This is a genomic window from Halorussus pelagicus, from assembly GCF_004087835.1.
In the GTDB taxonomy this organism is placed as follows: domain Archaea; phylum Halobacteriota; class Halobacteria; order Halobacteriales; family Haladaptataceae; genus Halorussus; species Halorussus pelagicus.
This window is the reverse complement of record NZ_CP035119.1, coordinates 1508644-1623464: the sequence shown is the minus strand read 5'-3', so window position 1 is coordinate 1623464 and position 114821 is coordinate 1508644. Positions and strand designations below refer to the sequence as shown.

The following is a 114821-nucleotide window of genomic DNA, read 5'->3' as shown; positions in this document are numbered from 1 at the left end:
CACAGGTCGAGTACGAGGGCGAGACCTACGCCTTCTGCTCGGAGGAACACCGCGACGCCTTCACCGAGAACCCCGCGGAGTACGCTTAGTCCAGTCGCTCGCTGGCGTCCCGAATCAGTCCGTCCAGAATCTCGGGCGTCGTGGGGTGGTACGCTCGGTCGGGAATCTCGCGCACGTCCATCCCCGTCTCCACGACGACCTGCATCGTCTTGGCCATCACGTCGGCGTGGTAGTGCAGGCCCTGATACCCCAACACTGTGCCGTCTTCGGCGTCCACGACGAGTTTCGCCAGTCCGCGCGGGACCGCCTTCGTCGCAAACACGCCGTCGTCGCTGGCCTCGCGCGTGACGGCCACGTAGTCGCGGTCCTCGGCGGCCAGCGCCTCCTCGGAGGTCCCGACTCGCACGAAGGGATAGACGCCCAGTCCCGAGAAGACGACGTGATGGTGGGTGTTCCGGTAGGGGTTCAGTTCCTCGCCGTCGCGGTGCCGGAGGACGTTCTCGGCGGTCAGAAACCCCTGCTCCTTGGCGACGTGAAGGATGGGTTCGTGGCCGTTGGCGTCGCCCGGCACGAAGACGCGCTCGTCGTCGCGGGTCTGCATCGTGTCGGCGACCCACCCCGCGCCGGGGGCGAGCGGCGTGGTCTCCAGTCCGAGACCGTCCACGGCTGGGCGGCGGCCCGTGAACAGGAACAGTTCGTCGGCCTCGACAGCTTCGCGTCGGCCGTCGGATACACCGCGCTCGCCCGACACGCCGCGTCTGACGTGGAGTCGGACGCCGCCGTCGGCAGTCTCCTCGACCGACTGCTCGGAGGTGTTGGTCAGCACGTCCACGTCGAACTCCTCGCGGTAGATGTCCAGTATCGCCGACCGGAACGCCTCGTCGGCCTCGTCAAGCGGATAGTCGTCGTGTTCGATGACGGTGATGTCCATCTCGGCGGCCTCTACGAGGTAGGGAACCAGTTCCAGTCCGACGTAGCCGAACCCCATCACGACGCCGGAATCGGGGAACTCGGTCGCGTCCAGTACGTCCGCGCTGGTCGCGTAGTCCACCTCGTCCAGTCCGTTCAGGTCCGGCACGTTGGTCGAGGAACCGGTCGCAACGACCACGTAGTCGGCCTCGATTTCGCGGTCACCGACCGCGACGGTGCGGTCGTCCACGAACCGGGCGGTCCGGTGGAGGAACTCGACGTTCTCGCGCTCCGCGAGAGCGTGAACCGCGGCGCGTCGGTGTTGCGCGAAGTTCTCGATGTGGTCGTCCTTGGTCGCCACGACCGATTCGAGGTCCACCTGGGGGACGCCCTCGATTCGGTCGTCGTGGCGCGCCTGAAACCGGTGTTTCCCGGCCGAGAGAACTTCCTTCGAGGGCATACACCCACGAAGGATGCAGAGACCGCCGCCGGGTTCGCCGTCGTCCACGAGCGTCAGTCGAACGTCCTCCTCGTCCGCTAGCTCCTGTGCGACCGCGACCCCGGCGCTTCCGTACGCCCCGACGACGACGACGTGCGTTGTCATATCGTACTTGAGGACGCCCGACGAATTAGAAGTTCGGCCCGCGGCACGCCCGGCCGGATGGCGCGCGCGACAAAGAGAGGGAGAGAAGAGAAGCGACGATTACCGGAGTCGCGCCAACAGCACCGCACTGACCAGCGCGAGGACGGCCGCGCTGGCGGTGAATCCGGGAATGCTCGCGCCGTTGTCGGTCTCGTCGTCCACGACCATCGTCGTGGGCGTTTCCTCGGAGTCCCCGGTAGTCGGACTCTCTTCGGTCGTCGCGCCGTCGTCGGCAGTCGTCTCGTCGGTCGTCTGCTCACCCTCACTGGTCGTTTCGGAGACCGAATCTGCCGAGCGCATCGAAACGGTCCGCTCGGAGAAGTGGTTGACCGCGACCGATACGTCCGCGCTGGCGTCGGCCGACCCGCTTGCCGCGCTTTCGACCACGTACCGGGACTGTTCGCTTCCGATGGCGCTCTCCAGTTGGGTGTAGGTCCGGGCCTCTGCGGCGGTCTCGCCGTCCACCGCGACTTCGAGGTCGCCGGTGGCGTCGAGCGCGCGCTCGGAGACGCTGGTCAGGAGGACGGTCCCCTCGTGGGTCGTCCGGTTGACGGCGAACGAGACCTCACCCTCGGCCGTCTCGACGCTCTCGACGGTTGTGTTCTCGCCGTAGCTCACGGTGTCCACGACCGTTTCGTTCCCCTCGGTCATCACGTAAGTCTCCGCGGCGGCCGTTTCCTCGGCGATGAGTCGCTCCTGTTCGTCGTCGCCAGCGTCCTTGCCGTCGGGGTATGCACGGAAGATGAGTTGGCCGTCCGCGCCGAGTCGGGCGGTCACGTCGCCGTCGTCGTTGACCGTCGCGTTGCCCTCGCCCGCGACGAGGACGGTGCCCTCGGTGCCGTTCTCGGTGGTCACTTCGACCTGCGAGTCGCCGTCGGCCGAGACGTTCGCGCCCGCCGAGAGGTCGGCGACGACGTAGTTCGATTGGTCGGACTGGTTGCCCCTGGCGACGACGAGGACGCCCCGGTCGTTGTCGTGGGCCGTCAGGGTCGCGCCACTCTCGGCCCGCACGCGGGTCTCGGTGGTCGTCGTCGCGCCGAGGCTAAGGCCCGCGCCCTCGATTTCGGTTACGGCCGACAGCGAGGTCCCGAGGTCGCGGAGACCGCCGCTCTCGACGGACTCCCGAGACTCGACTTTCACCGAGTCGAGCATCGTCTCGCCGCGGACTGCGTAGTCGGTCACGGCGCTCCCCTCGGCGTCGAACGAGACGTGCGTCCCGGCGTAGGCCGCTCCGGAGGCCTGTCCAACAGTGGTGTCGGTGGTCGCAGTAGTGGCAGTAGAGGCGATACTCCCCGCGACGACAGAAGTGGCGATACTCGCGGCGACGACGAGTACCAGTAGGGCGGCGGCCAATCGCTTCATGCTGGTCGTCCGTGAGCCAGCAGTCGGATATACCTCTTCTGGCCTCGTGTAGTCTCGGTCAATAATGTACATCGAAAAATTGCGCTCTAGCCAGTTCGTCGGCGAAGGGCGAAGGAGGGACTACGTTCGCCACGTCTCGCCGCAGTCGTTGCACTCGTACCGGTACCAGTCCAGTCCGCCGGGGACTTTCTTCTGCTCCAAGAGGGTCGTATCTTCGCTACCGCACTTGCACTGCCGTCTTCGGTCGGGGTCGTGACCCATTGGAAACGGTTGTAGCGTGTGGAAAATATTAATTGTTTCCCCGTGCGAGGAAATGCGGTTCTCGTCAGAGTACGGTAGCGGTTCGGCCGTCGTGCTCTCCCTATCGGGAAATCCCGTCGCCCTCCGCGGCCAGCACGCGCTCAACCTCCTCGCGGGTGACGACCGCCACATCGCCCGGAATCGTGCGCTTGAGCGCGGCGGTCGCCGACCCGTATTCGAGCGCGGTCGGCACGTTGTCGCCCGCGAGGCGGCGCGAGAGGAACGCCCCGAGGAAGGCGTCGCCGGTCCCGATGGGGTCCAAGGTGTCGGTCTCGATGGCGGGTTGCTCGTACACGTCGCCGTCGTGGCGCGCGAGTGCGCCCTCCTCGCCGCGCGTGACGACGACCGTCTCGAAATCGAACTCGTCGGCGAGTCCCGCCGCGATTTCCTCGGCGTCGCCCTCGCGGGCCAGCACCTCGCGGGCGTCTCGCTCGGCGACCAGCAGGAGGTTCACGTCGGGGAACAGCGATTCCATCGTCTCGCGGGCCGCCGCGGGACTCCAGAGCTTCGAGCGGTAGTTCACGTCGAAAGAGGTCGTGGTTCCGGCGTCTTGGGCCGCCGCGAGCAGGTCCGCGGTCGTCGCCTCCAGCGTCTCCGAGAGCGCGGGCGTGATGCCGGTCGTGTGGAATCGCTCGGCCTCGCGGACGCGAGCGACTGGAAGTTCGTCGGTCTCGGCGGTCGTTACTGCCGCGCCCTCGCGGTCGTAGATGACGTTCGTCCCGCGCGGTTCGCCGCCGTGTTCGAGGTAGTAGGTTCCCTGTCTCCCCTCGTCTGCCCACACCACGTCGGTCTCGACGCCGTGCCGTCGGAGACCAGCGACCACGCGCCGCCCGAGCGGCGAGTCGGGGAGTTTCGAGGTCCACGCCGCGTCCGCGCCGAGTCGCGCGGCCGCGACGGCGACGTTGCTTTCCGCGCCCGCCGCCCGAAATTCGAGGTCGCCTGCGGTCTCCAGTCGCTCGCCGTCCGGCGGCGAGAGTCGCAACATCGTCTCGCCGAAGGTCACGAGGTCGGTCATACGTCGGTTCTCTCCGCGGCGAGCAATAATTTACTCGGTTCCGGAGACGTTTCCGCCAGCGAGTCGCCGACGAAGGTTTATCCGCGATGGCGAGTCAGTTACGTCCAGATGACCGACGCGACCGACTACGCCCCCGTCGATTGTCCGGTGAGCGACTGTGCGTACCGCGACGCGGTTCGCTCGGTCGCGGCCCACATCGGCGCGGCCGACGACTCACCCCACGACTGGGACCGTCTCGGCTACGCCGGGGCGCGCGACTTCGTGGAGACCGAGAAGCGCCGCCAGCGCCAGAACGGTGGCGGCGACGGGAGTGCGACGGACCAGCGTTCCGCTGGCGACACGGCGACCGACGCGGACGCCACCGAACCCGTGACCGTCGATACGGAGGAAGTCGCCGACGAGGCGGACGAAACTCCCTTCGAACTCGGCTTCGAGCGCGACGCGCTGGTCCTGCTAGAACTCGCCCGCGAGTACGACCTCTCGTCGCTGGACGATCTCGGGACGTTGCAGTTGGCCGACCTCTACTCCCTGCTCGCGGACTTGAAAAACTCCGCCGACGACGCCCGGAAGGAGGTCCGCGACGAACTCCTCGAAGACGTGAGCGAGGACCGCACCATCCCGGCGGACCTCGGGAGCGTCAGTCGCACGACCTACCACTACCGGCGCGTCGAGGACGAGGCGACGGTCCATCGCGCGCTCGAAGACGCCGGAGTAGAACCAGAGTCGGTCCGAAGTTTCGACAAGTCGAAGCTCAAGGACGCAATCGAGGAGACCGACCTCGAAGAAGACGACGTGTTCGACGTAGAGGAGCGCCCCACGATTCGCATCTCCGAGTCGCACGACGACCGACGCCGACGCCACTTCGAGCGACTGGACGACGAGATTCGATCGCTGGCCGACGACGAAGACGAGAACGTGTAATTACTTGCAGGTTTTCGAAATGTAAATACCCTAAAAGGCATTAGAAGTGTTAAACAGGTTCTATGTTGCGAGAATATCTAGCCGGTGTCAGTAAGCGGATAGCATCCGTTACTCCGGCCATACTAGTCGGGGTAATGACGGCTGTAATTGTCCTCGGCGTCGGTATCGGGTTCGTTATGACCTCCGGAAGTATCTTGAAACCCGATTCGAAGCAAGGAGCCACACCGCACTACGAAGACGAACTGAAAATACAGGATGGACGTGCGAACGTGACGGGGAACGGAACGGTGGACTCTCTCGAGCTTACTATCACGAAGGGTGACTCACAGGTAGACCTCTCGGGAGTCTCGATTACGTGGGTCGGTCCGCACAAAGCCGTCTCACTCGTCGCAGAAACGACCGAATCGGAGAACGTTAGGACAACTGTTAGACCGGGGCAAAGCCAGCGATTCTACGTATCGCCGAGACACGATACCGACGAATCGTTTCCCGTGTTAAACGCCGAAAGTGACCGGTTCGAACTCGTGATAAACGCAACTGCTGTCCGGGGAAAGCCTCTTTCCGGCGGTGAAAGAGTGGGGCTAGATTTTACGACCGCGACAAGGTCGAAGGTCCTGTACACCGTCGAATTGCCGGACTCGCTCGGTAGCGACTCCGTTGTGGAAATCTGAACTCGGTCGGTACACGAAACAGTCCTGACGAGGTCTACCAGCATCCCCCGCGCCTCCCGAAATCAACAGCTATTTCCCGAATTCGACTCCTACTGGTTTCGGGATGCTACTACAGGGAACGGTCGTCGCCGACGCCGAGACGGTCGTCGAAGACGGCGCGGTGGTCGTGGAGGGAGACAAAATCGTCGCCGTCGGCGACCGAGAGGAACTGGTCGAGATCTACCCCGAGCGCGAGCGCAAGGAGTACGACCTGCTCGCGCCGGGTGTGGTCGGGGGACACGTCCACTCGGTGCAGTCACTCGGCCGAGGTATCGCCGACGACACGGCCCTGCTGGATTGGCTGTTCGACTACGTGTTGCCGATGGAGGCCGGACTCGACGCCGAGGGAATGGCCATCGCCGCGGAACTGGGCTACCTCGAACTGCTCGAATCCGGCGTCACGACCGCCATCGACCACCTCTCGGTGCGCCACGCCGACGAGGCGTTCGAGGCCGCCGGGGAGTTGGGCATCCGCGCCCGGATGGGGAAAGTGCTGATGGACACCGAATCGCCCGACGGCCTGCTGGAAGATACCCAAGAAGGCTTGGACGAGACCGAGCGCCTAATTCAAAAATATCACGACACCCACGGCGGGCGCATCCAGTACGCGGTCACGCCGCGCTTTGCGGTGAGTTGCACCGAGGAGTGCCTGCGGGGGTCGCGCGAACTCGCGGACAAGTACGAGGGCGTGCGCATCCACACCCACGCCAGCGAGAACCGCGACGAGGTTTCGACTGTCGAGGAGCGGACCGGCCAGCGGAACATCCACTGGCTCGACGAGGTTGGCCTGACCGGCGAGGACGTGGTGTTGGCCCACTGCATCTGGACCGACGAGGACGAACGCGAAGTCCTCGAAGAGACCGGCACGCACGTCACCTACTGCCCCTCGTCGAACATGAAACTCGCCTCGGGCATCGCGCCCATCGTGGACTACGTGGACCGAGGCATCAACGTCGCGCTCGGCAACGACGGCCCGCCGTGCAACAACACGCTCGACCCCTTCACCGAGATGCGACAGGCCAGCCTGCTCCAGAAGGTCGAACACCTCGACCCGACGACGACGCCCGCCAAACTCGTCTTCGAGATGGCGACCGAGAACGGCGCGAAGGCCGCGGGCTTCGAGAACGTCGGGCGACTCCGACCGGGGTGGAAAGCCGACATCGTCGGCTTGACGACCGACATCACGCGCGCCACGCCGCTCCACGACGCGTTCTCGCACCTCGTCTTCTCGGCGCACGGCGACGACGTGGAGTTCACGATGGTGAACGGCAACGTCGTCTATGAGGACGGCGAGTTGCAAACAGGGGACGCCGACGCGATTCGGCGGCGAGCGCGCGAGTACGACCTCCCGGTCGGGCCGGAGTAGCGAGGTTCGGGCAGAGAGCGATTCGGGCGGCGGACGGTCCGAACGGAGAGCGATTTAGTCGAAGACGGTTTGGAGCGCGAGGGGTGGGCGACGATTACCGCGAAGCGACCGGCCACTCCCCAACTCACCCCGGTCGTTGACCGCTACGCCGAGATTTATAACCCAGTCCCGACGTGATACGAACGTCAACGTAGCCACAGCATGAACGAAAACGACCGGTCCATCGTCGGCGTTGCGATGCTCGCCCACGCGATGGTCCACACCTACGAACTCTCGATTCCCATCCTCGTGACCGTTTGGCTCGATACGTTCTCGGTGACGGCCGCGACCATCGGTTTCGTCGTCTCGATGGGGTACGCGCTGTTCGGTCTCGGCGCACTCCCCGGCGGGATTCTGGCCGACGTCTACGGCTCTCGACCGCTGATACTCGCCTGTCTCGGCGGGATGGGCGCGTCGTTCCTACTCTTGAGCGTGGCCCCGAGCGTCCCGTTCATCGCGCTCGCGCTCCTCGTCTGGGGGACCGCCGCGAGCGTCTATCACCCCTCGGGGCTGTCGCTGCTGAGCAAGGGCGTCTCCCAGCGCGGCACCGCGTTCGCCTACCACGGGATGGCGGGGAACCTCGGCATCGCCCTCGGACCGCTCGCCACCGCGCTCCTCCTGCTCGTGTTCGACTGGCGGCAGGTCACGGCCCTGCTCGCGGTCCCGGCGGGCGTCGCGGTCCTGCTGACGCTCACCATCGAGTTCGACGAGAACGCGTCGGTCGAAGCGACCGACGGCGGCACCACAGACGGCGAAGCCACCGATTCGAAGGCAGACACCGTCTCGTCGCTGTCGGAACTGTTCTCGGAGTCGCGGAACCTGTTCACCGCAGGGTTCCTCGCGGTGTTCGCCATCGTGATGTGTTCGGGGCTTTACTACCGCGGGGCGCTCACGTTCCTGCCGGACCTGCTCGCCGGACTGCCGATGTTCGACCCGGTCGAACTCGGCGGCCGGACGCTCGAACCCTCGCGGTATCTGTACACTGGCCTGCTCATGGTCGGCATCGCCGGGCAGTACGCGGGCGGAAAGCTCACCGACCGGATGGAGACCGAGCGAGGCATCGCGCTCGGGTTCGGCGGTCTCGCAGTCGTCGCGGTGCTGTTCGTCCCGGCCTCGAACGCGGGGCTGGCGGCCCTGCTCGCCATCAGCGTCGTCCTCGGGTTCCTGCTCTTTTTCGTCCAACCGTTCTATCAGGCGACGGTGGCCCAGTACACTCCCGCGGGACTCCGGGGACTCTCGTACGGGTACACCTACCTCGGCGTGTTCGGCGTCGGCGCACTCGGTGCGGCGCTTGCCGGGTTCGTCCTCACCTACGCGTCGCCGAGCGCCCTCTTTTTCGTCCTCGCGGCCATCGCGGCGACGGCGGCGGTCCTCGCCGGAAATCTGGCTCGGACGGCGGCGTAGGGTCTCCCGAAGGAGACACCACACTGGTTTCGTAGTTGACAGAAGCGAAGAAAGTCGGGGACGGCGGGTGGACTCGAACCCAGAGAAACCCTAAGATTCTTACTCACATCGTAGCTATGTTGACTCATCAATATGTATTCGACCGAAACGAACGAAAGCGGCCCAAAACCCCGACCGAGAAGTCCGGCACGGGCGGCCCGCTCCGCCGCCACTGACATCCCCGTTTCCGAGAGTTTCAGTCCATCCGAGCCACGAGACGCCGAGCGAACGACGGACCCGAGGAGTGAGTTTCGATGACAGCGTTGCGACTGCTCGGGTGTCTGGTCCTCCTCGTCTCGGCCGGAGCGGCCGGAGTCGTCCCCGCCGACCCCGCCGCCGCCGACGAGACCACCGCTGTGGACGGTTTCGCGGCCCAAACCAGCGCCCCGACGCTCGTGACGATGGGAACGACGGTAAACGAGACCCAACCCGAAGCGGGCGCTAACTTCACGCTCACGACCCACATCGAGAACATCGAAGACGGAAACGGTGACATCCTCGTCGAGAACGTCGAGATACGCCGAGCAGACGGCGAAATCCTCACGGAGGAAACACCGAACGAGCGACTCTGGTCGGGCAATCGTCTCGAAAACGGCCAGTCGCTCTCCTTGGACGACGCGGGCGAGTACAACCTCTCGGTCCGCGTCGAACTCCGGCACGCGGACGGCGACGACTACGTCGTCCGTCACCCGGTCGCTGTCACGGTGTACGACCCACATCCCGCGATGACGGTCGAGACGGAGTCAACGCTCCCCGGCAGTCGAACGACCCTGAACCTCTCGCTGACGAACGGCGACGACGACTTGATTCGGAACGTCCAACTGCGACTCCGCGGCGAGAACGTGTCGGTGAAAGACAACCGGCGGAGCGTCGCGCGACTGTCGGCGACATCCGCCGAGACGTTCGAGTACGAGGTGACCGGCAAGACATCCGGGACGGCGAACCTGACCGCCGACCTCGAATACACGACCGCAAACGGAACGCACCGACGTACCACTCGAACCCTCACGCCGACGTTCACGAGGCTCTCGAACCCCGGTACCGTGGAACTCACCGGCGTCTCGGTCTCGCGGCGCGGACAGACCCTCCAAGTGTCGGGAAGCGCGAGCAACGTCGGGACGACCGACGTTTTGGGCGTAACCGTCGGCGTGGAGTCGAATCAGAAGGTCTCTGCCGGACAGTCGAGCGGGGAGTATTTCGTCGGCGAAGTCGCGTCGAGCGACTTCAACTCGTTCAAAGTCCGGGCGACGCTCGACGCGAACGCCTCGACGGTGACGATTCCGCTTCGCGTTAGCTACATCGTTGACGACGTGCGCCGGAACCGAACCGTCCCGGTCACGTACGACGTTCCGCAGCGGCCCGCCGAGTCGTCGGTCTCGGAGTCCGACTCGTCGCTACCGCTGTCGGTCATCGGCGGCGGGAGCCTCCTCGGACTGGTCGCGCTCGCGGGCGGATGGAGGTGGTTCCGTGGCGACTGAGGAGTCAACGAGGACAGCGGACGGCGGCGAGCGACCGGCGGTCGAATCGGCCGCGGAGACGGACGACGACGGCGAACCGTCGTCCGACGAAGAGACCGCGTCGCCGGTCATCCGCTCGCAGAACGTCGTCAAGGAGTACGAGTCCGGCGAGGAGGTACTGCGAGCGTTGAAGGGCATCGACATCGCGGTTCGCCCCGGCGAGTTCGTCGCGGTCGTCGGGCCGAGCGGGAGCGGCAAGTCCACGCTCCTGAATCAACTCGGACTGCTCGACACGCCCACGGAGGGAACCGTCTCCGTCCGAGACACCACGGTAAACGACCTCTCGGTCGCCGAGCGGACGCAACTCCGCAAGCGGACGGTTGGGTTCGTCTTCCAGAACTTCTACCTCATCCCGACGCTGTCGGCGGTCGAGAACGTGAAGGTGCCGCGACTGCTCGACGGCGACCGGTCGGCGACCCACGAGCGAGCTACGGAGTTGCTTAAACGCGTAGGACTGGGCGACCGGTTACAGCACTTGCCGAACGAACTCTCCGGCGGGCAGAAACAGCGCGTCGCGGTCGCCCGGTCGCTCGTCAACGACCCCGACCTCGTCCTCGCCGACGAACCGACCGGGAATCTGGACCAAGAGACGGGGTCGCAGGTCCTCGCGGAGTTCGGCCGCATCACCGACGAGGGCGTCGCGGTCGTCGCTGTCACGCACGACGAACAGGTGACGGAGTTCGCCGACCGAACTATCGAACTCGTGGACGGTAGAATACAATGATAGAGAGGCTGTTCGAGCGGTTCCCGCTGGCGATGCTGGCGCGAAGAAACCTCTCTCGGGCGAAAACTCGGTCGGCGCTGGCGATGCTCGGCGTCGTCATCGGCGTCGTCGCTATCGCCTCGCTGGGCGTCTTTGGCGTCGCGTTCCAATCGTCTTTCCTCCAAGGCGCGACGTTCGGAAACACCGTCATCGTGGTCCCCGGCGCGGACGCCGACGGGGCACTCTCCCAGAGTCAGGTCTCGGCGGTGAAATCGTACGTCGATGGCGACAAGGACGTGTACGGGATGAAACAGCGGCAGGGACAACTCACCCATCTCCGACAGTCCGGGGGAGTCTCAGTTTACGGCATCGAGGGCGCTCGAAACCGAATCTCGACCGAGCGGGGGTCGATACCCGCTACGTGGCGCAAGCAGGTCTTAGTCGGGTCGGAGACCGCCGACACCTACGAGGTCGGTCCCGGCGACAGCGTCAGACTCGACGGGAAGTCGTATCGCGTTGCGGCCGTCCTCGAAGCCCAACCGCGCGGCGGTGCGTTCCAGAATCTCGACGACGGCGTCCTCGTCCCGATGGCGACGTTCACGGGCGATAGCTACACGCAGGTCCAGATTCGAGCCGATTCGCCCGCGGAAGCGGGCCAGACCGCGGAGATGCTTCGCAACCGCCTCGGGTTCGGTCGGGAGGACCGCTACCGCATCATCGACTTCGAGGACTCCATCGAGCGGTTCAACGAGCAGATGTCCACTATCAACCTCTTCCTACTCGGAGTGGGCGGCATCTCGCTGCTCGTCGCGGGTATCTCCATCCTCAACGTCCAACTGATGAGCGTCATCGAGCGCCGCGAGGAAATCGGCGTCCTCCGGGCCGTCGGCTACAGCCGATACGATATCCTCCGTCTCATGCTCGGGGAGTCGGCGCTACTCGGACTCGTCGGCGCGCTCGTCGGTGCCGCCCTGAGCGTCGCGCTCGGCCTGCTCATCAACATGCAACTGCTCGGCGACCCGTTCGCGTTCACCGCGGAGGGGTTCCAGTACATCGGTCTCGGGTTCGCGTTCGGCGTGGGCGCGGCGGTCCTGAGTGGCATCTACCCCGCGTGGAAGGCCGCCAACGAGCGCCCCGTCGAGGCGCTTCGAGACTGATTCCCTTCTCGACCCCCTCCGACGCCGACGAATCCACCGCCAGCGCAACGTTGATTGTTCGGCCTTCCCTCTTCGAGGTATGACGGTCGCACGCACGGTCGAACTCGAAGGCCACATCATCGACTCGGGGATGATGCAACAGTGCTTCGGCGTCGTGATGGACCTCGGGGGGAACTTCGACGTGGAAGAGTTCGAGGTGGGCGAACACAAGGACGCCGAGTCGTACTGCCGGATGACGGTGACAGCCGACGATGAGGACTCGCTCCGCGAGATTCTGCACGAACTCAACCAGCACGGCGCGCACCTCTCGAACCCGCCGAACGCGACGCTGAAACCCGCGCCCGGCGACAGAGTGGTTCCCCACGGCTTCTACTCGACGACGAACCATCCGACGAAGGTCCGCTACGAGGACGAGTGGCTTCCCGTCGAGAACATCGAGATGGACTGCGCCGTGGTGGTCAAGCCAGCGGACGAAGATAGCGACGACGCACCGCGCGCCTACACGAAGGTGCTGAACGCCATCGAGGAGGGCGACCTCGTCGTGGCCGACGAGGCGGGCGTCCGCGTGGACCCGCCCGAGCGCCCGCGAGGGTCGTCGGGACCGTTCGGGTTCATGCAGGGCGGGGTCTCGGCGGAACGGCCCTCGGGGTCGCTCATCCGCGAAATCGCCGAGGCCATCGCGGAGACGAAAGCCGACGGCGGGTCGGTGCTGGCGGTCGCCGGTCCCGCAGTCATCCACGCGGGCGCTGGCGACGCGCTGGCCCGCCTCGTTCGGGAGGGCTACGTGGACATGCTCTCGGCGGGCAACGGCTTCGCAGTCCACGACCTCGAACGCGGCCAGTACGGCACCTCGCTCGGGATGGACGTAGAGACGATGGAGAGTCCTCGGAAAGGCCACAAGCACCACATCTACACCATCAGCGAGATAATCCGGGCGGGCGGCATCGAGGAAGCGGTCGAGCAGGGACTCGTCGAGGAGGGCGTGATGTACGAGTGCGTCGAAAACGACGCGCCCTACGTTCTCGCGGGGTCGATTCGGGACGACGGCCCGCTCCCCGACACCATCACCGACGCCGTGGAGGCCCAGAACGCCATCCGCGAGCAAGCCCACGAGGCCGACCTCGTAATCATGCTCTCGACGCTCCTGCACTCGGTCGCGGTCGGCAACTGCCTGCCCTCGACCACGAAGGTCGTCTGCGTGGACATCAACCCCGCGACGGTGACCCAACTGCTCGACCGCGGGAGCGCGCAGGCCATCGGGATGGTGACGGACGTGGGCACGTTCGTCCCGAAACTCGCCGAGGTGCTAGTCGAGGAGTAGCGAGGCGAGTCGGCGCGGTGTGGGTATCGCGTCGTTTCTCGTCGTGTCGTCCCCCTCGGGACACTACCCGGAGTCGGATTCGCCGTCGCGGTGTACGGTCTCGGCTGGGCGCTCGCGGTTCGACAGTCCGAACAGGAGACGCCGCAATCGACGCCCGACCGGGACGACTGATTCGAAACGGCTCGCACCGATGCCACCTGAAGGGATTATCCCGCTCGGTTACTAAGGACCGGTATGCAGTGGTGCGACCAGCTACCGAGTCCGTCCGGAGGGAAGGCGTGACGACCCCACTCCGAAGCCAGAAGGGGGAATGGCGTGACTAACGACCCCCTTCCGGCCGAACACCTCACGCCGCTCGCCGCGCTCGCCGACGAGGTACTCGCGGGCGTCGGCTACGAGATGGCGGCCGCCACCGACGCCATCGACGACGCCGTCTCCGGCTACGGCGGTCTCTTCGACCCCGCGACCACCTCGGACGAGTTGCGTCACGCGCTCGAAAGCCTGCTGGATTCGGGACTCACCCGGCCATCCGCTCCCGAACCGACGAGCGACACTTTCGTCCTCTACGTCGATGGTAGTTCACGCGGCAACCCCGGTCCCGCAGGGGCAGGTGCTGTCATCATGGACGCCGAGGAGGACGAACTCGCCCGTCTCGGCCGACCCGTCGGCTCCCGGACGGGGAACAACACCGCCGAGTACGTCGCTCTCCAACTCGGTCTCTCGGAACTGTTGGCTCGCTACGAGCCGCGCAGACTGGAAGTCCGCATCGATTCGATGACGGTCATCCGAGACGTTTGGGGTGGCGACGACCCCACCGAGCCGGGCGTCGAAACGTACAGCGAGGCCGTCGCGGCGGCGCTATCGAGCATCCCGGACCACCAGTACACGCATCTGGCAGACAGCGATCCGAACCCCGCCGACGCGCTGGCGACGGTGGGTGCCGATATCGCCGCCCTCGGACCGGGATAGCAGTGGTACGCCGCTTTCGATCCGAATCCCCTGCACCTTCGAAACCCGCAGAAGCTACTCTCAACGACGTACTGACCGGGCCTGCTCCGTCTCGCGTACTATTTCTGTCCGCCTTCGAGAGTACAGCATAGTCGCTCTACGCGTCACGTTGTCGTGATGCGCTCCCCGAGTTCCGGCGCACTCGCCTCGAAGCCTTCGCCGCGCAGTTCCTCGGCAAAGGACTCACAGCGGTCGCCGTGGTTGACCAGAATCTCGGCGTCGCGGTACGAATCGAGAAAGTCCAGCAGGCCGTCGCGGTCGGCGTGCGCCGAGAAGTCGTAGGCTTCGACCTGCGCGCTGACGGGCATCACCCGACCGTCGATTTCGGCCCGGCCCCGGTCCAGCAACTCGCGGCCGGGCGTCCCCTCGACCTGATAGCCCGTGAACGCGAGTTTGTTCGTCGGATTTGCCCGAATCTCGGGGACGTAGGTCATCGCGGGACCGCCCGAGAGCATCCCGCTGGTCGTCACGACGACGGTGTTCTTGTCGGCGATGCGCCTACGCTGGCCGTCACGTCCTGTGACGAACCGCGCGTTCGACTTCGCGCGCCCGAGGGCGTCGGCGTCGCGGACGAACTCGGGATACTGGCGAGCGATTTCGGTCACTTGCTGGCCCATCCCGTCCACGTAGCAGTCGATGTCGTGGGCTTCACAGACCATCAGCATCTCCTGCGTTCGACCGATGGCGAACGCCGGAACGACGACGGTACCACCCTCCCAGAGGGTCGTCCGGACGCTCTCGGCGAACGACTTCTCGACCTCGCCTCGGGGGTCGTGGTCCACGTCGGAGTAAGTCGATTCGGTAATCACGATGTCCGCGTCGGGTCGTGCAGTGGTCCCCGAGAGCAGTTGCGTGTCCGCGGTGTGGAAGTCGCCGGTGTAGAGCAGTCTGGTCTCGCCGTCGTTGACGAGGACGTGCGCGCTCCCCGGAATGTGTCCGGCGTCGAAAAAGGTGACTTCGTATCCGGCCGCGGTGAAGGTCTCGCCGTAGCCGTGGGTCTCCGAGACCTGACTCATGCGCTTGACCTCGGTGTGGGTGAACGGGCAGTCGTAGCTTCCCCCGCGGAGTTTGAGCGTGTCCTCGGCCAGCACGCGAGTCAGGTCGCGGGTCGGGGGCGTCCAGTGGATGGGCGGCCGGGCGTCGCCCGACAGCAGGGAGGGGACCGCGCCGACGTGGTCCAAGTGGCCGTGGCTCACGACCACGGCGTCGGGGTCTGGGTCGCCGACCGGAAACGACGGCGGGTTGCCCGTCGCCATCCCGTAGTCGAGCAACAGAGAGTCGTCCACGAGAATCGCGCTCCGGCCGATTTCGCGGGTCCCGCCGAGAAATTCGACGTTCATTACCGGTCGGTAGCGGCCGAGACCGTTTTCATCCGTCGGTTGCAGGGCGTCTCGACTCGGACACGCCGACCCGCGGAGGTCGAAGCACATGGCGTACACTCGTCGCAGCCGACTGCGAAGGCGTCGCGGCCGGGGCGAGTTGCGTCAAGGGACCGCGAACGGCCGGGGAACCGAACGCCCAAAAGCCCTCGAACCGTACGATTCGGCCGAATGGACCGAACGCTCGAACTCCCGAGCGGCGAAACCGTGACGCCGGACGACGTGTTTCTCTACAACGGCTATCCCTACCGAGTCGAGTTCCCGGAGGGGTCCGAGAGCGACGACGCCGATGCGGAGTTCTGGCTCTCGCCGCTCCACTGGGGCGGCGGCGAGATGGACATCCCGTTCCGGGAGCGCGAGGCACTGGTCGAGCAGTGGGGTCCCGAGTCGCGGGGCACCCTCAGCGAGAGCGAGTGGGACCAATGGGTGCGCGAGGCGCGCCACGACGACCGATTCGGCGACGACGAACTCGACGCGCTCCATCGGGAACTACCGACCTCGGGCGGCGGTCTAGTCGCCCGGATTCGGCGAACGCTCGGGTTCTAAACGCGGCGTAGTCCAAAACACCAAAAGAGTCGTATACGTTGAGGTTCAAACTCCTCGTAATGAATACCAAACTCCTCCCATTGGCTTTCTTGGAGTGCAACGACGAAGAGCCAATAGAGGGGATTACGAGGTTCATGAAACTGATCTTCCTCGCACAGAGGGAGAAGCTTGACCAGGACTTTTACCGGTACGAACCGGGTCAGTACGGACCGTATTCGAAGTCACTCTACGACGACATCGATAGATTGGAGTCTGAAGGCTTCATCCGACGGCGGGATGAACCGACGGGGGACAAGAAGAGTGACAAACAAACCTATGAACTCACTGAAAAGGGTGAGCGAACACTCCACCGAGCACGCGAACTTCCGGGGAACGAGTTCCCGGAAGCAGTAGACGGTTTAGAGGCGGTCAAAAGCCAATACAACGAGATGGACCTCTGGGAGTTGCTCGAACACGTTTACGGGGAGTACCCGGAGATGGCTAAAAACAGTGTTCTCGACATCTCTACCGGAAGAGCTGTGTGACGGGCTAATATCGTCCTATTCGGGGTTCTTCTCGTCGGTATCGGTTTCCTGTCCGCTACGCTCCTCGTCCGCCTCTTCTGCAAACTCCTCTAACTCCTCGATTTCGGCATCTTCGACCGACCCCGCGTCTGCCGAGTCGTCAGTCGTGTCCGATTCGGGTCTGGTCTCTTTACGCGACGTGTCGAGGTTACTCTCGTCTCTACCGACTGCATCTGCGGTCTTCAGTCTATCAAACTCAATGTGAGTGATACCTTGGTTGTGGAGGTACGCAGTGCCGGTGTAACGATACGTATCTCCGATAGAGCCGTCTTCCCCTCGAATCACTCGTCGCGGATTTTCGAGGAGAATATCCCGGTTCACGCTGATTTCGCCGTTGTCTTCGACTCGACCCCATAGTTCGTCGCCGGACTGCATTCGGACGCGAACCTGATACTCCTCCGAATCGGTTTTCGACTCAACTTCCGAGAAGAACGTGTACCAAAGCCCTTCGCGTTTTGCGACATGGTCGCCGCCGAAATCGAGGACGCCGAGCAAAACACCGACGCCGAGCGAGGTTCCCAACAGTTGCAAGTAGACAGTAATCGCGGTCGGGAGGTGACTCCACACTGACGATAGTTCGGCGAAGCGCAAGAGATGGCCATTCAGGAGACTGTACCAAAAGTAAACGCCACCCATCGAGAGAATACTCACTCCGAAACTCAGCGCAATCGTATCGACGCGATTTAACCAGTCCGCTCGGTCGGCTATCAGTAGCCCGAGTTTTACGCCAGCGAGTCCGGGTAAGACGAAAACGACGAGAGAGACTAAATTCAGCCCTAATGAGAGACTGCTCGGCATCTATCCACGGTTGAGAGACCTGTATTTATAAATCAAACGAAAAATGTCTATATCGACTACAATCCGTTTACCCACTCCGTGCGTGAATTTCGGTTGCTCTGCTACCCATTCAGTAATTCCTGCGTCCGCTCGGCGGCCGCCGAGCGGAACGCCCGCAGGTCCACCGACGCGCGCTCGTGGAACAGTCGCTGGTGTTCCTCGCGGGCGATGGCCTCGATTAGGCGGTCGAAAACGTCGTCGAACCCGGTCGAGCGTCCGGCGGCGTCGAGGTCGGCCGCGATGCGCTCGACGCGCTGGCGGGTGACGTACCGCTCGGCGAGTTCGTCGGCGGGCGCAGTCGCGGGGTCGGCGTCCTCGCCCGCCGCCCGAGCGTCCGGCCGTCGAATCGTCGCGCGCTGGCCGGTCTTGTTCCGGACGACGACGCCCGCGGCAGGTCCGTCGTACCACGCCGACGCCGGGAGGTCGTAGCTCTGGGGGTCGAAATCGACCGCACGTACCTCCTTCTCGAAGGTGTTGACGGCGTGCAGTCCGAGGTGGTCGAAAATCCGCTCGACCGAATCGGGTGGCAGAAACCGCTCTTCGGTGGCGTCCCACACGTCGAACCCGAGGACGGCGGGCGTCCGCGACCAGTCGTACTCGACGGCGCGCCGGACCGTCGCCTCGCCGAAGAACACGACCGACGAGGGGTCCGCGACGCTGTTTCGGAGGGCCTCGCGGTCGAGCGATTCGCGGACGTGCCGGACCGCGTGGCCGTACGGCAGGGGGATTTCGTCGGCGTCGAACGTCCGGGTTCGGTCGCCAAACTGGAGGAGGCCGGACTCTCGCAGGCGGAACCGGAGGTGGAGACCCGCAATCTGTTCCTGCAACCAGAGGTGGCCCGACGCGAAGAGGTCGGGCGGTGCCTCGTCGGGGCGAGGGACGGCGGGGTACTGCTTCATGGGAAGGAGTGTCGGCGAGCGGAAGTAAGGGTTTGGTCGGACGCCGGGAAGACCGCACCGCGACGGCACGGCGGACGATGGCAGACGCCACGGAGCGGTCCCAGAGCCGCCGTGGAGGCGCGTTCAGGCGTGTTTCTCTAGCACGCGCTGTAGGTCCTCACGAATCGTCGCCGCGTCGGCGTCCCGAATCGTCAGACTCGTCTTCGACTCGTCGGTGTCGGCCATCTCGCTCAGGAGGCCGCCCCGGCGGTCGATTTCCACGAACAGGGTGAGTTCGTCGGCGGACTCGCGCGCGACGAGTTCCACCTCGTCCAAGTCGCCGCGGAACGGCCCGGCTTGGGGCGTGAACTCGAACTCCTGGATAAATCGCTGGCCCGACCCGTAGCGGTCGTAGGGGTCGGCCTCGCACTCGGCGGTCCGGAACGAGAAACCTAACTCGTCCATCGCGTCGAAAACCGCCTGCAAGCGTGGGGTCGGCTGCACGTCGAGGTAGTCTTTGTCTTCGGGATCAACCGCCCAGTCAATGTCGAGTTCGGTCTCGACCCACACGTCCACGTTCCCGAGCGTGACGGGCGCTCCGTAGGGAACGTCGATTTCGACCGACCGAGTCTCCTCCTGACCGGGTTCGATGGTCAGGTCTTCGGTCAGGGTGAACCGGTCTACGTCGGTCTCCTCGTACCCCTCCTCGGTGGCGTACTGGGTCTCGATTTCGAACCGAATCGCGCCGATTTCCTGCTCGGCGGACCCGCCGTCGATGTGTACTTCCGCGTTGACGGTTTCACCGGGCGTGACGGTCGTGGAGGACAGAACGGTATCGACATTCGCGTTGCCGACGCCGATGCTAGCGAGAACGTTCTTCATGTCTTCACCTTAGCCCTCTCGCTCGGAGATACTGTATCTTTGGGAACGGTGGTCTGGTGAAGTGAAGTTATAACTATCCGGCAAGAAGGTCTAATCGTAGGAATTTCTGACTAGATTGAACCTAATATTCTAAAATAATAACGTCTCAACACTTATAATCTGATATCGAAAGATAAACTAAACATACCGTATTGGTTGTTTGTTACATGTCCGTTATCAGAGGTGCGGTCGAGAAGATAACAGATAGCAAAACAGCGGTACACCTCGCGTGGTTGCTCGTTTTACTCCTCGCGGAAACGGGGCAGGTTCTCGCAGGCGGGGGTGTCGGAGGAAGCGGTCCGTAAATCATTCTTCTTCCAACCACTCGTGGACTAACAGCAAGTCATCATCGACTATCAGTGGCGAGTACGGTTGGTCACTGCGAAGGTCGGCGATACGGTCGCTCGTCGTTTCGAAGTGATACGGGCCTGTGGAAAGGAAATGAGGCCCGTCATCGAGATACGTCTTCGAGATGCTCCCGAGACTGTGATCCCGAGTCGGATACGCATACCCGGTTAGCGAGAGCGGACCATCACAGTCAGACTCGATTAAATACATTAGCGGTACGAAATCGTCGCTCTGGGCCAGCGTGAATCCGGGGTCGCCGACCGCGATGTATCGAGTGGCGACGAAGGTGGATTCGCGCGTGATTTCGAGCGCACTTCCGATACTGAATCCCGCTTGGAACAGTTTCGCCAGCGTCTCACCGAGTTCGACCGCGGCGGGATTTCCGACGTTACCGAGACTCACAATACCGCCGTGACACCCGGCCTCAACCAGCGCGACGCCCTGATTGTGCGACCGACAGGCGTTGAGCAGAAACGCACGCATCCCGACCTCGGTCAGGTCGCGCGCGTCGAGTACACCGTCCGAACACTCGAACCCTTGGCCGTTGATGTGTCCGACGTAGTGAAAGAGGTCGGTCCGAGTCTGCAACAGGTCTCGGAGTTCGTCGGTCGTCACGTCGAAGTGAACGCTCGGGTCGAACGAGATGGTCTCGCGGGGACCGTACACCTCCGCGACGGCGTCCCACTCCTCGCGCATCTGCTCGTCGTTGCAGACGACCGTAATCTCGATGGCGTCGTCGTTCGTCTCGACGGAGTCACACTCGAACGCCTCGGGGAGGACCTTCGTCCCGCGAATCGGTGTTCCGTCACCGACCCACGCGACTTCGAGCGCGTCGTCTTTGTCGGGCATCCGGACGTACGAGTCGATAGGCGGGACACCGCGGCGCGCCGACGTGTCCCGCTCGGTCGGGCTTCTCACGCTTGTCCGCTCGGACGGCGAGGTTCGGTGAAAGTCCCCGATGGCGTTGCGCGTCTCGCGCATCTCGTCGGTCTCGTCGTAGGTCGGGCGGGGCGGAGACCGGAGAATCGAGAGGTCGTTGACCAGATACGGCAGCGTCTCGACGTTCTCCGGGTCCGGACGGACGTAGGTGACGCGGTGCCACGACGGCATCGCCTCCGCCACCGTCGAGTAGGGGACCGAGAAGTACGCCGAGAGTTGTTCGTCCAGCGGCGCGTCGTACAGCGCCGCGAAGTCGAGGTCCACCAGCGATTCGAGTTCGTTTCGGTCGGCGAGTTCGATGGGGTAGTACCCTTCAGTCCGAGTGATGCAATCGAGGAAGAACGCCTGCTTCAGCGTCCGAACCACGTCGTCCTCGAATCCGTCGCCGTCGTCGAAACGCCGCTCGAAACCGCCGACCGTCAGGCGAGGCGTCTCGCCAGCCACGAGGTCGCCCCCGAAATAATAGGTCAGCGGCGCGGCCGAGTAGATGGCGTCGTACTCCGGCGGTACCTCGACTGTCACTCCCGTGTCCGGCACGTCGAGTCCGTCCGGCACGTCGAGTTCGTCGCCGCGCTCGATGCGGGGCGGATACCCACGGAGCGTCGGCCACGACCGCTCGCAAGTGGTCGTCTTGAGCGCCGACCCGAGCGTCGAGACGGCGCGCATCACGTCGCGGGGGTCGTCGGTCGTCGTCACCGTCGCCGCCGGTGACTTGTGGAACGACCGCGCGCCGACCGAGACCGTGGTCTCGCGGTCGAATTCGATTCGCATCGAGTCGGTATCCGAATCGATTCGAATCCCGGCATCGACTTCGATGTAGAGTTTGACCGGCGTGTTCAACTCGATTCGGTAGCGGTCGGGTGGAAATTCGGCGGACGCGTCGTGAGTGAGGTCGGAGAGAAGTTCGCCCTCGGCGTTCCGGACGTACATCAAGACGGGGTAGGGGAGTGACAACTCGCTCGTCTCGACGCGACAGGCAGAGCTGACGGGAAATCGAAAGGAGTCCGGATCGGCGGGTAGCAACTCGACCGGGTCGGGCGTCGAAAAGGTGAACCTGCGGGTCTCGATGGGGTCTACGACCTCGAATCCGACTCCCTCGTCAAGCGTATCGAACCTCGGTTTCATCTCGAAGTGCCTCGAAGACGGCTGCGAGTGGTACGTGGTAGCGAGGGTACAAAATATCTGTGACGAGGTCGGTCGCGGATGATCCGGCCGAGCGGTCGGGACCAAATCGGACGCTACCGACTGTATTTTCTGGCTCGAACTCCAATTGGGAACCGTGACGGACCAAACGTTCACTATCGACGGTGACTGGAACGGACTGTACCTCGACGGCGAGTGGGTCAAGGCAAGCGACGGCGAGACCATCGCGGTCGAGAATCCGGCGACCCGCGAGCAGGTGACGGAAGTACCGGCCGCCACCGAGGAGGACGTTGACCGGGCCTACGAGGCCGCCGCCGAGGCCCAAGACTCGTGGAGCGAGCGGTCGGTAGACGAGCGCGTGTCCGTAATCGAGGACGCCATCGAGATTCTGGACGACCGACGCGACGACATTCTGGAGACGCTGGCGGTTGAATCCGGCAGCGCCAACGCCAAGGCGTTCGCCGAGTGGCAGACCGCCCAAGGGATGTGTCACCATGCCAAGGGACTCGCCGGAAAGATGGACGAGGTCGAGACCTCCGACTCGATGATTCCCGGCAAGGAAAACGAGGTCCAACGCGTTCCCGAGGGCGTCGTCGGCATCATCTCGCCGTGGAACTTCCCGTTCAATCTCTCGATGCGGGCGGTCGCGCCCGCGCTGGCGACGGGTAACGCGGTCGTTCTCAAGCCCGCCTCCTCGACGCCGGTTACGGGCGGCCTGATCCTCGCGCGCATCTTCGAGGAGGCCGGAGTCCCCGACGGCGTGCTGAACGTCGTGACGGGCCACGGCTCGGAAATCGGCGACCGCGTGGCCGGACACCCGGAACTCGACGTAATGGCGTTCACTGGTTCGACGGAGGTCGGCAAGCACGTCGCGGCCCAAGCCGCCGAGAACCTTGCGCTCCCCGCGATGGAGTTGGGCGGCAACAACCCCTTCGTCGTGACCGAGGACGCGGACGTTGACGCCGCGGTCGATTCGGCCGTCTTCGGGTCGTTCCTCCATCAGGGCCAGATTTGCATCTCCATCAACCGCCATCTGGTTCACGAATCGCTCTACGACGAGTACGTCGAGCAGTTGGCCGAGCGCGCCGCACAACTCCCCATCGGCGACCCCCGCGAGCGCGAGAACGTCGTCGGTCCCGTCATCGACGAGGGCCAGCGCGACCAGATTCTCGACTACGTCGAACAGACCGTCGAGCAAGGCGCGACCCTCGAAACCGGCGGCGACCACGACGACCTCTTCGTGGAGCCGACGGTCCTCTCGGACGCGACCAACGACATGGCCGCGGCCTGCAACGAACACTTCGGCCCGGTCGCGCCCGTGATTCCGTTCTCGGACGAGGACGAGGCCATCGAGATGGCAAACGACACCGAACACGGTCTCGCGGCCGCGATTCACGGCGGCGACCTTGACCACGCCAAATCCATCGCCGAGCAGATCGACGCGGGCATGGTCCACGTCAACGACCAGCCGGTCAACGAGGAGCCGTCGGTTCCGTTCGGCGGCATGAAGGCCTCGGGCATCGGTAGCTACGACGGCGAGGAGATTCTCCACGAACTCACACAGACCAAGTGGATTTCGACGCAGACCGAGAAGCGCGACTATCCGTTCTAGATTCTTATCAAACTCACAGATTTCACATATAAATAAGTGTTTCTAAAAGGAAGATTTACTAACATTTATTTATTGCCGGGAGATATGATTAGATGCGATGTCGAAAAAATATAGCCGAAGAATGTTCGTGAAGATTTCAGGTGTAGCGTGTACTTCCGTCGGAGCAACGCAAGTTGTCGGAGCAGCGGATACAACTACTCATCCAACGACTCAGAGTGAAGGAATTGATGCCAAAATCGAGAATTTGATTCGGAATAATAAAATTGAACAAGTAAGTAAGATATTAGATGAATACGGGATTAGCAACGCCTGCACAAAGAAATTAGTAGATTATAACTCAGAAACGGGAGAAGCTAAGTCGGTAACGGTCCCCGTCCAAGGTGGACAAACACTAGTCCAACCTACCGACGAATGGGATAAATCCTCATCAACGGTCTCACGGTCTACCTATCATAAAAATAGTGACACCGACCTGTGGGGAACTTCCCTTGATTGGGAATTAGGCGATGGTGGCGATGCAGGAGAGGGACAATTTGAGGATAACCGCCCCCATGACGGGATTCAGTTGAGTTTCTCAACTGATGATTGGGACCACAAGAGTGGGGACGCTTGGGTTTCTCCTGATTGGGACTCAAACGTAGACTGCGCATGCTCGAAAGGTGCTCAAATAGATAATAAGGCTGGAAACGGGATTGGTGTGATTTACGACGATCCTAATAATCCAGCAATGGAAGATATAACTACCACTACCTCCGGTTCAGCTCACATGAGCGTCTGGCGACAGGATGATAACCGGAGCCATACACTATATGGCTCTTATACACACACGTGGTCAACAGCAGATGTTACTGGGCTAAACTTCACCTACGACTCAACTCCCATCGGAGTGGGTGTAGGAATAGGAAGTTATAGTTGGGAGAAGAAGGTCGATCATATTGTCAAGCCGAATAACGAAGTCGAAGTAGATCGGTACTAAGCAAACCCGACAAAAAATTCATTCTTTGTTAGAAGTATAGCTTAGGAATAAATAAGTTATACTTAAGCCACCAATAATCAAATGTATATTGTATAAAATAGTCGGTGGATTTTCGATAGCAATCATAAGAGTATTTATAGTCTGTATTAATACAATTATTGCAGTAAGACGTTTTAAAGTATTATCTAAACTTTTTATATTTTCTACCATGATCCACATATGAATCTTCCCTCTTTTATTCCTTTCGTATCACACTAGTGGTCAATTACTACCTCTATTTATTATTAGTGTCATCGGTTTGTTTTTCCTTCGTGTTTAAATACCGCGCCCGACCACACTCCCGGTAATGACCTTCGACGCCGAGCAGTTCACCGTCGCCGTCAAGGAGAGCGCGCGGGAGGCCAACGAACCCGCCCGACGACTGGTGACCATCGAGGGCGACCGCGTGACCTTCGAGTCCGAAACCGAGGCCCACCGGCGGGCCAGAGAACTCTCCGCCGAGGGCGAGTCGGTCGTCAAGGTCCAGCGCGCCGCGCCCCAAGACCCCGACGACGTGGACGGCTACCTCGTCGGGTGGCCACAGCGCCGCCGCCAAGCCCCGGACGGGTCGCCGACCGAGGGGCTGACCTTCGACACCGAGGCCAACCAGTACGGCGCGCTCGGCGAGGCTCTCGTGTTGACGCCCGAGGTGAACCCGCCGCTGTTGACCCACTTCGCCCGCGTCGATGCGGACCTCGACACGACCGACGGCGAGAGCGGCGCGGACGACGCCGAAACGACCGCGAGCGCCGAGGACGTGCGCGTCGAACTCGACACCGACCCCGACCCGGTGACCGTCGGGTCCGGCAGGCGGTGGGAACCGGACTGCCGCGCGGTGGTTCGGCTCGGCCCGGACCGGCCGGTCCTGACCGAGTACGTCTGCGAGGTCAAGAGCGGCGACGGGTCGTTCGAGCGAAGCCAGCGCGAGGCAATGCGAGCCAAGGCCCGCGAGACGACCGTCCTGAAGATTCGCGTCGATTTGGACGAGTTGCCCGACAGCTACACTGCATGGGTCCGGAAGGTCGCGCCCGACGGGAGCGATGGGGAGCGAGAGGGCGAGACCTATCGAGTCAACAGCACGCTCGGCGAGTTCTCGTAGCCCGAGAGAGCAGGCTCGCGGCTACCGACGCGGTCCCGACCACACCGTGAGGACGGCGACAGATAGCGCCCCGACCAGCCACGCGAGAAGTCCGAAGACGCTGGCGAGCGGCGAGGCGGCGGGCGCACCTGACGCGAGACCGCCGACGACGCTCTCCAGCACGAGTCCTCGGAACGCGCTGTTGGGACTCAGCGCGACGAGGAGTTCGAGTCCGGACTCGGGAATCACGCCGCCCGCGAGTCCCGCGACGATGCCCGCGTCGAAACCGACGACGAGCGCGACGCCGAGCGCCACCGCGACGACGAGACCCGCGCGGGTCGTCCCCGCGGTCGCCGAAATAGCCAGCGCCGCGGCCATCACCACGAGCGCGAACGCCGACGCGAGGACGACGAACCGCAGGTAGACCAGCGGCGAGTCCGCCGCGGCGTGGGAGGCGATGACCGACGTACCCACTCCGCCGAACAGCGGGACGAGGACCGCGGCCCCGAGCAGCGGCACGATAACCGCGACCAACAGCGCGGCCGCCCGGCCGAGGAAGACACCGAGAACGAACGTCGCGCGCGAGACCGGATACGTCCGAATCACGTCGAGTTCGCCGCGCTCGGCGTCGCCCAGCACCGCCCGGTAGCCGAACGCCAGCGCCAGCGCGGGCACCAGCACCTCGACGGGCGTGAGCAGGTCCAGCACGAGCGGCACGTAGCCGACCGCGTCCGCGGCCCACGCTAGCACCGCGACGACGAGCGCGAACCCTCCCCCGAGCGCGAGGAACGCCCGCGTCCGGGCCACGGTGGTCAGTTCTCTCCCCGCGACCGCGAACAGACGGTCGAGCGAACGGCGGTTCATCGGTCCACACCCCGATTGGGGACGCCGACGGACGGTGCGGCCGAGGACCCGTCGTCCGCGGGTTCGCGGCGGCCGAGTTCCCCGCCCGTGAGTTCGAGGAACGCGCTCCGGAAGTCGTCGGCGTCGGTCCGGCCGACAAGGTCGGCGGGCGACCCCTCCGCCACCATGTCGCCGTGGTCCAGTAGGAGCACGTCGTCGGCCTCGGCGGCCCCCGTCAGGTTGTGGGTCGCCAGCAGGACCGCCATCCCGTCGTCGGCGAGGTCAGCCACCACGTCGAAGACGTACTCGGTCATCCGCGGGTCCAAGTCGCCGGTCGGTTCGTCCAGCACGACCAGCGCGGGGTCGCCCAAGATTGCCTGCCCGACCCCGAGGAGTCGGGTCATTCCACCGGAGAGGGCGTCAACCCGGCGGTCGAGGACCTCGCCCAGACCCACCCGGTCGAGGACGGCCGACACGTCCACCTCCGAGTCGAGCAGGTCGGCGTAGAACTGCAACGTCTCCTCGACGGTAAACGCGGGCCGGAAAGCCGGACTCTGCGGGAGGTAGCCGACTCGGCGGCCGGAAGTCGTTTGCGCCGCGAGCGACACCTGCCCCTCGTCGGGGTCCAGCAGGCCGAGGAGCGCCCGGAGGAGCGTCGTCTTTCCCGAACCGTTCGGGCCGACCAGCGCGGTGACGCTCCCGGAATCGAGCGCGAAGTCGAGGTTCGAGAAGACCGCCACGTCGCCAAACGAGTGGCCAAGGTCCTCGACTTCGAGGACCGGCGCTCGGTCGCGCGAATCCGCAGTATCCGCGGATTCGCGCGATTTGCTCGCGTCGCCCGGTTCGCCGTCGGTCTGCGCCGATGGATGTTCGTCCGTCATGGCTCACCTCTGACTCCGTGTTCCGCGGCGGCGTCCGCGAACGCGACCGACGCCCCGGCGTCGGTCGCGTTCGCATCTATCTCGTCGGTCGCGTTCGCATTTGTCTCGTCGGGCGCGTTCACACCCGTTGCGTCCACCGCCTCGGCGAGCGCGCCGGGGCGAACCGGCTCTGCGAGCGGTGCCTCGTCCACGACGCCCGTCGGCCGGAGTCCCGGCACGAGACCCTGTAGCGCCCGGAGCGCCGAGAGCGCTGGCGACTCCGCCAGCGTCTTCGCGCCGGTGGCGTCGTCCACGCGGCTATCGACCGGGCCGCTCGGGTGGAACGACCGCTCCAGCACGCCGTCGCCGTCTGTATCCGCGCCGGGTGCGCCCGCCCAGTAATTGCCCCTGCCCTCGGCGGTCCAGACTCGAAGCGGACCGAGCGCCCCCGAGACGTACTCGTCGTTGCCTGCGAAGTCGTTGGCCGTGACCCGGTTCGTCGGGGCGAGCGACGGTGTCCGGAAGCCGACCTCGTTGCCGACGACGACGTTGCGCTCGTAGACGGAACTCTTCGAGGGCGCTTCGAGACCGAAGTGGTTGTTCACGACCACGTTCTCTGCGACGTAGGACGCCCGGCCGCCGACGTTGACGCCCGAGTAACTGTCCCGGACCTCGTTGCCGACGATGAGATTCCCCGTCGGGCGCGTCATCACGACGACGCCCATATCAGCGCCAGTGACGGTGTTGTTCGCTACGAGCGCGTCCGAGGTGTACATCTCGTGGACGCCAAAGCGCATCCCATCGTTGCCGACGATTCGGTTGTTTCGGACGACCAGTCCGTCGCCGAGGTGGGCGTAAACGCCGTCTCGTCCGCCGACGAGCGTCGAGTCCTGCACGACGACCTGCGAGCGCATCACCATGACGCCCATGAAGCCCTCGCGCCACTCGTCGGTCCCATTCACGGTCACGTTCTCGACGACCGCGTCCGGACTCCAGCGGACGACGACGCCGTTCGCCGGAGTCTCGACCGAGACGTTTCGGACCAGCGACTCGTTCGCGGAGTCGAGCGCCACCCCTGCGTCGCCGTATCCGTACCCGAGTTGAACCTGATAGTCCCACTCGCTGGCCCGGTCAGTCGAGACGTTTTCGGCCGAGAGCGTCCCGCCGACGCCCGAAATTCGGAGGTCGGCGACCGCAACCTCGTCGGCCGTCGCGGTCACGACGGTTCCGTTGCCGTCGCCCCGGAAGTGGGTCGCGTTTCCGGCACCGCGGAGCGTCAGGGGCTTGTCGATGGTCACGTTCGCGTCGTAGGTGCCCGCGGGGACGCGGACCGTGGTGTTGGACGGGGCCGCTTCGACGGCTTTGGCGACGGTAGGAGCGTCCTCGCCGACCACGACCGAGACCGGCCGGTCGAGCAGCGTGTCGGCCGCTCCGACGCGCTCGTCGGCCCATCGGTGGCGCTCGCGGACCGACTCCCGGAACGACTCGCGGGTCGCGGTCCCGGTGCCGAAATCGGTCGCGCGAACGGCGTCCCAGTCGAGAATTTTGCCGCCGTACTCCTCGGCGAACGATTCGGCGGCCGACCGCGAGGAGAACGGGACGACCGCCTCGCCCGACGGCGTTCGCGCTCGACTGCCGACGACGAAGGAGGCGTCGTCCGCGGCCACCCAATCGACGTGGGTCGAGGGGGCGTCGGAAACCCGGACGAGTCCGTCGTTCCCGACGGTCGGTTTCGCGTTCGCGTAGTCGGTCACGTACACGGCCATCGGGGAACCGAACTGCCGGGCGTGGCCGTCGCGGCCGAGTTCGTCGGCCAGCGAGGAGACGCCGTGATAGCCGACGACGTAGCGATACTGAGAGTAGAACACTTCGGCCCGCGGAATCTCGATACCGCGCTCTCGGGCCTCGACGGTCGCGGCGGCCGTCATTCCCATGTCGATGGTTTCGTCGAACGGAACCGGCTCCGGGCGAGCGCCAGCGTCGAACGCGAACGAGGCGCTACTTACGAGCAGAAAGGCGAACAGAACCGCGAGGAGTGGTTTCGGATTCATCTCGTTGCGGGCCTCCGCAGGGCGGGTACTGTTGGAAGCGTATGGACCGCTCACTTTTACCCCCTTCTTCCCGTTTTCAGTTTCCGGGAACTGGAGAAGACGTATTGGGGCTTCCAGATTAATGGAGGGGTATGTGTGCTGGCGACCACGACGACTCCGCTGCGTTCGAGCGTGACGACCACCGCGACCGACACGACACCGACCAGCGACGGCGAACGATACTCCGGGCCAGCGCGCTCGGCGTCACGGCGTCGCTCGCGGGGTGTCTCGGAGGGCTGACGGGAGACGACGGCGAGGTCCCGGCCGCGGTCTCGCTCGCCGGAGGACTCGACTGTGACGTGTGCGGGATGGTCGTCGAGAAACACCCCGGCCCGAGCGGCCAGATATTCTACGACGGCAACGACCCCGAGGGCCACGACAACCCTGCTCGCTTCGACTCGCTGAAACGGTGTTTCTTTCCGTACAAACTCGAACGCGAACAGATGGGCTGGACCCTCGACGCCGCCTACGTCACCGACTACTCGGCGGTCGAGTACGACGTGTCCTCGCAAGGCGGCACGACGACCATCTCCTCGCACACCGACCCGGCGTCGTTCGCCCGCGCGAAAGACCTCCGGTACGTCGTCCAAAGCGAGGTCGAGGGCGCGATGGGACCGGAGTTCATTCCGTTCTCCGAGGAGTCCGACGCCGACTCCTTCGCCGACGAGTACGGCGGGCAGGTCGTCGCGTACGGCGACATCGGCGAGGGGCTAATCGGGAAGTAATCAGGTCCCCGCCCCGCCGACTCGCGTCACGGTCTCGTGGTCCACCTCTACCGCGACTTCGTTGCGGCGCATGAACGGCGGGGTCCACGGGTCGTCGTACTGGAGCAAGGTCGGCCGAGTCCGGGGTTCGATGCCGCGAGCGTCGAGCGCGTCGAGCAGCGACTCGCGGTATTTTTCGACCCTGCTCTCGGTCGCGTACCACGAGAATCGAGCGACGGCGAGTGTCCGCGGCGGTTCGACCGCGAGTCTGACCGCGGGGTTCGTCGGGACCGGCGCGTCGCCGGGACCGTAGTCGGCTGGGAGGTAGAACGCCATCGTCACCTCGCCCTCATCGCCGGTCGTTCGAACCGGCGCGGTCATCGGGAGTTTCGTTCCCCACGTCGCCACGGGCGCGGTCATCGCCACCTCGTCGCCGGTCTCGTTCTCGCCGGAGAGATACCGAAAGAGGCGGCCGAAGGCCTCTCGCTCGGACTCTGCCGCCGTCTCGGCGAGGACGAGGCGCGGGTAGCGCCGGAGTTCCACGCCGTCGAATTCGGCGAGGGTCTCCGCGGGCACGCGCTCGGTGGTCCGGCGACTGTACGCTCCCCAGCCGACCCACGCCGCGAGGAGTCCGCCCGCTCCGGCGAGTAGCGCCGTCGTTCGAGTTCGCATGGGCCGAGTACGGCGCGGCGACTGAAAAGCTCACTCGCCGACCGAGAGAGTCGCGCCGCCGGTCGCCCTCGTCCCGTGGCACTTCGACGTATTTTTAGGGAGCGTCCTCTTTTCAACCCGTATGGCAGACTTTCAGGTCGTCGTCGCGGACCCCGACTCCGGGGCGACCTACCAGCACGACGTGGACGGACAGGACGCCAACCGATTCCTCGGCAAATCCATCGGCGAGGAAGCCGACGGCGGCGCGGTCGGTCTCGACGGCTACACGGTCGAGATTACCGGCGGCTCCGACGACGCGGGGCGACCGATGCGCGGCGACGTTGACGGCCCGAACCTCAAGGAAGTTCTCCTCGACGGCGGCGTCGGCTACGAGCCGTCCCGCGACGGCGAGCGCAAGCGCGTGACCGTCCGCGGCGGCGAAGTCAGCGACGCCACCGCACAGCTCAACGTCAAAATCAGCGAGTACGGCGAGGAGTCCGTCGAGGACCTCCTCGGCGAGGGCGGCGACGAAGACGACGAGTAGCGACGGTCCCACCGGAGCCGTTTTTGCATCTACGCACGAAACCCGTACAACACCTGTTATGGCCGAACGCATCTCTAGCGACCACTCCTCGCTCACGACCGTCCGCGCGACTCTCGTCCGAAGCGGCGGACTGGACCGCCCAAAAATCGAGATTCCGGGCGACGCCGTCGAGTCGTTCCCCGACGGCGAACTCGTCCGGGTCGTCGCCGACGACACCGAGTATCGCGCCCGCATCGAGTCGCCCCTGACCGACGACGGCCGCGAGATTCGGGGTCTCTACGAGTCGCCGACGCTCGCTCGCAATCCGGAAGACGGCGAGAACCACCTCTCGACGTGGTTGGACGGGACGAACGTTGAGTTCGGCCAGTCGGTCCTCGTGGACGTTATCGAGGAAGGATTCAAGTACGGCCTGCGCGAACCCGGCCAGCGAGTCTTCTACGAGGCCACCGAGTCGCCCGACGAGAGTCTGGCCGACATCGCACAGGGACTCGACGAGTAGCGTTACGTCCCCGAGTACCAAGATTTTTACCGCGGACCGTCGCGTTCGAAACCATGAACGACGACGCCGAGGACCACGAGGAGTCACGGGACGCCGGAGCATCCGACGCGGACGGAGAGAGCGCGGACCCCGAATCACTCGCCGAGGAGAGTCCCGCCGCGGCGTTCGAACAGGTGAGCGAACTCTCCGGCACCCACCTCCGCGCCGCCGAGTTCTGGGAGGACATCGTCGCCGACATGGAGGCGACCGCCGAGGAGTACGAGGCAGAGGGCTGGGAGACGCTTCAACTCCACCCCGGCGACGTGACCCCGCTGGTGCCCGACGGCGAGGGAGACGACGATTTCGGTATCGACGTGTTGGTGCCCGACGACGAGTTCGGCGAACTCGAATCGCTACTGGAGGGCGGCATCTCCTTCGACAGTTACGAGGCGTTCCGAGCGACGGCCGACAGTCTCGTGTTGCTCGTGGTCGCCATGGAGGACCCCGACGCGCAACTCGCGGTTCTCTACCCCGCCTACTACGACGCCGAGAGCGCCCAATCGATGCTCGCGGCCGCCGAGCGCGCGGGCGAGATGCGGAGCTACGTCAGGACGCTGACCAACGACCGAATCGAGTTCACCCACCGAGAGCCAGAAAACTTCGCGCGGCCGACCGCCACCGGCGAGTAAGCTGGCCGACGGAACAATACGGAAGGCTGTCGAACACTGCTGTCCGGATGACAGGGTCGGACATCGACTCGCCGACCGAGATTACCGACACTATCGAGCAACCCGACCGCGGACCGCTCGGAGCGGCGCTCTTCGATTTCAAACGCTGGCTTGTCATCGACGCCAACCGCTGGTTCGTCGTCGCCGGGAGTTACCAGCACGAGGAAAAATGAGGACGTTGGGCGAAGATGTCCGTATTGCTCAGTCGTCGCCGTCGGCAGTATCGACCGTTTCGGCTCCCGAAGCCTCCATCTCGTGGCCGCAGTGAGGACACTCCATCTCGTCGTGGCGCAACTGCTCGCTGGCCGACCGGACCTCGCGCATGACGCCCGAGATTCGGTCTTCGGTCTCTAGCTCCTCTTCGACGGACAAATCGACGCCCTCGACTTCGAGAAGGAACTTGGCGACTTCCGTCACCTCGTACATCATGTCGTCCAATTCCTCCGCAGTGAAAAAGCCCGACATCGCGCCGTAGAGGAACGTTGCACCTGCCTGCCGGACTTTCCCCTCGAACGACGAGCGGGCCTGATTGACCGCTTGCGGGGTGTAGGTGTCGGTCATGAACGGGACGAGTTCCGGCAGATTCTCGCCGATTTTCGTCATCTCGACGCCGGTCTCTGTCCGGAAGTCAGCGCAGAGTCGGGCGATGGCCCACTCGCGGGCGGTGATGTACGTCCGGTCGCGCAGGAACTCGTTGACCCGGTCGTACTGCGCGCCATCGACCTTCTTGAACCGCTCGTACTTGCGCACCTCCGGGGGCACGTCGTCGGCGTCCGCTTCGGGAGAGGTTTCCTCGGCGGCGGACTCGGTCTCGGCAGTGGCGTCCGGTTCATCATCGATATCCGCACGCTCCTCGGTCGGCGAGTCGTCGGACCGCTCGGCGTCCTGTTCGTCATTCTCGGGTGGACGCGATGGGTCGTCGGCCATGAGTCGGGGTAGCGGTGGGAGGTGGAAAAGCGTATCGTCTGGCGGTCGTTAACACGGATTTCGGCGGACGAGCCGCGTCTCGCGCCTACCAGTAACTGTTTTGATGCAGGGACCGATTGGAGGAGATATGAACGTACTGCTCGGAATCGGCGGAAGCGACGACTCGTTTCGCGCGCTCGAAGAGACGGTCGGCCGCGCACAGGCCGCCGGTGACGACCTCGTCGTCGCCATCCTCGAAAATCCCGAAAGTGACCGCGAGACCGAGGATATCGAGGAGAGAGTGTTCGAGACGCTGGAGCGAACGACGTTCACGGCAGGAGTCCGGCACCTCTCGGGCGACCCCGGAAGCCAACTCGTGGACCTCGCCGAGCGCGAGGAGTTCGACCAGATCGTCCTCGGCGGCGGCCAGCGCAGTCCGATGGGGAAAATAAAACTGGGACACATCGCGGAGTTCGTCCTGCTGAACTCCCCTGTTAGCGTCAAGCTAGTACGATGAGTCCGGAGGACGGGAGCTACCCCGACGACGAGGCCGACTCGTTCCCGGAGCCGCCGGTGTCGTTCGAGGACAGGAAGGACCGACGCATCGAGATTCGGCCCTACGAGGACGCGGACTTCGAGGCGGTCGTGGAGATGTACGCCGACTTCGAACCCGCCGACCGCGCGCAGGGCATCCCGCCAGCCACCGAGTCGCGGGTCCGCGACTGGTTCGAGAACCTGCTTGAGGGGCTGAACGTTGTCGCGTGGCACGAGGACCGAGCGGTCGGCCACGCCACGCTGGTTCCCGACGACGACGCCTCGGAACTGGCCATCTTCGTCCATCAGGACTACCAGCGCGCGGGCATCGGGTCGGACCTCATCCGGGCGCTACTGGGCCACGGCCAGGCCGAGGGCGTCGAGAAAGTCTGGCTGACCGTCGAGCGCTGGAACCACGCCGCGGTGAACCTCTACGAGTCGGTCGGCTTCGAGACCAACGGGACCGAGAGCTTCGAGATAGAGATGGTGTTGCGGCTGTGAGACGACCGTTTGCTGCGCTCGGTCGCGTCTGAGCCTCCGGCGCCGACGCTCCGCTCGCTGGCAAAACGTCGATGAAAAACACTGGGTTCTTTTTCTACCTCCCGGTGAAAAATATTATACGGACAGCACGGGCTGGCTCGCGTACAGCAACACGTACTCGGCGGCCTTCTCCAGCACCTCGCCGGGTTCGCCGCTCAGTGGTTCGCGCGGGATGACGAGGAAGTCGGCGTCGAGTTCCTCGGCGGTGTCGAGGACCGCGCTTCCGGGGTGTTGGGTCTTTCTGGTGGTCGAGAAGCCGTAGACGTTCGAGGTCGAGACGGCCACGTCGTACTCGGCCGCGAGGTCCCGAGCTTGCTCCATGAACGTCTCGGTGTCCGAGAGAACGTCCTCCTCGGCGACGGCTCCGTGTTCGATGCCACGAACGAGTTCTTCGCCGAGGACGTACATCGCGTGGACGGACGCCTCGTACTGCTCGGCGACGGCGGCGGCGTACTCGACGGCCTCGACCGACTCGTCGCTCCCGTCAACGGGGACGAGGACAGTCTCGACTTCGAGCGGCGGCTCGGTCATGTCTCTACGTGGACGGGCATCGGTCAAAAATCCTCGCTTCGCGGTGGCGGAGATGCGTCCTCGATAGGGAGACTCCCGATAGGCGGACAGCACTGCGGAACCGCGACCGCACAGCAATCTATCGCCGACGCCACGAAGTTGACTGTCCCGCACCGCAACCGCATCAGCCTCACTCTTCTTCAACCGACTGCGGTCCTCACTCCGTTGCGGTCCTCATCCACCGGCGGACAACCCGCGTCCGCCGAGGTGAACAGCGGAAATCTCAACAGAACGCGGTTCTCGGACGGTCGCTCTGACAGTCGAATTCCACGATTCCAAACGTTCAAACCCGAAGCCGACCAACCCCGGTCCAGTGACCGCAAGCGATTCGTGGCGCGAGGTGTTCGGCCACGCCGAACCGTACGACGAGCAGGTCGATGGCATCGAGACCGCCATCGACACCGCCGAGGAAGGCGGGTTCGCGGTGGTCGAGGGTGCCTGTGGGACCGGCAAGACCATGCTGGCGCTGACCGCGGGAATCGACCTCGTCCGCGACCCCGAGAGCCACTACGAGCGCGTGGTCGTCCTCACCAGCGTCAAACAGCAACTCCGGCAGTTCGAGGAGGACCTGCGGACCATCAACTCGAACCTGCCGAGCGACGCCGAGCCCGTGACGAGTCTGACCCTCGTCGGGAAGGCCGACGTGTGCCCCTACAACCGCGAGAACGCGGGCGGCATCGACGACGGCAACGTCTACGAACGGTGCGAATCCCTCCGGGAGGACACCCGCGGGATTACCGGCGAGGGCGGCGCGACGACCGCCCGGAGCCTCGTCTCGCGCGCTCGGAGCCAGCAGACCGGACTGGCCGACTCGGGGACGCAGGGCCGGGCCGCGGCGAGCTATCTGGAGACCGCCGACGAGCCGACGCCGTATCCCCCCGAGATGCCCGAGTACGACGACGTGGAATACTGCCCGTTCTACGCGCAGTTCCTCGAAGAGTTGCCCGAGGACGGCGACCCCGTGGAGGCGGTCCCGTTCGACTTCGACGGTATGGGTCTCATCGACCCCGAGGAACTGGTCTCGCTGTCGGTCCAGCACGGCACCTGTCCCCACTCGATGATGGGCGCAATGTTGCCCCACGCGGAGGTCGTCGTCGGCAACTACTACCACGCCTTCGACCCCGTGACGACCGGCGGGTTCACGGGTGCACTACTCGATTCGTCCACCTTCGTCGTCTGCGACGAGGCACACATGCTCGAACCGCGCGTCCGGGACCTCGTGAGCGACGCGGTGGGCGACAAGACCCTGCGAGACGCCGAGTCGGAACTCACGCGGGTCATCCAACCGCTCAAGTTCGACGGCGACAAGGAGACCCACACCGCCGCCGACGCCGACCTCGTGCGCGGCGAACTCGAAGACAGTGACGTGTCCCTTTCGGACCTCGAAGCGACCCGCGACTTCGTCCGGGAGTTGCGCGAGGAACTGGACCGCCGGGTCACGGCCCACCTCGAACGCGAACACCGAGGCTGGAAGTCGAACCTCCACGACCTGCCCGACGACGAGATTCCGCTCCGGGACCCGACCGAACCCCGAGAGGACGAAATCTCGGCGTGGGCCGAATCGGAAGGCTATCACGACGGTATCTGGGTCAAGGCCGAAGCCGTGGGGTCGGTCGTCGCGCGCATCCTGAACGAGGCCGAAGACGACGAGAAAGAGCGCGCCGCCCCCGCCGCGGGCCGAGTCCTCGGCGAGTGGTACCGCAACGACCACGAACACTACTTCCGGGAAATCGAACTCGAACGGACGTGGAACGAAAAAGAACCCGACACCTCGTGGCGGCGCGCGTACAACGCCAGCCTCGCCATGCAGAACTGCGTGCCCAGCGACGCCATCGGCGAACAGCTCGCGGAGTTCGGCGGCGGCGTCCTGATGAGCGCGACGCTCGAACCCCTCGACGTGTTCGAGGAGGTGACGGGACTGAATCATCTGGACGCCGAGCAGGGCCGTCCGGTCGAAGAGCGGACGTACGGCTTGAATTTCCCCGAGGAGCGCCGCGAGAGCTTCGCGGTGGACGCCCCGAAGTTCACCTACGACAACCGGGGGTCTCCGGGCGAGGAGACCCAGACCCGCCGGATGTACGCCGACGCGCTTCGGGAGGTGGCGACCGAGACGCCAGGGAACGTCCTCGTCGGGATGCCAAACTACGCCGAAGCGACGTGGGCCGCCGAGCGCCTGCGCGACGATTCCGCAGTCGAGAAACCGGTCCTATTGGACGAGAGTAGCGCCGACGACGTGACCGAGGACCTGAAAGCCGAGTTCTTCGGCGGCGAGGGCAAAGTCCTCGTGACCAGCCTTCGGGGCACGCTCACGGAGGGCGTCGATTACGAGGGCGACCGTCTCAGCGCCGCGGTGGTCTGTGGCGTCCCCATCATCAACACCGCGAGTCCGCGGACGAAGGCCGTCAGGACGGCCTACGAGCGCGCGTTCGGCGACGGGTTCCAGTACGCGCTCACGGTTCCGGCGGTCCGGAAGGCACGCCAAGCCCTCGGACGGGTCATCCGCGGCCCCGAGGAGGTTGGCGTCCGCGTGCTGGTGGACTCGCGGTACGCCCGCGACTCGTGGGACAGCGTTCGGACGTACTTCCCCGAGACCGAGCGCGAGGAGTTCCAACCGGTGAGTCCCGATATGCTGTCGCTCGGACTGGAGCGATTCTGGCGCGGGCGGGAGTGAACGATGAGTGACGCCCGAGACGACGAGAAAGGGCGGACATTCGCCGACTTCGACGGCTACGAAAGTGACGAAGAGACCGACGTGACGACAGACCACGACGCGTGGAACGTCGGCGAGTAGCTGAGGCGTCCGCGCTTCGACAGGACTGTGCTCTTGGCCGCGTCCACGACGACGGTCACTCCTCGACGAGGTCGTCTATCTGCCGGTTGATATCCGAAATCTGGTCGGTCTGGTCGTCGAGTTCTTCGGAAATCGCGTCGGTGCGGTCGGCGATATCGTCGGCGTTCTCGGTCGTCTGGTCGATCATCGCGGCGACCTCCTCGGTACTCGCGGCCTGCTGGTCGGTCGCCGACGCCACTTCCTCGATGCCCTGATTGACTTCTTCGACCGACTCGGCGATTTCGTCGAGGCTCCCGACGGCCGATTCGACGGTCTCTATCCCGTCGTCGATGCGCGAGTTGCTCTCTTCGAGACTTTCGACCGCGTTCTCGGTGTTCTCCTGAATCCGACCGACCCGCCCCTCGATTTCGTCGGCTTGCTCTTGGGACTCGGCAGCGAGCGTCTTTATTTCGTCGGCGACGACCGCGAACCCGTCGCCGCCCTCGTCCGCGCGGGCGGCCTCGATGTTGGCGTTGAGCGCGAGCAGATTGGTCTGCTCGGCGATGTCGTTGATGACCTCGATGATGTCGTCTATCTGCTCGACGCTCTCGCGGATGGTCTGAACGTCTTCGGTCACGCTCTGGGCGGCCGCCCGTATCTCGGTCATCGTCTCGCTGGCCTCGGCGGCGGCCTCTTGCCCCTCTTCGGCCTGTTGGTGGGCGTGTTCGCTGGCCGACGCCACTTCCTCGGAGGAGGAGGCGATTTCCTCGACGGCGGCGCTCAGGTCCGACACCTCTTCGGAGACCTGCGACATGCCCTCGGACTGTTCGCGGGCGAGGGCAGTAATCTCGTGGGTGCGGTCGGCGATGCCCTCCGAAGAGTCCTGCAGTTCCGCGAGCGAGGTCTGTATCTCGCTGGCGGCCTCGCGGTCATAATCGGCGTCGGCCTGAACGTCCTGTTCTATCTCCTCGACTTCCGTTTCGAGTTCTACGTCGTCTTCGTACTCCAGATTTTCCGCGCGTGTCGAGTCGTCTCGAAACTGTTCGTCGGGGTTGCTCACGATTGGATGTACCGACATCGGTAGGTAAACGTGGTTGAACTCTAAGAAACTTGTTAGTGGTTCTCCCTCTCGGGTCGAGCGGCGTTACCCGAGGTCCCGGTCGAGAACTTCTCTCGCCTGCCCACCGCTCGAAACGACGTGTGCGTCCTCGGGCGCGAATCCGACCCGCAGGCGCTCGCGCTCGGGACGCTCGGGGAGTCGAAGCGTCACCGCTCGGCCCTCCCAGTCGAGGTGCGCGCGGAACGACTCGCCGAGGAACTCGACGGTCTCGACGGTCGCCTCGAAGCCGTTCTCGCTCGGCCCGCGACTCAGGTCCTCCGGGCGGACGCAGAAGACGACCTCGCTCCCTTCGGGCGCGTCGAGGTCCGAGAGCGCAAAGGAGGTCGCGCCGACGCGGACCGCGCTGCCCCTGACTTCGCCCGCGAAGACGTTATTCTCGCCGAGGAACTCCGCGACGAATCGGGTCTCGGGTTCACGGTAGACCGCCTCGGGCGTGCCGACCTGCTCGACGCCACCGTCGTGCATGACCGCCACTCGGTCGCTCACGGCGAGGGCTTCCTCTTGGTCGTGTGTGACGTAGACAGTGGTGATTCCCAACTCCGACTGGATGGCCTTCACCTGCGTCCGGAGGTCTTCGCGGAGTCTCGCGTCGAGCGCGCTCATCGGTTCGTCCAGCAACAGCACGTCGGGACCGGGCGCGAGCGCCCGCGCCAGCGCGACGCGCTGGCGCTGGCCGCCCGACAGTTCGTCTGGGTCCCGGTCCTCGAAGTCGGGCAAATCGACCAGCTCCAGCAGGTCGGCCACGCGCTCGGACTTCGACTGGCCGCCGGGTGCGTCCCGGAACCGGAGTCCGTAGGCGACGTTCTCGCCGACCGTCATGTGGGGAAACAGCGCGTAGTTCTGGAAGACGATGCCCGCGTCGCGGTCCTCCGGGGCGACCCCGGCCATCTCGCGGTCGCCGAACCGGACCGAACCCGAGTCAGGCGACTCGAACCCTGCGATAGCGCGCAGGGTCGTCGTCTTCCCGCACCCCGAGGGACCGACGAGCGTGAAGAACTCGCCGTCGGCCACGTCGAGGCGCACGTCTCGCAGGGCGTCCACGCCGTCGAAGGACTTCGAGAGGTCCCGCAGGCGAATGCTCGTCACGCCTCCCACCGACCTCCCAGTCTATCGACAACGACGAAACTGAGACTCGTGACGGCGAGGAGGACCGTCCCCATCGCCGTCGCGGGACCGAGCGTGCGGTTGCCGATGTAGCGCTCGACGGCGACTGGCATCGTGTAGCTAGAGCTTCCGGTCGCCAAAATCACCGTCGAATCGAACTCGCCGATGCTGATGGCGAACGCGAAGGCGGTCCCGGCGGCGACCCCCGAGGCGACCATCGGGAGTTCCACGTCGAGCAACGCCCGGACGCGAGTCGCCCCGAGCGCGCGTGCTGACTCCACGAGCGAGCGGTCCAGACCGCCGAGCAGGGGCGCGACGTTCCGAACGACGAAGGGGTAGGCGGCGACGCCGTGGGCCGCGACGATGGCGACCGGTCCCGTCACCTGCAAGCGATAGCCCCACACCTCGACGCCGAAGACCAACCCGCGGAGCATCCCGAGACCGACGACGACGCCGCTGACCGCGAACGGAGCCATCGCCGCCGCGTCGGCGAGTCTGCTTCCCCTGCTCCCGCGGGTCGTGAGGACCGAGATGGTCACGCCCATCGGGAGCGCGACGAGCAGGGTCGCCACGCCGAAGGCGACCGAGTTGCGTACCGCGACGCCCGGTTTGGTCTGGAAGGAAGCGCCCTCGGCCTGCCGCTGGACGAGGAACTCGTAATACTGGAGCGTGAACCCGGAGGGACCGGTCACGCTCTCGGCGACCATGCTGGCGATTGGTCCGACGAAGACCACCGCGACCACGGCGGCGTACGCGAGGACACCGACGCGTTCGAGCGCGGCGAGTAGCGACGGCGAGTCGGGCAGGAGGCGCTTTCGCGGCGGTGGGTTCGCGGCCCGCCCGCCGCCCGATTGGCGCGCCTCGTACCGGAGGTAGGCGTAAGTCAGCGCTAACGAGAGGACCGTCTCGGCCACCGCGAGCGCGGCGGCCTCCGCGTACTCCAACTCCTGCACGAGCGAGTAGACCCACACCTCGACCGTGGCGAGTTGGAACCCGCCGAGCGCGAGGACGATGGGAAACGACATGAACGTGAAAATGAAGGTGAGAAGCGCGCCCGTCAAAATCGCGGGCAGGAGTTGGGGAACCAGCACGTCGCGGAAGGCGTGCCACGGGTTCGCGCCGAGCGAGCGCGCCGTCTCGACCATCCGGGCGTCCACGCTCTCCCACGCCGCAGTCGTCACGCGGGCGACCAGCGGCGCGTTGTAGAAGGCGTGAGCGACGACGATTGCTTCGAGGGTGAACAGCAGGTTCACGGGACCGAGACCGAACAGGGCCAGCAGGTCGTTCAGCGGGCCGTTCGCCCCGAAGAACGCGACGAATCCGATGGCGACCATGATGGAGGGCATCACGAACGGCAGGATGGTCAGCGAGCGAACCGTCCGCCTGCCGGGGAACTCGTAGCGCGAGAGAACGTAGGCTCCCGGCAGGCCGAGCGCGACGCTGGCAATCGTCGAGAGCAGGGCTTGGTAGGCGGTGAACCCAAACAGGCCGAGCGGAGACTCCGCGGCGACCTCCGAAATCGCGCCGAAGTCGCCGCCGAAAATCGGGGCGAGAACGCCGAAGTAGAACGGGTCTTCGAGGACGCCGCGGACGACTTCGCCGGTCCACTCGCCGCCGACGCGGACCGCGTCGGCGAAGACGGTCAACACCGGGTAGTAGAAGACGACCGCGAGGACGAGGACAGTTGCGACTCCGAGGAGCGCGAGCGCGCGGCGTTCGAGCCATCGGGTCGGCGCGGTGCGGTCTGGGCGGCGGGTGTCGGGTCGCGCGTCGCCCGCGTCGCGGCCGACCTCCTCGCCTCGGGCCACGGGTCGGCTATCGGCCGCCCGCTATCTGGCGCGCCCACGAGTCCACCCAGCCGTCGAGGTTGCCCTGTAACTCCTCGTAGGTGAACGTCACGGGGTCGTCGGGCACTTTGGCGTACTGCTCGAACTCCGCGGGCAGGTCGGCCCAGTCGGTCGCGGGGAACTGGACGTTTCGGACCGCGATTTCGCCCTGTGCCTTTTTCGACAGCACGAAGTCCATGAACGCCTCGGCGATTTCGGGTCGGTCGGTGTCGGCGAACTTCGCCATTCCCTCGGGGTTGGCGTAGCCCTGACCGTTGAGGAAGCCGATCTGATGCTTGCTCATGTCTTGGTCGTAGCGGTTGGCGTACACTTGGTCGGTCGAGTAGGAGACGACCATCGGGGCCTCGCCGTTCTCCCACGCCGTGTAGGCGTCGTCCCACGACCCCAAGATTCTGAGACCGTTGCTCTCCAAGTCCTTCCAGTAGTCGAGATACTGGTCTTCGCCGAGCGTCTTGACCGTCCAGAGCAGGAACGCCCGACCCGTGGCCGCCGTCTTGGCGTTCTGGACGATGAGGTCGCCCTCGTAGCGGTCGGCCAGCAGGTCCTCGAACGTTTCCGGTGGCTGTTCGACCTCGTTGCCGTCGTAGACGAGGCTGATGTAGCCGGTGTCGTAGGGAATCGCGCGCTGTTGGGGGTCGAACGTCAGACTCTCCTTGACGTGTTCGTAGTTCGACAGCGAGTCGGCCATCGGGGCGAACAGGGCGTCGTCGCCAAGTTTCTCGTCGATTCGGAGCAGGTGGTCAACGTTCAGACCGACGTACACGTCGGTGTCGATATCGACGCCTTGAGACTGCTGTTGGATGTAGTAGTTGAGTTCGTTGTCGGGCGTCTCGTACTCCACCGTCACGTCGGGGTGGCGCTTCTCGAACTCCTCTTTGAGCCACGGGCCAGGCGACGAACTCGGCGCGTCCACGAACGAACTGTACGTGGCGACTTTGAGCGTGCCGCTGAGACTCTGTTCGGTCGCGGTCTCGGTCTCCTCGGTCGTTTCGGTGGTCGTCTCCGTCGTCGTTTCGGTCGTCGTCGCGGTGGTCTCCTCGGTCGTCGTCCCCTGCTCACCGCCACCCGTACAGCCAGCGAGACCGATAACCGTCGCAGTCCCGCCGTGTTTCAGCAGCGTTCTTCGTTTCATTACCGAGTGGTTTCATCCGGTGATACTTAACTGGCCGGATGTGGAATAGAGGCGTGGAATCGTCGCATCGAGTCGGCGTTCGACCGACCGCGCGACGTGCCGAACCGACAGCCGAAACGTTTTCCTACGGGGGTTCGATGTGGCGGATATGTCTCAGTCGCGCCAGTGGGTGCTGGCGGGCGTGTTGGCGCTGGTCGGTCTACTCGCGGCCGCGGTGCTGTTCGACGTGTTGGGCACCGTCTTCCTCGCCATCACGGTGGCCTACGTTCTCGTGCCGCTCCACGAGCGGTTCGTCGAGCGCGGGGTGCCGTCGTGGTGGGCCAGCGCGGCCGCCAGCGCCGTCGCGTTCGTGAGCGTCCTTTTGCTGTTCCTATCGTTCGGCTTTCTGCTCTACCGGCGACGGAGCGAGTTGGTAGATTTCCTGATCGGTCTCCCCAATAGCGTCACCTTCGAGCTGTTCGGCGCGGCGTACACGGTTGAGGCCGGGTTCGTGACGGAGATACTGCGCGAGTACCTCGGCGTCGTCGCGCTCGGACTCGCGCGCACCGCGCCGGTCCTCGCGCTCAAGGGCACCCTGTTCGCGTTGTTGGTGTTCGGCCTGCTCGTGGGACGAGAGCGGGCGCGTCGCGCTCTGCTCGCGCCGATTCCCCACGCCTACCGCGACGTTGTCGCGGCGTTCCACGAGCGCACCCGCGCCACGCTCTACGCCATTTACGTCCTGCAAGCCGCGACAGCGGTCGGGACCTTCCTCGTGGCGCTCCCCGTGTTCTACGCCCTCGATTTCCCGTTCGTGTTCACGCTCGCGCTCGTGGCTGGCTTCCTCCAGTTTCTCCCCATCGTCGGTCCCTCGTTCCTCGTCGCCCTGCTGGCGCTCTATCGCCTGACCGGCGACGACCTCACGGGCGCAATACTGGTCTTCGTCGTGGGCGGCCTCGTCATCGGGTGGTTGCCCGACGCGGTCATCCGGACGCGGTTGGCCCGCGAGACGGCCGACCTGCCCGGAAGCCTCTACTTTGTCGGCTTCACGGGCGGCCTGCTCAGCGTCGGTCCCATCGGATTCATCGCCGGGCCGCTCGTCGTTGCGCTCCTCGTGGAGGCCAGCGAGTTGCTGGCCGCCGAGGTCAACGGCTACGAAGCGTACCGTCCTCAGTCGTAGATGAATCGCGTCACCGCCCAGAGCAGGGCGACCAGCGCGACCCACAGCGCGCCGCTCCCGACCCCGACCCTGAGCAGTCCGTCGGTTCCGAATAGGCCGAACCCGACCCAGACGGTCGTTCCGGCGACCGCGAGCGCGTTGATGGTCTTCCCGCTGACGGAGACGCCCGCGCGTCGAACCGTCTGGAACGCGCCGACCGCGCCAAGGAGCAGGCCGCTCCCGTAGAGGACGAGACCGAGGAGACCCCCGAATGTGGTGAAAACGGTCGGTCGCGGCAGGAAGGCGCTCTCGGCGCTCGACGGGAGCGTCGTCTCGTTACTCGGTCGGGTGGTCGCGTTCGTGGTCGCCGTACCGCCCACGCTCGTCGTGGTCGTCGCGGTTCGGCTGCGGACCGCGACAGTGGTCTCGGCGGGCGCGGCGCTCTCGATTCCCATCTCGTCGGCGACGACCAGCGAGACGGTGTAGTTGCCCGTCTCGCCGAAGGAGGCGGTCGCGTTCCCCGGCGCGGACGCGTCGTCGGTCGGTCCCGAGACGTTCCCAGTCGGAGCGACCGCGAACCGATAGCTCTCGACGCTCCCGTCGGCGTCGCTGGACTCGCGGCCCGAGAGGACCACGCGCTCGCCGACTCCCGCGGGAGTCGGCGAGACGGCGACGTTCGCCACCGGCCGGTGGTAGCGCGGACCGAACGGCGAGGACGCCGAGGGGACGAAATCGACCCACCCGCGCCGAGTCACGACTCGGTCGCCGGACCCCTCGGGGTGAATCGAGGCGTGAGTCGGCCCGGTTTCAGCACCCCAGTAGTTACGCTCGGCGACGACGGTCCGGGTGGCGTTGACGAACAGGCGCGTGGTCGTGTTCGCGTCCACGAGCGTATTGACGTTGACCATCATCCCGCGGTCGTGGCCGTACACGTCGTTGCCCCGGAGGGCGACACCCTGTCGCTCCTCGTCTCCTTTCCGAAGCACGACGCCGGTGGGGATGTCCGCCGAAAGCGACTGCACCGAGAGCGCGGCGTCCCCGTTGTCCCAAACGTCGCCTTCCTTGCCGGGGCGGAGAACGACGGTGTACTCGTCGGGCGGGCGGCGGTCGAGCAGTCGCTCGACTTCGCGGTCGTCGATGAGTTCGGCGAGTTCCTCGCTGACCTCGTCGGTTCGGAAGATAGCGCCCGCGTCGCCCTCTTCGACCACGATGCCGGTCCCCGGCCGATACTCTCGGAGTTCGACCGGCGCGTCAAGACCGTGGGTGTTGTAGACGACGGTGTTGTTCGAGATTCGACTGCCGAACGCGCCAGCGACCCGGATTCCGTAGGCGTTCGCCGCCACGAGGTTGTCCGACAACTCAACCACTCCGGCGTGGGACAACCGGTTGTTCACGTTCAGGCCGACGCCCGCGTTGTCGAGGACGCGATTCGACGCGGCCGAGACCTCGTGGACGACCAGTTCCGTCCGAGCGGAGAGACCGTCGCCGCGATTCCGAGCCAGCGTGTTGTTCCGAATCGTCGAGTTGCGGAATCGGTCGGCGAGCAAGCGCACGCCGTCGGCGTCGTTGCCCTCGAAGCGGTTGTCCCGAACGTCGAGTCGAGAGAGGACGTTCCCCTTGAAGCGGAGTCCGGCGTCCCCGTTCTCGGACACGTCGTTGCCCCGGACTGCAATGTCCCGGAGTCGCGTCGAGGAGGCGACGACTGAGACGCCTCGGCCGTCGTTCTGAGAGAGCGTGTTGTCGGCGAGCGTCATCGAGAGGTGCTGAGAGTAGTGTTTCGCGCGGTGGCGGACGCGCACCCCGGTCGAACTCTCGGTGACGGCGTTCGAGTCGATTCGAATCCGGTCGGCGTTCTCCTCGCTGGCGTAGAGACCGATACCTGCGTCGGCGTCTGCGATTCGGTTGTCACGGAGTGTCAGGTCGGTCGCTCGCTGGGCGGCGACTCGGACGCCGTCGGCCCCGTCACCGACAGTCGAGAGGCGGTTCCCGCTGATGACCGACGACTCGACCCGCCGACCGCGAAGCGAGATTCCCGACCCGCGGGTGTGAGAAAAGGAGTTGTCCGTGACCCGAACGCGGCGGGTCTTGTCCGCCGCAACGAAGACGCCCTGCTCGCCCGTCGATTCGAAGGTTGACCCCGTGACGGTGACTCCGCGAGTACGACTCTCCGCCACGTCCGAACTCGACCCCGCGCCGGACGACCGGAGGTCGAAGGGGAGGACGGTCGTCGCGGTCTGAGAGACGCCGTTCGTCCGGAGGTCGAGTTCGACGGGATAGGTCCCGTAGGTTCGCGGGTTGACAACGTCCTCGTAGACGGCGACGACGGTCGCGCCTGCTGGGACGGTAATCGTCTCGGAGAGTTCGATTTCGTAGCCGTTGGGCCTGCGGTGGGTGGCGTTCTCGATTTCGGCACGGAGCGACCGGTCGATGGTGCCGTTTCGATTGCGGTCGATGCCGAACTGGAGGAGCGACCCCCGTGTCAGATCCGCGATGTTTCCGTGTCCGCGGTAGTCGATTCGGAGCGTGTCCATCGTCGTATCGGCACCGAGCGCGAGCGAGGTTCGGTGGATCGTCCGGTCGCCGAGTTCGGTCGAGATGGGAACGACGTTCGACTCGCCGACTGTTCCGGCACCGGGTGTGACGGTGACGCCTCGCTCGCCGATATTGGTAAACGTCGAGTCCTCGACAGTGAGTTTGGGCGTGCCGGTCACGTCACTGACCAGAATTCCGTTGCGACTCGCGTTGCGGACGGTGACGGCGGTAACGTCCACTCGGCCGACCGCGCTCCCGACAGTGAGCGCGTTCGTCGCGTTTTCGACCGTCGCGTGCGCGAGCGAGAGGTGCGAGCGCCGCCCGCCCTCGTAGCGAATCGACGCCCAGCGAACGTCGTCCGGGGCTTGGGGCGCAGTTGCGACCGTAATCGGGTCGCTCTCGGTGCCCTCGGCGGTGAGATTGCCTTGGACCGTAATCTCGATATTCGCCGCGGGTTGGACGGTCGTTCCGGGTTCCACGACGAGCGTCGCGCCCTCCTCGACGGTCACGTCGGCCGCGACGCGGTAGGGACCTCCGTCCGCGGACCACGTCGTGTCCTCGGTGATGTCCGCCTCGACGTAGGTTACGTCGGCGCTCGCCGAGGTTGCGTCGTCCGCCGCACTGCCGACCGATGCGGCGTCGGCCGCGAGCGCGGCCGTCGCGGGAGCGACCGCCGAAACCCCCAGAATCAAGACCATTAGCAGGGCGAGCGTCCGAGTTGGCGCGCGGTTCACACTAGCTATTGGGAGATGAAAACCATAAATCATACCGGTCGTGACCTGTCTGAACCTGGGTCACTGTCCAGTTGAGAGACGAGGTGGTCCGCGGAATCCCGACATGCTAGCATGACGTGAGGATTACTCTCGCTCAATCCAAATATATAGATAGCAGACACTATACCGCAGAGTTGATTTTGAATATTGTGAAATGGGAGCGTAAGCGTGAGTATTTTACAGAATAAGAGAGCGGTGGGAAGTCTAAAGCAAGGGTTGGTATTTTCAATTGGTGGACTCGTAATAGTAACTTCGATGAACCGACTTTCGATGGAATGGATAGTGTATTGTCTCCTATCTGGTGCGTGTTTCTCGATTCTCTATTTCGTGGTGAATAAATTATAATTATGTGCAGACCGACCCCGCCGTCAGGTCCCGGTCTCGATGGGACCGCCGACCGACTCCCAGTCGGTCAGACTCCCCTCGTAGAACGCGAGGTCGTCGTAGCCCAGCGACGAGAGGACGACGTAGGTGTGGCTGATTCGCCGGGCCGTGTTGCAGTAGAGGACCACGCGCTTGTCGGGCGTGATGCCGTGTGCCGCCAGCACGTCGGTCATCTCCGCCTCGGGTTTCAGCCCGCGCGTCTCGTCGTCCACGAGTTCGCGCCAGTCGAGGTTGACCGCGCCGGGCAGGTGGCCCTCCTCGTACTCCCAGTCGTCGCGGGTGTCCACGAGGACGCTGTCGGGGTCGTCTACCGCCGTCTCGACTTGCTCGTGGCCCACGAAGGGCGAATGGTCCGGTTCGCGGACCTCGTAGGTGGTCGATTCGACCTCGGGCGCGTCGCTGGTCGTCTCGCGCTCGCGCATCCACGAACTATAGTCGCCGTTGAGCAGATGGAGGTCAGTGTGGCCGTAGGCCTCCGCGGTGACGAGGAACCGCGCGGCGAAGACGCCGTGGGTGTCGTCGTAGGCGACCACGGTGTCGTCCGCCGAGATTCCCGCCTCGCCCAACAGGTCGGCCCACGCCTCCGCGCCGGGCAGGGTTCCGGAAGCGTCACTGTCTTGGTCCCGAAAGCTGTCGAACGGGACGTTGACCGCGCCCGGAACGTGGCCGATGCCGTCGTACTCCCACGAGTCGCGCACGTCCACGACTCGTACGTCGTCCAAGCGGTCTTCGAGCCAGTCGGCGCTGACTACGACGTTTTCGTTCATCGGACGAAGGTAGGGCGGCCGCGGCTAAATGCCTCGGGTTCCGGACGGTCGTTCGCCAAATCTCATAGCTACCGGCAAAAATATCTTCTTTTGGAGGTGCGAAACATGTCGGCACCGACCCGTTCGACACCAGCGAGACGGGTATCGGCAATACTCTCTGGTAGGGGAGACAGAAGGCGTTACCTACCGTAAGTAAAGAAGATATAACGTGAGGACGTGTAGGACTAGATGGTTATGAGCAATTCAGCGTACGCGAACGATGTTCTTGTCACCGCCGACTGGGTGGCGGACCACCTCGACAAGTTCCAGAGCGACGACTCCGAGTACCGACTCGTGGAGGTTGACGTAGACACCGAGGCCTACGACGAGACCCACGCGCCGGGTGCTGTCGGCTTCAACTGGGAGACCCAGTTGCAGGACCAGACCCAGCGCGACATCCTCGAAAAGGACGACTTCGAGGACCTGCTGGGGAGTCACGGCATCACCGAAGACTCCACCGTAGTCCTCTACGGTGACAACTCGAACTGGTTCGCGGCCTACGCCTACTGGCAGTTCAAATACTACGGCCACGACGACGTACGTCTCCTCGACGGCGGCCGCGAGTTCTGGCTCGAAAACGACTACGAGACCACCGACGAGGTGCCGGAGTTCTCCGAGCAGAGCTACGACGCGGGCGGCCCGCGCGAGTCCATCCGGGCCTACCGCGACGACGTAGAGAAGGCCATCGACCGCGGCGTTCCGCTCGTGGACGTTCGGTCGCCCGAGGAGTACAGCGGCGAAGTCCTTGCCCCGCCAGGACTCCAGGAGACCGCCCAGCGCGGCGGCCACATCCCCGGCGCGAAGAACATCTCGTGGGCCGCAGTCACGAACGAGGACGGCACGTTCAAAACCCGCGACGAACTCGCCGACCTCTACGCCGAGGAGGGCATCGACGGCGACGGGACCACCGTCGCATACTGCCGCATCGGCGAGCGGTCGTCGGTCGCGTGGTTCGCGCTCCACGAACTGCTCGGCTACGACGACACCGTCAACTACGACGGGTCGTGGACCGAGTGGGGTAATCTCGTGGACGCGCCGATTGAAACCGGTAGCGGAGAATAGCGAGCGAGCGTTTCAGCGCGAATAGCTCCCTTCCGTCCCGCCTCTTCTTTCAAATCAAACCCCACTCCCGCAACCGAACCGCCGACTTCGCTAACCCCCAGATAGCCCTGTCTCGCAGGCGGTCGGGTAGAATCCGCGAGGAGACGATGGCTCGCGCGACCCACCCGACCGGGTAGCGCGTCTTCGGGTCCGAGACGGTGGCGGCCCGGAGAATCGTCTCGGCGACGCGCTCGGGACCGACCGCCAGCGGGCCGCCGTCGAGTGCGGCACCGCGCTCGTAGAGGTCGTACACGTCGTCGTAGGCCGAGGAGCGCTCGGCGTCGGCCATGCGGTCCATCGCGGCCTCCTCGAAGTTCGTCCGGACCCACGCGGGTTCGACGGCGACCACCTCGACTTCCGGAGCGACTTCGAGTCGGAGCGCGTCGGTCAGGCCTTCGAGCGCGAACTTCGCGCTGCTGTAGGTGCCGAGACCGGGGAACGCCGCCCGGCCGAGGACGCTAGAGACGTTGACGATGCGGCCGGAACCGGGGCGGCCGGACCCGGACGCGCGCAGATGGGGCAGGGCGGCGCGCGCGAGGCGGTGTGGCCCGTGGACCAGCACGTCGAACTGCTCGCGGGCGAGGTCGGCCGACACGTCCTCCATCGCGCCGACGACGCCGAAGCCAGCGTTGTTGACCAGACAGTCGATGCCCCCGGTCTCGTCGGCGACTCGGGCGACGACTGCCTCGCACTGCTCGGCGTCGGTCACGTCGAGTTCCGCGGTCTCACACTCCTCGGCCAACGGGTCGAGCAGGTCCTCGCGCAGGTCAGTCGCGTAGACGGTCCAACCCTCGCGGGCGAACGCGCGGGCAGTCCGGCGGCCGATGCCGGACCCACATCCCGTGAGGAGGACGGTTCGGTCGCGCTCTGTCGCGGTCATACTCGACGTTCGGACGAGCCACGCCAAAGGTTTCGGGTGTCCGGCGAGTAGCCCCGCGCATGGTCCCAGACGACGAGCGCGCCAGCGAGCGGAAGGGAGAACGCGCCCGACAGGACGACGAGCGCGCTGATGGACGAAGAGTACGCCAGCTCTCGACGGGCCACACGGTCGAACTCCCGCTTGACTGCGAGTTCACGATGGCGGGCGCGCTGTTTCCCGCCTCGGCTGAGAGTCTCGCCACCGGGCTTCCCGACCGCCTCTCGCCGGTCCGGGTTGCGCCCCGGACCGGCGCACTCGCGCTCGTAAGCATCGAATACCACCGCGTCGGCGGGTTGGACCCCTACGACGAGTTCGCGGTTATCGTCCCGGTCGTCGCCGACGCCCGGACCGACTTGCCGGGTGTGCAGTTCGTCGGCGGGGACCTCGGCGGGTGGGTCCACTGGTTGCCGGTCACGACCGAGGAGTCGGTCGCGCTCGGGCGGGAGATTTGGGGCTACCCCAAGGAAGTCGCCGACATCGAAATCGAGGAGCGCGCGGGAACTCGACGCACGACCGTCTCGCTCGACGGCGAGTTGGTCGTTGTTCTCGACGTGGAACCGGTCGAGCCGAGGACGTGCGACGTGACGACCGCGGTGACCCGCAAGCGCGACCTGACGTTGCAGAGCTACACCGAACTGGACGGCGACCTTCTCGGGACCCGCGTGGCTCTCGACGGCCCGCTCGCGGTCCGGCCGTTGAGCCAGCGCGCCTCGGTCTCGCTCGGGAGCCACGACCTGGCGGACGAGCTTCGCGCTCTCGGGATTCGGAACTGTTCGCTCGGCCGACTGTACTCGTCGCGGACGGAGGCGCGGTTGCACCCCGGAGCGGCGGTCTTATAATGCGAGGGACGTATCCATACGAGTAGATGTCATCTCTCGGAGAAACGATTGCTGGACCACTCTCAACCGACGAGACCAGCGACGGTCGGGCGGACGGCGACCTGCGGCGCGTCGCGGGAAGCGGCATCATCGCGCTTACCGGATTCGCGCTCCTCGTGCCGACCGTCTCCAGACTCGTCGCTGGGCCGGAATCACTCGTCGCTGGCGTTCTCGCTGGCCTCGGAACCGTGGTCGCGCTCGTCCTCGTCGCGGCGGGATACCTGATACACCGCGCCGGGTTCTCGGCGTCGAACACCCTGCGCATCGCCGGATGGAACACGCTCGGCGTGGTCGTCCTCGGAGCGGTTCTCGCCCTGGTCTATTTCTACCGACCGCTCGCGGTTCCGCCGTTCGTCGTGGCGACCGTGCTGGGCGTCAGCGCGGCCGCGCACGTCATCATCGGCGTCAACGACGTGCGGCGCATCCGGGCCGAGGAACTGGCGACCGAGCGCGAGAAGACCGCGGTGCTGAATCGCCTGATTCGACACAACCTCCGGAACGACGTGCAGGTGCTGGGCGGGTTCGCCGAGCGACTGACCGCGGAGGTCGAGGACCCGGAACTCGCCGACGTTGCGGGCCGCGTCGAACGCAAGGCCACCGACCTCGGCGGGATGTACGGCAAGGTCGCCGACATTCAGGAGACCATCGAGGGCGAGGCGGCCCCGACCCGCCCGGTCGAACTCCGGCCGGTCGCCGACGCGGTGGCCGAGGAGTTCCGCGAGACCTCCCCCGACGCCGACATCGCGGTGTCGGTCCCAGACGGGATGGCAGTCAGCGCCAACGACCAACTCCGGCGCGTCCTCGCCAACGTCGTGGAGAACGCTCTCGAACACCACCGCGGGGACTCCCCGCAGGTCCGACTCGCCGCCGAGCGGTTCGGCGACCGGGTCGAAGTCCGGGTCAGCGACGACGGACCGGGCATCCCTGACGACGAGGTGGCGGTGTTGACCGGCGACCGCAACCTCACGCAACTCGACCACGGGAGCGGGTTCGGTCTCTGGCTTGTCAAGTGGGTCGTCGAGAGCTACGGCGGCGAGGTGCGCTTCGAAGAGAGCGATTCCGGGGGAACTCGCGTCGTTCTCACGCTCGACGCGGCGTAACGTACCGGTAGCCGAGCGAGGTTCGGGCCATATTTTCTAGCCAACTAGATATTAACTACTGGTGAAAAATAGAAAATATTTTATCCGATTAGTGTGTTGCCTGTTATCACTGCTCCAACTCACGGACGCAGGTGACACACACACACACACACACATGACCCTGAAACGAACGAAACTCCTGCTCGTCGCCGCAGTGGTTTTGACCGCGTTCACCGCCGGTGCGACTGCGACGACAGCGGACGCGAGCGTAAATGCACAGCCGATAACCGACGACGTGACTCAGTCCATCGACATCGTGCTGGCCAACGACCCCATCTGTGACATGTCGGGAGTCTCCGTGATGTGTGGCTCACCCACATGCCCGAATCCGTTACCGTACTACTGCTGACGGACTCGTCCTCGCAACCACTCCAATTTCTCGCCGCAGACGCTACTTACAAGCGACTGGTTTCCGTACGCTTCGGTATGAACTCCGAGAACTTCCTCGACACCGTCCGCGACGACAACGAGACCGCGCTCTCCCGACTCGGCTCCTCGAAGTCGCTCTACGCCGAAACCGAGGGTGAGATGGAACCCGAAGTCGTGTTCCGCGCCGCCGCCGACGCCGAGTACGCCGCCAGCGAGACCTTTGGGGCGTGGGCCGACGACGCTAGCGCCGAGTCGGTCCGCGAGACGTTCGCCGACTTCGGCGACCAAGAGCGCGACCACTACGAGCAGGTCGTGGGGAAACTCGACGAGGGCGTAGAGAACCACGACCCGAGCGAGGTGCCCGCCATCCACGAGTACCTGCGCGGTCTCGAAACCGACCCCGCGCGCGTCGGCGGATTTTTGGGCCGGACGCTCGCCAGCGAGAAGTCCAAAGAGCAGATGGTCGGCTTCTTCGTCGGACAGGCCGACCCCCAGACCGCCCAACTGTTCCGCGACTTGGGCGAGGACTTGGATGGGCAGATAGAGCGCGGCACGGAACTGCTGGCGGAAGTCTGTGAGAGCGACGAGGACTGGGACGCGGCGCTGGAGGCGGCGAGCGGTGCGATTGGGACGGCCTACGACGAGTACACCGAGACGCTGGAGGGGATGGGTGTGAATCCGAAGCCGGTATGTTGAGGCGACGGTTCCAGCAAGTAGCCCTGTGCGCGACGACTAGCGACGAACGCGTCGTGAGTACCGAACTCGCCGACGATTCGTGCGCGCTCACACAACGCGAACGGAGGGTTTCTCCGGACGAGTCGAGCCATTGGAGAGACGTGCCGGGACACGAGGTTTGATTGTATTACGGCCACCTCAGTCAGATATGACTGACTCTGCGTGGGAGCTATATACGGAAGACAACGTCTTGGTAGCGAGATTCCCCGAAGGGATGCCAGCAGATGAGTCCGAGTTCGCAAAGGTGAACGAGCAGTTCGAAGAACTCGCCGCGAAGGAGGACGTGACGGCTCACATCTCGTTCGTGCAGATGGACGACGCGTTGCACGAGGGCGTCTACGAGAAGGCGGCCGAGGCCGCTCGCGTCGGCAAGACCTACGGCATCACGAAGTGGGCGATGGTCTCGGAGGGCATCAAGAAGATGGCCGTCGCCAGTTCCATCAACGAAATCGAGGGCGTCGAGACGACGACCACGTCGAGTTTCGAGGACGCGATGGAGTGGGCGAAGGAGTAGTCGGGTCGCGGTGTCGTCGCCGGGGTGGCGTCGCCATCGAGGGAGCGACGAGGAGGTAAAGTAGCTTCAATCCCTAATACGCTCCACAATGAGCGACGCCGACAGCGGGCCGCTTTCGCCCGACAGGCCCGAGGCCGAGTCCGAGTTCCGGGTCGATGCGCCCTTCGACCCCGCCGGGGATCAACCGGAGGCCATCGAGCAGTTGGCCGAGGGGTATCGGTCGGGAATGGACAAACAGACCCTGCTCGGGGTGACGGGGTCGGGGAAGACCAACACCGTCTCGTGGCTGGTCGAGGAGATTCAGAAACCGACGCTAGTCATCGCACACAACAAGACGCTCGCCGCCCAACTCTACGAGGAGTTCCGGAACCTCTTCCCCGACAACGCCGTCGAGTATTTCGTCAGTTACTACGACTACTACCAGCCTGAAGCCTACGTCGAGCAGACCGACAAGTACATCGAGAAAGACGCCTCCATCAACGAGGAGATAGACCGCCTGCGCCACTCCGCGACGCGCTCACTTCTCACGCGCGACGACGTAATCGTCGTCGCGTCGGTCTCCGCGATTTACGGGCTTGGTGACCCGCGAAACTACGAGGAGATGAGCCTGCGTCTCGAAGTCGGCGAGGAAATCGAACGCGACGAACTGCTGGCGCGCCTCGTGGACCTGAACTACGAGCGCAACGACGTGGACTTCACGCAAGGCACCTTCCGCGTGCGGGGCGACACCGTCGAAATCTTCCCGATGTACGGCCGATACGCCGTGCGCGTCGAACTGTGGGGCGACGAAATCGACCGCATGCTGAAGGTTGACCCCTTGGAGGGCGAAGTCCAATCGCAGGAGTCGGCCGTCCTCGTCCACCCCGGCGAACACTACTCGATTCCCGAACAGACGATGGACGACGCCATCGCCGAAATCGAGGACGACTTACACGACCGCATCGGCTACTTCGAGCGGAACAACGACCTCGTGGCGGCCCAGCGCATCGAGGAGCGGACGACCTTCGACCTCGAAATGATGCGGGAGGCCGGATACTGCTCGGGCATCGAGAACTACTCGGTCTACCTCTCGGACCGCGACCCCGGCGACGCGCCCTTCACGCTGTTGGACTACTTCCCCGACGACTTCCTGACCGTCATCGACGAATCCCACCAGACCGTCCCGCAAATCAAGGGCCAGTTCGCGGGCGACAAGTCCCGGAAGGACAGCCTCGTGGAAAACGGCTTTCGCCTGCCGACGGCCTACGACAACCGTCCGCTCCAGTTCGAGGAGTTCGAGGGGAAGACCGACCGGACCCTTTATGTCTCGGCGACGCCCGCCGACTACGAGCGCGAGCAGAGCGAGCAGATAGTCGAGCAGATTGTTCGGCCCACGCATCTCGTGGACCCCAAAGTCGAGGTCACGGACGCCGAGGGCCAGATAGACGACCTGATGGACCGCATCGAAACTCGGACCGACAACAACGAGCGCGTCCTCGTCACGACGTTGACCAAGCGCATGGCCGAGGACCTGACCGAGTACCTCGAAGAGGCTGGCGTCGCGGTCGAGTACATGCACGACGAGACCGACACCTTGGAGCGCCACGAACTCGTTCGGGGCCTGCGCCTCGGCGAGTTCGACGTTCTCGTCGGCATCAATCTCCTGCGCGAGGGACTGGACATCCCGGAAGTCTCGCTCGTCGCCATCCTCGACGCCGACCAGCAGGGGTTCCTGCGCTCGGAGACCTCGCTGGTCCAGACCATGGGTCGGGCCGCCCGGAACGTCAACGGCGAGGTGGTCCTCTACGCCGACGAGACCACCGACGCGATGGCGGCCGCAATCGACGAGACCCAGCGCCGTCGGGCCATCCAGCAGGAGTACAACGAAGAACACGGCTTCGAGGCGACGACAATCGAGAAGGAAGTCTCGGACGCGAACCTGCCGGGGAGCAAGACCGACACCTCCGGCGTGACCGACGGCGAACCCGAGACCGACGAGGAGGCCGAGCGCCGCATCGAGGAGTTAGAGGAGCGCATGAACGACGCTGCGAGCAATCTGGAGTTCGAGTTGGCGGCCGACATCCGCGACCGGATTCGGGAGTTGCGCGAGGAGTTCGAAGTCGATGTGGACGTTGAGGGCGGCGTTCCGGAACCAAGAGACGGGCTGTGAACGGCCGGTCTTCGAGTTGAGGAGGGTCTACCTGTCTTACAGTCGAACGTTCGACCGAACCTCTCAGGTGACCCCGAGACGGCTGGCGACGGCGTCGCGCTCGGTCCTACAGGTACACTTTGCGGAGTTCGAGCGCCGTCCCAACGGTCAGCGCAGCGACGACACCAGCGACTAACGATTGCATCCTAATTGCCGCAGTCATGACGAGAGCGAACGCTATCGTGACCGGGAATCCGGCTACCGGACGGGTTTCCGCGAAATCGTAGATGCGAGAGACGAGTACGCCCGCACAACTCCCGGCGACGAAGACGAGCCAGTTCACGTACAGGCCGTGTGTGTACCAGAAGAACACGGCCAGTATCGTCATCAGGAGAGACGCGAGGGCGTCTTGCCAGCCGTCGGCACGCAGTGCGTTCGCGTTCATGATAAAAATTCGTTGTGAGCCGGTGCAGGAAAAATTCGGAAACAGGCGTTCGTCTCGCTATTCCGGTCGTCTCAGGTCCGCGGGTGACAGCGATTGATGGCTTGATGGACCGACTCCGTCCGACCGAGCAAGGTGATGTGGTCGCCGCGCTGAAGCGTGAAGTCCTCGCTCGGAACCTCGCTGTCGCCGTCTCGGCCGACCAGCGCGATAAGGACGCCGTTCGGGAGTTCGTCGTCGAGTTCCGAGATGGTCTTGCCCACGAGGTCGTCCGCGGTGACCTCGATTTCCTGCACGTCGCCCGACCGGCCGAGTTCGGTCATCCAGTCCGACAGCGCCGGGCGCTCGATGGCGTTGTCGATGGCCCACGCCGTCGCCGACGAGGCGTCGATGGTCTGGACACCGAGGTCCTCGAAGGCATCGACGTTGTCGGGGTTGTTGGCCCGCGCGATGACGGTTTCGGCGTCGAACTTCGACTTCGAGAGTTGCGCGACCAGCAGGTTCGCGTCGTCGTCGCCGGTCGCGGCCACGATTATTTTCGCGTTCTCTGCGCCCGCATTCTGGAGGACTTCGGTGTCGGTCCCGTCTCCTTGATGGACCGTGAAGTCCTCGCCGCGGGCTAGCTCTACCATTTCCTGATCTCTCTCGATGAGGACCACGTTTTCGCCACGGTCTTCGAGGCGTTCGGCGAGCGAGCGGCCCACCTTCCCGCCTCCAACGATGATTACACGCATAGGTATCACGTCCAAGTATTCCGCGATGTGTCGAGCGAATCCGCCCTCGAAAACGACCGTCGTCAGGATGACGAGGAAGACAGTCCCGACGAGGATGTCCGCGGTCTCACCCAGTCCTTGGTTCTGGAGTTGGACCGCGAATAGCGTGGCGACCGACGCCGGGATGATGCCTCGCGGCCCGACGACGCTCATGAAGACGCGCTCGTTGAGGGTGTATCGGTCGCCCGTCGTCGAGAGCATGACGCCGAGCGGACGAACGACGAGCGCGACGGCCACGACGACCACGATACCCTCGCCGCCGAGACCCAGCAACGTATCGAACTCAAGCAGGGCCGCCAGCGCGATGAAGACGAACGAGAGGACGAGCAACGTGATGTCGCCCTTGAACGCCTCGATGTCTTCCTTGTACGGGATGTCGAGATTCCCGAGGACGACGCCCGCGGTCGCCACCGCCGCGATTCCCGCCTCGGTTGCGAGGGTGTTGGCGCTCCCGAAAGCGACCAACGCGCCCGCAAGGGTGATGAGTCGGGCGTTCTGCGGAGCGTTGTCCGGCGAGAGATCGACGTACTGCAAGAGGTACCAGACGACTCCGGCGACGACCAGCCCGGCGAGGATGCCGATACCGAGTCGGCGCGCGAAGTCGGCGACGACCTCGTTGACGGTCGGACTTTCCAGAAGCACCAACTCGAAGGTGACGACAGCCAGAATCGCGGCGGTCACGTCGTTGACCACGCCCTCGGTTTCGAGCGCGATTTCGACGCGGTCGCGGGCGGGCACCACTTCGAGAATGGGCGTGATGACCGTCGGACCGGTGGCGACCAGCAGCGACCCGACGAGCATCGCCACGTCCCATGGGACGCCGAGCGCGAACCGGACCACGACCGCGGTGCCGACTAACGCGACGATGGCACCGATGGTCACGAGTCTGAGCGTCGCCGAGGGCGCTTCACGAAGCTTCTCGGTCGTGAGGTGGAACGCCCCTTCGAAGACGATGATGGCGACCGAAAGCCCGACGATGGCCGACAGCGCGCCGCCGAACGCCTCGGGCGTGATTATCTGTAACCCCTCGGGACCGATAATAATTCCAGCGAGGATGAGAAACAGCACGCTGGGCACTTGAAAACGGTCGGCTAGGACCTGCGCTCCGACACCGAGACCGATAATCGCGGCGACGATGGGTACAAGCGCGCCACCTTCTGCTGCCACTCTATGTAATCCTCCTATTGAGGGTAAAGTGGGGTGAGTGGTTTAAAACAGTCGGTAGCGGCCAGCGAAGTTAGTTGCGTGAATTTATGTGGGAGGGCCGAACCAGTATCACCAGTACCCTGCGGTCTTCGAGGTTCACCATGAACGAGCGAGAGAACCCCTTACGCTCGGTCCCCACCGAGTTCGTCACCGAAGCGTTCGACACCGAGGTATCGGAGTCCCAAATCGAGAGCGTCGCAACCGCGGTCTCGGACGCCGTCGCTGACCTGCGAGAGAGCGTCGGTGACGACCGACTCGAAGAACTGCTCCGAGACGGCGAAGCCACGACGCTGATGGCGCGCGACAGCGCGGAGAACGAGGACCCCGAACCCATCACCAAGCGAACCGTCATCGAACCGCTGTTCGCGGCGCTCGGCTATCCCGACCCCGCCGTCGAGGCGGGCGACCGCTCGGACGAACGAGGCAAGCAGGCGGACTACTCCTTCTCGCTCGCCGAGTACGACGACGTGGACTCGGGGCGACTGCTGGTCGAGGCCGAACCGATGAACAAGCGACTCGACCAAGAGAGCCACGGACTCGGGCAAGTCAAAGACTGGCTCGACCGCAAGAAGTTCGACGCCAACTTCGGGTTGGCAACCGACGGGCTACGGTGGGTGCTGGTCAAGTACGACCGCGACACCTACAGCTACGACACCTTGGCCGAGGTGAACCTCCAGCGGACCTTCGTCAAAGCGTTCGAGAACCAGACGGGGCGCAACGTCGGACTGGACGAGTGGGTCGAAGGCGACGACCGGGAGCTGGTAGAGACGTTCGTCCGGTCGTTCGGCTACGAGAACTTCGTCTCAATCGCCAGCGAGGCGCGGGCGGTCATCAAGGAGACGAAAGCCGAAATCACCGACGAGTTCTACGACGAGTACGTCCAGTACGTCTTCGGCATCCGACCCGACGGCGAGGAGCGGACGACCCGAAGCCTCGTCGGCGACGGCGTAATCGCGCCGGAAGCGGCGACCGGCGACGACGTGCGACTGTTCGCGGTCGGGTTGATGAACCGCCTCGTCTTCCTGAAGTTCCTCGAAGACAAGCGACTGGTGGACGCCGACCTCCTCCGGAAACTGGTGGCGGACCACGACGACGGTCTGAACCCCGAGACGTTTTACAAGACCTATCTCGAACCGCTGTTTTTCGGCATCTTGGACGAGAAACCCGACGACCGGACGGGCCGGATTCGGGACATCGACGTGTACAGCGAGGTGCCGTATCTCAACGGTGGCCTATTCCGGCCGACCAGCGAGTGGGACGGCGACGTGAACGAGCGCGAGTTCGACGTGCGCGACACGGTGTTGCTCTCCATCGTGGACCTGCTGGAGCGCCACGACTTCTCGGCGGACGGCGGGCCGACCGACCTCGACCCGAGCGTGCTGGGCAACGTCTTCGAGAAGACTATCAACCACATCACGGGCGACGCGGGCGACCAGAAGAAGGAACTGGGAGCCTACTACACGCCCGACGAAATCACGCGCTTTTGCGCGGAGGAGACGGTCCAACCCGCGCTTTTGGAGCGGTTCGCCGACCGAATGGTCGCCGAATGGGGCTGGACCGACGAGATGGCCGACTACGACGACGTGTACGAACTCGTGGACGCGCTCCCCGAGACGAACACCGACCTCATCGAGGACCTGCTCGCGGTGGTAGACGAGTTCCGCGCGCTCGACCCTGCCTGTGGGTCGGGCCACTTCCTCACCTCGGTCCAGAGCGAACTCGTCGGTATCCGGAAGGCCCTCTACGAGAAACACGACGAGACTCCGCCGACGTGGAAACTCCACAAGCAGACGGTCGTCCAGAACGTCTACGGCGTGGACATCGTGAACCCGGCGGTCGAAATCGCCAAACTCCGACTCTGGCTCTCCATCATCACCGAGGTGGACCCCGACGAGGTGGCCACCTACGACGACGAGGAACTGGCGCTCCCGAACGTGGTGTTCAACGTCCGGCAGGGCAACAGCCTCATCGGCTACACCGACCTGATGGAGACGAGTTCCGACAGCGACCAGTCGCGCCTCGACGCGTGGGGTGCCGACACGGTGCGCGAGAAGTACGGCGACATCATCGAACTGGTCGAGAAGCACAAGGCAACCAGCGACACCGAGGAGGCCAAGGCGTATCTGGAAGACGCCGAGGAACTGCTGGACCAGTACCGCGACGACTTGGACGAGAAGGTGCTGTTGGAGTTCAAAGAGGCCGGAATCGAGGACATCGGCGTCGAGCAGGTCCGGGAGTACGAACCGTTCCACTGGGTCTTGGAGTTCGCGCAGGTGTATGGTGATGGTGGGTTCGACGTGATTGTGGGGAATCCGCCGTGGGAAGTTTTGACAGTAAATCGAGACGACTTTTTCTCGCAGTTTGACAGTCGTTTTCGAACACGAACACCCTCGGAGAAAGACCAGAAACAGAAAGAACTCTTGGAGAGAGACGAGAGAGAAATTCAACCGAAATGGCAGGACTATCAGCGGCGGATGAAAATCCGGTCTACCTACTTTAAAAAGAGTGGGAGTTACGAGTTGCAAACTCCGAAAGTAGCCGGGCGGACAGTCGCCAATGAAAACGACTTGTCGGCCCTATTTTTAGAACGTGTTCTTAAATTGGCTGACAATGATGGTTACGTTTCACAAGTTCTGCCGGGCGTCGTATTTACTGGCGCTTCCTGTAAAGACCTACGCAAACACTTACTGAACCAAACAAGAGTGAATTCTCTCGTGACTTTTGAAAACCACGGGATATTTGACGATATTGATAACAGGTACAATTTCGGCACTCTCGTTCTGAAGAACTCCGGAGAGACAGACGTTCTCAAGGGGAAGTTCGTGCAAAAGGATCTTCGAATACTCAAAAATCTGGACGAAGAAGCAATCAGCATCAGCAAAACAGTTCTTGGAAACTTCTCACCAGAAGCGAGTATATTCCCCAGCGTTAACTCCGGAAAAGAAACTGACGTTCTAGAAAAAGTACTCAAGAACCCGGCTATAGGTGAACAAAGCGGAGAAAAATGGTACGCTGACCCCTATACCGAACTACACTTATCCCAAGATTCTGATCGGCTTGTCGAAGAGAAATATAACGGAGACTACCCTGTTCTTGGCGGTAGGAATGTCTATCAGTACTCTTATTCTCCGGATTTCGTAGACGATTTAGAATCTCCTAACTTCTGGAGTGTTAGTGAGGAAACGGACCCTGAAAAGAGTGGAAAACAGCGAATTCGAGAAAAGAACCTTCCAGATTTGAAGCGGTCGGTTTACGACGAGTTCGGTGGAGAAAAGACCAGCAAGTCCCAGAAGCAGTTTGTAAACGACCTATTAGAAGACGAGCGAGGAGAACCATTAACCGAAGAAGACGTTCTTCTTGACTGCACAGAGTACCGGCTTGCTTACCGAGAAATCGCTCGTTCAACTGACGAGCGGACGATGATTGCCGCAATAATCCCGAAGGGAGTAATAAGCTACCACAAATTACCTACTCTTCGGCCGTACTCAATTCAACCGGAAGAAAAACATCTCCAGAAGAAGCGTCTTCACGGCGCTTACAACCGAATATTCACCGATAAAGAACTATTCGTAGCGTTGGGACTACTCAATAGCATTCCGTTTGACTTCCTAATGAGGACAAAAATCGACTCAAGTATTGTCCAGTATAAATTCAAAGAATCTCAAGTCCCCCGCCTCACCTCGGGCGACGACTGGTTCGAATACATCTCCCATCGCGCGGCGCGCCTCAACTGCTACGGCGAGCAGTTCGCGGAGATGCGCGAGCGGTTGGGCGGCATCGACGCCGCGACCGACCCCGACGAGCGCCAGCGTCTCCAAGCCGAAATCGACGCCGCGGCGTTCCACGCCTACGGACTCGACCGCGAGGAGACCCGGTTCGTGCTGGACGACTTCCACCGGGTGCGCGACCCGCGGATGATGACCGAGGAGTATTTCGACCTCGTGGCTGAGACCTACGACGAACTGGCCGAGCGCGGGCCGATGGACTGACCATGACGGCCGACATCGCCGAGCGGTGGGGCCGCGAGAGCGCGCTGTACGAGGCCTACCGCGACGTCGCGCGCGACCTGCTGGCGAGCGACGAGCGGTTTCGGACCGCCCGCTCGGAGTGGGAGACGTTCTTCGAGACCAGCCACGGCGACGCCCTCGCGGACGTAGAGCGCCCGAGCGCCGCGGGCGAGCGACCGACCGACGAACTGTTCGTGGACTCGCTGTACTACGACTTCGTGGTGGACCGCATCGTCGCGCTCGCCGAGCGCGAGTTCGGGTTCGCGCTGGCCAATCGGGAACCGCGGGCGAACACCGGCGCGCTGTCGGTTCGCTTCCGGGCGTTGCACGACCGCGTCGTGAGCGAACTCGCCGACCTCGACGGGCGCGTCCCCGACCCAATCGAGGACGCGCTCACGAGGGCCGACCTCCGGGCGGCCGACACCGGCTTTCTCCGGCGACTCTACGAGGGCGTCGTCTCTCGGGACCTCCGCCTCGCGCTCGGGGAGTACCACACCCCGCGAGGCGTCGCCGAACTCGCGGTGGACGCACTCGGCGTCGAGGAGTTCGCGGACGCGACGTTTCTCGACCCCGGATGCGGGTCGGGCGTGTTTCCGTCGGTCTGCATCGAGCGCAAGATTGCGGCGCTGGAGGACACCCACTCCCCCGACGAAATCGTGGCCAACGTCACGTCGAGCGTCTTCGGCATCGACCTGAATCCGGTCGCGGTCACGAGTACGAAACTGAACTACCTGCTCTCGCTGTTGCCCGTCCTCGACGCGGCCGAGACCGAGCGCGTCGAACTCCCGGTCTTTCTGACCGACGCTGTCGGTCTGACCCGCGACGACCGGATTTCGTTCCGGGGCGAGGAGTTCGACCCCGCCGCCGACTACCTCGTCGGGAACCCGCCGTGGATTCCGTGGAGTCGCCTCTCGGAGACCGTGAAAGCTGGCTGGCGCGAGCGCGGCGACGAACTCGATCTACTCCCCCACGACGGGACCGCCTCGCGGTTGGGCCACGCCAACGACGACATCTCCCTGCCGTTCGTCTGGGTCTGTATCGACCGCTATCTGGACGCGGGCGGCGGGGCGAGTTTCGTCCTGAAGCGCGCCGTCTCGAAGGGACCTGCGGGCAAACTTCTCCGAACGCTGAGTGTGGACGAACGACCGCTCGCGCTCGAAGCGGTCCACGACTTCAACCGACTCCGACCCTTCGGCGAGCAGGTCGGCGCGAACGCCGCCGTCTACGCGCTCCGGGCCGACGCCGACCACGAGTTCCCCGTCGAGACGGTTTCGTGGACCGCCAGCGAGCGCGACGACCCCGCCGACTTCGCCACGCGAGCGTCAATGCGCCGGACGCTCGACCGCGAAGAGACCGCGCTCGTCCCGGTGGACGCCGACGAGGAGGCGTCGGCGTGGGTCCGCGCGGACGCCGAGCACGCGGCGCTCGGCGAGTGCGCCCACGAGATTCGCCACGGCGTCAAGGACGACGCCCAAGCCGTCTTCTCCGTCGAGCGCGAGGAACTGGCCGACCTCGAAGACGAGTTCGTCTACCCCTACGTCAAGTCGCGCCACGTCGTCAAGTACGGCCTGTTCGGCCACGAACTGCGACTGGTTCCGCTCCGGAAGGCCAACGAGGACAACGAAAAGGAACTGCGTGAGCGGTATCCGAAGACCTACGACTACCTCGAAACGCACCGCGACGCGCTCGAATCCCGGTCGTCGTCGTGGCTCGACAAGGGACCGTTCTACAACGTCTTCGGACTGGGCGAGTATACGTGGAGCGAGTACAAGGTCGCGTGGTGTCGCCTCGGGTTCAAGCCCCATTTCGCGGTCGTCTCGACCGTCGAGGACGCAGATTTGGGCCAGAAGCAGGTCGTGCCCGGCGACCACTTCATGTTCATTTCGGCCGACGGCGAGCGGGAGGCCCACTTCCTCTGTGCCCTGCTCAACTCGGCGACCTACCAGCGGTCGCTGAAACACGTCGCTTCGGAGGGGAAGGCTAGCCTCTCGAAATCGGTCGTCTCGAATCTTCAACTCCCCGAGTGGCGGGGGACCGAGCGACAGCGACGACTCGCCGACCTTTCGATGCAGGCCCACGACATCGTGCCCGAACACACAGACACCTCCAAGCGCGCCTACAACCGGAAGACGATACCCGAGTTGGAGACCGTCCAAGCCGAAATCGACCGCCTCGTCGAGGAGGCGCTGGCCGACGACGGCGAGAGTTTATTCCGAGCCGAAGATACTTGAGGCAGAGGGGCGAATCCCGCACACGAGATGCTTACCGTACTCGGGGTCGTCTTCCTGCTCGGGGGCGTCGCGTTCGGGTGGTACGGTCTCCGACCGCTCGCGGTCGTTCCGCGACTCGTGCGGACGGAGGTCGTCGGCCCGGCGTCCGTGAGTTCCGACGACGAGTTCGTCGTCTGTCGCGGCCGGACCCAATCGGTCGGCGAGACGCTGAGTGGGCCGTTCACCGGAAAGAACTGTCTCGGTCTCGAATACGAAATCAGCGAGCGCGAACTCACGGCGACCGAAATTCCGTTTACGTGGGGTCACCGCGACGACGGCGTGGCGACGGTCCCCTTCGAGTTGCGCGACGACGGCGGCCGCGTCCGAGTTGCCCCCGAATCAAGACGCTTCCGACTCGACACCGAGAGCGAGACCATCAGCGTCTCGGCGGGCGAGGAACCGCCCGAGCGAATCCGGGCGTTCGTGGAAGCGCGCGGCGAACTCTCGCCCACCGCGGGCGGTCCCCTCGCGTCGCTCGGTATCGGAGCGCGGCGGTACACCGAGCGCCGAATCGACCCGGAGAAGTCCCACGTCGTCGCGGGCCGCCCCGAGTACCGAGACGGCCGCGTCGTCCTCACGAATCCGTCCGTGATAGCCGACGGATCGCCGGGAGCGGTCGCGCTCGGTCGCCTGCGAGCGGCGGCGTTTCCGCTCGTCGCGGCGCTCACGTTCTTGGTCGTCGGTGCGGGACTGTTCGCGCTCGCGTAGTCGGCACAGTTCGCCCGGCGCTCGCGTAGTCGCGCGCGACGACCAGCGGCCCGCGAGAGTCGGACGAACGAAAAAGCGACTGTCCGTCGCTCAGAAGTACGGGATATCCACGTTGACGATGTCGCCGGACGCGTCGTCGTCGCAGACGTTCAGGCCGCCCTTACAGATGGTCGCTCCGAGGTCGTCGCCACAGCCGCTGACGTAGTTGACGACGTAGCAGACGCCCTTGACGAAGGTGACGCAGGAGACGGCACCGACGACGGTGACGCCGAGCGCGCCGCAAGCGAACGCCCCGACCGTGCTACAGAGCAGTCGGCAGGTCTTGTTGGCCGCCCAGTAACAGCCGCTACAGTAGCTGATGTTCAGATAGTCCGGGAAGTCGTTCCAGTCGGTGGCGTTGACATCCTCGTTGATGAACGACTTGATGGCGTCGGGGTCGGGCCGGATGGTCCGGTGGGTGACGCCGCTGTCGGTCGTCTCCTTGCCGAGTTGGGTCGCCTCGACCTGCGTCGCCGCCTCGTAGCGTTCGGTTCGGTCGAGGACGCCGTCCTCTCGGTAATACTCGAAGTCGAGTTGGGCCAGTTCGACGGCCTCGGTATCGAGGTCCCTGCCAACGACGACGGCCGCGCGGTGGTCGCCTTCGGTCTCGAAGTTGTACGCGACGAGTTCGCGCCGGAAGTCACCGGCTTCGACCCGCGCGGCGTCGAGGTTGTCGAGGTCCCACGAGAACCCGTAGCCCTTCTCGTTGGCGACCTCTATCAGGTCGTCGAACTGCTGGGTGCGGGAGAGTTTGCGGGCGAGGGCCATCTTGCGGCCCTTCTCCAGCATCGTAATCGGGTCCTGCTCGGGACCCTCGGCCGCGGCGATGGAAGCCGAGAACGTCCCCGCGACGCCAGCGACGCCAGCACTGCCCATACCTTTCAGTACGCTTCGTCTACTTGGCCCATTATCGGACATGCAATTTTTAGTAGAAAGTGTAGAAATAAAACTTTACACCTTATTTTTATATGATATTTTTTTATATATTTGTTGAAATAATCTCTACATCTATCCGTGGAGAGATTTGGCGCACTCGACGCTATCCACGCGGAGAAACAGTCTGGTCGTGAGCAACGCGGAGGCAGCGGCGAAAACGATTCGATGCGAGCGGACGCTCAGGCGTTCCCGTACTTGCGCCCGTATATTTCGTCTATCTCGTCGGCGAACCGCTCCAAGATGTTACGACGCTTCTTCTTCATCGTCGGCGTCAGCAGGTCGTTGTCCTCGGTGAACTCCTCGCTGACGACCCGGAACTGCTTGATTCGCTCGTGGGACTCGAACTGCTGGTTGACGCGCTCGACTTCCGCGTCCATCCACTCCCGAACGCGGTCGTCTCGGGTGAGTTCCCGGTCGTCGTCGGGAAGGTTGATACCCTCGCTGTCGGCGCGCTTTCGGACGCCCTCGAAGTTCGGGACCACGAGCGCCGAGACGAACTTGTGCCCGTCGCCAACGACGATGACCTGTTCAACTACGTTGCTGGCCGCGAAGGCGTCCTCGATGGGACCCGGCGCGACGTTCTTCCCGGTCGAGAGGACCAGCAGTTCCTTGGCGCGCTCGCGGAACTCGATGTAGTCGTCGTCACGGAGTTCCACGATGTCGCCGGTCCGGAACCACCCGTCCTCGGTGAACGCCCGCTCGGTCGCCTCGGGCATCTCCCAGTAGCCCTCGGTGACGTTCGGTCCCTTGACGAGGAGTTCGCCGACCTCGCCGTCGAAGGTCTCGTCAGCGACTACCGAGTTGTCCACCTTCACCTCCGCGTCCACCACGGGCGGCCCGATGGTGCCGACTTTCGGCGCTTCGGGCGGGTTGACCCCGATGACGGGAGAGGTCTCGGTCAGGCCGTACCCCTCCAGAATCGGCAGGCCCATCCCGTGATAGAGCGCACAGAGGTCCGGCGAGAGGCTTCCGCCCCCGCTGATGAGGAAGTCGATGTTGCCGCCGAGACCGTTCCGAACCTTCCGGAAGACGAGTTTGTCGGCGACGGCGCGCTTGGCCCGGAGCGCGAGTCCGGGGTCGTCGGTCTCGAAGAACTCGCGGCCGACCTCGGTAGCCCACTCGAACAGGCGCTTGGAGACCGGCGAGGACTCGGCCTGCTCGCGGATGGCGTCGTACATGCGCTCGTACACTCGCGGGACACTGGTTCCGGTGGTCGGTTCGACCAACTGGAAGTCCTCCTGTAGGGTCTCGGGGTCCTCGGCGTAGGCCACGGTCGCGCCCGCGGCGAACATCAGGAAGTGGCCCGCGAGTCGTTCGAGAACGTGGGCCAGCGGCAGGAACGAGACGGTGCTGGCGTTCTCGTCGATTGCGGGCATGCCCTCCCTGTCGGGACGCGGGCCGAACCGCTTGTAACACTGATTGATGTTCGACCGGAAGTTCCAGTGGCTGAGTTTAGCGCCCTTCGGCTTGCCGGTCGTGCCGGAGGTGTAGATGAGCGTGGCGAGGTCCTCGGGGTCGCGGGCGTCCACCCACGATTCGTACTCCTCGGCGTCGAACGCCTCGCTCCCGCGCTCGTAGAGGTCCCCGAGCGTGTGGACCTCGAACGCGGCGTCCTCGGCAGTGGTCTCGCCCGCCGGGCCGAGTTCGTCCATCACGACCGCGAACTCAAGGTCGAGAGAATCCTGTACCTGTACGACTCGCTCCAGCAGTTCGGCGTTCTCCACGACTACGCCGTCGGCGTCGGGGTCGCCGAGCAGGTACTCGACCTGACTTGGCGAGGAGCCGCGGTAGACGGTGGTCACGACCGCGCCAGCGGCGAGCAGGCCGAAGTCGGTCTGTGCCCACTCCATCCGGGTGTCGGCGAAGATGCCCACGCGGTCGTCGGCCTCAACGCCCAAGTCGCGGAATCCGGCCGCGAGCGACCGGACGATGTCGCGCATCTCGGCGTACGAGAGCGACCGAAACTCACCGACGGCGGCCGCGGTGACCGCCGACCCGACGAGCGACCGGTCGTACACTCCGCCCTTGTACTGCTGTGCCGGACGGTTCTCGTGCCGGGCGGCGCTCTCCTCGAACAACCGCGGTATTGTCGATCGGCCGACCACTTCGTCGTCGTAGTCCCGTTCGGCGTCACGCCACTCCATACCATTCAATCAGAACCCCGTGACATTAAGGTACTCCCGAACTTTCGGGGCGTTCAATCGCGTTTATCTGGCAGTTCGCGGCGTCGTTTTCGCCAATTGGCGCGATTTGCGGTGTCTTCCTGCCCGAGTTCGTCACTCGCGCGCGCGTCGCCGACCGCGCTCACTCCTCGCGCCGGTCCAAATACGTGACGACGCCGCGGACGTTCAGTCGCGCCTCCTCGCTGGCCTTGCGCTCGCCCCACACCTCGGTCATCTCGGCGTTCGCCGCGAAGTAGTCCTCCACCTCGTCGGCGTCACCCAACTCCTCGTACTTCGCTTCGACTGTCTCGACCCACTCGCGCAGCACGTCGGCGTACTCATCCATGACGCCCTGCTCGTACTTACGCGGGCCAAAGTGCGGATAGAGCAACGTTTCGGGGTCGAGGTCTCGGACGATTTCGAGGTCCGCGAGACACTGTTCGAGGTCGAAGTTCGGCGGCGGGGAGGTCTGGCGAATCTCTCCGGCCGTCGGCACCCAGATGCCCGCCGCGTCGGCGGTGAAGACCGAATCGTCGTCTCGGTCGTGGAAGACGACCTGATGGGGCGCGTGGCCCGGCGCGTGGTACACGTCGAGGTGGTGGTCGCCGAGGTTGATGGTGTCGCCGCCGTTGAGTTCGACCACGCGCTCCTCGGGCACGGGTTTCGGTTCGACGTAGAACTCCCACTGGTCGCCGACGGCGGCCTTCGTCCCCTCCACGAGGCGCGAGGGGTCCACGAGGTGCGACGCGCCGATTTCGTGAACCATCACCTCGGCGTTGGGACAGGCCTCCGCGAGGTAGCCAGAGCCGCCCGCGTGGTCGAGGTGGACGTGCGTCGGTGCGATGACCGCCACGTCCTCGCGGGCGATGTCCAACTCGTCCAGCGCGTCGAGAATCAGTTCGTGGTGGGTGCCGATGCCCGTGTCCACGATGGCGGGCCGGGCGGCGTCGTAGATGTAGACCGCGCCGTACTCGTCGGTGCCGTACATCCCGGTGTCGAGGTAGTAGAGGTCCGAGCAGTCGCCCGTCGTGACCTCCCGGAGGTCGCCCTGTGGCATGTTCGTTGATGGGTCTCGGCGGGGTAAAAGATGTTCGGCGTCGGAAGGTTGGGCAGTGAGATCTCGTTCGTCTCGGACTGCTCGAAGGTCGGTTTCGAGGTCACTCTCGTCGTAGTTCAACTCGACGCCTCGGTCAGCGAGAACGTCGATTAACTTCCAGACCGACGTGTCAGCTATCTCGGCGGCGCGGCCGAGTGAAATAGTTCCTTCTTGATAGCGTTCAACCGCAGATTCGACGGTCTGCTCCATGTTCTGCGATTGTGGCTAATCGGCCTAAAGTTTCGTTTCTAATTGAAGTTTGATTCTCCAAAGCTAGTTTCAGACTTGAACAAAGGAGTTTTCCGCCCCGCACAGCACCGCGACGCCCTCACACCTCCCCATCCTCCTGCGTTGCTCGGTCGCTACGCTCCACTGCGCTACTCGTCCCTCGCGCGGTTCGGCGCGGCGACGAGACGCCGCGCCCCACGCGCCGACCGGGAAAGACAATGTCCTAATAAGGCAACGACTGTACTGATACAGCAACGTTCCCAACCCGTCCCCCTGCCAACCACTGTCCCACGAACGATACGGTTTTTTGCCGGGAGAAGAATTGAGAGAGTAGGAATGCTCGACCGGAACTACATCCGCGACAACCCGGAAGCGGTCCGCGAGGGTCTCCGCAAGCGCGGGACCGACGTGGACCTCGACGCGATTCTCGAAAAGGACGAGGAATGGCGCGACCTGAAAGCGCGCGGCGACGACCTGCGCCACGAGCGCAATCAGGTCAGCGACAAAATCGGCGACCTCAAGCAGGCCGGAAAGCACGACGAGGCCGACGAGGCAATCGAACGCTCGCAAGAACTCAAGGCCGAAATCGAGGAGGTCGAGGAGCGCGCCGCCGAGTTGGAAGAGGAGCTAGAGGACCTTCTCCTACGCGTACCCCAAGTACCCCACGAGAGCGTCCCCGAGGGCGAGGACGAGGACGACAACGTCGAGACACGCCGCGAGGGCTTCGAGGACCTGCGCGAGTTGCCCGACGACGTGACGCCCCACTACGAACTCGGCGAGGAACTGGACATCATCGACGAGGCGCGCGCCGCCAAGACCAGCGGGAGCGGCTATTACTTCCTCAAGGGTGAGGGGAGTCAACTCGAACACGCCCTGATGCAGTTCATGATGGACGTTCACCGCGAGCAGGATTACCAGGAAATCTTCCCGCCCATCCCCATCAACAGCGAGTCGATGACCGGAACGGGCCAGTTACCGAAGTTTGCCGACGACGCCTACAAACTGGAGGACGAAGACCTCTGGCTCTGCCCCACCGCGGAGGTTCCGGTCACGAACATGTACCGCGACGACATCCTCCTGAGCGACGACCTCCCGCTAAAACATCAGGCCTACACGCCGAACTTCCGGCGCGAAGCGGGCGAACACGGCACCGAGACGCGGGGCATCGTCCGCGTCCACCAGTTCAACAAGGTCGAGATGGTCAACTTCGTGGAACCCGAAGATAGCTACGACCGACTCCACGGACTGCTCGACGAGGCCGAGGAAGTCCTCCGACGCCTCGACCTTCCCTACCGCGTTCTCGAACTCTGCACGGGCGACCTCGGCTTCAAGGCCGCCAAGCAGATCGACCTCGAAGTCTGGGCACCCGGCGACGACATGGAGGACGGTCCCGAGCAGGGCGGCCGCTGGCTGGAAGTCTCGACGGCCTCGAACTTCGAGGACTTTCAGGCCCGGCGCGCTGGCCTTCGCTACCGGCCCGAGCGCCACGAATCGACCGAGTACCTGCACACGCTCAACGCCTCGGGACTGGCTCTGCCGCGCGTGATGGTCGCCGTTCTCGAATACTACCAGAACGACGACGGCACCGTGACGGTGCCCGAGGCGCTGCGCCCCTACATGGGCAACAAGGAGGTTATCGAGGGCCACGAACCGGTCGGCGAGAGCGCCCTCGGCGCGGGCGAGAAGGATTAGCTCGTCGTCAAATACATCCCGACGGCCGCCAGCACGATTCCGGCGACCTTCTTCGCGGTCAGCGGGTCGTTGAGGAACGCCACGCCGATGAGCGAACTCCCGACGAGGAACATGCCGAAGATGGGGACCACGACGCTGACCGGGCCGGACCCGAGCGCCCGGTAGTACGCGATGATGCCGACGCTGAGAAACACCCCCGCCGCGTACATGTAAATCGCATTCTCGCCCGTGAGGTGAGTGACGACTGGTTCGTCCCGATAGACGATGACGGCGGCCGCCGACAGCGCGAGCATGCTGTTGGCGACCAGCGCGACCACCGTACTCGGAATTCGGTTGGTCGCCAGACTCGCCAGCGGCGTGAAAATGGAGTAGCCGACCAACGCAACGACCGCCCACGCGATGTAGTTCATGGCCGCCATTGGAAACTGCCACACCTATCGGTTGGGATTCCGGACACCGCATCCGGAACTGAGACAGGGACGTATCGGCACCGCACCCGCGACCCCCGTCACTCTCCGAGCGGGACCACGTCGTCGCCGCCACACTCCGAACACGACTCGCGGTCGGCGAAAAAGCGCTCGCCGCAGTCTCGACACTCGTGGCTCGCTTCCTCCTCGGCCGCGGCCGCCGACGCCTGCTTGAACTCCTCGACTTTCTGTCCGAGGTCTCTAAAGAGGCTCATTATGTGTAGGAATCGGAGAACAGCGGCATAAGTCTTGGTAGCACGGTGAAGTTGGTAGCCAGCGAGACGCCGCCCCGTAAGTAGCACCCCGGCTACTGCGTGTAGGTCCGAATCCGGGTAATCGTCTCGTCGCCACTCCCGCTTCCGAACTCGAAAACGTCCACGAACGCGAACATCGGCGCGCCGTCGGCGTCGCGCAGGCGACCCCTGACCGCGACCTCCGCGCCGGGGTCGTCCGCGTACACCGCGCCGATTTCGTGAGAGGTGTCCGTGTTCGGCCGGTCGTCGCGCATGAATCCGACCAGCGTCTCGCGGCCCTCGATGGTTCGGTCCGGGCGCTCGTGGACGATATCGGGCGCGAGCAAGGCTTCGAACCGGTCGTAGTCGCCCGCGTCGATGGCGTCGTAGTAGGCGCGGGCGAGGTCGGTCGCGTCGGTCACGACTGCAACGAGGGACGGCCGCCGTATCAAGCCATGCGGTTCGTCCCACCGACCGGTCGGTCTTCGTCGCGTTTATCGGGGTCGGCCGAAATGAGGCGAGTATGGACCCGCTTCACGCCCGGTACCCGTTTCTCGCCGCGGCCCGCGAGAGCGTCCGCGAGGCCGACATCGGTCTCGTGGCCGTCGTGGCGGGCGACGAGCGCCACCCCGCGGTCGAACGCGGCGTCGAGCGGGTGCGCCGGGCGCTCGTCGATGGCACGGTTCGGTCGGACCCGGACGACGAGCGGCGCTGGGCCACGCGCGCGGAACTGCTCTCGTATCCGGTCGCTCGCGTGCTGGTGTCGCTCGTGGACGCGCCTGGCGCGGTCGAGAAGTACGCCAGCGCCGAGGCGGACACCGCCTACGAGCGATTCACCGACGACTTCGAGAACCCCGACGACGGCCTGAAGTCCACCGCCGACACCGCCGTCTCGCTCCGCGCGCTCCTCGCGGAGTTCGACCTCTCCGGAGCGGTCCGCGAGACGGTCTCGGGCGACGGCTACCGCATCGCCGTCGGTCGGTATCTCGCGCTCTCCTCAAACCTCGACGGCGAGCGGTGGACCCTCGCCACGCGCCAGTTGGCCGACGGGACGGTGAAGGTCTCCGAGACCGAACTCCGCGAACTCCTCCGGGAGGCGGTCCGCCAGCGCGTCGCCGCGGGCCTGCCGACCGACGTGCCCGACGAGATTCGCGCGGGCCTGACCGACGAGGTGGCCGAGTTGCAGGAGACGTTCTCCGAAATCGACGTTTCGCAGGACATCGACGTACTCGCGCCAGACTGCTTCCCGCCCTGCGTCGCCTCGCTGGTCGAGCGAGCGCAGGACGGCGAGAACTTGGACGACCACGCCGAGTTCGCGCTGGTCGCGTTCCTGACGAGCGCGAACGCCGACACCGACGAGCTGCTGGCGCTCTGTGGCGTGGACAGCGACACCCGCGCGACGGCACTGCGCTACCGAGCGAACCGGGTCGGCGACGAGTCGGGTGCCCAGTACGCGCCGCCCTCCTGCGAGACGATGGCGGCCTACGACGAGTGTCCGGTCGCCGACGAGGAGGACCCGACGACCGACGGCCGATGTGAGACGGTTTCGCACCCGCTTTCCTACTACGAGGACGCACTCGACGCCGCTGAGAGCGCCGGAGACTGAATTTCCCCAGTTTCGCGCAGGTTTACAAGCTTCTCGGCGCGTGCTGGCGCGGCGCGCGACTGCGCGCCGCGCCAACCGCGCGAGGGCTGAGGACCGCAACGAAGTGAGGACCGCAGGCGGTTGGGGAGGACGTGGCCCTCGCGGTTGCGGTGCGGGTGCGGTATGATTTGCTCAAGCCTGAAGCTAGCTTCTCACTGTCTCACTTACCGTTTCTCTCCGCAGAATCTGCTCCCCTCTGAGCCACTTGCTCTACCTCTCAGAGACGACCTCGACAAAACCGAACTCCGACCACGAACGCAAAACCGAGCGACCGCGAGAATCGATTCGAAATCAGTACTGCCGCGACATCCAGATGCCGACACCACTCATCACCAGCACGAACACGACGATGACGCCCACGACCGCCAACGCTCCCGTCTGTGTGAGGCCGTTGGTGCCGTACTGCATGCCCACGCCGACGAGCAGGGCGATGAAGAGACCAACGGACCCCGCACCGACGAGAATCTCGCGGCGCGTCTCCTGATCTACCATAGCGGTGATTTCCGAGGGTATCGGCAAAAGGGCTTCGATAACCACTTTTTGCTGCACTCGGTCGCCCGAGCCTATGGCTCGGGGCTCCCTCGCTGGCAAAAACGTGGGGAAAAAACACGGCGTCACCCCCTCCGTCGGAGACGAAGCGGCTCCGCCGCTTCGCTCCTCCGTCGAGGGATTCCTTGGTCCGCTCGCTCGTCGCTGGCGCTCCTCGCTCGCGGTACGATTGCCGGTGCGCGAGCCGTCGGCTCGCTGAAACGTGGTCGGTCGAGTCGGGCGCTCGCCGACAGCAATTCATTCTCCATAGATTCCGCTGAATTTAGGCCTTATTGAGGCATTACCGTTCTAACTCGTACGTATAGTTTTTCTAGTAAGTGCAAGACTTAGGAGTGTTCGGACCCTATCTATTCGTACGCGGAACCGACCGACGACGGGACGACGAGGGGTGGAGACGACGATTTTGTAGACCGTGGGTCGGCCCCGCACTACGAGGGAAGCCTATGGCAAACACAACAGCTTCCGAACGAACGCGCACATCGCTGCCCCCCGTCGAGGGCGTGACCGACCGCCGGTCACAGCGCGCCCGCATGGAGCGTATGGCAGTCACGTCGCTCGGCGGCGGCGGCGTCTACGAAGTCGAGAGCCAGAGCGGTCACACGTACTCGGTAGACCTGCCCGGCGGGCGCTGTACCTGCCCGGACCACAACTTCCGGGGCGTCAGGTGCAAGCACATCCGGCGAGTCGCAATGGAAGTCACCGCGGGACGCGTCGCGCCGCCCGGCAAGCAGGCCGTCGCGTGTCACAACTGCGGCGAGAAACGCTTCGCCGACGAGACCGATGCGGGACCGCACCTTTGCGAGGAGTGCGGTCTCGACCCCGGCGAAACCGTCGTGGACCGCGAGACGGGCGACCTGCTGGTCGTGGTTCGGACGACGCCCCGCCGGGCCGACGAAGTCGAAATCACGGGCCACGACTGCACCGTCGCGGCGTACTCGACCAACCAGAACTATCGCGCCGACGACGTGGTGGTCGAAGCGATGTACCCGACTCCGGCGGGTCTCGACGCCGACGAGTTGCAACCCCGTCACCTCCGGCGGTACTCGTTCCCGCGCGGGCGACTCGCTCGCAGGCGCGAGGACGCCCGACCGGCCGAACGCGAGGACCAGTCGGCGCTCGCGGACTTCAAGGCGACGGTGTGACGACGAGCGATTGGAAAGGAAGAGCGATGGGAAACGAAGATGCGGCGGTCCGGCCCTCCGGTGGCGTGCCCCGCCTCCGGACCGCCGCCGGTCGCACCGCGTGGATGCTCTGCCGGTCGGAACGTGTGGTCTGTTGCAACGCGACGGTCGGTGACGTGGCCCACGGACGACACTCACACGCAGCTCGCTACGCCACCGACATAGGCAAAATAGTCACAGTTGTTGATATACTTTTTCATACGAACCGAGACGCGCGGAGAATAACCGAGACGCCAACATCAACGCGCGGACTACTCCAACATCGACGCCGCCTCGTCCGGCGAGAGGACGCCCTGCTCGACCGCACCAAGTACGTCCCGGATGTCGTGGCCGTCGTCCTCGTCGTCGTCGGTCGCTCGGAGCGAGTCGAGGGGGTCGCCCTCTTCGAGCGCGGTCTCCTTTTTCACGCGGTAGTTGCCGCCGTCGGTCTGGTACACGTCCGCGGGATGGAAGAAATACCAGTCCTCGCGGTCGAACCGCACCCCGATTTTGGGTTTCGCGCCGAAGTTCTGCGAGAAGTAGACCAGCGCCTCGACCTCCTCGCCGGTGAGATAGATGGGGTCGCCCGAACTCGACTTCGCCTCGATGGCGTAGAAGGCGACGCCATCGCCCGCGAGTACGTCCGGGAGTTCACGCTCGGTGGCGCTTCCGCTGGCGGGCGCGCGCATGACCGCGAATCCGGCCTCGTCGAGTCGGTTGACGAGTTCGCGCTCGCGCCTGTCGCCCTTCGCGTTAGACATCGCGCCACCACCCGAGTCCCGTCGTGTCGGCCATGTCTGGTACTGTCTCCTTGGGCGTGTTAAGTTCCTCGCAAGCGCGGTGAAAGTGGAGTCGTCCGCTCCCGGAGACCCCGGAGACGGCCGGACCGCTTTTTATCGGAAACGTTCACATTACCCATCGTGTCGAAGGAAGACCTCGACCGGCGAATCCGGACTGAAGCGCCGGGAGAGGGTCAAAAGCCAAAGCAGGAGATTCTGGCCCAAGAGATTCAGGAGGGGTTGGAGGAACTGGACCGTCCGTCGGACGGCCTGTTCCTCTCGGGCGTCTCGGCCGGACTCGACATCGGGTTCGGTCCTCTTCTCATGGCGGTTCTGCTCACCGTCGTCGGCGGGTCGTGGGGTGACCCCCTGACCCGAATCGTCGTCGCCAACGCCTACGCTGTCGGGTTCATCTTCGTCATCGGCGGCCGGTCGGAACTGTTCACCGAACACACCGCCCGCGCGATGCTTCCGGTCCTCGACGGCCGGGCGAGCGTCGGGGAACTGGCCAGACTCTGGGCGCTCGTCTACGCCGGGAACGTCCTCGGCGGGGTCCTGTTCGCCGTCGGGATGGTCTACTTCGCGCCAGCGTACGGCATCGCCGACCCCTCGGCGTTCACCGAAATCGCGTTGCACCTCACCGAACACGGCCCGTGGATTCTGCTGGCGGGCGGCGTCGCGGCCGGGTGGCTGATGGGCCTGCTCTCGTGGTTGCTGACGGCCGCCAGAGAGAGCATCGCGCGCATCGCGGTCGTCTGGGTGGTCACGACCAGCATCGGGCTGGCCCACCTGCCCCACTGCATCGCGGGGAACGTCGAGGTGCTGGCGGGAACGCTCGTCTCGCCACGCATCTCGCTGGCGCAGTACGCCGGATTCCTCTCGCTCGCCACGGTCGGCAACGCCATCGGCGGGTCGGTCTTCGTCGCTCTGCTGAAGTACGCCCATGTCGTTCGTGGCGGCGAGTAGCGATTCGGAACCGGACTACTCGGGACCGACCTCGCCAGTCAGAAACTCGACCGCCGCCTCGGTTGCGCCGTCGTCGGGTTCCATCCACGGCATGTGCCCGCGGCCGTTCAGGGTCACGAAGTCGGCGTTCGCCATCGCGCTCGCCACCGGTCGCCCGACCGACGGCGGCCAGAAGTAGTCCTCGGTGCCCCAGACGAACCGGGTCGGTATCTCGACCGCTCGAACGTCCGGGCGCAGGTCGAACTGCGGGTTCATCCCGCGAAACGTGCCCAGCGTCTCCATCATCGACAGAAGGCTCTCGCGCTGGCCGGGCAGGCGCTCGGCGACGACGCCCGGCCGAAAGTAGGCGTCCGGAATCGTCCCGTCGTCCTCGACGTTGATGCGCCGGAAGTCCGCGCGGGCCTCGCCGACAGTCTCGGTCTCGAAGTAGTCGAACAGCCAGCGACCGACTCCCGGCAGGTCGAACAGCCGGAAGAAGGCGGGAACGTCCCGCGAGAGTCCGGCGGGCGCGCCGATGGCACAGAGTCGATCCACGCGCTCGGGACGGTCCACCGTCAGCGCGAGCGACTGGAACCCACCCAGCGAGTTGCCCATCACGGCGGCCGATTCGACTCCCACCGCGTCCAGAAAGTCGGCGATGTATTCGACGCCAAACTCCCGGAACCCGGTCTCGCGGTAGTCCACCGCGGTCGAGAGACCCCGACCCGGACGGTCGGGCGCGTAGACGGTGAAGTGGTCGGTCAGCGCGTCGAACATCGGAATCCACGAGGAGGCGGTCGTGCCGAGACCGTGGAGCAGGAGGAGGGGCGGTCCCTCGCCCGCGGTCAGGTAGTGGACCTTTCCGGCGGGGTCGGGCAGAGTGACGTACCGGGACCGGGCGTCCACGTCGTAGTGGTCACAGAGGTCGCGGAGGGCTTCGAGATACGGTTTCACCGTCTCGCTCGGGGTGGCGTCGTGGTCGAGAGACATACCCCGTCTTCGTCCGCCACGAAGAAAGGTCCTTTCCGCGAGAGGAATCAGAACTCCTCGGACCGTTCCGAGAGTCGGCGGAGTCTGGACTCCACCGGCGGGTGCGTCGAGCGGAGACCAAAGCAGTCGTGCCGCGAGTCGAGGACCGAATGGACGCTAATCGCGTTCGTCGATTGGCTCCGTTCGCGGCGGTCTACGGTCGGTTGCGACGCGAGCGACTCGTCGATTTTCCGGAGGGCGCTTGCGAGAGACGCGGGGTCGCCGGTTATCGCTACCGCGCCGCGGTCCGCCGCGAATTCGCGTGCCCGCGAGAACACGCCGACGCCAATCGACGCTCCGGCCCCGAGGAGGTGGCCAGCGACCTCGAAGAGGTTCGAGGCGGTTCCCTCCTCCTGTTGAAGCGTCTCGGCGGAGAACAATGGCACCAACAGGAGCGTGGTGAGTCGGAGGTCGTCGTTGGCGACGTGGGCGAGTTCGTGTGCCAGAACCGCCGACAGCTCCGACCGTGACAGCATGGAGACGAGACCGCGAGAGACGACGACAACCGGTTTCTCGACCGTACCGGTCCTGAAAAGCGGGTCGTCCGGTCTGGAGGTCGTGTACGCCAGCGGCGTCTCCGTCTGCCGAACGCGAATCTCGGGAGCGGGAACGTCGGCCTGCGCGGCGAGCCGTTCCAGCGTCGGCGCGAGTGCGGAACGCTCGTCGGACGGCGCTTCCGAGACGGGAATCGTCGATTCGACCAGTTGCACGCGCTCGTCCCGAATCGACCGTGCGACCGTGCGACCGACCCACGCGAGCGCGACGACGCCGCACGCTGACCACAGCACGTACCACGCCGTGTCGGGAACCGATATCCCCGCGAGAGCCAACCCGTCCGAGACGTAAGCGGAGAGAATCATGCCCGCGGTGACCGTCAGTACGAGTGCGACGGCGACACTACCAGCGAGTACCGTCCCGCCGATTGCCGCGGCGAGAACTGCCCGAACTGATAGTTCGGGCACCTCCGTATTCTTCATACTCATTGTTTTCGCGGTCAGCGAAAAAATGACACCGAAAGTCTATTTCTCTCGGAGCCGCGGCGAGACCTTCCACTGGCTATCGACGCGCCAGCCGTCCTCGCCATCGAGGAGTTTCACGTCCACGGCTTCCCAACCGAACTCCCGGTCGCCGTCCGCACCACGAAGTCGCGCGCCGACGCGGTACCAGCCGGGGTCGGACGGCTCGACGGCCAGCTCATCGTGGTCGCCGTCGCAGGGGTGGGTCCACTCGACGGGTCCTGCACCGGGGAGATCTTCATCGGTCGCGTTCGGGTCGCCGAGGTAGCCCACACCGCATCCGACCACACGGGCGTCACGGTCCCGCACTCGGTGACCGTGTCGGTCGTGCCACGCGGCGTAGCTCCCGGCGCGCCACTTGTGGCGTCCGTTCCGACCGCGAGAGGGACTGTCGCCGCTCCCGCGCTTGCCGGGGCTGGGTTTGCGACTTCCGCCGCTCCCGCCGCCGCTTCCGGATTTGGACCCGCCACTGCGTCCGCTCCCGGAACGCCTGCCGCCGCTTCCGCTACTTCCGCCGCTTCCACTACCACCCCATCCACTCCCGCCGCTCCTGCCGCTTCCGCCGCTTCGACCGCCACCTCTCCCGCTTCCACTGCTACCTCCACGACCGCCGCCTCCTCTGCCGGGACTCCCGGCCGCCGTACCGACGGGGGCGAGCGCGGCGAGCGAGTCGCCGAGGACTCCGAGCGAAGCGGAATCGGCGGTCCGGTCGGCGCTGGCGGTTTCGTTGGTGGTCGTCGTGACCGTCGCGTTCGTTGCAGTACGATTCGTCGTGGCCCGAGTCGTGTTCGCGGCGGTGGTCGTCCCACCGCTCTCGGCCAGCGACTCCACCACCGGGTTCGACTCGAAGGTGACGCGCAGTCGCGTCTCGTTCGCCTCGACGGCGGCGAAGACGGCCGACTCCCGCGGGGGCGCGGTCAGGTCGGCGGGCGTCTCGGTCTCCTCGCGGTCCTCTGGGGTCGTCTCGACGGCATCGGACTCGATGTCGTCGCCTCGTAGTTCTGTCTCCGGTCGTCGCGTCTGCTGGTCGTCGCTCGAACCCGACAGACACCCGGCGAGACCGACGGTCACGCCGAGCGTCGCCGCGCTCGTTTGGAGGACTTGGCGGCGTTGCACGAGGCGAACGGTGGGAGCGAAGTGATAAATGCTTGTTGGGAATCGCTCGCGGGCGGAGTGACTACGAGCGTCGAAGACCGCGAGAAAATCGGGTTTCGGGCCGACGGAATCAGGAGGTCTCATACCTCTTCACGGAGAGATCATCGTCCTCCGACCGTCTGTGTCGATATAGTCACGGCGGGTTTAAAATACTGTTGAGGTGGTAGTTGCCGTTTCTACGTCCCGTGCTGCCAGCTACCCATGTACTCGGCCTGCTCGTCGGTCAGGTCGTCGTACTCGACGCCCTCGGCGTCAAGTTTGATTTTCGCAATCTCCTCGTCCAGTTCGTCGGGCACGTCGTGGACGCCCGCCTCGTAGGACTCGCCGTTTTCGACCAGTTCGCGGACGCAGGCCGCCTGCACGCCGAAGCTCTGGTCCATGACCTCGACGGGGTGGCCCAGCGCGATAGGCGAAGCGAGGTTGACGAGTCGGCCTTCCGCGAGGACGTTGAGGCGACGACCATCCTCCATCTCGTACTCGCGGACGCCGTCGCGGGCCTCGCGCTCGGCGACGGCGAGGTCCGAGAGTTGGTCTAAGTTGACCTCCACGTCGAAGTGGCCCGCGTTCGCCAGCAGGACGCCATCCTGCATCTTCTCGAAGTGGTCCGCAGTAATCACGTCGCGGTTGCCCGTGGTCGTGAGGAACACGTCGCCGATTTCGGCCGCCTCGGCCATCGGCATCACGTCGTAGCCTTCCATGTGGGCTTCGAGCGCGCGGCGGGGTTCGACCTCGGTCACGATGACGTTCGCGTTCTGGCCCGAGGCCTTCTTGGCGACGCCGCGGCCGCAGTCGCCGTAGCCCGCGACGACGACGTTCTTGCCCGCCCACGAGAGGTTCGTGGTCATGGCGATGTTCGCCAGGGAGGACTCGCCCGTGCCGTGGACGTTGTCGAACAGGCGCTTCATCGGCGTGTCGTTGACGGCGAAGACGGGATAGTCGAGCGCGCCGTCGTCGTCCATCGCGCGCAGGCGGTGGACGCCCGTGGTCGTCTCCTCGGCCCCGCCGACGATGGAGTCGATGAGTTCGGGGTAGTCCTCGTGAATGGCCGCCACGAGGTCCATCCCGTCGTCCACGGTGATGGTCGGTTCGTGGGCGATGACCGCCTCGATTGCGGCGTAATACTCCTCGTCGTCCACCTCGCGCTTGGCGTAGGAGGTGATGTTGGGGTGTTCGTCGAGCGCGGCGCTCACGTCGTCGTGCGTCGAGAGGGGGTTACAGCCGGTGACAGCGACTTCCGCGCCGCCTTCGGCGAGGGTCTCGACCAGCACGGCGGTCTTGGCCTCGACGTGCATCGCCATCCCGATTCGCTGGCCTTCGAAGGGTTGGTTCGCCTCGAAGTCTTCCTGCATCGCGGTCAGAATCGGCATGTGTTCGCGCGCCCAGTCCATCTTGCGATGGCCGTCGGTGCGAGCGGAGTCTACGTCCTCGATTTGCTCGCTTATCATCGGATAGTCTGCCATACCCGAGTAATGGGCCACCGCGCCCAAAACGCTACCGAAGGCTGATTCGGCGGCGTTTCGAAAACTGGACGCTCCGTTCGGGCGGCTACGGACCGCTTCAAAATCGTCAGTGAGGACCGGTCGCCGAGAACGCGTCAGCGGGGACCGGAGACCGCAAAAGCGTCAGCGAGGATGGATAAGGAGGGGACGGAGCGAGAGATGCGTCAGCAGTCCGATTACCGGCCTTTGCCGTTGCCGTTACCCTTGCCATTTCCGTTGCCGTTACCGTTGTTACCCTTCTCGGAGTTCTCCTCGTCGGAGTCGTCGTCCTCAGAGCTATCGTCGGAATCGCCTTCGTCGGAGTCGCCCTCGTCGTTACCGGCGTGTTCGGGCGGACCTTGCGAATCGTCGCCGTCGGTGCTGTTTTCGTCATCGTCGTGGGGACCGGCGTGGTCGGGTTTGCCTTTGTCGCCAGACTTGCCCTTATCGCCGGATTTGCCCGCGTCGTCAGGTTTGCCCTTGTCGCCGGACTTCCCGGCGTGGTCGGGGCGCTTCTCGTCGGCGTTACCGGGGTTGTTCTCGGTCACGAACTCCGAGACGGCCTGTCCGATGGGACCGCCGTCGTTGCCCGCGTTCAGCATCTCGCTGACGAACGAGGAGACGAGGTTGCCGAACGAACCGTTCTCCTCTGCGCCCTCGCTCACGGTGAGCGTAGCGGTCGCGGAACCGGTCGCGTTACCCTTCTCGGCCGTGACTTCGACGGTCACGTTCTCCTCGGGAGCGGGGAGGGCGGCAGTTCCGCTCGCGTCGGTCGTGTAGTTGCCAGCGCCCGCGTACGTGGCGTTCTCGTCGGTGACGCCGACCGTCACGCTGGCGTTCTCGACCGCCGAGTCGTTGTGAGTCACCGACACCGTGGCGCTGTCGTTGGTCTGGTCCACCGCGACCGAGAGCGACCCGTCGAGCGGTTCGTCGTCCTCGGGCGCGACGGTCAGGTCGGCAGTCGCCGACCCGGTCGCGTTACCTTCTTCGGCCGTGACCGCGACGGTCACGTTCTCGTCCGGTTCGGGGAGGCCGACCGTACCGTTCTCGTCGGTCGTGTAGTTACCAGCGCCCGCGTACGTGGCGTTCTCGTCGGTGACGCCGACCGTCACGCTGGCGTTCTCGATTGCGGAGTCGTTTTGGGACACCGTCACGGTCGCGCCCTCGTTTCCGACCTGTTCGACCGTGACCGACAGCGAATTGGCGGTCTCGTTTGCTGCCGCGCTACTCACCGTGCCCGCGGCCGCGGCGCTCGACAGGAGCAGAACTCCGACGAGGGCGACTGCGAGAGTGCGATAGTTCGAGGTCATGCACTCGTTCCGAGGGGAAACGAGAGGTTAAACCCCGTCTGCCGTCCACTCTGTTTCCGTCGTTCAATCGCCCCTGTAGAAAGAACGAGAGCGAGCTATAAAGTTTAAGAGCGGTTCTAATCGTTTAGAGGGAATCTTCAACGTCGCGTTTCCGAGAGTCTGACCGGCGAATTGCCGCGCTACTCCGCGCGCTCGACGGCGGCCGCGGCGCGTCGCTCCGCGCGCTCTCGAACCTCCTCGGCGTCCAGCGTCAGAACCTCGCGGTCGCGCATCAGCACCGCGCCGTCACAGAGCGTGTGGCGCACGTCCGACCCGCGGGCCGCGTAGGCGAGGTGACTCACGAGGTCGTGGCGGGGCGTCAGGTGCGGGGCGTCGAGGTCCACGACGGCGAGGTCGGCGTTCGCGCCGACCTCGATTCGTCCGCTGTCGAACCCGAGCGCCGACGCGCTCCCCTCAGTCGCCATCCGGACGACGCTCTCGGCCGGGACCGCGCTGGCGTCGTCCGCGGCGAGCTTGCCGACCATCGCGGCGTCGCGCATCTCGTCGAACAGGTCCAAGTCGTTGTTCGACGCCGCGCCGTCGGTCCCCAGTCCGACCGTGACGCCCGCGTCGAGCAGTTTCTGAACGGGAGCCATCCCGCTGGCGAGTTTCATGTTCGAGGCCGGGCAGTGAATCACGCTCGTGGCTGTCTCGGCCAGCAGGTCGATTTCGGCGGCGTCAACGTGGACGCCGTGGGCTACGAAGTCCGAGGCGTCGGTCATGTCGAGGTCGCGGGCGTATTCGAGCGGTCGCTCGCCCTCCTGCTCGACTATCGGGTCCACCTCGTCGGTCGTCTCGTTGGCGTGGTAATGGAGCGAAATGTCTTCCTCGCGGGCCTGCGCGACGTACTCGCGGAGGTACTCCTCGCCGACGGTGGTCAGACTGTGGGGCATGAACGCGGTCTTCACGCGGCCGTCGGCCGCGCCGTCGAACTTCCGGGCGACTTCGAGGCTCTCCTCGCAGTCGGCGCGCGCGCCCTCCTCGTCCTTTCCGACCGTGACGATGCCGTAGCCGAGTCGCGCGCGCAGTCCGGCGTCTTCGACGGCCTCGACGACTTCGTCCTCGTGGAAGTACATGTCTGCGAACGCCGTGGTCCCCGACCGAATCATCTCCAGCAGGCCGAGTTCGGTCCCGGCGCGCACGTCCTCGGGCGTGAACTCGGCCTCAACCGGCCAGATGTCCTCCTGCAACCACGCGTCGAGTTCCTTGTCGTCGGCGCGGCCCCGCAGGAGCGTCATGGCGACGTGCGTGTGGGCGTTGACCAGTCCCGGCATCACAAGACCGTCCTCGGCGGAAAGCGTCTCGTCGCCCGCCGGAATCTCGTCGGGGTCGCCGACGGCGGCGATGGTGCCGGACTCGGAATCGACCAGTACGTCGGCGCGTTCGACGGTTCCCTCGGGCCGGAGAACCTGCCCACCCGCGATTCGGAGTTTCGTCATGCCCGAGCGTTCTCGCGCCCGGCGTGTCAATCCATCGGGTTCGCCTCCCTACCGGATTCGTCTCCGCGCCGCCGCTGGGCCGGACTCACCTCTGGGTTGCCTCCGGAACGAGCTTGCGCACGAACCCCACACAGCTAAATCCAAGGCCGAACATCCTCCAAAGGATGCTCGACACCGCGGCGTTCTGGGCGGTCGTTGCCGTCCTCGTACCGGTCCTGAAGGCGTTCTACTTCCCGCTGGCGAACCGCCTGTTCGGCACGTTCAGCGACGCGCTCGGCGACCCGCGAAGCTACGTGATGTACAAGTACGTCCTCTTCGTCGCGGCGCTCGCCGTCGCGTTCCTGCTTGCGGTCGAACCCGAGATTTCGGTTCCCGACTCGTCGGTTCTCGCCGGAACCTTCGTCGCCGGACTCGCGCTCTACGGTCTCGACAACGCGGTCTGGCGGGCCATCGCTGACCCGGACCCGAGCGGAACGCGGTTCGCGCTCGTCTGGCCGACGCTGGTCGGCGGGGCCGCCGAGGAACTGCTCTACCGGGGCGCGCTCGCGGTCGCAATCGGCACCGAGGGACTGGCTGGCATCGCGTTCGTCGCGGTGTCGGCGCTGGCGTTCGGCGCGAACCACCTCTCGTTCGGAAAACACGAAGTCGCGTTCAAGACCTTCGACGGCGTGGTGTACGCGGTCTGCCTGCTGGCGACCGGGTCGGTCCTCGCGCCGGTGGTCGCGCACGTCGGCTACAACGTCGCGTTCGTCTGCTGGACCAGCGAGATTCGGGACCGAGTCGGCGCAATCGCGGGATGAGTCGCCCTCAGGGGAACGGGTGGGGCTTGCGGGTGACGGACTCGCCGTCGAACGCGGGATGTTCGGTCGGCACCAGCGAGGGCGGCGTGAGCGGGACGAGTTCCGGGACGACGACCTTCGTCACCCGGAGTCCGGTCTCGGCCACGTCGCGGGTCGTCGCGTCGATGGCGACGGGGGTTACGTCGGCCGCTTCGAGGGCGTCGAGAACCGCATCGAAGGCGTCCGATTCGGCCGAATCGGACGCGTTCGGTTTATCTGCCAGCGAACGTTTCTCGCCGTCGAGCAGGAACGACACGTCCTCGAACTGCTCGACCCGCGAGTAGTGATAGAGCGCGTCGTCGAAGCTATCGAGTCGCGCGGCGTCGAGGTCCCGGCCGCGGTAGCGCGCGGTGAGTTCCTTCGCGTAGGCCCGGACCTGCGCGCCCTCCACGAGCGCGTCCGAGAGCGCGGCCGCGGGGTCGCGGTCGGCGCTCGCACAGACCGCGAACTTCGGGTTTCGCTCCCGAGAGTCCACGACGGCGCACCCCACGGTCGGGAGTTCGACCCGGCCGTCGAGCGCGAGCAGTTCGAAGGTGGCGACATCCGTGTCGAAGCTCTCGACCTTCTCGGCGGCGATGTCGGGGAACTCGCCGAGGTTCACGCGGTCAGGCGTCTCCTGTCGAAGCCACGTCCGCATGAAGGCGTCGCGCTCGACCACCTCGTAGACTGACCGAACGAGCGCGTCCGCCAGCGACTCTCCGCAGGCCGCACCGTTGGTCGTCGCGGGGAGCGCGGGCGTCCTGTCGTCGAGACCGAGATAGACCAGTTGGGCCGGGACGAACGTCGGTTCGCCGGTCAGCAGATTCGTGCCGCGACACCACGGGAGTTCCAAGTCGGCGGTTATCGCCTCCGCACCCATCGCCGAGACGAGGCGGTCCTCGTAGAGGTCGAGTGCATCGAGCGCGACAACTTCCCGGCCCGTCTCGCGGAGTTCGCGGTGGGTCGCCTCGGTCGTCTCGCCGGGCCAGCACAGACAGTAGCGTTCGACCACCTCGCCGACCGCAGAGGCGAAACTCTCCGCGCGCGTCCGGCCCTTGCCCGCCGCCTGTAGCGCGACATCGGCGTCGGCGTCCACCAGCGCGTCGATGCCCGACTCGCGGGGTTGGCTCAGGACGGCCTCCGAGGTGCCGCGACTCTGGCGGTTGACTGACATTTCGGGCACGAGACCGGTTCGTCCGCCAGCGAGTCGTTGCATCGGTCCCGGAAGCGGGCCGTCCGGTTCGCTAAGTCTCATCGGTCGGCGTCGGCCTCCCGGTCGGCGACCAGTTGCTCGACGGTGACGAACCGCTGGGGGGCGTCGCGGTCCCGGCCACAGACCGCACAGCGCGGGCGCTTGAGGACCTCGTTGGACTCGACGCCGAAGTCGAAGAAGTCGAAGTGCAGGACGCTCCCGGCGGTGAACCCGGCGTTCCCGACGAGCAGGTGGAACGCGTCGAGCGTAAGATAGCCCGCGACGATTTGGGCGAGCGCCGGGATTCCCATCGCGGTGGCGTTCCCGGCGTACTCCTCACCGTAAGCGTCCGTCCGGAACTCGACGTTCGCCAGCATGCGCTCGCGGAAACACTCGTAGCAGGCGGTCTCGCCGGGGACGACGGTCGGGCCGACGAGACCGTCGAGACCGTGAATCTGGCCGACAAGCCACCTCGTCCCGGCGTCGTTCGCCCGGCGGTTCAGGTCCGCGAGGAGACCGGGGCGAGGCCGGTCGAGCGCACAGACCAGCAGGTCGGCCGATTCGACGACCTCCGAAAGGACGCCGCGCTCGTCGGGCGCGACGGTCGCGGGGTCGATGTCCATCCCGGCCAGATTCTCGGCCACGAGGTCCGCGGCGGTGCCGCCGCCGACGACCGCCACGTCTTTCCGGCGGGCCGCGGCGAAATCGTCCTCGGAGAGCGAGGCGCGGACGGTGCCGTAGCGCGCGGCGTCGTCGCGGCGTTCGCCGTCGGTTGTTTGCTCGCCGGGCGCGAGGACGCCCTTCTCGGCGAGCGCCGAGAGTATCGAGACGACCTGCTGGCGGGTCTCGCCCTCGAAGTCGGCGACGATTTCGCGGACCGGGGTCGTCCCGTCGAGCGAGCGCACGAGTCGGCGGACCTCGCCGTCGCCATCGTCGTCCGCGATGGTGTAGACCGGCCCGCTCCACGGGCCGACGCGGAACTGCACCTCGTCGGGCGAAACCTCGACGGGCGTGAACGAGGGGTGAATCTCGGGGGTCGGAACGTCGTGTTCGAGTCGTTCGATGGAGTTCATTGGTCGGAGTGTCGTAGTCGGCGTTTCGTTCGGAGTCGGCGGGCGTTCTCTGAAGGTGGACGGGCGTCCGAAAAGTAGCTTCCGCTCCGGGAGTTCGAAAAGCGACAGTAGCGTTGCGCGTCACCGCGACGGAGCCGAGTCGTGCGCTCACCCGACAAAACGGAAGTCGGTCGAAACGGAGTCGCCGAATCAGAGAAACGCACGAAGCGGTTCGAGCGACGGCACGAAGCAGTTGGGAAGGTACGGGCCGCTACCGCCGCCGCCACAGCCAGCGTTCATCTCCTCTGTCGTCTCGTCGAAAGTGGTACCGTGTGACATTATAACTGACACCTATGAAAATGGTATATTCCTATATATTTAAACTTTCGCGTGTGGTATTAAAAGGACAGCAGCCGGAATCGATTCGGACTCAGAATCCGGGCAGAATCTGGGACAGGGACTGGCAGTCGTAGCCCCAGGTGGGGTAGTCGGTTCCGGAGCAGCCGCCGTTCATTTCCTCGGTCGTCTCGTCGGTTTCGGTAGTAAGTTCCATGGTAATGACCTCCATTCCCACGGTGGGACGTTCGTTACTTATACTTTCTGGACTAGTTTATCTTAACTCTCGTAAGAATTTTCGAGGGGCGCCGGGGAACGCTACCGCTCGGGGTCGCCGACGACGAGGGCGTACACCGCCGCTTCGTTGACGCCGTCCACGTCGAGCGCGTCGTTGAGGGCGTCGTCGTAGAACCCGCCGACGCCGACGCACCCGAGTCCGAAAGCCGAGCAGGCCAGATAGAGGTTTTGGGCGACGTGGCCCGCCTCCAGAAGCGCGTAGCGATAGCCGCGGGGTCCGTACTTGGCCTTCGAGCGCCAGAACGCGCCGGTCAGCGCGAACACCGCCCCGGCGTTCGCCACATCTATCGCGTCGCCCGCGAACGCCTCCCGGAGGTCGTCAGCGACCGACTCGCCGGTCCGGAGGACCCGGAGCGCGTGGGCGCTGGCGTGATAGTAGTAGAGACCGGGGTCTAAGTCCTCGCCGTCGAGGACGCCGACGTAAGTCTCGATTGGGTACATCGCGCCCGCAGAGGGATGGGTCCGGAACTCCTTGCCGGACTCGGGGTCTCGGCGGGTGACGCCGCTGGCCGCCCACAGCAGGTTCGAGAGCGTGGCCTGCGAGACGGCCGCGCCGGAAAACGACCGGACGCTCTCGCGCTGGGCGAGCAGTTCGGCGAACTCCCGGTCGGTCGAGAGGTCGGGGTCCGGAAGGTCGATCCGCTCGCGCTCGGCGTAGTCCGGCGCGATGTGGGCGTGTGCGTCTGCGGCCGGGCCGTCGCCGAACGCCGACGCCGAGCGGTTCAGTTTCTCGCGGGCGACCGGTGTGAGCCGCGAGTTTTCGTGAAACGTCTCGGCCACGTCACCCTCCTCGAACTCCTTGCGGCGGAACTCCTCGAAGAACGTCTCCTGGTCGAACGGCCGCACGGCGGGCGCGTACTTGCCCACCATCGCCTCTCGGAGGTCGTCGAGTCTCACCGCGACCGCCTCCCCGTGAGGCGTACAACGGCGAATTCGGGGTCTGACGAGTCGGCGTGCATCTCTCGCTCGATGGTCGAACCCGAGGCTGAAAGGTTTTTCCACCGGAAAAGCCGCCCGCAGGAAATCGGTCAGTCGCTCGTTACCGCCACGGGACGAGGAAGTCCACCGAGCAGACGTAGCCGCCCGGATGTCCTGAGGACGAACAGCCGCCATTCATCTCTTCGGTCGTCTCGTCGGAGTCGTTGACATTGAGTTCCATGATGAACCATTGAGAACATTGGTACCGAATGCCATATATTTTTCGGTGGGGCGTATTTTTGAATTATATCAACGTCCATCAGACGACGCCGATAGCCGACCCGCGTCAAGTTCGAGAGGCGAGCCAGTATCGGCGAGGTCTGCGGGAGGACGAAAAGTAGTTCCGCCAAGAACGCCAACATCGGTTACATGAGAATCGCCGTCCCGAACAAGGGCCGACTCCACGACCCGGCGATGGAACTGCTCGAAAGCGCCGGACTCCACGCGGTTGACGGTGCCGACCGGAAACTGTACGCCGACACGGTTGACCCCGACGTGACCCTGCTGTTCGCTCGGGCCGCCGATATCCCCGAGTACGTCAGCGACGGCGCGGCCGACGTGGGCATCACGGGTCTCGACCAAGTGCGAGAGGCCGACCCCAGCAACGTCGAGGAGATGCTGGACTTGGAGTTCGGCCGGTGTCGCCTCGTCCTCGCGGCCCCCGAGGGCGGCGACATCCAGTCCGTCGCGGACGTTGCGGGCAAGACCGTCGCCACCGAGTTTCCGCATATCGCCGAGCAGTATTTCCAGGACCAAGACGTAGAGACCGACATCGTGGAGGTCAGCGGCGCGACCGAACTCACCCCGCACGTCGAGATGGCCGACGCCATCATCGACATCACCTCCACCGGAACGACGCTGAAGGTAAACAGTCTCGCCGTCGTGGACGAAGTGCTGGCGAGTTCGGCCTACCTGTTCGCCCGCGACGACGTGAGAGACGACGACAAGGTCCAACAGGTCGTGATGGCGCTCCAGTCGGTCCTCTCGGCCGACGGCAAGCGCTATCTGATGATGAACGCGCCGGAGGACCGTCTCGCGGAGGTGCGCGACGTGATTCCGGGTCTCGGCGGTCCGACCGTGATGAACGTCGAGAGCAAGGCAGGCGGCGAGAAGGACGGGATGGTCGCGGTCCACGCCGTCGTGAACGAGCGCGACGTATTCGAGACTATCAACGAGTTGAAATCGGTCGGCGCGAGCGGGATTCTCGTCACCGAAATCGAGCGACTGGTCGAGTAACGACTCGGTTCTGTTCAGACCGGCGCGGTCGAGAGCAACCGAACCAGATTGAACACGGTGATGCCGACGAGCGCGCTCACGGTGTAGTGGGCCAGCGTCACCAGAATCGCGGTCTTGTACTTCAAGCGGTAAACCGCCCGAATCGTGAAGAAGTCGGCGGTGGCGCTGACGAGGATGACGACGCCCGGCCCGTAGGCCTGCAACGCGAACGAGATTATCGCGGGGACGACGCCGACGGCGAACGCGCGGAGTATCGGCACGTCGCCGAGGACGTACCGCGCGGCGATGTGGGCGGTGACCGAGTAGAACAGCACCGCGAGCAGGAACGTGCCGACCAGTGCGACGACGGGAACTGCCATAGCCGGACGTTACGGCGGTGGTCGCTTGTGTCTGCCGGTTCGGAACGCAGGGCGTCTCGTCGCAGTCGCTACTGATTTCTGAGGCCCAGTGTGAAATAAGGAGTCGTCCGAACTTACTCCAGCAGGCCGAGTTCTTCGAGCCGCGAGACGATTTTATCGACCGCTTGCTCGGCGTCCTCGGGCTTCTTCCCGCCAGTGATGACGAGCTTTCCGGAGCCGAACAGGAGCGCGACGACTTCGGGTTCGTCGAGTCGGTAGACGAGACCGGGGAACTGCTCGGGTTCGTACTCGATGTTCTCCAGTCCGAGACCGATAGCGATGGCGTTGAGGTTGAGATTTCGTCCGAGGTCCGCGGATGTGACGATGTTCTGGACGACGATTTCGGGGTCCTCGTTCACGTCGATCTGAAGCTCTCGGAGCTTGTCGAAGACGATTTCGAGGCTCTCGTGTACGTCGGCCGTGCTCTTCGCGCCGGTACAGACGATTTTGCCCGAGCGGAAGATGAGCGCCGCCGACTTGGGGTTCTGCGTTCGGTAGACGAGACCGGGGAACTGCTCCGGGTCGTAGTCGGCCCCTTCGAGGTCCATGGCCACGCTCTGCAGGTCGAGTTCCTGCCCGATTCCGGTGGAGGCGACCACGTTTTCAATGTTGATGGTCTCCTTTGGGTCAGTCATGTACGACTTAAATGTCGTATTTAAGGTTTATAAAGGTTGGTACTCTCTACTGACAAGTGGAGAACGGTTTTTTATGCCCCAGTGAGGTCCCGAGGCGGGACCTACACGCCGATTGAAACCCTTTCCCTCGGGCGATTCCCCGCTATTTTGGGAAGCCGTCCCAGAGCGCCGACTGCCGTCGAACCCCGACCCGCAGACGAAACCTCCAAGAGCCACCACCGACTCCGTCACACCGTGTACGCGCTCGAACTCGGCGGAGAGGACGACCGATTCGCGGCCGCGGAGGCGGCGAGCGCCGCGACCGGCGTCCAAGTCGTCGCGCCCGGAGTCGCCACCGCCACCGCTGTCACCGACCGCGTGCGGAATCTGGCCTACACCCACCGCGCCAGCGAGGTGGTCGGGACGACCGACGCGAGCGTCGAATCCGCGCGCGTCCTGCTCGACACCGCCGGAATCGAGCGAGAGGGAACCGTGGCGGTCCGCGCCCGAGACGTGCGCGAGACGGCCGGAATCGACACCCAGCGCGCCGAGCGCACGCTCGGCGGGGTGCTGACCGACCGCGACTTCGCGGTGGACTTGGACGACCCCGACCACGAACTCCGAGCGTTGTTCTCCGAGGACACCTGCGTGCTCGGCTGGCTCGACATCGAGAGCGTCCGCGACTTCGGCACCCGAAAGCCGACCGACCGGCCGTTCTTCCAACCCGGCGGGATGGACCCCCTGCTGGCCCGCGCGCTGGTCAACCTCGCGGGTGCCCGACCCGGCGCGACCGTGCTGGACCCGATGTGTGGCACCGGCGGCGGTCTCATCGAGGCGGGACTAGTCGGCGCGACGGTCCTCGGCGCGGACGCCCAGCGAAAGATGGCCCGCGGCGCGGCCGAGAATCTGGCCCGCTATCTCGACGACGAACCGCGGGCGAGCGGCGACTGGGCGACCTTACAGGGCGACGCGACCCACCTGCCGCTCCCCGACGACTCGGTGGACGCCGTGGTCTTCGACGCGCCCTACGGTCGCCAGTCGAAGATAGCGAATCTGGACTTGGACGACCTCGTGGCGGGCGCACTCGCCGAGGCCCGCCGGGTCGCCGACCGGGCCGTCGTCGTCGGCGACCAGTCGTGGGCCGAGGCGGCCCGCGAAGGGGGATGGACCGTCGAAGACGAGTTCGAGCGGCGAGTACATCGATCGCTCGTGCGCCACATCACGGTGCTTGACGCGAAAAGTGACTCGGCGCTCGACGAGACCGGCGATTTGCGGTAGGCGGAGACGCTGACTCGGTCGCTACATGGAACTGTCGATTCGGCCGCTGGGAGTGAATCAGTTCTCCGCTTCGAGCGCCTCGTCACGCAGTTCGCGCTCTTCGTCCGTTTCGACAGTCAGCTCCGGCACCGAAACCGGCCCACCCTCCTCGCCGAGCGCGACGAACGTGAAACTCGCTCCGGTGGTCCGCTCGGTCTCCCCGGTTCGGGGGTCCTCACGCCACGCCCGGATTCGGACCGTGACGCTGGTTCGCCCGGCGGAATAGACGTAGGCCTCCACGAGCGCAATCTCGCCGACCGGGACCGGCCGGTGGAACGAGAAGTCGTCAACGCCCGCGGTGACGCAGGTCTCGCCCGCGAAGCGCATCGCGGCCATCGCGCCGAGTTCGTCCATCCACTTCATCAGTTCGCCGCCGTGAAGCGTCTCGTAGTTGTTGGCGTCGTTCGGCTGGACGCGGTAGCGATTCTGAACGCGAGTGTCCGAGAGCGTGGGCATGGAGGGAGTTTGACCAGGTATGCAGAAGAAACGTCGGGAGAGCAAACCGGGAAGTGAGACCCGTCGAGGGGTCGCTCGTCCGGAGCGTAGAGCGGTAGAAGCGCAAAACCGGAATCGGCGCTACGCTTCGCTCGCACCGAGTTCCGCGAGCAGGTGGCCGATGTGGACGCGGTCGTTCGCGCCCTCCGCGAGGTCGGCGTCGATTTCGCCAGCGAGACGAGTCAGTTCGGCCCGTCGCTGGTCTTTCCGCGTGTATCGGTCGGTGTTGTTGAACGCGTAGAGTATCTCCTGTAGGACTTCCTCGCCGCTGTAGCCCTCGTCCACGAGCAGGTCGTCTAAGGTCTTGCGAGCGTCCTGAAACGCCCCGTCTTCGGCGTCGGTCAGCATCTCGTCGATTCGGTCCCGGATGCCGACCTCTCGAACGACCGGGATGGTCTCGGTGGTGATTTCGCCCTCCTTCTCGTGGAGGGTCTGGGCGCTCAGGATTGCCTCCCGGAGGTTCAACTGGGCGTCGCTGGCCAGACACCGAAGTGCGAAATCCTCGTACTCGCCGCCCTCCTCGTCGAGAATCCGGCGGAGAACCGTGACGATTTCCTCCTCGGTCGGCGCGCGCATCGCCACGGGGAAACACCGGGACTTGATTGGCGGGATGAGTTTCGTCGGTTGACGCGTCGTGATGACGAACTGGGTCGCCTCGTGGTGGCGCTCCATCACTCGGCGAAGCGCCTGCTGGAAGTCCTCGCGGATGGCCTCGGCGTTGTCCAGCACGACGGTCTTGTACGTCCCCGAGACGGGCGAATAGCTCGCTGACTCCTTGAGGACGTGATTGATGAGGTCGGCCTTCGAGGAGTCGCGCTTGCGCTTGTTGTCGATGAACGACGAGAAGCGCGGGTCGTTGGCGATCTCCTTTTTCGTCATCCCGAAGAAGTCCGCGACGTTTATCTCCACGAGGTCGTTGTCGGGGTCGTCGTGCGCTTCGCGGGCCAGCGCCCGCACTGCCGCAGTCTTGCCAGCTCCCGCCGGGCCGTAGATGACGAGGTTGATGGGGTCCTCGACGGCCTTCTGGAGGTAGTCGCGGACCTCCGGTTGCGGGAGGTCGGCGAGTTCGGGGGCGTACCGTTCGGTCCACAGCGGCGCGTCCATTACCCGCCGGTAGGGGGTCGGCGGGTAAGAATCGGTCGGTCCGGTTCGAGGGTCGCGCTCGGGCGTCCGCACCGCGGCGTTACTGCCCGCCGTCGTTCCCCTCGGTGGTCTCCGCGCCCTCCGTCTCGAACTCGACTTCGAGTTCGGCCGACCCGTTCTCGGTCTCGACTTCGACTTCGAGTTCGTCGGCGTCGGGCACCGCGAACGTCAGCGTCCCGTCGGCCGCCGTCTCGCCGACAGTCTCGCCGTTCACCGAGACCGACGCGTTGGCCACGGCGCTTTCGTTCTGCGTGACCGAGACGGTGGCGTTCTCGCCGCGAGTCGCGTTCCCGACGAACGTCGCGTTCAGCGCCGACTCGTCGTTGTCCTCGGTCTCGTTTTCGTCCTCGTCGCGCTCGTCGCCCTTCTCGTCTTTGCGCTCCTCGGTCTCGTCTTCACCATCGACCGATTCGATGGGCTTGTCGGCTCCCGACTCGCTGATGACGGGCTTGAGGATGTACTTCCCGCTCTTGCCCGCCTTGAACACGGAGATGTCGAAGACGTAATCTATCGACTCGTTCGCCCCGACGGTGAACGACTGGTGAATCTGGAGCTTCTGGCTCGGCAGTTTGACTCGGACCTGCTCGCCGTCGGTCAGCGTTCCGTTCACCTCGTCAACGTGGACGAAGACGGTGTCGTAGGTGCCGTTCGCCACGTCGAAGGTGCCGAGGCGCGTCGCGTTCGCGCCCGGAAGCGTGGTCAGGTCAACGGTGCGATTATCCACGTCGTGTTCCGTCCAGTTGCCGCCCTCTTGCTTCACGCCGACCTTCGAGATGCTGACGTTCAGATGCTCGAAGTCGCCCATCGCGTTCTCTTCGTCGCTCAGGTAGAGGTTCATCGCGCTGGCGTCGTCGGTGGCGTCTTCCCCCGTGGTCGTTCCGTCGAGCGTCGTCTCGCCATCGGGCGCGGGCGACGTTGTCGTTCCTCCTTGCCCGCCGACACATCCGGCGAGGAGGAGCGTGACTACCAGACAGACTGCTACGTATCGTCTCATGACGGTTCGTCCGAACTCAGCGGGAGTTGATAAATCGGCGCTCTCGTTCGTATTCGTTTTCACCCCGCTTCAGTCGTGCGATTCAACGGTTTTGAACGGTGAAAATGGTGAGAAGTTTGAACCGCTCGGGCCGAATTGCTCGCGTCGGAATTACGGGGCGGCGGTAGTCGTCACGTTACCAGCGGGCGTTTCGGTGGCCGCCTCTTCGCCAGACTCCTCGATGGTGATAACCGCGAGTTCGCCGAAGTCCTGCGTGTACACGCCGTGGATGTACTCCCCAGCGGGCACGCCTTCGGTGTCGATCTCGAACTCGACGGTCGTTTCCTCGTCCGCACCGAGCGTCACGTCTTGGCGCGCGACGACGCTACCCTCCAGTCGGAACGCGACCTGTTGGGTCGCCTGCTGGTCGCTCGGGTTGCTGACGGTGGCACTCACCGTGATTGTGTCGCCGGTGGTCGCGCTCTCGGGCGCGTCGAGTCCGGAGACCTCGAAGGACTGCGCGTCGCCCTCCGCAACGACTTCTTCAGTCGTCGTGGTGGTATCCACAGCGTCGTCCGCTTCGGTGGTCGTGGTGATAGTCTCGACTTCCTCAGTTGTCGTAGTGTCTTCCACGTCGTCCGCTTCGGTCGTGGTGATAGTCTCGACTTCCTCCGTTGTCGTAGTGTCTTCCACGTCGTCCGCTTCGGTCGTGGTGATAGTCTCGACTTCCTCCGTTGTCGTGGTTTCGTCCACTTCTTTGGTCGTGATGGTGTCTTCTTCTTCAGTCGTGGTCGTGTCCACACCGTCTTCCGCTTCAGTCGTCGTGATAGGTTCGACTGCCTCAGTTGTCGTGACGGTGTCTTCTTCAGTGGTAATTTCGTCCTCTTCTTCAGTGGTCGTGATCGTGTCCACACCGTCTTCCGCTTCAGTCGTCGTGATAGGTTCGACTTCTTCGGTCGTGGTAGTCTCGACTTCTTCGGTCGTGGTAACTCCGACCTCTTCTTCAGTCGTCGTGGTAGTCATCGGTGGCTCGGGCATCTCGACGCCCTCCGGAGCCGTGACGACGAACGTCACGTTCTCGACGGTGACATCCCGGATGACGAACCGAACGGTCTCGATGTCCTGCGAGAGGTTCTCCTGAATCATCTCCTCGGCTTCGTCGGGACTCAGGGTCGTCATCGGAGTAGCCTGCTGCTGGGTCATGGCGCTCTCGCGGAGAATTTCGCTCAGATTGATTTCGACGCGTCGGTCGGTGATGGTGATGTTATCGACCGTCTCGGTCCGGTCGGGCGTCTCCTCGTCACCGACGACGAAGGACCACTCGTCGATGTTCATCTGCTCGATTTTGAAGATGAACTGCCCGGTCTCAGCAGGTGGTTCCTCCGTGGTGGTCTCGCCATCGACCACATCTTCAGTTGTGGTCTCGTCGTCACCCACATCCTCAGTCGTCGTCATCTCCTCGGTTGTGGTCATCTCCTCGGTCGTCGTTTCTTCGGGCGTCGTCGTCGCCTGTTCGACCGTCACGTTGGTCTCGTCAACGAGGATTTCGCCGTCCGTGGTGTACGGACCATCGACTCCACCAGTCGAGAGAACGAAGTCGTAGACTTGGTTCTCGTTCGTGTCGAGGTGCGGCATGGCGACGAGCGTCTGGCTCTCCTCGATGGGTCGAGCGAGCGTGACGGTCACGTCCTCGTAAGTCCCCGGTTCGAGGTAGACCGAGTTGCCGAGGACGCTCGAAAGCGGTGCCTCGGCGTACGACGAGTCGTGAATAGCGATGAACCCGCCCTCGGGCAGAGTCGCCGACTCGATGACGACGCGCTCACCGTCAGACTCCTGCTCGTCGATATTCACGCTCGCGTCACCTTCTGCCGGTCCGTCGGCCTCTCGCGTCGTCTCCTCGGCACCGTCGGTCTCGGTCGCCGTTTCCTCGCCGTCCGAGGTGGTCGTCTCTTGGACCCCCACTGCGTTCGTTCCCGCATCTGTCGAACTACCAGTCACAGCGAGCGATACGGCCGTTCCGCTCGCTAAAACCATCAACACCGCCATGAAGACGGCAGTAAGTGTCTTTCTGTCGCGTGTCATTTGTAACCCCCAATCGGCAGAATAAGCGACGGCGAGACCGTGAATAAACAGGCGCGACTGTTTACGAGCGTAACACCAAAATACGACGCTTTAGGCCGCGGCTATTCGGTTATTTTCGGTGGCGGCTTCGGATTGTAACCCCGTGTTTCCTCGTCCGTAACGGGCGATACCGCGCTCGGGATTTCGAAGGCGCTTTCCCGCGCGCTCTCGGACTTTTAGTGAGGATGTCGATGCGCGTTACCTTTCTCGGAACCGGCGGGGCAGTGCCGACTACAGAGCGAAATCCCAGTTCGGTGCTGGTCAACCGGGAGGGAGACCGGATGCTGTTCGACGCGGGCGAGGGGACCCAGCGCCAGATGATGCGCTTCGGCACGGGGTTCACCATCTCCGAGATATTCGTCAGCCACCTCCACGGCGACCACGTACTCGGACTCCCCGGACTCGTCCAGACGCTCGATTTTAACGACCGCGAGGAAGCACTGACCGTCTACACGCCCGCCGGAACCGAAGACGACATCGACGCGCTGATTCACGCCGCTGGCAACCGACCGTCGTTTCCGGTCCACGTCTACGGCGTCGGTCCCGACGAGGCCGCGGTCCGGCGCGACGACTACGAGGTCCGGACGTTCCGGACCGACCACAACACCAACTCGCTCGGCTACGCCCTTATCGAGGACGAGCGCAAGGGCCGATTCAACCGCGAAAAGGCAGAGGAACTGGGCGTTCCGGTCGGCCCGAAATTCTCGAAACTCCACGAGGGCAACGCCGTCGAGTTAGAGGACGGGACGGTCGTGGAACCCGAACAGGTCGTCGGCGACTCTCGACCCGGCCGTCGGTTCGTCTACACCGGCGACACCCGACCGAGTTCCACGGTCGCCGAAATCGCCGAGGACGCCGACCTGCTCATCCACGACGCGACCTTCGCCGAGGACCGGGCGGAGCGCGCCGCCGACACGGCCCACTCGACCGCGCGACAGGCCGGAGAAATCGCCAGCAGGGCGAACGCGGAGCGACTCGCGCTGACCCACATCTCCTCGCGCTACGCGGGCGACGTGTCCGCCCACCTCGAAGAGGCACGCGAGGCGTTCGACGGCGAGACGTTCGTCCCCGACGACGGTGAGCGACTGGACGTGCCGTTCCCCGACGAGTAGAGCGAAGCAACAACTCGAACGGGGTCGTCCCTTCCGAAACCTCCCAACCATTACTGTGTTATAATTTGGCTAATAATTAGTAAATAGCTGGATTTATTCTGTGGTTCTGCGAGCAAACTGATGCATGCGCAAGTACGCATCGTTGTTGCTGATTCTCTGTCTCGTCGCCTCGGGCGCTGTACCGCCCGTCGCGGCGAACACCACCGACGCGCACAGTACGAGTGGGTCCACTGTTCCCGCACCGACCGCGGCGCAGGTCCCGACGAACAACACGACCGACGGCGCGACGACGCTGACCGTCCTGTCGTACAACGACATCCAGACCGCGGCGGTCGAGAACGGGAGTTTCCCGCGGATGGTCACGTTGCTGAACCAGCGTCGTGCCGCCCACGAGAACCCGACGGTCGTCGTCGGGGGCGGCGACGAGGTGAGTCCCCACTCGCTGTCGCCGCTCAGTCAGTGGCGAGTGCCCGCAAAGGCGCTGAGCGTCCTCGACCCGGCCGCCGAGGGCATCGGGAATCACGACCTCGACTACGGATTCGACGCCGTGGCGAACTTCAGCAACGCCTCGGAGTTCCCGTGGCTGATGGCCAATATCGTGGACTCGGAGACCGGCGAGACGATTCCCGGCACGGAACCGTACACGGTCGTCGAGCGACAGGGCGCGAAGGTCGGTATCGTCGGCGTGGCCGACGAGAAGATCAAGTCCAAGACCGCAGTGGACTTCGACAAGCAGGGATACGAGGTCCAGAACTACTCCGACGTGGCCAGCGAGTACGCCACGATGCTCAAAGACGAGGAGAACGTGGACGTAGTCGTCGTCTCGGCGCACCTCGGCGTCCCCGTGGCGAAGACACTGGCGAACACGACCGAGAACGTTGACGCCATCGTCGTCGGCGACGACGAAATCGAGTACGCGCCCCAAAAGACTGGCGGCGCAGTCATCATGGAGGCCGAGGCCCGCGCGGAACACGTCGCGGAACTCAACCTCACCGTCGAGGACGGCGAGGTGACGGCGTGGGACGGCCGACTCCTGGACGTGACCGAGAACGTCTCGAAAAACGAGACTGTCTCGAACGTCATCACGAGCGCCCGCGAGGACGAACTGAACGACGTGGCCGGGAAGACCGAGGTCGAACTCGACTCTCGGTTCGCCTCGAACTACCACGACGAAACCGCATTGGGCAACCTCGTCGGCGACTCGTTCCGCGCTCAGAGCGGCGCGGAAGTCGCCGTCACCAACGCGGGCGGCATTCGCTCGAACAGCGTCTACGGTCCCGGTAACCTCACGGTCGGCGACGTGTACAACATGCTTCCCTTCCAGAACACGCTCGTCACCGTCGAACTCACCGGCGCGGAACTCGAAACGGTCCTCGCCAGCCAAATCGTGACGCTCGAAAGCGACGAGGGCCAGCAGTACGGTGCAGAAGCCAAGCTACAGGTCAGCGGCGTCACCTACGAGTGGGTCGGCCACAACGACACCGACGACCAAATCCGTGACGTGTGGGTCGGCGGCGAACCCCTCGACGAGGAGGCGACCTACAACGTCACCGTCAACTCCTATATGACGACGTGGGACGACTCGCCGCTCCAGAACGCGACCGTGACCAGCGAGTCGCACATGCTCTACGGCACGGCCGTGCTGGAGTACGTCCAGCAGAACGGACCGGTCTCGCCGACCGGCGAGAACCGCATCCGGCGCGTAGATGCCGAAGTCGAGACGGAGTCGGTGAGCGTGGCCGACGGGACCGCGACGGTCGAACTCGCCGCGCCCGACGGCATCCAGAACGTGAGCGATTTCTACGCGACCACCGGCGACGCGGGCGACCGGCTCGCGGCCGACTCGGTCTCGCTGTCGAACGGCACCGTGACGGCGACGTTCGGCTTCGCCGACCTCCGAGAACTCTCGGCGGGCAAGTCCGTCCAGATGTACGGCGACTACAACACCTCGGCTTACCAGCGCGTCTACTTCGCGGACTCGGTGCTGAACGCCCAGTTCGCGGCCAGCGACATCGGAGCCGAGACCACAACCGAGACGACGACGGCCGGTGACGACACCGCCGAAACAACCGAGAAGGCGGTCGGCGACGCCACCGAAACGACGACCGCGGGCGAAACGTCCGGCGACATCCCCGGATTCACTCCCGCCATCGCAGTCGTCGCGCTCGTCGCGGCTGCGCTCCTCGCGCACCGCCGCGACTGATTCGCCGACGCTCGCGCTCAAGAACTCACTTTTTCGTCCGGCGTTCGCGCTGACCAAAATCATCCCGCGTCGGATTTATATCCGCCCGACACCTATCCTCGCGCGTGAACGCCCGCACGAGTGCCCTCGACACGCTCGTCTTCGGCGTGGACATCCAGAGCGGGGATGTCCGCGGCGACGCACCTTCCTACGCGCTCGTCGCGTTCGATGGCGAGAACATCGACCGCGACGTGGTGTCACATCGTAAGCTCCGCCGACTCATCGACCGCGAGGAACCCGACCTCGTGGCGACCGACAACATGTACGAGTTGGCCGCCGACAAGGACGCCCTCGTCCACTTCTTGCGCGAACTACCGGACGGGACGAGACTCGTGCAGGTGACGGGAGCCGAGCGCCCCGAACCGCTCTCGCGGGTCGCCTCGCGCCACGGCGTCCCCTACGGCAAGGACCCGATGAAGGAGGCGGAAGCCGCCGCGCGACTCGCGGCCGGAAACGTCGGCTACGAAGTCTCCGCTTTCACGAACACCACGGAGATAAAGGTCTCGCGCGGGCGCTCGACCGGCAAGGGCGGGTGGAGCGAGGACCGCTACACCCGCCGGATTCACGGCGCGGTCCGCAAGCGAAGCCGCGAAATCGAGAGCGAACTGGATTCGGCAAGTCTCGACTACGAGCGCGACGTGACCGAAAAGTACGGCGGGTTCTCGAACGCCGTCTTCAAGGTCGAGGGTCGCCCCGAGGACATCCCGGTGTCGAACGAGCGCTCGGGCGACGTGCGCGTCGAAGTCGAGCGCCAGCGCCGGGACGGCATCGAGTTCGAACCGCTCGCCAAGCGCCGCGACCACGTACTGGTCGGCATCGACCCCGGCACGACCACCGCGGTTGCGGTGACGGACTTGGACGGGAATCTACTGGACGTACTCAGCACGCGCACGGCCGACACCGCCGAGGTCATCGAGTGGATAATCGAGCGCGGGCGGCCGGTCGTCGTCGCCGCCGACGTGGAACCGATGCCCGAGACCGTCGAGAAGATACGCCGGAGCTTCGACGCCGCGGGGTGGATTCCCAACTCCGACCTGCCGGTGGACGAAAAGCAACACCGCACCCGCGACCACGACTACGACAATGACCACGAGCGCGACGCGATGGCGGCCGCACTCTACGCCTTCGACGACCACGAAGACCAGTTTTCCCGCATCGCCGAGAAGGTGCCCCCGCGGATGGACCGCGGGGAAGTCACCGCGCGCGTGGTCGCTGGCGACGACTCCGTGGAGACCGCGCTGGACGCGCTCTCGGAGGACGACGAACCCGACGAGGAAGAGACCGAACACACGCCCCGCGAGTTGACCGACGACGAGAAGCGCATCAAGCAGTTGGAGACCCAAGTCGAGCGCCTCGAAAATCACGTCGAAGAGTTGAACAACACCATCGAGAGCAAGGAGGGCCGCATCGGGCAACTGAAGGGCGACCTCGAAGCCGCAAAAAGCGAGGAGCGAAAGGACGTGCGCGAGCGCCGGGAGGTCTCCCGACTCGAACGCGAGAACGACCGACTGGAGCGACAACTCGACGAGCGTGACGAGCGCATCGAGGAACTGGAGGGGAAACTCGCGCGACTCAAGGAACTCTGGAAGCTCGACCACTCGAACTTCAGCGACGTGGCCGAGAAGAAAGCCGGACTCACGCCGGTCAAGCCCGTCGAGAAGTTCACCAAGGACGCCATCGCCGAGGCCCACGACCGGTTCGGACTGGCCACCGACGACGTGGTGTACCTCCGGGACGCCTCGGGCGCGGGGCGCTCGACCGCCGAACGACTCGCCGAAGTAGACCCGAAAGTCGTCCTCGCGGGCGAGGGCGGTCTCTCGGACGCCGCCGACCGCGTCCTCTTCGAGAACGAGGTTCCGGTCGGTCCCGCCGACGACGTGACGATTCAGGAGGTTGACGAACTGGCCGTCACCCGCGAGAGCGAAGTCGAGGCCGTCGTCGCGGACTGGGAGGAGCGCGCCGAGGAACGCCGGAAAGACCAGAAGGCCGAACAGTTGGACCGACTCATCAGCGAACACCGGGCCGAGACCAAGTATGGTTCCTCGGAGGCCAGCGGCCAGAGTCCGTAGACTAATTTTCGCTTTTTTCGAGACGATAAATACTGCGAGAACCGCCGACGCACGCCCGAACCGTTGGCACGGTCCCGGAACGCTAAAGCCCCGCGCGGGACACAGACCGCGTATGGACGCTTACGAGTTGATTTCGCGGAACGTCGAGGAAGCAGTGACCGACGAGGAGGTCGAAGCACTCGCCGAAGACCCCGAAGGCAAGCGGGTCTACGTCGGCTACGAGCCGTCGGGGGTCCTCCACATCGGCCACATGCTCACGGCGAACAAGCTCATCGACCTGCAGGAGGCGGGGATGGAGGTCGTTATTCTGCTGGCGGACGTACACGCCTACCTCAACGGGAAAGGGACCTTCGAAGAGATAGAGGAGACCGCCGAGAAGATGCGCAAGCAGTTCCTCGCGTACGGACTGGACGACGAGCAGACCGAGTTCGTCTACGGCTCCGAGTACCAGTTGGACGACGACTACGCGCTGGACCTGCACAAACTCGAACTCGACACGACGCTGAACCGCGCCCAGCGCGCGATGGCCGAGATTCAGGGCGGCGAGACCGCGAAGGTCAGCCACGTCGTCTACCCGCTGATGCAGGCGCTCGACATCGAGTACCTCGATTTGGACCTCGCAGTTGGTGGACTCGACCAGCGGAAGGTCCACATGCTGATGCGCGAGGAACTGCCCGAAATCGGCTACGAGGCCCGGCCGTGTCTCCACACGCCCATCCTCGCCGACCTCGGAACCGGCGAGGGCAAGATGTCCAGCAGTTCGGGCGTCACCATCTCGATGGAGGACTCCACCGAGGACATCGAGGAGAAGGTCAACTCGGCGTTCTGCCCGCCGACCCGCGACCCCGAGGACGACCTCGAAAATCCGGTGCTGGAAATCTTCCAGTACCACGTCTTCCCGCGCTTCGAGACCGTCGTGGTCGAGCGCCCCGACGAGTACGGCGGCAACTTGGAGTACGACGACTACGAGGCGCTGGCCGACGATTTGGAGAGCGGCGAACTCCACCCCGCCGATGCGAAGGGCGCGCTGGCGAGTTACCTCGACGAGTTGGTCGCGCCGGGCCGCGAGAAGTTGCGAGAACTAGAGGAGTAAGCGAGCGATTCGCCGTTTCGACCGCACAAAAATTCGCCGGAGACGAATTTCTGCGCGCACTGAACGATTCTACTCGAAGCCGCCACCGCCGCCCATCATCCCGCCGAGACCGAAACTCGCCATGAGTCCCGAGACGAGACCCCACGCGACGAGGACGAATCCGACGACGACCAGCGCCATTCCGACCGCGACGATGGGTGCTTTCCACGCGACGACGCCGAGACCCCCGAGTAGGAGCAACACCCCGACGATGCCTTTCGCGCCGAGTTTATCGAGCATACGACGGGGTGGGTTCGGGCGTAACTTAAACTCCCTTGCTCCGGGCCGGAACGTCGAACGACAGTATATTTAAACCTCCCCGCCTCCAAACGGAAAATATGAGTGACAACGACGGCGGACGGCGGAAGAACCTCCGCATGCCCGACGACGACGAGGTGTTCGCCACCGTCACCAACATGCTCGGCGCGAATCGCGTAAAAGTACGATGCGCGGACGGAACTGAGCGCACGGCCCGGATTCCGGGCAAGATGCAAAAGCGCATCTGGATTCGGGAAGACGACGTAGTGCTGGTCGAACCGTGGGACTGGCAGGACGAGAAGGCCGACATCAAGTGGCGCTACGACAAGCAGGAAGCCGACCAACTCCGCGACGAAGGCCATATCCAGTAAACCGTTTGCTTCACTCGGAGAACTCTGTTCGTCTCTCGGTAGTCGTTCACTCGAAGTAGCGTCACTGACTGGGCGAGCCAGATAGCTCGACCGGCCGGTTTCGAGCCGCTGATAGACATAAGTAGTTGTACTTTCGGCGGACGGAGTGACACCGACGACTGGTGGTTACACCTGTGTTAGGGCATCAGACCCCAATAGGCAAGAACGCGGGATTACGGTTGGTCGTTAAGTGTCCAAACCGTACCGTTTGTCGTGACTACTCAGCAAGCCGAAACCGACGACTCCGACGGAGCGCACGAGGAACGACCGGCCGCAATCGAGACCATCCGGTCCCGGCGGTCGGGCCACAACTTCGACGCCGAGGCGGAACTGGACGACGAGACGCTCGAAGAACTGATTCGGGACGCCGCGCTCGCACCCTCGTCGTACAACCTCCAGCCGTGGGAGTTCGTCTCCGTGCAGGACGACAATGCGCTGGACGAAATCGTTGAACTGGCCTACGGACAGGAACACATCGCAGAGGCCGGAACCGCGATTCTGGTCGTCGGCCACAGCGAACCCGAGACGGCCGACGAGGTGTTCCAACAGTGGGCCGACGCGGGGCGGATGGACGAGGCCGCCGCCGAGGAGACCAAGGCGACTGCCGTCGGCATGTACGACGACGACCGCATGGGCCGAGATTACGGCATCCGGAACCCCAGCCTCGCGGCGCAGAATCTGCTTCTCTCCGCGCACGCGAGAGGGCTGACCGCGACGCCGATGATCGGCTTCGACCACGACGGTCTCGCGGAGTTCCTCGACCTCCCCGAGGACAAGATTCCCGTGATGCTCGTCGCGGTCGGACCGAGCGGCGGCGAGGAACCCGAGCGACTCCCGCGACGCGACGTAGACGAGATTCTCCACCGCGAGAGCTACTGAGACCGCCAGTCGTCTGAGCGGCGTTGAGTCGCCGAAAACCCACCCTTTTACCGCTGGACGCGCTAGGGCGGTGTAGATGTCCGAGGAGTACAGCCTACTCGAACCCGACAACGTGGAGGGCGTCGGCGACGAGTGGGAAGAGATAGACGTAACCGACACCGAGGCCGACAAGGTCCAGCGCCAGCGTGACCGAGAGTTCAACAAGTTCCGCGAGCGGTTGAAGAACACCGAGCAGTTCAAAGTCGAGCAGTCGGTATTCGACGACGCCACGCTGGGTGCGCTCTATAAACTCGTTCAGGACGGCTACGTGCAGGCGTTCGGCGGTCCCATCTCCTCGGGAAAAGAGGCGAACGTCTACTCGGCGCTCGGGAGCGAGGAGCGCGGCGAAGTCGCGGTGAAAGTCTACCGCATCAACGCCTCGGACTTCCGAGACATGCGCGAGTACCTCGTGGGCGACCCCCGGTTCGAGGAGTTATCGGGCGACAAAAAGCGGGTCGTTCTCGCGTGGACGCGCAAGGAGTTCGCCAACCTCAAGCGCGCCCAAAAGGCCGGAGTGCGCGTCCCCGACCCCATCGCGGTCCAGCGCAACGTCCTCGTCATGGAGTTTCTGGGGAGCGACGGCGACCGAGCGCCCACGCTCGACGACGCCCACCTCGAAAACCCCGAGACCGCCTTCGAGGTGGTCCGGGAGTACATGCGACGCCTCTACGACGTTGGACTGGTCCACGGCGACCTGAGCGAGTACAACATCATCGTCCACGACGGCGAACTCGTCATCATCGACCTCGGACAAGCGGTCACGATTCACCACCCCAACAGCGGGGAGTTTCTGACTCGGGACTGCGCCAACGTCGCCGCTTTCTTCCGGCGACAGGGGATGGACGTTCGCGGCGACGAACTGGAGGCGTGGATTCGGGACCACGCCGACCCGAACAAGTAGTCGTTCACACGCGGACGAAGCCTTCAAACACCCCCAACGAGTATGTACTCATATGCAACATGTGAAGATTCCGCAGGACCGAATCGGTGTTCTCATCGGCGAAGGAGGTGAGACGATGCGCGAAATAGAGAGTCGCGCGGAGGTGCGACTCGACATCGACTCCGAGAACGGGAAAGTCGAAGTCGAGAAGACCGGCGACCCCATCCTCGGTCTCAAAGGACCGGAAATCGTGAAGGCCATCGGCCGCGGGTTCGCGCCCGACGAGGCGCTGACGCTACTGGACGACGACATGATGATGCTCGACATCATCGACATCGACGCCGCCGCTCGAAATCAGAACGACCTCGAACGCCAGAAAGGGCGACTCATCGGCGAGAACGGTCGGACCCGCGAACTCATGGAGGAGTTGACCGGCGCGAGCGTCGTCATCTACGGCACCACGATGGGCGTCATCGGCAGCCCCAAGCAGGTGGACGTGGTTCGGAGCGCCGCCGAGATGATTCTCGACGGCGCGCCCCACGGGTCGGTGTACTCGTTCCTCGAACGCAAGCGCAACGAGATGAAGCGCGAAGGGATGGAGTTCCACCAGTTCCCCGGATAATCGACGAAGATATCCCCGCAAAATTCTGTTCTAATTCTCGCGTCGATTCTGACGCCGCGCTAAACAAGTAAAAGAAACGAGGAAGAAAACGAGAGACGCGTAGAATCCGGTTTGAGCGATAAACTGTAGCGGCTTCGGAGTCGAGTAGCCGAAGAGTATTCTGGGAATCGAATCTCCGAGCAAAACAGTAACAGTGCAGATAGCAAACGCTGTGCTTCCCAGTTTGAGCCAAGTCCGCCAATGAGCGACACGCTTCGGTACGGTCTTCATGAGGGCAACGTCAACAGTTGAGCAGTTAGTGTTGACGGACTGTCACGAGCTATCCGTCATCTCCGGAAGTGGCCGCAGTGGTGGCCTAGAAGCAAGCTCGCACTAGCCCTTATAAACATACTGTGTGAATAGTTCTCATAACACCTTTCCGCTTCTATGCGGTAGGTTCTCACGCACATTAGGGAAAGCTTTATATAGAATGGCAATCAATCTATCAGGTACACATGGCACAACGAATGGGCAACCAGCCGATGATTGTACTTTCCGAGGACAGCCAGCGAACCTCCGGAAAGGACGCGCAGTCGATGAACATCACCGCCGGGACCGCCGTCGCCGAGGCCGTTCGGACGACACTCGGACCGAAAGGCATGGACAAGATGCTCGTGGACTCCACGGGCGAAGTCGTCGTCACGAACGACGGCGTCACCATCCTCAAGGAGATGGACATCGAGCACCCCGCGGCCAACATGGTCGTGGAAGTCTCCGAGACGCAGGAGAACGAGGTCGGCGACGGCACGACCAGCGCGGTCGTCGTCGCCGGTGAACTCCTCGAAACGGCCGAGGACCTCCTCGAACAGGACATCCACGCGACCACGCTCGCACAGGGGTACCGTCAGGCCGCCGAGAAGGCCAAGGACCTCCTCGAAGAGAAGGCAATCGACGTGGACGCCGACGACACCGAGACCCTCGAACGCATCGCGTCCACCGCGATGACCGGCAAGGGCGCGGAGAACTCCAAGGACTACCTCGCCGAACTCGTCGTTCGCGCGGTCCAGAGCGTCGCCGACGACGAGGGAGTCGATACGGACAACATCAAGGTCGAGACCGTCGTCGGCGGTTCCATCGACCAGTCCGAACTCGTCGAAGGCGTCATCGTGGACAAGGAGCGCGTCCACGAGAACATGCCCTACTTCGTCGAGGACGCCAACATCGCCCTGCTCGACGACGCCCTCGAAATCAAGGAGACCGAAATCGACGCCGAAGTCAACGTCACCGACCCCGACCAGCTTCAGAACTTCCTCGACCAAGAGGAGGAGCAGCTCCGCGAGATGGTTGACGAACTCGAAGCCGTCGGCGCTGACGTTGTCTTCGTGGACGGCGGCATCGACGACATGGCCCAGCACTTCCTCGCGGAAGCGGGCATCATCGCGGTCCGCCGCGCCAAGTCCGACGACCTGAGCAAGCTCGCCCGCTCGACGGGCGCAAACGTCATCAGCAACGTCAGCGACATCGAGGACGAGGACCTCGGCTTCGCTGGCTCCGTTGCGCAGAAGGATGTCGGCGGCGACCAGCGCATCTTCGTCGAGGATGTCGAAGAGGCCAAGTCCGTCAGCCTCATCCTCCGCGGCGGCACCGAACACGTCGTGGACGAAGTCGAGCGCGCCATCGAGGACAGTCTCGGCGTCGTGCGCGTCACGCTGGAGGACGGCAAAGTCGTCCCCGGCGGCGGCGCGCCCGAGACGGAACTCGCGCTCGAACTGCGCGACTACGCCGACTCCGTGGGCGGCCGCGAACAGCTCGCGGTCGAAGCGTTCGCCGACACCCTCGAAGTCATCCCGCGCACCCTCGCCGAGAACGCGGGTCTCGACCCCATCGACTCGCTGGTTGACCTCCGCAGTCAGCACGACGCCGGTAACTTCGAGTCCGGTCTCGACGCCTACACGGGCGAAGTCGTGAACATGGAGGAAGACGGCGTGGTCGAACCCCTCCGAGTCAAGACCCAAGCCATCGAGTCCGCCACCGAGGCGGCCGTCATGCTGCTCCGCATTGACGACGTTATCGCCGCGGGCGACCTGAAAGGCGGTCAGGTTGACGGCGACGACGGCGGCGACGGCGGACCCGGCGCTGGCGGTCCCGGCGGTATGGGCGGCGGCATGGGCGGCATGGGCGGTATGGGCGGCATGGGCGGCGCAATGTAAAATAGGCCCACTGCCTCCCTTTACACTCCGACCACCGACCCGCACCGACCGACTGTCCGATTCAGTCGCGCGCTGTCGTCTGACACCGCGTCTCGGAACCCATTTCGTTTTGCTTTCTTTCGCACTCGCTTGCAGAGCCGAGCGTCCATCCAGCGAGAGCCGTCGATGTCCAACAATCGGAAAATCTCGGTGCATTCGCGCAGAGACGCGTCTCGGGTGCAGTGGTCAGAAATCGCTCAGGAGCGTGTTCGAGACGAGTTTCGAGATACCCCGCCGGAGTCGCTCGGAGGCCGATTGGCCGCTAACGTCGAGTTCCTCGCCCAGTTCGTCAAGCGCCACATCGCGCGGAACCTCGAAGTAGCCCACCCGCTCGGCGGTCGTCAGCGCGTCGCGCTGCTCGGAACTCAGACCGAACTCGTCTTCGAGTTCCGTGTCGCCGGGGGTGTAGAGCCGCCGGAGGCGAAACGTCACGTCTCGCTCGGTGCAGAGTCGCCGCATCTCGACTACCGAGTCCCGGTCCGGAAATCGAACTCGTCGCTCCCACCCGTTTGCCGTGCCGGTCGCGGCCATCGGCGACGCGCCGAGACGCTGATAGAGCGGATAGATAGGGCAGAGATTGTCGGTATCCAGACGGACCCGAAAGAGCTTCCGCCCGCCGAACTCCTCGATAACGGTACTCTCGCGGACCGAGGCATCTCGTTCGAGTCCAGTTTCGAGTCGGTCGAAATCACCGCCGAACGCCCAGAACAACACTACGGGCGCGTCGAACTCGGTGGCCATCTGCTGTTCGAGTTCGACGGTCACGTCCGGGGCCGCGTCAAGCGCGGCCGACAGCACGAGTTCCGACGACCGAAGCGAGAACTCGGCGATAAGACTCATTAGGGACCACTACTCTCGGTTGCTTGAAAGCCTGTCGATACTAAATCAACCGGAGAGATAGTCGGGGCGAATTCAGTTCTCGTCGATGTCGAGTTCGAACTGCTCGTGTTCGCTGGCGGCGTTCAGAACGACGCTGGTGTTGCTCTCCTTGATGTCCGGGTCGTTGAGCAGGGTCTTGATGCCCCGATTCATCCCGTCGGTGTCGGCGAACTTTCCGACCGCGATGATGTCGTAATCGCCCGTGACCTCGTAGACGCTTATCATTTGGTCGTGGCTCCGGAGGTTTTCGGTCACGTCAGCCAGTGCATTGCCCTCTACTTTGAGTTGAATGATCGCGGTCACGTCGTAACCGAGTTCGTCGTAGTCAACCTTCGGCGTGTAGCCGTCGATGATACCCTGTTCTTCGAGGTCGTTGAGATGATTCGAGATGGTCGTGACCGATACGTTGAGGTCCTCCGCGAGACTCCGCAAACTCGCTCGGCCGTCGCCCAATAGCGCATTCACCAACTTCGCGTCGAGGTTTTCGTACGTCATTGCGTTTGACGACGGTCGCCACCCTTTAGAATTTTACGAATATCCAATTCTATTCGGGTAAAGGCAGAATTGCGCAGACCAATAAGGTTTTAGTAGTCCACGTTGTCGTGAATAACGACGACAAAGATGACGGATGGACAAATCACCGCGAGCGAGGAATCGGGGCTGACCGAAGCCGAACAGGACGTACTCGACCAGATCGAAGCCGAGAACGTTGACTTCGTTCGCCTCCAGTTTACCGACATCACAGGAACCGTCAAGAACGTCAGCGTGCCCGCCTCGCAGGTCGAGAAGGCCTTCGAGGAGGGCATCTGGTTCGACGGCTCTTCTATCGAAGGATTCGTTCGGATTCAAGAGAGCGACATGCGTCTCGAACCCGACCCCGAGACGTTCGCCATCCTCCCGTGGCGCTCGGACGGCGACACCGCGAGCGCTCGTCTCATCTGTGACGTGGTGAACACGGACGGGACGCCGTTCGAGGGCGGTCCCCGCCAAGTTCTCAAGAGCGTCCTCGCCGAGGCCGAGGAGATGGGCTACTCGGTCAGCATCGGTCCCGAACCCGAGTTCTTCCTGTTCGAGAAAGACGAGAACGGGAAGGCGACGACCATCCCCCACGACGCGGGCGGTTACTTCGACCTCGCGCCCAAGGACCTCGCCAGCGACGTGCGCCGCGAAATCATCTTCACGCTGGAGAAGATGGGCTTCGAGGTCGAGGCCAGCCACCACGAGGTCGCGGAGGGCCAGCACGAGATCAACTTCAAGTACGACGACGCGCTCTCGGCGGCCGACAACATCTCGACGTTCCGGGCGGTCGTGCGCGCAGTCGCGGAGAAAAACGACCTCCACGCGACGTTCATGCCCAAGCCCATCGGCGAAATTAACGGCTCGGGCATGCACAGCCACATCAGCCTCTTCGACGAGGACGGCAACGCCTTCGCCGACGAGGACGACGAATTCAACCTCAGCGAGACGGCGTACAACTTCATGGGCGGCGTGCTGAACCACGCCGAGGCCTTCACCGCGGTCACGAACCCGACGGTCAACTCCTACAAACGCCTCGTTCCCGGCTACGAGGCACCCGTCTACGTGGCGTGGAGCGACGTGAACCGCTCGGCGCTCATCCGCGTTCCGGACGCCGCGGGCGCGAGTTCCCGCTTCGAGATTCGGAGTCCCGACCCGTCGTGTAACCCCTACCTCGCGCTGGCAGTCGTCATCAAGGCCGGACTCGAAGGCATCGAGAACGATGCCGACCCCGGCGAACCCGTCCGCGAGGACATCTACGAGTTCGACGACGCCAAACTCGACGAGTACGGCATCACCACGCTCCCCGGCAGTCTCGGGCAGGCCGTCGATGCGCTCGAAGACGACGAGGTAGTTCGGGATGCACTCGGCGAACACGTCACCGAGAAGTTCGCGCAGGCCAAGCGCGCCGACTTCGCCGACTACAAGGCTCACGTCTCCTCGTGGGAGGAAGAGAAGTACCTCGAAAAGTTCTGACTCTCGGGCCGACGGTTCAGGACGGCATTCCTTCTTAGGTCGGCGACGCCGACCGCCCGCTTTTCGCGCGTTCGACAACTAGCGGTAACAGCAAAATTCCCGCGGGGACCACCAGATTCAGGGCGAACACCCCGGCGAGCGGGAGCGCGAGTTCGTTGCCCGCGTAGCCGACTGCACCGAACGCTGCCAGTCCCGCGACGGCGGCGGGCAGACGGACCGTCCCGCTGGGGGTCCCGTTTAGCGCCCACCACGTCGCTCCGGCACCGACGATACCCGCGAGCATGGCAGCCGAATCGGGAGTGATGCCGTTCGTGATGAGCGCCGCGAGGCTCAGTCCGGCCGCGACGACGAACCCGCGGGTCGGATTCCAGTCGGCCACGTACAGCAGTGCCCCGAGATACACCAGACCGACCGCGATGCCGATGACCACGTCGGCGACGTAGTGGACGCCGATGACGAGTCGAGAGGTCGCCACGACCGCGACGACGGTTCCCGCCGCGATTGCGCGCCACCGGTGGGTGCCCCGCTCGAAGACGAGCGCGAGCAGTCCCCACAGAACCGTCGCGCCGATGGCGTGACCGCTCGGGAAGCCGTAGCCGCTGGCGTGGCCGACGTGCAACTCGGTCGGCGGGCGGGGAAGCGCGAACAGTCCCTTGAGCGCGAGCGTCAGCGCCAGCGCGCCGAGAATCGCCGAGAGCGCGAACGCGCCGCGTCGTCGGTTCCCGAACCAGTAGAGGAACGCGACCGCGGTAAAGAGGAACCACGCGTCGCCCAACTGGGTCAGGAGCGCGAATAGCTCGCGTATCCACGGCGAGAGCAGTCGTTCGAACGCCTCGGGGACGCCGAGTCCGCGTCCGGGCATGGAGTGGAGCTAATCGCGGGAGAAAAATATACGCTACGACCGGAAGTTGCCGATTCGGTCGCCGATGCGGCCGGGGAGGCTCAGTACGCCGACGCCGAACCCGAGCATCACCATCAGCGCGTAGAGTCCGAGCGTCGAGAGCCAGACGATGGTCATGGCGAAGATGGCCCAGAACTGCTCGAGCCAGTAGAACGCCGCGATGGTCATCGCGGTCCCGTACAGCAACACGAGGTAAGGACCCCAGCCGCGAGCGTGGCCGCGACGCATCCGCTTGCGGACGTACTGCTTCAGTTCCGACTCGACCTCGGGTTTCTCGACGGTCCGAGATTCGATGTCCTCTTCGAACGATTCAACGTCGGCTCGCAGCTCCCGCAACTCGTCGCGGAGTTCCACGATGTCGGGAGCGGATTCGTCGTCGGTCATGTATCGGGAGAGTAGTTTTTGTTTGCGTTCGATACGTTCGGTCTCCGACTGTTTTGTTCGTTCCGCATAGCTACCGCGATTTGCGAGGACGACGTTGACGACGCCGCCCAGCAGGACGAGGATGCTGGCGAAGTAGAGCCACGTCACCAGCAGGAGCGCCGTACCGAGAAACTGCGAGGGGCTGGTCGAGGAGACGCCCGCGTAGATGCGGAACAGCACTTGCAGAACCGTCCAACCGATGGTCACGACCACGGCACCGGGAAGCGCCTCCCGAACCGAAACGTCATCGTCGGGGAAGACGATGTACAGCGGGAGGAACAGGGGAACCAGCGCGAGCAGTTGAATCAGCGTCGTGATGGCATCGACAAAGGGGAACTCGGGGAACAGCGCCGTCACCGTACCGGTCAGCACGACCACGACCACGCCCGCGCCGATGGCGGCCAATACTATCAGCGCGTCTTTGACCTGCTCGGCGATGCCCGTCTTGGTGTCGGCCGCGTAGATAGCCGAGAAC

At 64.5% G+C, this 114821-nt stretch carries 105 protein-coding genes and 1 pseudogene (2 of these 106 only partly in view); 51 read left to right on the top strand and 55 right to left on the bottom strand.

Annotation, left to right across the window (positions count from 1 at the left end):
* A protein-coding gene (locus tag EP007_RS08145; RefSeq protein ID WP_128477183.1) for a YHS domain-containing protein crosses the window boundary here: on the top strand, positions 1-89 show its 3' portion. The gene continues 85 nt to the left of window position 1, outside the view; 89 of the gene's 174 nt are visible here — the last part of the coding sequence; its start codon lies beyond the left edge, outside the window; the stop codon is at positions 87-89.
* Here the strand turns inward: EP007_RS08145 and EP007_RS08140 are convergent.
* The 4 genes from EP007_RS08140 to kdgK1 form a co-directional block, all read right to left on the bottom strand.
* On the bottom strand, positions 86-1513 hold the full coding sequence (locus EP007_RS08140) for an FAD-dependent oxidoreductase (RefSeq protein ID WP_128477182.1): 1428 nt from the start codon (positions 1511-1513) through the stop codon (positions 86-88). The two genes, EP007_RS08145 and EP007_RS08140, sit on opposite strands and share 4 nt — an antisense overlap.
* A 99-nt stretch (positions 1514-1612) precedes the next feature.
* Positions 1613-2914: a PGF-CTERM sorting domain-containing protein gene (locus EP007_RS08135; RefSeq protein WP_166035491.1), complete on the bottom strand. Its 1302-nt coding sequence runs from the start codon at positions 2912-2914 to the stop codon at positions 1613-1615.
* Between the two features lie 120 nt (positions 2915-3034).
* Complete coding sequence (locus EP007_RS17400) at positions 3035-3175, bottom strand: hypothetical protein (RefSeq protein WP_166035489.1); 141 nt, start codon at positions 3173-3175, stop codon at positions 3035-3037.
* A gap of 100 nt (positions 3176-3275) precedes the next feature.
* Positions 3276-4229, bottom strand: a complete 954-nt coding sequence (gene kdgK1 / locus EP007_RS08130; protein ID WP_128477180.1) for a bifunctional 2-dehydro-3-deoxygluconokinase/2-dehydro-3-deoxygalactonokinase — start codon at positions 4227-4229, stop codon at positions 3276-3278.
* Positions 4230-4337: 108 nt separating this feature from the next.
* Here kdgK1 and EP007_RS08125 point away from each other — a divergent pair, with 108 nt between their 5' ends.
* The 9 genes from EP007_RS08125 (at position 4338) to EP007_RS08085 (ending at position 14375) form a co-directional block, all read left to right on the top strand.
* Entirely contained in the window at positions 4338-5150 is an 813-nt protein-coding gene (locus EP007_RS08125; protein WP_128477179.1) for a hypothetical protein, read from the top strand.
* Between the two features lie 134 nt (positions 5151-5284).
* Complete coding sequence (locus tag EP007_RS08120) at positions 5285-5821, top strand: hypothetical protein (RefSeq protein WP_128477178.1); 537 nt, start codon at positions 5285-5287, stop codon at positions 5819-5821.
* Between the two features lie 103 nt (positions 5822-5924).
* Complete coding sequence (locus EP007_RS08115; protein WP_128477177.1) at positions 5925-7226, top strand: 5'-deoxyadenosine deaminase; 1302 nt, start codon at positions 5925-5927, stop codon at positions 7224-7226.
* 201 nt (positions 7227-7427) lie between these two features.
* On the top strand, positions 7428-8669 hold the full coding sequence (locus EP007_RS08110) for an MFS transporter (protein ID WP_128477176.1): 1242 nt from the start codon (positions 7428-7430) through the stop codon (positions 8667-8669).
* 293 nt (positions 8670-8962) lie between these two features.
* Positions 8963-10186, top strand: coding sequence for a COG1361 family protein (locus tag EP007_RS08105; RefSeq protein ID WP_128477175.1), 1224 nt, complete (start codon positions 8963-8965; stop codon positions 10184-10186).
* Positions 10187-10295: 109 nt separating this feature from the next.
* A complete protein-coding gene (locus EP007_RS08100) occupies positions 10296-10949 on the top strand; it encodes an ABC transporter ATP-binding protein (protein ID WP_208023600.1) in 654 nt (217 codons plus the stop codon).
* Positions 10946-12085: an ABC transporter permease gene (locus EP007_RS08095; RefSeq protein WP_128477173.1), complete on the top strand. Its 1140-nt coding sequence runs from the start codon at positions 10946-10948 to the stop codon at positions 12083-12085. Before EP007_RS08100 ends, EP007_RS08095 begins: the two co-directional genes overlap by 4 nt.
* A 79-nt stretch (positions 12086-12164) precedes the next feature.
* A complete protein-coding gene (locus tag EP007_RS08090) occupies positions 12165-13406 on the top strand; it encodes an ornithine cyclodeaminase (RefSeq protein WP_128477172.1) in 1242 nt (413 codons plus the stop codon).
* Between the two features lie 315 nt (positions 13407-13721).
* Positions 13722-14375 carry a ribonuclease HI family protein gene (locus EP007_RS08085; protein WP_128477171.1) on the top strand — a complete coding sequence of 218 codons (654 nt, stop codon included), beginning with the start codon at positions 13722-13724 and terminating at the stop codon, positions 14373-14375.
* Between the two features lie 143 nt (positions 14376-14518).
* On the opposite strand, the gene EP007_RS08080 is transcribed toward EP007_RS08085, so the two are convergent.
* Positions 14519-15754, bottom strand: a complete 1236-nt coding sequence (locus EP007_RS08080; protein WP_128478541.1) for an MBL fold metallo-hydrolase — start codon at positions 15752-15754, stop codon at positions 14519-14521.
* A 210-nt stretch (positions 15755-15964) separates the two neighbouring features.
* Between EP007_RS08080 and EP007_RS08075 the strand changes: the two genes are divergently transcribed.
* Together EP007_RS08075 and EP007_RS08070 are read left to right on the top strand one after the other, a co-directional pair.
* Positions 15965-16339 carry a hypothetical protein gene (locus EP007_RS08075; RefSeq protein WP_128477170.1) on the top strand — a complete coding sequence of 125 codons (375 nt, stop codon included), beginning with the start codon at positions 15965-15967 and terminating at the stop codon, positions 16337-16339.
* Between the two features lie 59 nt (positions 16340-16398).
* On the top strand, positions 16399-16863 hold the full coding sequence (locus EP007_RS08070) for a PadR family transcriptional regulator (protein ID WP_128477169.1): 465 nt from the start codon (positions 16399-16401) through the stop codon (positions 16861-16863).
* Positions 16864-16878: 15 nt separating this feature from the next.
* Here EP007_RS08070 and EP007_RS08065 read toward each other — a convergent pair whose 3' ends face one another.
* The 4 genes from EP007_RS08065 to EP007_RS08050 all read right to left on the bottom strand — a co-directional run bounded on the left by EP007_RS08065 (position 16879) and on the right by EP007_RS08050 (position 21950).
* Positions 16879-17700, bottom strand: a complete 822-nt coding sequence (locus tag EP007_RS08065) for a DUF6338 family protein (protein WP_243700350.1) — start codon at positions 17698-17700, stop codon at positions 16879-16881.
* A gap of 101 nt (positions 17701-17801) precedes the next feature.
* Positions 17802-18638 carry an RNA ligase family protein gene (locus EP007_RS08060; RefSeq protein ID WP_128477167.1) on the bottom strand — a complete coding sequence of 279 codons (837 nt, stop codon included), beginning with the start codon at positions 18636-18638 and terminating at the stop codon, positions 17802-17804.
* 123 nt (positions 18639-18761) lie between these two features.
* Positions 18762-19499: a sporulation protein gene (locus tag EP007_RS08055; protein ID WP_128477166.1), complete on the bottom strand. Its 738-nt coding sequence runs from the start codon at positions 19497-19499 to the stop codon at positions 18762-18764.
* A 345-nt stretch (positions 19500-19844) separates the two neighbouring features.
* The gene (locus EP007_RS08050) at positions 19845-21950 is read right to left on the bottom strand and encodes a CHAT domain-containing protein (RefSeq protein WP_128477165.1); all 2106 of its coding nucleotides are present in this window, start codon (positions 21948-21950) and stop codon (positions 19845-19847) included.
* A 154-nt stretch (positions 21951-22104) separates the two neighbouring features.
* Here EP007_RS08050 and EP007_RS08045 point away from each other — a divergent pair, with 154 nt between their 5' ends.
* The 3 genes from EP007_RS08045 (at position 22105) to EP007_RS08035 (ending at position 25694) form a co-directional block, all read left to right on the top strand.
* Positions 22105-23580: an aldehyde dehydrogenase family protein gene (locus tag EP007_RS08045; protein ID WP_128477164.1), complete on the top strand. Its 1476-nt coding sequence runs from the start codon at positions 22105-22107 to the stop codon at positions 23578-23580.
* 97 nt (positions 23581-23677) lie between these two features.
* Positions 23678-24556 carry a hypothetical protein gene (locus EP007_RS08040; RefSeq protein WP_128477163.1) on the top strand — a complete coding sequence of 293 codons (879 nt, stop codon included), beginning with the start codon at positions 23678-23680 and terminating at the stop codon, positions 24554-24556.
* A gap of 346 nt (positions 24557-24902) precedes the next feature.
* On the top strand, positions 24903-25694 hold the full coding sequence (locus tag EP007_RS08035; protein ID WP_128477162.1) for a hypothetical protein: 792 nt from the start codon (positions 24903-24905) through the stop codon (positions 25692-25694).
* A gap of 21 nt (positions 25695-25715) precedes the next feature.
* Here the strand turns inward: EP007_RS08035 and EP007_RS08030 are convergent, their stop codons facing one another.
* From EP007_RS08030 to EP007_RS08020, 3 genes are read right to left on the bottom strand one after another with little or no spacing between them, the layout of a single operon-like run.
* Positions 25716-26537, bottom strand: a complete 822-nt coding sequence (locus tag EP007_RS08030; protein ID WP_128477161.1) for an ABC transporter permease — start codon at positions 26535-26537, stop codon at positions 25716-25718.
* Entirely contained in the window at positions 26534-27397 is an 864-nt protein-coding gene (locus tag EP007_RS08025; RefSeq protein WP_128477160.1) for an ABC transporter ATP-binding protein, read from the bottom strand. The genes EP007_RS08030 and EP007_RS08025 overlap by 4 nt, the downstream gene beginning before the upstream one ends.
* Positions 27394-29427 (bottom strand): NosD domain-containing protein, encoded by a 2034-nt coding sequence (locus EP007_RS08020; RefSeq protein WP_128477159.1) that lies wholly within the window; start codon positions 29425-29427, stop codon positions 27394-27396. Before EP007_RS08020 ends, EP007_RS08025 begins: the two co-directional genes overlap by 4 nt.
* Before the next feature lie 131 nt (positions 29428-29558).
* On the opposite strand from EP007_RS08020, the gene EP007_RS08015 reads away from it, so the two are divergent.
* Entirely contained in the window at positions 29559-30191 is a 633-nt protein-coding gene (locus EP007_RS08015) for a nitrous oxide reductase accessory protein NosL (RefSeq protein ID WP_128477158.1), read from the top strand.
* Here the strand turns inward: EP007_RS08015 and EP007_RS08010 are convergent, their stop codons facing one another.
* A complete protein-coding gene (locus EP007_RS08010; RefSeq protein WP_128477157.1) occupies positions 30192-30842 on the bottom strand; it encodes an SOUL family heme-binding protein in 651 nt (216 codons plus the stop codon).
* Between the two features lie 121 nt (positions 30843-30963).
* Here EP007_RS08010 and EP007_RS08005 point away from each other — a divergent pair, with 121 nt between their 5' ends.
* The 4 genes from EP007_RS08005 to EP007_RS17395 are packed head-to-tail and all read left to right on the top strand — an operon-like array spanning position 30964 to position 32744.
* A complete protein-coding gene (locus EP007_RS08005; RefSeq protein ID WP_128477156.1) occupies positions 30964-31365 on the top strand; it encodes a 30S ribosomal protein S6e in 402 nt (133 codons plus the stop codon).
* 58 nt (positions 31366-31423) lie between these two features.
* Positions 31424-31864 (top strand): DUF7112 family protein, encoded by a 441-nt coding sequence (locus EP007_RS08000; protein ID WP_128477155.1) that lies wholly within the window; start codon positions 31424-31426, stop codon positions 31862-31864.
* A 53-nt stretch (positions 31865-31917) separates the two neighbouring features.
* On the top strand, positions 31918-32532 hold the full coding sequence (locus tag EP007_RS07995) for a DUF7529 family protein (RefSeq protein WP_243700349.1): 615 nt from the start codon (positions 31918-31920) through the stop codon (positions 32530-32532).
* 47 nt (positions 32533-32579) lie between these two features.
* The gene (locus tag EP007_RS17395; RefSeq protein ID WP_166035487.1) at positions 32580-32744 is read left to right on the top strand and encodes a hypothetical protein; all 165 of its coding nucleotides are present in this window, start codon (positions 32580-32582) and stop codon (positions 32742-32744) included.
* 28 nt (positions 32745-32772) lie between these two features.
* Here EP007_RS17395 and EP007_RS07990 read toward each other — a convergent pair whose 3' ends face one another.
* Positions 32773-33498: a DUF5806 family protein gene (locus EP007_RS07990; RefSeq protein WP_128477154.1), complete on the bottom strand. Its 726-nt coding sequence runs from the start codon at positions 33496-33498 to the stop codon at positions 32773-32775.
* 127 nt (positions 33499-33625) lie between these two features.
* Here EP007_RS07990 and EP007_RS07985 point away from each other — a divergent pair, with 127 nt between their 5' ends.
* Both EP007_RS07985 and EP007_RS07980 read left to right on the top strand, forming a co-directional pair.
* Positions 33626-33994: a universal stress protein gene (locus EP007_RS07985; RefSeq protein WP_128477153.1), complete on the top strand. Its 369-nt coding sequence runs from the start codon at positions 33626-33628 to the stop codon at positions 33992-33994.
* Positions 33991-34512 (top strand): GNAT family N-acetyltransferase, encoded by a 522-nt coding sequence (locus EP007_RS07980; RefSeq protein WP_128477152.1) that lies wholly within the window; start codon positions 33991-33993, stop codon positions 34510-34512. The genes EP007_RS07985 and EP007_RS07980 overlap by 4 nt, the downstream gene beginning before the upstream one ends.
* 114 nt (positions 34513-34626) lie before the next feature.
* Here EP007_RS07980 and EP007_RS07975 read toward each other — a convergent pair whose 3' ends face one another.
* A complete protein-coding gene (locus EP007_RS07975) occupies positions 34627-35082 on the bottom strand; it encodes a universal stress protein (protein ID WP_128477151.1) in 456 nt (151 codons plus the stop codon).
* Between the two features lie 352 nt (positions 35083-35434).
* Between EP007_RS07975 and EP007_RS07970 the strand changes: the two genes are divergently transcribed.
* Positions 35435-37792 carry an ATP-dependent DNA helicase gene (locus tag EP007_RS07970; protein ID WP_128477150.1) on the top strand — a complete coding sequence of 786 codons (2358 nt, stop codon included), beginning with the start codon at positions 35435-35437 and terminating at the stop codon, positions 37790-37792.
* Between the two features lie 175 nt (positions 37793-37967).
* Here the strand turns inward: EP007_RS07970 and EP007_RS07960 are convergent, their stop codons facing one another.
* The 4 genes from EP007_RS07960 to EP007_RS07945 all read right to left on the bottom strand — a co-directional run bounded on the left by EP007_RS07960 (position 37968) and on the right by EP007_RS07945 (position 43094).
* Complete coding sequence (locus EP007_RS07960; protein ID WP_128477149.1) at positions 37968-38969, bottom strand: methyl-accepting chemotaxis protein; 1002 nt, start codon at positions 38967-38969, stop codon at positions 37968-37970.
* 66 nt (positions 38970-39035) lie between these two features.
* Entirely contained in the window at positions 39036-40097 is a 1062-nt protein-coding gene (locus EP007_RS07955) for an ABC transporter ATP-binding protein (protein WP_128477148.1), read from the bottom strand.
* Positions 40094-41923, bottom strand: coding sequence for an ABC transporter permease (locus tag EP007_RS07950; RefSeq protein WP_128477147.1), 1830 nt, complete (start codon positions 41921-41923; stop codon positions 40094-40096). Before EP007_RS07950 ends, EP007_RS07955 begins: the two co-directional genes overlap by 4 nt.
* Positions 41924-41930: 7 nt before the next feature.
* A complete protein-coding gene (locus tag EP007_RS07945) occupies positions 41931-43094 on the bottom strand; it encodes a thiamine ABC transporter substrate-binding protein (RefSeq protein ID WP_128477146.1) in 1164 nt (387 codons plus the stop codon).
* Positions 43095-43242: 148 nt separating this feature from the next.
* On the opposite strand from EP007_RS07945, the gene EP007_RS07940 reads away from it, so the two are divergent.
* Complete coding sequence (locus EP007_RS07940; protein WP_128477145.1) at positions 43243-44250, top strand: AI-2E family transporter; 1008 nt, start codon at positions 43243-43245, stop codon at positions 44248-44250.
* Here EP007_RS07940 and EP007_RS07935 read toward each other — a convergent pair.
* Entirely contained in the window at positions 44241-47495 is a 3255-nt protein-coding gene (locus tag EP007_RS07935) for a right-handed parallel beta-helix repeat-containing protein (protein WP_128477144.1), read from the bottom strand. The genes EP007_RS07940 and EP007_RS07935 overlap by 10 nt on opposite strands.
* A 407-nt stretch (positions 47496-47902) precedes the next feature.
* On the bottom strand, positions 47903-48685 hold the full coding sequence (locus EP007_RS07930) for a sulfurtransferase (protein WP_128477143.1): 783 nt from the start codon (positions 48683-48685) through the stop codon (positions 47903-47905).
* Between the two features lie 234 nt (positions 48686-48919).
* Between EP007_RS07930 and EP007_RS07925 the strand changes: the two genes are divergently transcribed.
* On the top strand, positions 48920-49786 hold the full coding sequence (locus tag EP007_RS07925; RefSeq protein ID WP_128477142.1) for a sulfurtransferase: 867 nt from the start codon (positions 48920-48922) through the stop codon (positions 49784-49786).
* 49 nt (positions 49787-49835) lie between these two features.
* Here the strand turns inward: EP007_RS07925 and EP007_RS07920 are convergent, their stop codons facing one another.
* The gene (locus tag EP007_RS07920) at positions 49836-50705 is read right to left on the bottom strand and encodes an SDR family oxidoreductase (RefSeq protein WP_128477141.1); all 870 of its coding nucleotides are present in this window, start codon (positions 50703-50705) and stop codon (positions 49836-49838) included.
* A 59-nt stretch (positions 50706-50764) separates the two neighbouring features.
* Between EP007_RS07920 and EP007_RS07915 the strand changes: the two genes are divergently transcribed.
* From EP007_RS07915 to uvrB, 6 genes are all read left to right on the top strand, one after another.
* Positions 50765-51583, top strand: coding sequence for an acetoacetate decarboxylase family protein (locus EP007_RS07915; protein WP_128477140.1), 819 nt, complete (start codon positions 50765-50767; stop codon positions 51581-51583).
* 26 nt (positions 51584-51609) lie between these two features.
* On the top strand, positions 51610-52722 hold the full coding sequence (locus tag EP007_RS07910) for a sensor histidine kinase (protein ID WP_128477139.1): 1113 nt from the start codon (positions 51610-51612) through the stop codon (positions 52720-52722).
* Between the two features lie 154 nt (positions 52723-52876).
* Positions 52877-53110 (top strand): hypothetical protein, encoded by a 234-nt coding sequence (locus tag EP007_RS07905; RefSeq protein WP_128477138.1) that lies wholly within the window; start codon positions 52877-52879, stop codon positions 53108-53110.
* A 77-nt stretch (positions 53111-53187) separates the two neighbouring features.
* The gene (locus EP007_RS07900; protein WP_128477137.1) at positions 53188-53826 is read left to right on the top strand and encodes a rubrerythrin family protein; all 639 of its coding nucleotides are present in this window, start codon (positions 53188-53190) and stop codon (positions 53824-53826) included.
* Between the two features lie 187 nt (positions 53827-54013).
* Positions 54014-54379, top strand: coding sequence for a hypothetical protein (locus EP007_RS07895; protein WP_128477136.1), 366 nt, complete (start codon positions 54014-54016; stop codon positions 54377-54379).
* Between the two features lie 88 nt (positions 54380-54467).
* Positions 54468-56528 carry an excinuclease ABC subunit UvrB gene (gene uvrB / locus EP007_RS07890; RefSeq protein WP_128477135.1) on the top strand — a complete coding sequence of 687 codons (2061 nt, stop codon included), beginning with the start codon at positions 54468-54470 and terminating at the stop codon, positions 56526-56528.
* Between the two features lie 106 nt (positions 56529-56634).
* Here uvrB and EP007_RS07885 read toward each other — a convergent pair whose 3' ends face one another.
* Together EP007_RS07885 and EP007_RS07880 are read right to left on the bottom strand one after the other, a co-directional pair.
* On the bottom strand, positions 56635-56952 hold the full coding sequence (locus EP007_RS07885) for a hypothetical protein (RefSeq protein ID WP_128477134.1): 318 nt from the start codon (positions 56950-56952) through the stop codon (positions 56635-56637).
* A gap of 71 nt (positions 56953-57023) precedes the next feature.
* Entirely contained in the window at positions 57024-58889 is a 1866-nt protein-coding gene (locus EP007_RS07880) for a cation:proton antiporter domain-containing protein (RefSeq protein ID WP_128477133.1), read from the bottom strand.
* A 140-nt stretch (positions 58890-59029) separates the two neighbouring features.
* Here EP007_RS07880 and EP007_RS07875 point away from each other — a divergent pair, with 140 nt between their 5' ends.
* Genes EP007_RS07875 through EP007_RS07865 form a run of 3 tightly spaced genes read left to right on the top strand, consistent with a single transcriptional unit; the run spans position 59030 to position 65913 of the window.
* A complete protein-coding gene (locus EP007_RS07875; RefSeq protein ID WP_128477132.1) occupies positions 59030-62917 on the top strand; it encodes an Eco57I restriction-modification methylase domain-containing protein in 3888 nt (1295 codons plus the stop codon).
* 2 nt (positions 62918-62919) lie between these two features.
* Positions 62920-65166 (top strand): N-6 DNA methylase, encoded by a 2247-nt coding sequence (locus tag EP007_RS07870; RefSeq protein ID WP_128477131.1) that lies wholly within the window; start codon positions 62920-62922, stop codon positions 65164-65166.
* A gap of 27 nt (positions 65167-65193) precedes the next feature.
* Positions 65194-65913: a hypothetical protein gene (locus EP007_RS07865; protein WP_128477130.1), complete on the top strand. Its 720-nt coding sequence runs from the start codon at positions 65194-65196 to the stop codon at positions 65911-65913.
* Positions 65914-66003: 90 nt separating this feature from the next.
* Here EP007_RS07865 and EP007_RS07860 read toward each other — a convergent pair whose 3' ends face one another.
* From EP007_RS07860 to EP007_RS17910, 4 genes and pseudogenes are all read right to left on the bottom strand, one after another.
* Positions 66004-66870: a halocin C8-like domain-containing protein gene (locus EP007_RS07860; RefSeq protein WP_208023473.1), complete on the bottom strand. Its 867-nt coding sequence runs from the start codon at positions 66868-66870 to the stop codon at positions 66004-66006.
* A 197-nt stretch (positions 66871-67067) separates the two neighbouring features.
* Positions 67068-69032, bottom strand: coding sequence for an AMP-dependent synthetase/ligase (locus EP007_RS07855; RefSeq protein WP_128477129.1), 1965 nt, complete (start codon positions 69030-69032; stop codon positions 67068-67070).
* Positions 69033-69192: 160 nt separating this feature from the next.
* The gene (locus tag EP007_RS07850; protein ID WP_166035642.1) at positions 69193-70107 is read right to left on the bottom strand and encodes an MBL fold metallo-hydrolase; all 915 of its coding nucleotides are present in this window, start codon (positions 70105-70107) and stop codon (positions 69193-69195) included.
* A 141-nt stretch (positions 70108-70248) separates the two neighbouring features.
* Positions 70249-70356 (bottom strand): annotated as a pseudogene (locus EP007_RS17910) (UPF0175 family protein); the annotation flags it as partial.
* 354 nt (positions 70357-70710) lie between these two features.
* On the opposite strand from EP007_RS17910, the gene serS reads away from it, so the two are divergent.
* Positions 70711-72066 carry a serine--tRNA ligase gene (gene serS, locus EP007_RS07845; RefSeq protein ID WP_128477127.1) on the top strand — a complete coding sequence of 452 codons (1356 nt, stop codon included), beginning with the start codon at positions 70711-70713 and terminating at the stop codon, positions 72064-72066.
* On the opposite strand, the gene EP007_RS07840 is transcribed toward serS, so the two are convergent.
* The 3 genes from EP007_RS07840 to EP007_RS07835 form a co-directional block, all read right to left on the bottom strand.
* Positions 72063-72485, bottom strand: coding sequence for an EamA family transporter (locus tag EP007_RS07840; protein WP_243700348.1), 423 nt, complete (start codon positions 72483-72485; stop codon positions 72063-72065). The genes serS and EP007_RS07840 overlap by 4 nt on opposite strands.
* A gap of 89 nt (positions 72486-72574) precedes the next feature.
* Positions 72575-72748: a PhlB family protein gene (locus EP007_RS17385; protein WP_166035485.1), complete on the bottom strand. Its 174-nt coding sequence runs from the start codon at positions 72746-72748 to the stop codon at positions 72575-72577.
* Positions 72749-72840: 92 nt separating this feature from the next.
* Positions 72841-73188, bottom strand: coding sequence for a nuclear transport factor 2 family protein (locus EP007_RS07835; RefSeq protein WP_166035483.1), 348 nt, complete (start codon positions 73186-73188; stop codon positions 72841-72843).
* A gap of 101 nt (positions 73189-73289) precedes the next feature.
* Here EP007_RS07835 and EP007_RS07830 point away from each other — a divergent pair, with 101 nt between their 5' ends.
* The gene (locus EP007_RS07830) at positions 73290-74372 is read left to right on the top strand and encodes a DNA primase large subunit PriL (protein WP_128477125.1); all 1083 of its coding nucleotides are present in this window, start codon (positions 73290-73292) and stop codon (positions 74370-74372) included.
* Between the two features lie 330 nt (positions 74373-74702).
* Here the strand turns inward: EP007_RS07830 and EP007_RS07825 are convergent, their stop codons facing one another.
* Positions 74703-74903 (bottom strand): DUF7472 family protein, encoded by a 201-nt coding sequence (locus tag EP007_RS07825; RefSeq protein WP_128477124.1) that lies wholly within the window; start codon positions 74901-74903, stop codon positions 74703-74705.
* Positions 74904-75403: 500 nt separating this feature from the next.
* Here EP007_RS07825 and EP007_RS07820 point away from each other — a divergent pair, with 500 nt between their 5' ends.
* The gene (locus EP007_RS07820) at positions 75404-76102 is read left to right on the top strand and encodes an SWIM zinc finger family protein (RefSeq protein ID WP_128477123.1); all 699 of its coding nucleotides are present in this window, start codon (positions 75404-75406) and stop codon (positions 76100-76102) included.
* A gap of 290 nt (positions 76103-76392) precedes the next feature.
* Here EP007_RS07820 and hjc read toward each other — a convergent pair whose 3' ends face one another.
* Positions 76393-76881 (bottom strand): Holliday junction resolvase Hjc, encoded by a 489-nt coding sequence (gene hjc / locus EP007_RS07815; protein ID WP_128477122.1) that lies wholly within the window; start codon positions 76879-76881, stop codon positions 76393-76395.
* A gap of 159 nt (positions 76882-77040) precedes the next feature.
* Between hjc and EP007_RS07810 the strand changes: the two genes are divergently transcribed.
* Positions 77041-77865 (top strand): formate/nitrite transporter family protein, encoded by an 825-nt coding sequence (locus tag EP007_RS07810; protein ID WP_243700347.1) that lies wholly within the window; start codon positions 77041-77043, stop codon positions 77863-77865.
* Between the two features lie 15 nt (positions 77866-77880).
* Here the strand turns inward: EP007_RS07810 and EP007_RS07805 are convergent, their stop codons facing one another.
* The 6 genes from EP007_RS07805 to EP007_RS07780 all read right to left on the bottom strand — a co-directional run bounded on the left by EP007_RS07805 (position 77881) and on the right by EP007_RS07780 (position 85310).
* Entirely contained in the window at positions 77881-78834 is a 954-nt protein-coding gene (locus tag EP007_RS07805) for an alpha/beta fold hydrolase (protein ID WP_128477121.1), read from the bottom strand.
* Positions 78835-78881: 47 nt separating this feature from the next.
* On the bottom strand, positions 78882-79850 hold the full coding sequence (locus EP007_RS07800) for a M48 family metallopeptidase (protein WP_166035481.1): 969 nt from the start codon (positions 79848-79850) through the stop codon (positions 78882-78884).
* A 42-nt stretch (positions 79851-79892) separates the two neighbouring features.
* Positions 79893-81005 carry a hypothetical protein gene (locus tag EP007_RS17770; protein WP_128477119.1) on the bottom strand — a complete coding sequence of 371 codons (1113 nt, stop codon included), beginning with the start codon at positions 81003-81005 and terminating at the stop codon, positions 79893-79895.
* Positions 81006-81220: 215 nt separating this feature from the next.
* Positions 81221-82504 carry an adenosylhomocysteinase gene (locus EP007_RS07790; protein WP_128477118.1) on the bottom strand — a complete coding sequence of 428 codons (1284 nt, stop codon included), beginning with the start codon at positions 82502-82504 and terminating at the stop codon, positions 81221-81223.
* A gap of 215 nt (positions 82505-82719) precedes the next feature.
* Positions 82720-83832, bottom strand: coding sequence for a hypothetical protein (locus tag EP007_RS07785; RefSeq protein WP_128477117.1), 1113 nt, complete (start codon positions 83830-83832; stop codon positions 82720-82722).
* A gap of 179 nt (positions 83833-84011) precedes the next feature.
* On the bottom strand, positions 84012-85310 hold the full coding sequence (locus EP007_RS07780; protein WP_128477116.1) for an amidohydrolase: 1299 nt from the start codon (positions 85308-85310) through the stop codon (positions 84012-84014).
* Positions 85311-85474: 164 nt separating this feature from the next.
* Between EP007_RS07780 and EP007_RS07775 the strand changes: the two genes are divergently transcribed.
* Positions 85475-86110 carry a CPBP family intramembrane glutamic endopeptidase gene (locus EP007_RS07775; RefSeq protein WP_128477115.1) on the top strand — a complete coding sequence of 212 codons (636 nt, stop codon included), beginning with the start codon at positions 85475-85477 and terminating at the stop codon, positions 86108-86110.
* A gap of 7 nt (positions 86111-86117) precedes the next feature.
* Here the strand turns inward: EP007_RS07775 and EP007_RS07770 are convergent, their stop codons facing one another.
* The 5 genes from EP007_RS07770 to EP007_RS07760 form a co-directional block, all read right to left on the bottom strand.
* Positions 86118-87383, bottom strand: coding sequence for a YcaO-like family protein (locus EP007_RS07770; protein WP_128477114.1), 1266 nt, complete (start codon positions 87381-87383; stop codon positions 86118-86120).
* Positions 87380-88393, bottom strand: a complete 1014-nt coding sequence (locus EP007_RS07765; RefSeq protein ID WP_128477113.1) for a TOMM precursor leader peptide-binding protein — start codon at positions 88391-88393, stop codon at positions 87380-87382. Before EP007_RS07765 ends, EP007_RS07770 begins: the two co-directional genes overlap by 4 nt.
* Before the next feature lie 189 nt (positions 88394-88582).
* Positions 88583-88711: a hypothetical protein gene (locus EP007_RS18165; protein ID WP_281062919.1), complete on the bottom strand. Its 129-nt coding sequence runs from the start codon at positions 88709-88711 to the stop codon at positions 88583-88585.
* 91 nt (positions 88712-88802) lie between these two features.
* On the bottom strand, positions 88803-88925 hold the full coding sequence (locus EP007_RS18160) for a hypothetical protein (protein ID WP_281062918.1): 123 nt from the start codon (positions 88923-88925) through the stop codon (positions 88803-88805).
* A gap of 101 nt (positions 88926-89026) precedes the next feature.
* Positions 89027-89902: a SagB/ThcOx family dehydrogenase gene (locus tag EP007_RS07760; protein ID WP_166035479.1), complete on the bottom strand. Its 876-nt coding sequence runs from the start codon at positions 89900-89902 to the stop codon at positions 89027-89029.
* A 450-nt stretch (positions 89903-90352) separates the two neighbouring features.
* Between EP007_RS07760 and hisG the strand changes: the two genes are divergently transcribed.
* Positions 90353-91219: an ATP phosphoribosyltransferase gene (gene hisG, locus EP007_RS07755; RefSeq protein WP_128477111.1), complete on the top strand. Its 867-nt coding sequence runs from the start codon at positions 90353-90355 to the stop codon at positions 91217-91219.
* Positions 91220-91233: 14 nt separating this feature from the next.
* Here the strand turns inward: hisG and EP007_RS07750 are convergent, their stop codons facing one another.
* A complete protein-coding gene (locus EP007_RS07750) occupies positions 91234-91578 on the bottom strand; it encodes a DUF7473 family protein (protein ID WP_128477110.1) in 345 nt (114 codons plus the stop codon).
* A gap of 113 nt (positions 91579-91691) precedes the next feature.
* Complete coding sequence (locus EP007_RS07745; RefSeq protein WP_115797963.1) at positions 91692-92252, bottom strand: TATA-box-binding protein; 561 nt, start codon at positions 92250-92252, stop codon at positions 91692-91694.
* 234 nt (positions 92253-92486) lie between these two features.
* Here EP007_RS07745 and EP007_RS07740 point away from each other — a divergent pair, with 234 nt between their 5' ends.
* Positions 92487-93509: a methyltransferase domain-containing protein gene (locus EP007_RS07740; protein WP_128477109.1), complete on the top strand. Its 1023-nt coding sequence runs from the start codon at positions 92487-92489 to the stop codon at positions 93507-93509.
* Between the two features lie 57 nt (positions 93510-93566).
* Here EP007_RS07740 and EP007_RS07735 read toward each other — a convergent pair whose 3' ends face one another.
* From EP007_RS07735 to EP007_RS07720, 4 genes are all read right to left on the bottom strand, one after another.
* Positions 93567-94004 carry an acyl-CoA thioesterase gene (locus EP007_RS07735; protein WP_128477108.1) on the bottom strand — a complete coding sequence of 146 codons (438 nt, stop codon included), beginning with the start codon at positions 94002-94004 and terminating at the stop codon, positions 93567-93569.
* A 120-nt stretch (positions 94005-94124) separates the two neighbouring features.
* Complete coding sequence (locus EP007_RS07730) at positions 94125-95147, bottom strand: AAA family ATPase (RefSeq protein ID WP_128477107.1); 1023 nt, start codon at positions 95145-95147, stop codon at positions 94125-94127.
* A 79-nt stretch (positions 95148-95226) separates the two neighbouring features.
* Positions 95227-96180 carry a DUF4382 domain-containing protein gene (locus tag EP007_RS07725; RefSeq protein WP_128477106.1) on the bottom strand — a complete coding sequence of 318 codons (954 nt, stop codon included), beginning with the start codon at positions 96178-96180 and terminating at the stop codon, positions 95227-95229.
* A gap of 150 nt (positions 96181-96330) precedes the next feature.
* The gene (locus EP007_RS07720) at positions 96331-98241 is read right to left on the bottom strand and encodes a DUF7282 domain-containing protein (RefSeq protein ID WP_128477105.1); all 1911 of its coding nucleotides are present in this window, start codon (positions 98239-98241) and stop codon (positions 96331-96333) included.
* A 224-nt stretch (positions 98242-98465) separates the two neighbouring features.
* On the opposite strand from EP007_RS07720, the gene rnz reads away from it, so the two are divergent.
* The 4 genes from rnz to EP007_RS07700 all read left to right on the top strand — a co-directional run bounded on the left by rnz (position 98466) and on the right by EP007_RS07700 (position 104796).
* A complete protein-coding gene (gene rnz / locus EP007_RS07715) occupies positions 98466-99392 on the top strand; it encodes a ribonuclease Z (protein ID WP_128477104.1) in 927 nt (308 codons plus the stop codon).
* 124 nt (positions 99393-99516) lie between these two features.
* The gene (locus EP007_RS07710) at positions 99517-101595 is read left to right on the top strand and encodes a bifunctional metallophosphatase/5'-nucleotidase (protein WP_128478536.1); all 2079 of its coding nucleotides are present in this window, start codon (positions 99517-99519) and stop codon (positions 101593-101595) included.
* A 104-nt stretch (positions 101596-101699) separates the two neighbouring features.
* Entirely contained in the window at positions 101700-103703 is a 2004-nt protein-coding gene (locus tag EP007_RS07705) for a DUF460 domain-containing protein (protein WP_128477103.1), read from the top strand.
* A gap of 112 nt (positions 103704-103815) precedes the next feature.
* Positions 103816-104796 carry a tyrosine--tRNA ligase gene (locus EP007_RS07700; RefSeq protein ID WP_128477102.1) on the top strand — a complete coding sequence of 327 codons (981 nt, stop codon included), beginning with the start codon at positions 103816-103818 and terminating at the stop codon, positions 104794-104796.
* Positions 104797-104865: 69 nt separating this feature from the next.
* On the opposite strand, the gene EP007_RS07695 is transcribed toward EP007_RS07700, so the two are convergent.
* Positions 104866-105075, bottom strand: coding sequence for a DUF7470 family protein (locus EP007_RS07695; protein ID WP_128477101.1), 210 nt, complete (start codon positions 105073-105075; stop codon positions 104866-104868).
* 98 nt (positions 105076-105173) lie between these two features.
* On the opposite strand from EP007_RS07695, the gene eif1A reads away from it, so the two are divergent.
* The 5 genes from eif1A to thsA all read left to right on the top strand — a co-directional run bounded on the left by eif1A (position 105174) and on the right by thsA (position 110112).
* A complete protein-coding gene (eif1A, locus tag EP007_RS07690; RefSeq protein ID WP_128477100.1) occupies positions 105174-105464 on the top strand; it encodes a translation initiation factor eIF-1A in 291 nt (96 codons plus the stop codon).
* 252 nt (positions 105465-105716) lie between these two features.
* The gene (locus EP007_RS07685) at positions 105717-106382 is read left to right on the top strand and encodes a nitroreductase family protein (RefSeq protein WP_128477099.1); all 666 of its coding nucleotides are present in this window, start codon (positions 105717-105719) and stop codon (positions 106380-106382) included.
* A 76-nt stretch (positions 106383-106458) separates the two neighbouring features.
* Positions 106459-107322, top strand: a complete 864-nt coding sequence (gene rio1 / locus EP007_RS07680) for a serine/threonine-protein kinase Rio1 (protein ID WP_128477098.1) — start codon at positions 106459-106461, stop codon at positions 107320-107322.
* Between the two features lie 52 nt (positions 107323-107374).
* Positions 107375-107923 carry a KH domain-containing protein gene (locus EP007_RS07675; RefSeq protein ID WP_128477097.1) on the top strand — a complete coding sequence of 183 codons (549 nt, stop codon included), beginning with the start codon at positions 107375-107377 and terminating at the stop codon, positions 107921-107923.
* Between the two features lie 506 nt (positions 107924-108429).
* Positions 108430-110112, top strand: a complete 1683-nt coding sequence (gene thsA, locus EP007_RS07670) for a thermosome subunit alpha (RefSeq protein WP_128478535.1) — start codon at positions 108430-108432, stop codon at positions 110110-110112.
* A 225-nt stretch (positions 110113-110337) separates the two neighbouring features.
* Here the strand turns inward: thsA and EP007_RS07665 are convergent, their stop codons facing one another.
* Together EP007_RS07665 and lrp are read right to left on the bottom strand one after the other, a co-directional pair.
* Entirely contained in the window at positions 110338-110991 is a 654-nt protein-coding gene (locus EP007_RS07665; RefSeq protein WP_128477096.1) for a helix-turn-helix domain-containing protein, read from the bottom strand.
* 72 nt (positions 110992-111063) lie between these two features.
* Positions 111064-111525: an HTH-type transcriptional regulator Lrp gene (lrp, locus tag EP007_RS07660; RefSeq protein WP_128477095.1), complete on the bottom strand. Its 462-nt coding sequence runs from the start codon at positions 111523-111525 to the stop codon at positions 111064-111066.
* Positions 111526-111651: 126 nt separating this feature from the next.
* Here lrp and glnA point away from each other — a divergent pair, with 126 nt between their 5' ends.
* Complete coding sequence (glnA, locus tag EP007_RS07655) at positions 111652-113022, top strand: type I glutamate--ammonia ligase (protein WP_128477094.1); 1371 nt, start codon at positions 111652-111654, stop codon at positions 113020-113022.
* A gap of 34 nt (positions 113023-113056) precedes the next feature.
* Here the strand turns inward: glnA and EP007_RS07650 are convergent, their stop codons facing one another.
* Both EP007_RS07650 and EP007_RS07645 read right to left on the bottom strand, forming a co-directional pair.
* Positions 113057-113884, bottom strand: a complete 828-nt coding sequence (locus EP007_RS07650) for a phosphatase PAP2 family protein (RefSeq protein WP_128477093.1) — start codon at positions 113882-113884, stop codon at positions 113057-113059.
* 33 nt (positions 113885-113917) lie between these two features.
* Positions 113918-114821, bottom strand: partial view of a YihY/virulence factor BrkB family protein gene (locus EP007_RS07645; protein ID WP_243700464.1) — the 3' portion only. It continues 335 nt past the right edge of the window; the window shows 904 of its 1239 coding nt (coding positions 336-1239); its start codon lies beyond the right edge, outside the window; it ends in the stop codon at positions 113918-113920.

Bases quoted from the DNA above. Each gene is read 5' to 3' on its own strand.
- EP007_RS08140 (WP_128477182.1), bottom strand. From the start codon at position 1,513: ATGACAACGCACGTCGTCGTCGTCGGGGCGTACGGAAGCGCCGGGGTC.
- EP007_RS08135 (WP_166035491.1), bottom strand. From the start codon at position 2,914: ATGAAGCGATTGGCCGCCGCCCTACTGGTACTCGTCGTCGCCGCGAGT.
- EP007_RS17400 (WP_166035489.1), bottom strand. From the start codon at position 3,175: ATGGGTCACGACCCCGACCGAAGACGGCAGTGCAAGTGCGGTAGCGAA.
- kdgK1 (WP_128477180.1), bottom strand. From the start codon at position 4,229: ATGACCGACCTCGTGACCTTCGGCGAGACGATGTTGCGACTCTCGCCG.
- EP007_RS08125 (WP_128477179.1), top strand. From the start codon at position 4,338: ATGACCGACGCGACCGACTACGCCCCCGTCGATTGTCCGGTGAGCGAC.
- EP007_RS08120 (WP_128477178.1), top strand. From the start codon at position 5,285: ATGACGGCTGTAATTGTCCTCGGCGTCGGTATCGGGTTCGTTATGACC.
- EP007_RS08115 (WP_128477177.1), top strand. From the start codon at position 5,925: ATGCTACTACAGGGAACGGTCGTCGCCGACGCCGAGACGGTCGTCGAA.
- EP007_RS08110 (WP_128477176.1), top strand. From the start codon at position 7,428: ATGAACGAAAACGACCGGTCCATCGTCGGCGTTGCGATGCTCGCCCAC.
- EP007_RS08105 (WP_128477175.1), top strand. From the start codon at position 8,963: ATGACAGCGTTGCGACTGCTCGGGTGTCTGGTCCTCCTCGTCTCGGCC.
- EP007_RS08095 (WP_128477173.1), top strand. From the start codon at position 10,946: ATGATAGAGAGGCTGTTCGAGCGGTTCCCGCTGGCGATGCTGGCGCGA.
- EP007_RS08090 (WP_128477172.1), top strand. From the start codon at position 12,165: ATGACGGTCGCACGCACGGTCGAACTCGAAGGCCACATCATCGACTCG.
- EP007_RS08080 (WP_128478541.1), bottom strand. From the start codon at position 15,754: ATGAACGTCGAATTTCTCGGCGGGACCCGCGAAATCGGCCGGAGCGCG.
- EP007_RS08075 (WP_128477170.1), top strand. From the start codon at position 15,965: ATGGACCGAACGCTCGAACTCCCGAGCGGCGAAACCGTGACGCCGGAC.
- EP007_RS08070 (WP_128477169.1), top strand. From the start codon at position 16,399: ATGAATACCAAACTCCTCCCATTGGCTTTCTTGGAGTGCAACGACGAA.
- EP007_RS08065 (WP_243700350.1), bottom strand. From the start codon at position 17,700: ATGCCGAGCAGTCTCTCATTAGGGCTGAATTTAGTCTCTCTCGTCGTT.
- EP007_RS08060 (WP_128477167.1), bottom strand. From the start codon at position 18,638: ATGAAGCAGTACCCCGCCGTCCCTCGCCCCGACGAGGCACCGCCCGAC.
- EP007_RS08055 (WP_128477166.1), bottom strand. From the start codon at position 19,499: ATGAAGAACGTTCTCGCTAGCATCGGCGTCGGCAACGCGAATGTCGAT.
- EP007_RS08050 (WP_128477165.1), bottom strand. From the start codon at position 21,950: ATGAAACCGAGGTTCGATACGCTTGACGAGGGAGTCGGATTCGAGGTC.
- EP007_RS08040 (WP_128477163.1), top strand. From the start codon at position 23,678: ATGTCGAAAAAATATAGCCGAAGAATGTTCGTGAAGATTTCAGGTGTA.
- EP007_RS08035 (WP_128477162.1), top strand. From the start codon at position 24,903: ATGACCTTCGACGCCGAGCAGTTCACCGTCGCCGTCAAGGAGAGCGCG.
- EP007_RS08030 (WP_128477161.1), bottom strand. From the start codon at position 26,537: ATGAACCGCCGTTCGCTCGACCGTCTGTTCGCGGTCGCGGGGAGAGAA.
- EP007_RS08025 (WP_128477160.1), bottom strand. From the start codon at position 27,397: ATGACGGACGAACATCCATCGGCGCAGACCGACGGCGAACCGGGCGAC.
- EP007_RS08020 (WP_128477159.1), bottom strand. From the start codon at position 29,427: ATGAATCCGAAACCACTCCTCGCGGTTCTGTTCGCCTTTCTGCTCGTA.
- EP007_RS08015 (WP_128477158.1), top strand. From the start codon at position 29,559: ATGTGTGCTGGCGACCACGACGACTCCGCTGCGTTCGAGCGTGACGAC.
- EP007_RS08010 (WP_128477157.1), bottom strand. From the start codon at position 30,842: ATGCGAACTCGAACGACGGCGCTACTCGCCGGAGCGGGCGGACTCCTC.
- EP007_RS08005 (WP_128477156.1), top strand. From the start codon at position 30,964: ATGGCAGACTTTCAGGTCGTCGTCGCGGACCCCGACTCCGGGGCGACC.
- EP007_RS08000 (WP_128477155.1), top strand. From the start codon at position 31,424: ATGGCCGAACGCATCTCTAGCGACCACTCCTCGCTCACGACCGTCCGC.
- EP007_RS07995 (WP_243700349.1), top strand. From the start codon at position 31,918: ATGAACGACGACGCCGAGGACCACGAGGAGTCACGGGACGCCGGAGCA.
- EP007_RS17395 (WP_166035487.1), top strand. From the start codon at position 32,580: ATGACAGGGTCGGACATCGACTCGCCGACCGAGATTACCGACACTATC.
- EP007_RS07990 (WP_128477154.1), bottom strand. From the start codon at position 33,498: ATGGCCGACGACCCATCGCGTCCACCCGAGAATGACGAACAGGACGCC.
- EP007_RS07985 (WP_128477153.1), top strand. From the start codon at position 33,626: ATGAACGTACTGCTCGGAATCGGCGGAAGCGACGACTCGTTTCGCGCG.
- EP007_RS07980 (WP_128477152.1), top strand. From the start codon at position 33,991: ATGAGTCCGGAGGACGGGAGCTACCCCGACGACGAGGCCGACTCGTTC.
- EP007_RS07975 (WP_128477151.1), bottom strand. From the start codon at position 35,082: ATGACCGAGCCGCCGCTCGAAGTCGAGACTGTCCTCGTCCCCGTTGAC.
- EP007_RS07960 (WP_128477149.1), bottom strand. From the start codon at position 38,969: ATGTCGGTACATCCAATCGTGAGCAACCCCGACGAACAGTTTCGAGAC.
- EP007_RS07945 (WP_128477146.1), bottom strand. From the start codon at position 43,094: ATGAAACGAAGAACGCTGCTGAAACACGGCGGGACTGCGACGGTTATC.
- EP007_RS07940 (WP_128477145.1), top strand. From the start codon at position 43,243: ATGTCTCAGTCGCGCCAGTGGGTGCTGGCGGGCGTGTTGGCGCTGGTC.
- EP007_RS07930 (WP_128477143.1), bottom strand. From the start codon at position 48,685: ATGAACGAAAACGTCGTAGTCAGCGCCGACTGGCTCGAAGACCGCTTG.
- EP007_RS07925 (WP_128477142.1), top strand. From the start codon at position 48,920: ATGAGCAATTCAGCGTACGCGAACGATGTTCTTGTCACCGCCGACTGG.
- EP007_RS07920 (WP_128477141.1), bottom strand. From the start codon at position 50,705: ATGACCGCGACAGAGCGCGACCGAACCGTCCTCCTCACGGGATGTGGG.
- EP007_RS07915 (WP_128477140.1), top strand. From the start codon at position 50,765: ATGGTCCCAGACGACGAGCGCGCCAGCGAGCGGAAGGGAGAACGCGCC.
- EP007_RS07910 (WP_128477139.1), top strand. From the start codon at position 51,610: ATGTCATCTCTCGGAGAAACGATTGCTGGACCACTCTCAACCGACGAG.
- EP007_RS07905 (WP_128477138.1), top strand. From the start codon at position 52,877: ATGACCCTGAAACGAACGAAACTCCTGCTCGTCGCCGCAGTGGTTTTG.
- EP007_RS07900 (WP_128477137.1), top strand. From the start codon at position 53,188: ATGAACTCCGAGAACTTCCTCGACACCGTCCGCGACGACAACGAGACC.
- EP007_RS07895 (WP_128477136.1), top strand. From the start codon at position 54,014: ATGACTGACTCTGCGTGGGAGCTATATACGGAAGACAACGTCTTGGTA.
- uvrB (WP_128477135.1), top strand. From the start codon at position 54,468: ATGAGCGACGCCGACAGCGGGCCGCTTTCGCCCGACAGGCCCGAGGCC.
- EP007_RS07885 (WP_128477134.1), bottom strand. From the start codon at position 56,952: ATGAACGCGAACGCACTGCGTGCCGACGGCTGGCAAGACGCCCTCGCG.
- EP007_RS07875 (WP_128477132.1), top strand. From the start codon at position 59,030: ATGAACGAGCGAGAGAACCCCTTACGCTCGGTCCCCACCGAGTTCGTC.
- EP007_RS07870 (WP_128477131.1), top strand. From the start codon at position 62,920: ATGACGGCCGACATCGCCGAGCGGTGGGGCCGCGAGAGCGCGCTGTAC.
- EP007_RS07865 (WP_128477130.1), top strand. From the start codon at position 65,194: ATGCTTACCGTACTCGGGGTCGTCTTCCTGCTCGGGGGCGTCGCGTTC.
- EP007_RS07860 (WP_208023473.1), bottom strand. From the start codon at position 66,870: ATGTCCGATAATGGGCCAAGTAGACGAAGCGTACTGAAAGGTATGGGC.
- EP007_RS07855 (WP_128477129.1), bottom strand. From the start codon at position 69,032: ATGGAGTGGCGTGACGCCGAACGGGACTACGACGACGAAGTGGTCGGC.
- EP007_RS07850 (WP_166035642.1), bottom strand. From the start codon at position 70,107: ATGCCACAGGGCGACCTCCGGGAGGTCACGACGGGCGACTGCTCGGAC.
- serS (WP_128477127.1), top strand. From the start codon at position 70,711: ATGCTCGACCGGAACTACATCCGCGACAACCCGGAAGCGGTCCGCGAG.
- EP007_RS07840 (WP_243700348.1), bottom strand. From the start codon at position 72,485: ATGGCGGCCATGAACTACATCGCGTGGGCGGTCGTTGCGTTGGTCGGC.
- EP007_RS17385 (WP_166035485.1), bottom strand. From the start codon at position 72,748: ATGAGCCTCTTTAGAGACCTCGGACAGAAAGTCGAGGAGTTCAAGCAG.
- EP007_RS07830 (WP_128477125.1), top strand. From the start codon at position 73,290: ATGGACCCGCTTCACGCCCGGTACCCGTTTCTCGCCGCGGCCCGCGAG.
- EP007_RS07825 (WP_128477124.1), bottom strand. From the start codon at position 74,903: ATGGTAGATCAGGAGACGCGCCGCGAGATTCTCGTCGGTGCGGGGTCC.
- EP007_RS07820 (WP_128477123.1), top strand. From the start codon at position 75,404: ATGGCAAACACAACAGCTTCCGAACGAACGCGCACATCGCTGCCCCCC.
- hjc (WP_128477122.1), bottom strand. From the start codon at position 76,881: ATGTCTAACGCGAAGGGCGACAGGCGCGAGCGCGAACTCGTCAACCGA.
- EP007_RS07805 (WP_128477121.1), bottom strand. From the start codon at position 78,834: ATGTCTCTCGACCACGACGCCACCCCGAGCGAGACGGTGAAACCGTAT.
- EP007_RS07800 (WP_166035481.1), bottom strand. From the start codon at position 79,850: ATGAAGAATACGGAGGTGCCCGAACTATCAGTTCGGGCAGTTCTCGCC.
- EP007_RS07790 (WP_128477118.1), bottom strand. From the start codon at position 82,504: ATGGCAGACTATCCGATGATAAGCGAGCAAATCGAGGACGTAGACTCC.
- EP007_RS07785 (WP_128477117.1), bottom strand. From the start codon at position 83,832: ATGACCTCGAACTATCGCACTCTCGCAGTCGCCCTCGTCGGAGTTCTG.
- EP007_RS07780 (WP_128477116.1), bottom strand. From the start codon at position 85,310: ATGACGAAACTCCGAATCGCGGGTGGGCAGGTTCTCCGGCCCGAGGGA.
- EP007_RS07775 (WP_128477115.1), top strand. From the start codon at position 85,475: ATGCTCGACACCGCGGCGTTCTGGGCGGTCGTTGCCGTCCTCGTACCG.
- EP007_RS07770 (WP_128477114.1), bottom strand. From the start codon at position 87,383: ATGAGACTTAGCGAACCGGACGGCCCGCTTCCGGGACCGATGCAACGA.
- EP007_RS07765 (WP_128477113.1), bottom strand. From the start codon at position 88,393: ATGAACTCCATCGAACGACTCGAACACGACGTTCCGACCCCCGAGATT.
- EP007_RS18165 (WP_281062919.1), bottom strand. From the start codon at position 88,711: ATGTCACACGGTACCACTTTCGACGAGACGACAGAGGAGATGAACGCT.
- EP007_RS18160 (WP_281062918.1), bottom strand. From the start codon at position 88,925: ATGGAACTTACTACCGAAACCGACGAGACGACCGAGGAAATGAACGGC.
- hisG (WP_128477111.1), top strand. From the start codon at position 90,353: ATGAGAATCGCCGTCCCGAACAAGGGCCGACTCCACGACCCGGCGATG.
- EP007_RS07750 (WP_128477110.1), bottom strand. From the start codon at position 91,578: ATGGCAGTTCCCGTCGTCGCACTGGTCGGCACGTTCCTGCTCGCGGTG.
- EP007_RS07745 (WP_115797963.1), bottom strand. From the start codon at position 92,252: ATGACTGACCCAAAGGAGACCATCAACATTGAAAACGTGGTCGCCTCC.
- EP007_RS07735 (WP_128477108.1), bottom strand. From the start codon at position 94,004: ATGCCCACGCTCTCGGACACTCGCGTTCAGAATCGCTACCGCGTCCAG.
- EP007_RS07730 (WP_128477107.1), bottom strand. From the start codon at position 95,147: ATGGACGCGCCGCTGTGGACCGAACGGTACGCCCCCGAACTCGCCGAC.
- EP007_RS07725 (WP_128477106.1), bottom strand. From the start codon at position 96,180: ATGAGACGATACGTAGCAGTCTGTCTGGTAGTCACGCTCCTCCTCGCC.
- EP007_RS07720 (WP_128477105.1), bottom strand. From the start codon at position 98,241: ATGACACGCGACAGAAAGACACTTACTGCCGTCTTCATGGCGGTGTTG.
- rnz (WP_128477104.1), top strand. From the start codon at position 98,466: ATGTCGATGCGCGTTACCTTTCTCGGAACCGGCGGGGCAGTGCCGACT.
- EP007_RS07710 (WP_128478536.1), top strand. From the start codon at position 99,517: ATGCGCAAGTACGCATCGTTGTTGCTGATTCTCTGTCTCGTCGCCTCG.
- EP007_RS07700 (WP_128477102.1), top strand. From the start codon at position 103,816: ATGGACGCTTACGAGTTGATTTCGCGGAACGTCGAGGAAGCAGTGACC.
- EP007_RS07695 (WP_128477101.1), bottom strand. From the start codon at position 105,075: ATGCTCGATAAACTCGGCGCGAAAGGCATCGTCGGGGTGTTGCTCCTA.
- eif1A (WP_128477100.1), top strand. From the start codon at position 105,174: ATGAGTGACAACGACGGCGGACGGCGGAAGAACCTCCGCATGCCCGAC.
- rio1 (WP_128477098.1), top strand. From the start codon at position 106,459: ATGTCCGAGGAGTACAGCCTACTCGAACCCGACAACGTGGAGGGCGTC.
- EP007_RS07675 (WP_128477097.1), top strand. From the start codon at position 107,375: ATGCAACATGTGAAGATTCCGCAGGACCGAATCGGTGTTCTCATCGGC.
- thsA (WP_128478535.1), top strand. From the start codon at position 108,430: ATGGGCAACCAGCCGATGATTGTACTTTCCGAGGACAGCCAGCGAACC.
- EP007_RS07665 (WP_128477096.1), bottom strand. From the start codon at position 110,991: ATGAGTCTTATCGCCGAGTTCTCGCTTCGGTCGTCGGAACTCGTGCTG.
- lrp (WP_128477095.1), bottom strand. From the start codon at position 111,525: ATGACGTACGAAAACCTCGACGCGAAGTTGGTGAATGCGCTATTGGGC.
- glnA (WP_128477094.1), top strand. From the start codon at position 111,652: ATGACGGATGGACAAATCACCGCGAGCGAGGAATCGGGGCTGACCGAA.
- EP007_RS07650 (WP_128477093.1), bottom strand. From the start codon at position 113,884: ATGCCCGGACGCGGACTCGGCGTCCCCGAGGCGTTCGAACGACTGCTC.